The organism is Anaerozeibacter quisquiliarum (assembly GCF_051162045.1).
In the GTDB taxonomy this organism is placed as follows: Bacteria; Bacillota; Clostridia; order Christensenellales; family Aristaeellaceae; genus Anaerozeibacter; species Anaerozeibacter quisquiliarum.
In genome coordinates this window covers 1-113,462 of sequence record NZ_JBISDI010000002.1, presented here as the reverse complement: position 1 = coordinate 113,462, position 113,462 = coordinate 1, and the positions used below count along the sequence as shown (strand labels likewise).

102 protein-coding genes, 1 tRNA gene, 1 pseudogene and 1 riboswitch (1 of these 105 running past the window's edge) are annotated in these 113,462 nt (G+C 64.6%); of the genes and pseudogenes, 45 read left to right on the top strand and 59 right to left on the bottom strand.

Annotated features, from left to right (window positions below; translation table 11 throughout):
• Both ACH6CV_RS01495 and ACH6CV_RS01490 read right to left on the bottom strand, forming a co-directional pair.
• Positions 1 to 169, bottom strand: the 5' portion of a protein-coding gene (locus ACH6CV_RS01495) for an ArsR/SmtB family transcription factor (protein ID WP_456356384.1). It extends 776 nt beyond the left edge of the window; only the first 169 of its 945 coding nucleotides appear in the window; the start codon lies at positions 167 to 169; its stop codon lies beyond the left edge, outside the window.
• Between the two features lie 119 nt (positions 170 to 288).
• Positions 289 to 1,143 carry a sulfotransferase family protein gene (locus ACH6CV_RS01490; protein WP_456356383.1) on the bottom strand — a complete coding sequence of 285 codons (855 nt, stop codon included), beginning with the start codon at positions 1,141 to 1,143 and terminating at the stop codon, positions 289 to 291.
• A 186-nt stretch (positions 1,144 to 1,329) separates the two neighbouring features.
• Here ACH6CV_RS01490 and ACH6CV_RS01485 point away from each other — a divergent pair, with 186 nt between their 5' ends.
• Both ACH6CV_RS01485 and ACH6CV_RS01480 read left to right on the top strand, forming a co-directional pair.
• Entirely contained in the window at positions 1,330 to 3,669 is a 2,340-nt protein-coding gene (locus ACH6CV_RS01485) for a sugar phosphate nucleotidyltransferase (RefSeq protein ID WP_456356382.1), read from the top strand.
• A gap of 142 nt (positions 3,670 to 3,811) precedes the next feature.
• Complete coding sequence (locus ACH6CV_RS01480) at positions 3,812 to 4,651, top strand: pyridoxamine kinase (RefSeq protein WP_456356381.1); 840 nt, start codon at positions 3,812 to 3,814, stop codon at positions 4,649 to 4,651.
• Between the two features lie 159 nt (positions 4,652 to 4,810).
• Here ACH6CV_RS01480 and ACH6CV_RS01475 read toward each other — a convergent pair whose 3' ends face one another.
• The 5 genes from ACH6CV_RS01475 to ACH6CV_RS01455 all read right to left on the bottom strand — a co-directional run bounded on the left by ACH6CV_RS01475 (position 4,811) and on the right by ACH6CV_RS01455 (position 10,770).
• On the bottom strand, positions 4,811 to 5,746 hold the full coding sequence (locus ACH6CV_RS01475) for a carbohydrate kinase family protein (protein WP_456356380.1): 936 nt from the start codon (positions 5,744 to 5,746) through the stop codon (positions 4,811 to 4,813).
• Between the two features lie 118 nt (positions 5,747 to 5,864).
• The gene (locus ACH6CV_RS01470; protein ID WP_456356379.1) at positions 5,865 to 6,845 is read right to left on the bottom strand and encodes a substrate-binding domain-containing protein; all 981 of its coding nucleotides are present in this window, start codon (positions 6,843 to 6,845) and stop codon (positions 5,865 to 5,867) included.
• 65 nt (positions 6,846 to 6,910) lie between these two features.
• Positions 6,911 to 7,879, bottom strand: coding sequence for an ABC transporter permease (locus tag ACH6CV_RS01465; RefSeq protein ID WP_456356378.1), 969 nt, complete (start codon positions 7,877 to 7,879; stop codon positions 6,911 to 6,913).
• Between the two features lie 35 nt (positions 7,880 to 7,914).
• A complete protein-coding gene (locus tag ACH6CV_RS01460; RefSeq protein WP_456356377.1) occupies positions 7,915 to 9,405 on the bottom strand; it encodes a sugar ABC transporter ATP-binding protein in 1,491 nt (496 codons plus the stop codon).
• Positions 9,406 to 9,531: 126 nt separating this feature from the next.
• Positions 9,532 to 10,770, bottom strand: coding sequence for an ROK family protein (locus ACH6CV_RS01455; protein WP_456356376.1), 1,239 nt, complete (start codon positions 10,768 to 10,770; stop codon positions 9,532 to 9,534).
• A 151-nt stretch (positions 10,771 to 10,921) separates the two neighbouring features.
• Between ACH6CV_RS01455 and ACH6CV_RS01450 the strand changes: the two genes are divergently transcribed.
• Positions 10,922 to 11,866 carry a 6-phosphogluconolactonase gene (locus tag ACH6CV_RS01450; RefSeq protein WP_456356427.1) on the top strand — a complete coding sequence of 315 codons (945 nt, stop codon included), beginning with the start codon at positions 10,922 to 10,924 and terminating at the stop codon, positions 11,864 to 11,866.
• A 197-nt stretch (positions 11,867 to 12,063) separates the two neighbouring features.
• Positions 12,064 to 12,261 (top strand): hypothetical protein, encoded by a 198-nt coding sequence (locus ACH6CV_RS01445; protein WP_456356375.1) that lies wholly within the window; start codon positions 12,064 to 12,066, stop codon positions 12,259 to 12,261.
• Between the two features lie 91 nt (positions 12,262 to 12,352).
• Here ACH6CV_RS01445 and ACH6CV_RS01440 read toward each other — a convergent pair whose 3' ends face one another.
• Complete coding sequence (locus tag ACH6CV_RS01440) at positions 12,353 to 14,017, bottom strand: ribulokinase (protein WP_456356374.1); 1,665 nt, start codon at positions 14,015 to 14,017, stop codon at positions 12,353 to 12,355.
• Positions 14,018 to 14,030: 13 nt separating this feature from the next.
• Positions 14,031 to 15,869, bottom strand: coding sequence for a molecular chaperone HtpG (gene htpG, locus ACH6CV_RS01435; protein WP_456356373.1), 1,839 nt, complete (start codon positions 15,867 to 15,869; stop codon positions 14,031 to 14,033).
• A gap of 215 nt (positions 15,870 to 16,084) precedes the next feature.
• Here htpG and ACH6CV_RS01430 point away from each other — a divergent pair, with 215 nt between their 5' ends.
• Both ACH6CV_RS01430 and ACH6CV_RS01425 read left to right on the top strand, forming a co-directional pair.
• Positions 16,085 to 16,351, top strand: a complete 267-nt coding sequence (locus ACH6CV_RS01430) for a pro-sigmaK processing inhibitor BofA family protein (RefSeq protein WP_456356372.1) — start codon at positions 16,085 to 16,087, stop codon at positions 16,349 to 16,351.
• Between the two features lie 219 nt (positions 16,352 to 16,570).
• Positions 16,571 to 17,746, top strand: coding sequence for a CCA tRNA nucleotidyltransferase (locus tag ACH6CV_RS01425; RefSeq protein WP_456356371.1), 1,176 nt, complete (start codon positions 16,571 to 16,573; stop codon positions 17,744 to 17,746).
• Between the two features lie 114 nt (positions 17,747 to 17,860).
• Here ACH6CV_RS01425 and ACH6CV_RS01420 read toward each other — a convergent pair whose 3' ends face one another.
• The 10 genes from ACH6CV_RS01420 to ACH6CV_RS01375 all read right to left on the bottom strand — a co-directional run bounded on the left by ACH6CV_RS01420 (position 17,861) and on the right by ACH6CV_RS01375 (position 27,292).
• A complete protein-coding gene (locus ACH6CV_RS01420) occupies positions 17,861 to 18,307 on the bottom strand; it encodes a hypothetical protein (RefSeq protein WP_456356370.1) in 447 nt (148 codons plus the stop codon).
• A gap of 29 nt (positions 18,308 to 18,336) precedes the next feature.
• A complete protein-coding gene (locus tag ACH6CV_RS01415) occupies positions 18,337 to 19,128 on the bottom strand; it encodes an amidohydrolase family protein (RefSeq protein ID WP_456356369.1) in 792 nt (263 codons plus the stop codon).
• Between the two features lie 387 nt (positions 19,129 to 19,515).
• A complete protein-coding gene (locus ACH6CV_RS01410; RefSeq protein WP_456356368.1) occupies positions 19,516 to 21,255 on the bottom strand; it encodes an NADH-dependent [FeFe] hydrogenase, group A6 in 1,740 nt (579 codons plus the stop codon).
• Positions 21,256 to 21,269: 14 nt separating this feature from the next.
• Positions 21,270 to 23,060 carry an NADH-quinone oxidoreductase subunit NuoF gene (gene nuoF, locus ACH6CV_RS01405; RefSeq protein WP_456356426.1) on the bottom strand — a complete coding sequence of 597 codons (1,791 nt, stop codon included), beginning with the start codon at positions 23,058 to 23,060 and terminating at the stop codon, positions 21,270 to 21,272.
• Between the two features lie 23 nt (positions 23,061 to 23,083).
• Entirely contained in the window at positions 23,084 to 23,449 is a 366-nt protein-coding gene (locus ACH6CV_RS01400; RefSeq protein ID WP_456356367.1) for a (2Fe-2S) ferredoxin domain-containing protein, read from the bottom strand.
• Between the two features lie 25 nt (positions 23,450 to 23,474).
• Positions 23,475 to 24,035, bottom strand: a complete 561-nt coding sequence (locus ACH6CV_RS01395; RefSeq protein WP_456356366.1) for an ATP-binding protein — start codon at positions 24,033 to 24,035, stop codon at positions 23,475 to 23,477.
• Between the two features lie 3 nt (positions 24,036 to 24,038).
• A complete protein-coding gene (nuoE, locus tag ACH6CV_RS01390; RefSeq protein ID WP_456356365.1) occupies positions 24,039 to 24,518 on the bottom strand; it encodes an NADH-quinone oxidoreductase subunit NuoE in 480 nt (159 codons plus the stop codon).
• A 199-nt stretch (positions 24,519 to 24,717) separates the two neighbouring features.
• On the bottom strand, positions 24,718 to 24,885 hold the full coding sequence (locus ACH6CV_RS01385) for a hypothetical protein (RefSeq protein WP_456356364.1): 168 nt from the start codon (positions 24,883 to 24,885) through the stop codon (positions 24,718 to 24,720).
• A complete protein-coding gene (gene feoB / locus ACH6CV_RS01380; protein WP_456356363.1) occupies positions 24,882 to 27,041 on the bottom strand; it encodes a ferrous iron transport protein B in 2,160 nt (719 codons plus the stop codon). The genes ACH6CV_RS01385 and feoB (ACH6CV_RS01380) overlap by 4 nt, the downstream gene beginning before the upstream one ends.
• Positions 27,038 to 27,292 carry a FeoA family protein gene (locus ACH6CV_RS01375; RefSeq protein ID WP_456356362.1) on the bottom strand — a complete coding sequence of 85 codons (255 nt, stop codon included), beginning with the start codon at positions 27,290 to 27,292 and terminating at the stop codon, positions 27,038 to 27,040. The genes feoB (ACH6CV_RS01380) and ACH6CV_RS01375 overlap by 4 nt, the downstream gene beginning before the upstream one ends.
• Before the next feature lie 206 nt (positions 27,293 to 27,498).
• Between ACH6CV_RS01375 and mnmG the strand changes: the two genes are divergently transcribed.
• From mnmG to ACH6CV_RS01350, 5 genes are all read left to right on the top strand, one after another.
• Positions 27,499 to 29,295, top strand: coding sequence for a tRNA uridine-5-carboxymethylaminomethyl(34) synthesis enzyme MnmG (gene mnmG, locus ACH6CV_RS01370; protein ID WP_456356361.1), 1,797 nt, complete (start codon positions 27,499 to 27,501; stop codon positions 29,293 to 29,295).
• A gap of 61 nt (positions 29,296 to 29,356) precedes the next feature.
• Positions 29,357 to 32,107 carry a DNA translocase FtsK gene (locus tag ACH6CV_RS01365; RefSeq protein WP_456356360.1) on the top strand — a complete coding sequence of 917 codons (2,751 nt, stop codon included), beginning with the start codon at positions 29,357 to 29,359 and terminating at the stop codon, positions 32,105 to 32,107.
• A 181-nt stretch (positions 32,108 to 32,288) separates the two neighbouring features.
• On the top strand, positions 32,289 to 33,611 hold the full coding sequence (gene rimO / locus ACH6CV_RS01360) for a 30S ribosomal protein S12 methylthiotransferase RimO (RefSeq protein WP_456356359.1): 1,323 nt from the start codon (positions 32,289 to 32,291) through the stop codon (positions 33,609 to 33,611).
• A gap of 1 nt (position 33,612) precedes the next feature.
• Positions 33,613 to 34,149 carry a CDP-diacylglycerol--glycerol-3-phosphate 3-phosphatidyltransferase gene (gene pgsA, locus ACH6CV_RS01355; RefSeq protein ID WP_456356358.1) on the top strand — a complete coding sequence of 179 codons (537 nt, stop codon included), beginning with the start codon at positions 33,613 to 33,615 and terminating at the stop codon, positions 34,147 to 34,149.
• Positions 34,146 to 35,402, top strand: coding sequence for a competence/damage-inducible protein A (locus ACH6CV_RS01350; RefSeq protein WP_456356357.1), 1,257 nt, complete (start codon positions 34,146 to 34,148; stop codon positions 35,400 to 35,402). The genes pgsA and ACH6CV_RS01350 overlap by 4 nt, the downstream gene beginning before the upstream one ends.
• A 105-nt stretch (positions 35,403 to 35,507) precedes the next feature.
• Here ACH6CV_RS01350 and ACH6CV_RS01345 read toward each other — a convergent pair whose 3' ends face one another.
• Positions 35,508 to 36,257 (bottom strand): hypothetical protein, encoded by a 750-nt coding sequence (locus ACH6CV_RS01345; protein ID WP_456356356.1) that lies wholly within the window; start codon positions 36,255 to 36,257, stop codon positions 35,508 to 35,510.
• Between the two features lie 134 nt (positions 36,258 to 36,391).
• On the opposite strand from ACH6CV_RS01345, the gene ACH6CV_RS01340 reads away from it, so the two are divergent.
• Together ACH6CV_RS01340 and ACH6CV_RS01335 are read left to right on the top strand one after the other, a co-directional pair.
• Positions 36,392 to 37,492, top strand: a complete 1,101-nt coding sequence (locus ACH6CV_RS01340) for a lipase family protein (RefSeq protein ID WP_456356355.1) — start codon at positions 36,392 to 36,394, stop codon at positions 37,490 to 37,492.
• 23 nt (positions 37,493 to 37,515) lie between these two features.
• Positions 37,516 to 37,851, top strand: coding sequence for a helix-turn-helix domain-containing protein (locus ACH6CV_RS01335; protein ID WP_456356354.1), 336 nt, complete (start codon positions 37,516 to 37,518; stop codon positions 37,849 to 37,851).
• A 163-nt stretch (positions 37,852 to 38,014) separates the two neighbouring features.
• On the opposite strand, the gene ACH6CV_RS01330 is transcribed toward ACH6CV_RS01335, so the two are convergent.
• The 3 genes from ACH6CV_RS01330 to acpS all read right to left on the bottom strand — a co-directional run bounded on the left by ACH6CV_RS01330 (position 38,015) and on the right by acpS (position 40,654).
• Positions 38,015 to 38,995: an L-lactate dehydrogenase gene (locus tag ACH6CV_RS01330; RefSeq protein WP_456356353.1), complete on the bottom strand. Its 981-nt coding sequence runs from the start codon at positions 38,993 to 38,995 to the stop codon at positions 38,015 to 38,017.
• A 211-nt stretch (positions 38,996 to 39,206) separates the two neighbouring features.
• Positions 39,207 to 40,196, bottom strand: coding sequence for a VanW family protein (locus ACH6CV_RS01325; protein ID WP_456356352.1), 990 nt, complete (start codon positions 40,194 to 40,196; stop codon positions 39,207 to 39,209).
• An 89-nt stretch (positions 40,197 to 40,285) separates the two neighbouring features.
• Entirely contained in the window at positions 40,286 to 40,654 is a 369-nt protein-coding gene (gene acpS, locus ACH6CV_RS01320) for a holo-ACP synthase (protein ID WP_456356351.1), read from the bottom strand.
• 133 nt (positions 40,655 to 40,787) lie between these two features.
• On the opposite strand from acpS, the gene ACH6CV_RS01315 reads away from it, so the two are divergent.
• From ACH6CV_RS01315 to ACH6CV_RS01300, 4 genes are read left to right on the top strand one after another with little or no spacing between them, the layout of a single operon-like run.
• Positions 40,788 to 41,735 (top strand): AAA family ATPase, encoded by a 948-nt coding sequence (locus ACH6CV_RS01315; RefSeq protein WP_456356350.1) that lies wholly within the window; start codon positions 40,788 to 40,790, stop codon positions 41,733 to 41,735.
• Positions 41,732 to 42,931, top strand: a complete 1,200-nt coding sequence (locus ACH6CV_RS01310) for a DUF58 domain-containing protein (protein ID WP_456356349.1) — start codon at positions 41,732 to 41,734, stop codon at positions 42,929 to 42,931. Before ACH6CV_RS01315 ends, ACH6CV_RS01310 begins: the two co-directional genes overlap by 4 nt.
• Positions 42,921 to 45,254, top strand: coding sequence for a transglutaminase domain-containing protein (locus tag ACH6CV_RS01305; protein ID WP_456356348.1), 2,334 nt, complete (start codon positions 42,921 to 42,923; stop codon positions 45,252 to 45,254). Before ACH6CV_RS01310 ends, ACH6CV_RS01305 begins: the two co-directional genes overlap by 11 nt.
• Positions 45,255 to 45,268: 14 nt before the next feature.
• Complete coding sequence (locus ACH6CV_RS01300) at positions 45,269 to 45,652, top strand: DUF6483 family protein (protein ID WP_456356347.1); 384 nt, start codon at positions 45,269 to 45,271, stop codon at positions 45,650 to 45,652.
• A 133-nt stretch (positions 45,653 to 45,785) separates the two neighbouring features.
• Here ACH6CV_RS01300 and ACH6CV_RS01295 read toward each other — a convergent pair whose 3' ends face one another.
• A complete protein-coding gene (locus tag ACH6CV_RS01295) occupies positions 45,786 to 46,481 on the bottom strand; it encodes a flavodoxin family protein (RefSeq protein WP_456356346.1) in 696 nt (231 codons plus the stop codon).
• A gap of 272 nt (positions 46,482 to 46,753) precedes the next feature.
• Here ACH6CV_RS01295 and ACH6CV_RS01290 point away from each other — a divergent pair, with 272 nt between their 5' ends.
• Positions 46,754 to 47,467, top strand: a complete 714-nt coding sequence (locus tag ACH6CV_RS01290; RefSeq protein WP_456356345.1) for a helix-turn-helix domain-containing protein — start codon at positions 46,754 to 46,756, stop codon at positions 47,465 to 47,467.
• 129 nt (positions 47,468 to 47,596) lie between these two features.
• Here the strand turns inward: ACH6CV_RS01290 and ACH6CV_RS01285 are convergent, their stop codons facing one another.
• Positions 47,597 to 47,773 (bottom strand): hypothetical protein, encoded by a 177-nt coding sequence (locus ACH6CV_RS01285; protein WP_456356344.1) that lies wholly within the window; start codon positions 47,771 to 47,773, stop codon positions 47,597 to 47,599.
• A gap of 48 nt (positions 47,774 to 47,821) precedes the next feature.
• Positions 47,822 to 48,574 carry a hypothetical protein gene (locus ACH6CV_RS01280; RefSeq protein ID WP_456356343.1) on the bottom strand — a complete coding sequence of 251 codons (753 nt, stop codon included), beginning with the start codon at positions 48,572 to 48,574 and terminating at the stop codon, positions 47,822 to 47,824.
• A 149-nt stretch (positions 48,575 to 48,723) separates the two neighbouring features.
• On the opposite strand from ACH6CV_RS01280, the gene ACH6CV_RS01275 reads away from it, so the two are divergent.
• The 5 genes from ACH6CV_RS01275 to ACH6CV_RS01255 all read left to right on the top strand — a co-directional run bounded on the left by ACH6CV_RS01275 (position 48,724) and on the right by ACH6CV_RS01255 (position 55,164).
• On the top strand, positions 48,724 to 49,422 hold the full coding sequence (locus ACH6CV_RS01275; RefSeq protein ID WP_456356342.1) for a response regulator transcription factor: 699 nt from the start codon (positions 48,724 to 48,726) through the stop codon (positions 49,420 to 49,422).
• Positions 49,419 to 51,218: an ATP-binding protein gene (locus tag ACH6CV_RS01270; protein ID WP_456356341.1), complete on the top strand. Its 1,800-nt coding sequence runs from the start codon at positions 49,419 to 49,421 to the stop codon at positions 51,216 to 51,218. Before ACH6CV_RS01275 ends, ACH6CV_RS01270 begins: the two co-directional genes overlap by 4 nt.
• Before the next feature lie 73 nt (positions 51,219 to 51,291).
• Entirely contained in the window at positions 51,292 to 53,916 is a 2,625-nt protein-coding gene (gene clpB, locus ACH6CV_RS01265) for an ATP-dependent chaperone ClpB (protein WP_456356340.1), read from the top strand.
• Positions 53,917 to 54,059: 143 nt separating this feature from the next.
• Positions 54,060 to 54,677 (top strand): precorrin-8X methylmutase, encoded by a 618-nt coding sequence (locus tag ACH6CV_RS01260; protein ID WP_456356339.1) that lies wholly within the window; start codon positions 54,060 to 54,062, stop codon positions 54,675 to 54,677.
• A 16-nt stretch (positions 54,678 to 54,693) separates the two neighbouring features.
• Positions 54,694 to 55,164, top strand: a complete 471-nt coding sequence (locus tag ACH6CV_RS01255; RefSeq protein WP_456356338.1) for a hypothetical protein — start codon at positions 54,694 to 54,696, stop codon at positions 55,162 to 55,164.
• A gap of 116 nt (positions 55,165 to 55,280) precedes the next feature.
• Here the strand turns inward: ACH6CV_RS01255 and ACH6CV_RS01250 are convergent, their stop codons facing one another.
• The 4 genes from ACH6CV_RS01250 to ACH6CV_RS01235 form a co-directional block, all read right to left on the bottom strand.
• A complete protein-coding gene (locus ACH6CV_RS01250) occupies positions 55,281 to 55,478 on the bottom strand; it encodes a FeoB-associated Cys-rich membrane protein (protein ID WP_456356337.1) in 198 nt (65 codons plus the stop codon).
• Positions 55,478 to 57,964 (bottom strand): ferrous iron transporter B, encoded by a 2,487-nt coding sequence (gene feoB / locus ACH6CV_RS01245; RefSeq protein ID WP_456356336.1) that lies wholly within the window; start codon positions 57,962 to 57,964, stop codon positions 55,478 to 55,480. The genes ACH6CV_RS01250 and feoB (ACH6CV_RS01245) overlap by 1 nt, the downstream gene beginning before the upstream one ends.
• An 87-nt stretch (positions 57,965 to 58,051) precedes the next feature.
• The gene (locus tag ACH6CV_RS01240; RefSeq protein ID WP_456356335.1) at positions 58,052 to 58,279 is read right to left on the bottom strand and encodes a FeoA family protein; all 228 of its coding nucleotides are present in this window, start codon (positions 58,277 to 58,279) and stop codon (positions 58,052 to 58,054) included.
• Between the two features lie 14 nt (positions 58,280 to 58,293).
• Complete coding sequence (locus ACH6CV_RS01235; protein WP_456356334.1) at positions 58,294 to 58,506, bottom strand: FeoA family protein; 213 nt, start codon at positions 58,504 to 58,506, stop codon at positions 58,294 to 58,296.
• 302 nt (positions 58,507 to 58,808) lie between these two features.
• Between ACH6CV_RS01235 and ACH6CV_RS01230 the strand changes: the two genes are divergently transcribed.
• Genes ACH6CV_RS01230 through ACH6CV_RS01220 form a run of 3 tightly spaced genes read left to right on the top strand, consistent with a single transcriptional unit; the run spans position 58,809 to position 59,949 of the window.
• Positions 58,809 to 59,090 carry a spore coat associated protein CotJA gene (locus ACH6CV_RS01230; RefSeq protein WP_456356333.1) on the top strand — a complete coding sequence of 94 codons (282 nt, stop codon included), beginning with the start codon at positions 58,809 to 58,811 and terminating at the stop codon, positions 59,088 to 59,090.
• On the top strand, positions 59,083 to 59,358 hold the full coding sequence (locus ACH6CV_RS01225; RefSeq protein WP_456356332.1) for a spore coat protein CotJB: 276 nt from the start codon (positions 59,083 to 59,085) through the stop codon (positions 59,356 to 59,358). Before ACH6CV_RS01230 ends, ACH6CV_RS01225 begins: the two co-directional genes overlap by 8 nt.
• Positions 59,359 to 59,949, top strand: a complete 591-nt coding sequence (locus ACH6CV_RS01220; protein ID WP_456356331.1) for a manganese catalase family protein — start codon at positions 59,359 to 59,361, stop codon at positions 59,947 to 59,949.
• Here the strand turns inward: ACH6CV_RS01220 and leuB are convergent.
• From leuB to ftsH, 14 genes are all read right to left on the bottom strand, one after another.
• Entirely contained in the window at positions 59,944 to 61,011 is a 1,068-nt protein-coding gene (gene leuB, locus ACH6CV_RS01215; protein WP_456356330.1) for a 3-isopropylmalate dehydrogenase, read from the bottom strand. The genes ACH6CV_RS01220 and leuB overlap by 6 nt on opposite strands.
• Complete coding sequence (locus tag ACH6CV_RS01210) at positions 61,008 to 61,490, bottom strand: 3-isopropylmalate dehydratase small subunit (RefSeq protein WP_456356329.1); 483 nt, start codon at positions 61,488 to 61,490, stop codon at positions 61,008 to 61,010. The genes leuB and ACH6CV_RS01210 overlap by 4 nt, the downstream gene beginning before the upstream one ends.
• Positions 61,491 to 61,503: 13 nt before the next feature.
• Positions 61,504 to 62,763 carry a 3-isopropylmalate dehydratase large subunit gene (gene leuC, locus ACH6CV_RS01205; RefSeq protein ID WP_456356328.1) on the bottom strand — a complete coding sequence of 420 codons (1,260 nt, stop codon included), beginning with the start codon at positions 62,761 to 62,763 and terminating at the stop codon, positions 61,504 to 61,506.
• A gap of 5 nt (positions 62,764 to 62,768) precedes the next feature.
• A complete protein-coding gene (gene cimA, locus ACH6CV_RS01200) occupies positions 62,769 to 64,334 on the bottom strand; it encodes a citramalate synthase (RefSeq protein ID WP_456356327.1) in 1,566 nt (521 codons plus the stop codon).
• Between the two features lie 31 nt (positions 64,335 to 64,365).
• Positions 64,366 to 65,871, bottom strand: a complete 1,506-nt coding sequence (locus tag ACH6CV_RS01195; RefSeq protein WP_456356326.1) for a 2-isopropylmalate synthase — start codon at positions 65,869 to 65,871, stop codon at positions 64,366 to 64,368.
• Positions 65,872 to 65,876: 5 nt separating this feature from the next.
• Positions 65,877 to 67,544, bottom strand: coding sequence for a dihydroxy-acid dehydratase (gene ilvD / locus ACH6CV_RS01190; RefSeq protein WP_456356325.1), 1,668 nt, complete (start codon positions 67,542 to 67,544; stop codon positions 65,877 to 65,879).
• 1 nt (position 67,545) lies between these two features.
• Positions 67,546 to 68,547 (bottom strand): ketol-acid reductoisomerase, encoded by a 1,002-nt coding sequence (gene ilvC, locus ACH6CV_RS01185; protein WP_456356324.1) that lies wholly within the window; start codon positions 68,545 to 68,547, stop codon positions 67,546 to 67,548.
• Positions 68,548 to 68,550: 3 nt separating this feature from the next.
• Positions 68,551 to 69,066 (bottom strand): acetolactate synthase small subunit, encoded by a 516-nt coding sequence (ilvN, locus tag ACH6CV_RS01180; RefSeq protein WP_456356323.1) that lies wholly within the window; start codon positions 69,064 to 69,066, stop codon positions 68,551 to 68,553.
• Positions 69,067 to 69,081: 15 nt separating this feature from the next.
• Positions 69,082 to 70,749, bottom strand: coding sequence for a biosynthetic-type acetolactate synthase large subunit (ilvB, locus tag ACH6CV_RS01175; RefSeq protein WP_456356322.1), 1,668 nt, complete (start codon positions 70,747 to 70,749; stop codon positions 69,082 to 69,084).
• A 284-nt stretch (positions 70,750 to 71,033) separates the two neighbouring features.
• Positions 71,034 to 71,510: a peroxiredoxin gene (locus tag ACH6CV_RS01170; RefSeq protein ID WP_456356321.1), complete on the bottom strand. Its 477-nt coding sequence runs from the start codon at positions 71,508 to 71,510 to the stop codon at positions 71,034 to 71,036.
• A gap of 11 nt (positions 71,511 to 71,521) precedes the next feature.
• On the bottom strand, positions 71,522 to 71,992 hold the full coding sequence (locus ACH6CV_RS01165; protein WP_456356320.1) for an NUDIX hydrolase: 471 nt from the start codon (positions 71,990 to 71,992) through the stop codon (positions 71,522 to 71,524).
• Positions 71,989 to 72,432, bottom strand: a complete 444-nt coding sequence (locus ACH6CV_RS01160) for a threonine/serine exporter family protein (protein ID WP_456356319.1) — start codon at positions 72,430 to 72,432, stop codon at positions 71,989 to 71,991. The genes ACH6CV_RS01165 and ACH6CV_RS01160 overlap by 4 nt, the downstream gene beginning before the upstream one ends.
• Positions 72,429 to 73,166, bottom strand: coding sequence for a threonine/serine exporter family protein (locus tag ACH6CV_RS01155; RefSeq protein ID WP_456356318.1), 738 nt, complete (start codon positions 73,164 to 73,166; stop codon positions 72,429 to 72,431). The genes ACH6CV_RS01160 and ACH6CV_RS01155 overlap by 4 nt, the downstream gene beginning before the upstream one ends.
• Positions 73,167 to 73,413: 247 nt before the next feature.
• Complete coding sequence (ftsH, locus tag ACH6CV_RS01150) at positions 73,414 to 75,270, bottom strand: ATP-dependent zinc metalloprotease FtsH (RefSeq protein ID WP_456356317.1); 1,857 nt, start codon at positions 75,268 to 75,270, stop codon at positions 73,414 to 73,416.
• Between the two features lie 195 nt (positions 75,271 to 75,465).
• Here ftsH and ACH6CV_RS01145 point away from each other — a divergent pair, with 195 nt between their 5' ends.
• Together ACH6CV_RS01145 and ACH6CV_RS01140 are read left to right on the top strand one after the other, a co-directional pair.
• On the top strand, positions 75,466 to 77,670 hold the full coding sequence (locus ACH6CV_RS01145) for a TRAP transporter permease (RefSeq protein ID WP_456356316.1): 2,205 nt from the start codon (positions 75,466 to 75,468) through the stop codon (positions 77,668 to 77,670).
• Positions 77,671 to 77,885: 215 nt separating this feature from the next.
• Positions 77,886 to 79,463: a methyl-accepting chemotaxis protein gene (locus ACH6CV_RS01140; RefSeq protein WP_456356315.1), complete on the top strand. Its 1,578-nt coding sequence runs from the start codon at positions 77,886 to 77,888 to the stop codon at positions 79,461 to 79,463.
• Between the two features lie 85 nt (positions 79,464 to 79,548).
• Here the strand turns inward: ACH6CV_RS01140 and ACH6CV_RS01135 are convergent, their stop codons facing one another.
• From ACH6CV_RS01135 to ACH6CV_RS01120, 4 genes are read right to left on the bottom strand one after another with little or no spacing between them, the layout of a single operon-like run.
• On the bottom strand, positions 79,549 to 80,952 hold the full coding sequence (locus tag ACH6CV_RS01135) for an oxaloacetate decarboxylase subunit alpha (protein ID WP_456356314.1): 1,404 nt from the start codon (positions 80,950 to 80,952) through the stop codon (positions 79,549 to 79,551).
• 21 nt (positions 80,953 to 80,973) lie between these two features.
• Entirely contained in the window at positions 80,974 to 82,281 is a 1,308-nt protein-coding gene (locus ACH6CV_RS01130) for a sodium ion-translocating decarboxylase subunit beta (RefSeq protein ID WP_456356313.1), read from the bottom strand.
• 43 nt (positions 82,282 to 82,324) lie between these two features.
• A complete protein-coding gene (locus ACH6CV_RS01125) occupies positions 82,325 to 82,693 on the bottom strand; it encodes a biotin/lipoyl-containing protein (protein ID WP_456356312.1) in 369 nt (122 codons plus the stop codon).
• A gap of 52 nt (positions 82,694 to 82,745) precedes the next feature.
• Positions 82,746 to 83,072: an OadG family transporter subunit gene (locus ACH6CV_RS01120; protein WP_456356311.1), complete on the bottom strand. Its 327-nt coding sequence runs from the start codon at positions 83,070 to 83,072 to the stop codon at positions 82,746 to 82,748.
• Positions 83,073 to 83,266: 194 nt separating this feature from the next.
• Between ACH6CV_RS01120 and rsmG the strand changes: the two genes are divergently transcribed.
• Positions 83,267 to 83,983: a 16S rRNA (guanine(527)-N(7))-methyltransferase RsmG gene (gene rsmG / locus ACH6CV_RS01115; protein ID WP_456356310.1), complete on the top strand. Its 717-nt coding sequence runs from the start codon at positions 83,267 to 83,269 to the stop codon at positions 83,981 to 83,983.
• On the opposite strand, the gene ymfI is transcribed toward rsmG, so the two are convergent.
• Positions 83,978 to 84,691, bottom strand: a complete 714-nt coding sequence (gene ymfI / locus ACH6CV_RS01110; RefSeq protein WP_456356309.1) for an elongation factor P 5-aminopentanone reductase — start codon at positions 84,689 to 84,691, stop codon at positions 83,978 to 83,980. The genes rsmG and ymfI overlap by 6 nt on opposite strands.
• A 321-nt stretch (positions 84,692 to 85,012) precedes the next feature.
• Here ymfI and ACH6CV_RS01105 point away from each other — a divergent pair, with 321 nt between their 5' ends.
• The 3 genes from ACH6CV_RS01105 to ACH6CV_RS01095 all read left to right on the top strand — a co-directional run bounded on the left by ACH6CV_RS01105 (position 85,013) and on the right by ACH6CV_RS01095 (position 89,370).
• On the top strand, positions 85,013 to 86,410 hold the full coding sequence (locus tag ACH6CV_RS01105; protein WP_456356308.1) for an L-fucose/L-arabinose isomerase family protein: 1,398 nt from the start codon (positions 85,013 to 85,015) through the stop codon (positions 86,408 to 86,410).
• A 231-nt stretch (positions 86,411 to 86,641) separates the two neighbouring features.
• Complete coding sequence (locus tag ACH6CV_RS01100; protein WP_456356307.1) at positions 86,642 to 87,445, top strand: helix-turn-helix domain-containing protein; 804 nt, start codon at positions 86,642 to 86,644, stop codon at positions 87,443 to 87,445.
• Between the two features lie 137 nt (positions 87,446 to 87,582).
• Positions 87,583 to 89,370, top strand: coding sequence for an FAD-dependent oxidoreductase (locus ACH6CV_RS01095; protein ID WP_456356306.1), 1,788 nt, complete (start codon positions 87,583 to 87,585; stop codon positions 89,368 to 89,370).
• Between the two features lie 71 nt (positions 89,371 to 89,441).
• Here ACH6CV_RS01095 and ACH6CV_RS01090 read toward each other — a convergent pair whose 3' ends face one another.
• Together ACH6CV_RS01090 and ACH6CV_RS01085 are read right to left on the bottom strand one after the other, a co-directional pair.
• The gene (locus tag ACH6CV_RS01090; protein ID WP_456356305.1) at positions 89,442 to 90,239 is read right to left on the bottom strand and encodes a response regulator transcription factor; all 798 of its coding nucleotides are present in this window, start codon (positions 90,237 to 90,239) and stop codon (positions 89,442 to 89,444) included.
• Positions 90,232 to 91,998, bottom strand: a complete 1,767-nt coding sequence (locus ACH6CV_RS01085) for a sensor histidine kinase (RefSeq protein WP_456356304.1) — start codon at positions 91,996 to 91,998, stop codon at positions 90,232 to 90,234. The genes ACH6CV_RS01090 and ACH6CV_RS01085 overlap by 8 nt, the downstream gene beginning before the upstream one ends.
• 199 nt (positions 91,999 to 92,197) lie before the next feature.
• Here ACH6CV_RS01085 and ACH6CV_RS01080 point away from each other — a divergent pair, with 199 nt between their 5' ends.
• The 12 genes from ACH6CV_RS01080 to ACH6CV_RS01025 all read left to right on the top strand — a co-directional run bounded on the left by ACH6CV_RS01080 (position 92,198) and on the right by ACH6CV_RS01025 (position 104,797).
• Positions 92,198 to 93,721 (top strand): sugar ABC transporter ATP-binding protein, encoded by a 1,524-nt coding sequence (locus tag ACH6CV_RS01080; RefSeq protein ID WP_456356303.1) that lies wholly within the window; start codon positions 92,198 to 92,200, stop codon positions 93,719 to 93,721.
• Positions 93,722 to 93,737: 16 nt separating this feature from the next.
• Complete coding sequence (locus ACH6CV_RS01075; RefSeq protein ID WP_456356302.1) at positions 93,738 to 94,766, top strand: ABC transporter permease; 1,029 nt, start codon at positions 93,738 to 93,740, stop codon at positions 94,764 to 94,766.
• The gene (locus ACH6CV_RS01070; protein WP_456356301.1) at positions 94,763 to 95,764 is read left to right on the top strand and encodes an ABC transporter permease; all 1,002 of its coding nucleotides are present in this window, start codon (positions 94,763 to 94,765) and stop codon (positions 95,762 to 95,764) included. The genes ACH6CV_RS01075 and ACH6CV_RS01070 overlap by 4 nt, the downstream gene beginning before the upstream one ends.
• An 84-nt stretch (positions 95,765 to 95,848) precedes the next feature.
• A complete protein-coding gene (locus ACH6CV_RS01065) occupies positions 95,849 to 96,820 on the top strand; it encodes an autoinducer 2 ABC transporter substrate-binding protein (protein ID WP_456356300.1) in 972 nt (323 codons plus the stop codon).
• A gap of 176 nt (positions 96,821 to 96,996) precedes the next feature.
• Positions 96,997 to 97,072: transfer RNA gene (locus ACH6CV_RS01060), tRNA-Ala, on the top strand.
• A gap of 691 nt (positions 97,073 to 97,763) precedes the next feature.
• Positions 97,764 to 98,489: a DUF1700 domain-containing protein gene (locus tag ACH6CV_RS01055; RefSeq protein WP_456356299.1), complete on the top strand. Its 726-nt coding sequence runs from the start codon at positions 97,764 to 97,766 to the stop codon at positions 98,487 to 98,489.
• Positions 98,490 to 98,730: 241 nt separating this feature from the next.
• Positions 98,731 to 99,591: an SDR family NAD(P)-dependent oxidoreductase gene (locus ACH6CV_RS01050; protein ID WP_456356298.1), complete on the top strand. Its 861-nt coding sequence runs from the start codon at positions 98,731 to 98,733 to the stop codon at positions 99,589 to 99,591.
• Positions 99,588 to 100,409 (top strand): SDR family NAD(P)-dependent oxidoreductase, encoded by an 822-nt coding sequence (locus ACH6CV_RS01045; protein WP_456356297.1) that lies wholly within the window; start codon positions 99,588 to 99,590, stop codon positions 100,407 to 100,409. The genes ACH6CV_RS01050 and ACH6CV_RS01045 overlap by 4 nt, the downstream gene beginning before the upstream one ends.
• Positions 100,410 to 100,584: 175 nt before the next feature.
• Positions 100,585 to 101,202: a hypothetical protein gene (locus ACH6CV_RS01040; RefSeq protein ID WP_456356296.1), complete on the top strand. Its 618-nt coding sequence runs from the start codon at positions 100,585 to 100,587 to the stop codon at positions 101,200 to 101,202.
• Positions 101,192 to 102,853: an efflux RND transporter periplasmic adaptor subunit gene (locus tag ACH6CV_RS01035; RefSeq protein ID WP_456356295.1), complete on the top strand. Its 1,662-nt coding sequence runs from the start codon at positions 101,192 to 101,194 to the stop codon at positions 102,851 to 102,853. Before ACH6CV_RS01040 ends, ACH6CV_RS01035 begins: the two co-directional genes overlap by 11 nt.
• A gap of 31 nt (positions 102,854 to 102,884) precedes the next feature.
• A complete protein-coding gene (locus tag ACH6CV_RS01030) occupies positions 102,885 to 103,634 on the top strand; it encodes an ABC transporter ATP-binding protein (RefSeq protein ID WP_456356294.1) in 750 nt (249 codons plus the stop codon).
• Entirely contained in the window at positions 103,631 to 104,797 is a 1,167-nt protein-coding gene (locus tag ACH6CV_RS01025; protein ID WP_456356293.1) for an ABC transporter permease, read from the top strand. Before ACH6CV_RS01030 ends, ACH6CV_RS01025 begins: the two co-directional genes overlap by 4 nt.
• 347 nt (positions 104,798 to 105,144) lie before the next feature.
• Here ACH6CV_RS01025 and ACH6CV_RS01020 read toward each other — a convergent pair whose 3' ends face one another.
• The 4 genes from ACH6CV_RS01020 to ACH6CV_RS01005 all read right to left on the bottom strand — a co-directional run bounded on the left by ACH6CV_RS01020 (position 105,145) and on the right by ACH6CV_RS01005 (position 109,269).
• A complete protein-coding gene (locus ACH6CV_RS01020; RefSeq protein WP_456356292.1) occupies positions 105,145 to 106,071 on the bottom strand; it encodes a helix-turn-helix transcriptional regulator in 927 nt (308 codons plus the stop codon).
• A 90-nt stretch (positions 106,072 to 106,161) separates the two neighbouring features.
• Complete coding sequence (locus tag ACH6CV_RS01015; protein WP_456356291.1) at positions 106,162 to 107,019, bottom strand: prolyl oligopeptidase family serine peptidase; 858 nt, start codon at positions 107,017 to 107,019, stop codon at positions 106,162 to 106,164.
• Positions 107,020 to 107,128: 109 nt separating this feature from the next.
• The gene (locus tag ACH6CV_RS01010; RefSeq protein WP_456356290.1) at positions 107,129 to 108,241 is read right to left on the bottom strand and encodes an ABC transporter ATP-binding protein; all 1,113 of its coding nucleotides are present in this window, start codon (positions 108,239 to 108,241) and stop codon (positions 107,129 to 107,131) included.
• 2 nt (positions 108,242 to 108,243) lie between these two features.
• The gene (locus ACH6CV_RS01005) at positions 108,244 to 109,269 is read right to left on the bottom strand and encodes a FecCD family ABC transporter permease (RefSeq protein ID WP_456356289.1); all 1,026 of its coding nucleotides are present in this window, start codon (positions 109,267 to 109,269) and stop codon (positions 108,244 to 108,246) included.
• Between the two features lie 71 nt (positions 109,270 to 109,340).
• On the opposite strand from ACH6CV_RS01005, the gene ACH6CV_RS01000 reads away from it, so the two are divergent.
• Positions 109,341 to 109,388 (top strand): hypothetical protein, encoded by a 48-nt coding sequence (locus ACH6CV_RS01000; protein ID WP_456356425.1) that lies wholly within the window; start codon positions 109,341 to 109,343, stop codon positions 109,386 to 109,388.
• A gap of 17 nt (positions 109,389 to 109,405) precedes the next feature.
• Here ACH6CV_RS01000 and ACH6CV_RS00995 read toward each other — a convergent pair.
• The 4 genes and pseudogenes from ACH6CV_RS00995 to ACH6CV_RS00980 form a co-directional block, all read right to left on the bottom strand.
• Positions 109,406 to 110,113, bottom strand: a pseudogene (locus ACH6CV_RS00995) (ABC transporter substrate-binding protein); the annotation flags it as partial.
• Between the two features lie 628 nt (positions 110,114 to 110,741).
• Positions 110,742 to 111,242, bottom strand: coding sequence for a hypothetical protein (locus tag ACH6CV_RS00990; RefSeq protein WP_456356288.1), 501 nt, complete (start codon positions 111,240 to 111,242; stop codon positions 110,742 to 110,744).
• 72 nt (positions 111,243 to 111,314) lie between these two features.
• Positions 111,315 to 112,184, bottom strand: a complete 870-nt coding sequence (locus ACH6CV_RS00985) for a sirohydrochlorin cobaltochelatase (protein WP_456356287.1) — start codon at positions 112,182 to 112,184, stop codon at positions 111,315 to 111,317.
• Between the two features lie 191 nt (positions 112,185 to 112,375).
• A riboswitch (cobalamin riboswitch) is annotated at positions 112,376 to 112,554 on the bottom strand.
• A gap of 213 nt (positions 112,555 to 112,767) precedes the next feature.
• Positions 112,768 to 113,133, bottom strand: coding sequence for a helix-turn-helix domain-containing protein (locus ACH6CV_RS00980; RefSeq protein ID WP_456356286.1), 366 nt, complete (start codon positions 113,131 to 113,133; stop codon positions 112,768 to 112,770).
• Between the last annotated feature and the right edge of the window lie 329 nt (positions 113,134 to 113,462).

The following is a 113,462-nucleotide window of genomic DNA, read 5'->3' as shown; positions in this document are numbered from 1 at the left end:
GCACTTCCAGCGCCTGCGCCAGCTCGTTGATGTTCATGCTGCGTTGGCCCAGCGCGCGGATGATCTTGAGCCGCAGCTCGCTGGACAGCGCGTGCGCGATCGGCTGGATGCGCCCAAGGTCTGAGTTGATGTCCAGGTGCAGCTGCTTGTTGCCGGTGATTTCCGTCATGGGACGTTCCTCCCTGTGGAATCTGCTTGATACATCATACCACAGACCGGTTGTTCAGGGAAGTACATGCGCCATGCGCCCCCTGTCTCCCTCCTCAAGAGGGAGGCAAGATAAAGGAACTACGGCTCGGGGAAGTTGGGCCAGGACGACAGGTCGAGGCCATGGCGCGCGCGCAGCTCGGCCACGTCGTCGGCGTAATAGGCCGTCAGTCGCTGCAGGAACGCCGGATCGAGCGGCTGGCGCTCGAGCGGGCGTGCGTTGGCGCGCGCGATCAGCCGCCCCATCCGACACAGCGGTGCAATTTTCAGCGCGCCGGGCAGCTTGAGCCACATCTGCTTGAGCAGGCGCTGCAGCCACTTGATGCGCGCGTCGCCGATGCCCGGGTTGGCATGGCGGGGCGTGACCTTGATGCGCGCGATGCCGGCGAAGCTGCAAATGCCGTCGATCGCGCGCTGCTGGTTGCGCACGAATTCCTCGAACAGGCACACCTTCACCCGCTCGCGCGGAATGTGGCGGTACAGATGGTCGAGCTGCTCGGCGTAGCGCCCGCGTGAGAAATAGCTGTACAGCCGGCGGCTCTCGCCGCCCAGTGCCACGCGCCGCGCCTCCTGCTCGAAGGCCTCGGGCAGCGACAGCGGCTCGGGCGAGTGCGCACGGACCATGTCGTAGTGGGAGCGCGCGCGCTCGATTGGGTCGCGCAGCAGCACCACCAGCTTCACCCGGTTCGCGCCCAGCGTCTGCTTGATTGCTTCGATGCACTCGGGGTAGTACAGGTAGACGGGCGTCACGTCCAACTTCACGCCCTGGCCCGCAAACAGCCGGTCGTAGGCCGCGCGGTCGGGGGATTTTTCGCGGTCGAAGTAGTGCAGCTCCTTGACCGGGGCCGTGCTGATCTCGGGGTGGGCGCAAAGCAGCTCGTACAGCAGCGTCGTGCCGCACTTGGCGGCCCCCGCGCCGATCAGGTATTGCGTCATGGCGCTCCCTCCTTACGAGATTAACCCTATCAAACGCGCTCAAAATCCTGATTAAGTCCGAGCGGCGAAAGCGGAGGCGGGATGGAGGAATTGCGGGGCAATGCGGGTGCAACTTTTCGATGTATGACGCGCGCTGTGTTCAGCCACAATAGAAAAACAATGGATCATCTTTTGAGGAGTTGAATCATGAAAGCCGTAATCATGGCGGGCGGGGAGGGCACGAGGCTCCGGCCCCTGACCTGCGCGACCCCCAAGCCCATGGTGCCGGTGCTCGACCGACCGGTGATGCTGTACGCGCTGGAATTGCTCAAGCGCCATGGGGTCAAACAGGCGGCGGTGACGCTGATGTACTTGCCCGAGCGGGTGACCGAGTACTTCGGCGACGGGGCGGAATTCGGCGTCGGGCTTCAGTATTACACCGAGAAAACGCCGCTGGGCACCGCGGGCAGCGTCAAGCAGGCGACCGGGTTTCTCGACGAGACCTTCGCGGTGCTGTCGGGCGACGGGTTGACCGACTGCGACCTGACCGCGGCGCTTAACTTTCACCGCGAGCGGGGCGCGTTGGCCACGCTGGTGCTCAAGAAGGTCAAGAGCCCGCTCGAGTACGGGGTGGTGTGCACGTCAAACGACGCTCGGGTGCAGCGCTTCGTCGAAAAGCCGGGCTGGGGCGAGGTGTGCTCGGACGCGGTCAACACCGGCATCTACATCCTGGAGCCGCAGGTGCTCGAGATGATTCCGGCGGGCAAGGCCTTCGACTTCGGCCGTGAGCTGTTCCCGCAGATGGTGGAAGGGGGCCTCCCGGTATACGGCTACCCGATGGAGGGCTACTGGTGCGACATCGGCGACGCCAGCGCCTACCTGCGCGCGCACATCGACCTGCTCGACGGCCGGATGAAGCTGACATTTCCGTTGAAACCCGGCGCGGTCAACCGCCAGCGCGGCGCGCTGATCGACAAGAGCGCGGTGCTCGAAGCGCCCTGCTTCATCGCGGGCGGCGCGCGCGTCGAGGCCGGCGCGCGCATCGGGCCGTACACGGTGCTGGCGGCCGGCAGCCGCGTGGGCGAGGAGGCCGGCGTCAAGCGCTCGGTACTCGGGCGGGGCGCGGTCGCGCACGCGCGCGCGCAGCTGCGGGGCGCGGTGCTGCTGAGCGGCGCGCAGGCGGGCGAAAACGCGTGCGCATTCGAAGAAAGCGTGCTGGGCGAAGGCGCGCAGCTGGGCGAGGGCGCGACCCTGATGCCGGGGGTGCGCGTGTGGCCGCACAAGCAGGTCGAGGACGGCGAGCGGGTGGACGCCAACGTGGTGTGGGGCGGCGCGCCCGCGCGCCGGTTCCAAAACGGCGCGTTCCCGCTGAACTCGCCCGCGCAGGCGGTGCGCGACGCACAGGCCTTCGCCGAGGCGCTGGGGTTTAAGGAGGCGGTGGTGGCGCGCGACGCGTCGGTCGAGGCGATGGCCTGTCAGCGCGCCGCGGTGGCCGGGCTGATGGCGCAGGGTGTGCAGGTGATCGATATCGGCGCGGCTACGCTGCCCGCGACGCGCTACGCGCGCGCGCAACTGAACGCCGGCGGCGCGCTGCACGTCGGGCGCTGCGCGCTGACGCCGATGGGCGCGCAGGGCGCGCAGTTGACGCGCGACGAGGCGCGTAAGCTGATGGGCGCGCTGATGCGCGAGGACTACGCGCAGCCGTTCTCGGGCGTGACGCGCCCGCCGCTTTCGATGACCGGCGTCGATATGCTCTACGTACGGCACGTAGCAAGCTGGTCGGGCGCGAAATTCGCACCGGGGAATGCGCTGCGCACGGCGGTGTGCAGCCGGCACGAGCAGCTGCTGTCGCTGTGCGAGCGGGCGTTTCACGCGGCAGGATGCCTGGTGCGCGCCGAGTGGGAACACGAGTTGATGGAACTCTCTCCGGGCGAGGTGGGCATATGGCTGGACGACACCGGCGAGCGAAGCGCGTTCGCCGGAAGCGCCGGCGCGCTGACCGAGGCCGAGAGGACGCTGATGCTGTGCTGGGCGGCGCTTGAGGGGGGCGTAAAGGAGCTGGTGCTGCCGCGCGGCGCGACGCGCGCGGCCGAGGAGCTGGCGGCCGGCTACGGCGCGGGCGTGTATTGGACGCCGAGCGATCGCTCGGCCTGGCAGCGCGCGCTGATCGAGCGCGACCCGGATCAGTTCATGTTGCACTTCGACGGCATCGCCTCGGCGCTTAAGCTGGTGGGCGCGCTTAACCGCAAGGGGCTGACGCTTGAGGGCGCGCGGCGTCTGCTGCCGCGGGTGCACCGGCACTCGTTTGCGGTAAGCGTGGAGCGCCGGGACAAGGGGAGGCTGCTGCAAAAGCTTAAGGAGGCGCTGCCCGACGCCGACGCGTCGGACGGCCTCACGATCGAGCGCGAGCGCGGCTGGGCCTGGATCAGCCCGGCCGGCGACGGGCGCGAATGCCTGGTGCTGGCCGAATCGCGCGACGCCGAATTCGCGCGCGAGCTGTGCGATTTTTGCTCGGGCGAGGTGGAGCGGATCCTCAAAGGGAAATAGACTTCGCAGGCTACCCCGAATTAACGCAATCCGGTTGACACGGAAGCGGCATGAATCTATAATCCGGCTAGGCGGGAGGGAGCGCGTCGCATGACCGCTCCCTCCGTTGTACTTTTTGAAGGCATGGAAGAGGAAGCATCGCATGAAACGCATACTCACGATCCAGGACATCTCTTGCGTGGGCAAGTGCTCGCTGACGGTGGCGCTGCCGATCATCTCCGCGATGGGCGTGGAGACGGCCGTCATTCCGACGGCGGTGCTGTCCACCCATACCGCGTTCAAGGGGTTCACCTTCCGCGATCTGACGGGCGACATCGAGCCGATCATCCGGCACTGGCAAGCCGAGGGGATCGGCTTTGACGCGCTGTACACCGGCTACCTGGGCTCGCTTACGCAGATTCAGCTGGTGGGTGCGGCGTTTGACGCGTTCAAGACGCCGGAAAACCAAATCGTGATCGACCCGGTGATGGGCGATCACGGCAAATTGTATTCGGGCTTCACGCCGGAATTCGCGCGCGAGATGGCGAAGCTGTGCGCCCGGGCCGACGTGATCGTGCCCAACATGACCGAGGCCTGCGCGATGCTGGGCAGGCCCTACATCGGGGGCGGCTATGACGAAGGAGAAATCCGGGCGCTGCTCGCCGCACTGACCGCTCTGGGCGCGCGCTGCGCGGTGCTGACCGGCGTGAGCTTCACAGCGGGGCAATTGGGCGTCATGGCCTACGACGCGCGCAAAGGCCGATACGAGTCCTACTTCCGCGAGCAGGTGCCGGTCAGCTTCCACGGCACCGGCGACATCTTCGCCAGCACGATGGTCGGCGCGCTGACGCGCGGCCTGAAACTGCCCGAGGCGCTGCGCGTCGCGGTTGACTTCACCGTGGACAGCATCGCGCTGACCGTCAACGATCCCGACCACCGCTGGTACGGCGTCAATTTCGAGCAAGCCCTGCCCGCGCTGGCGCGGCGGATGGAGTCGGTCTAGGTAAGCGCTGATCAAATCCCACGCGCGATGGCGGCTGCCTTTTCGTCATCTCGCGCCCGCAAAATCCTCGACGTAGCGCTGCTACGCCTTCGTCTTTTGCGAGCACGATCTGACGAAAATTCAACTCGCCATCGCACGCGCGCTTTAATCAGCGATTACCTAAACGCGCCCCTCCCGCGCGATGCGCTCGATCAGCTCGCTCGTCTGACGCGACTTTGCGCCGCGGGGGCGGGCGATGCGCCAGGCGGCGTTGGCGTTGCCGAGCGCGAGGCAGCCCTCCGGCGGCCGGCCGCGCAATAGGCCGTACAGGAAGCCGGCGTTGAAGCTGTCGCCCGCGCCGGTCAGGTTGCTGGCGTCCGCGACCGGGAAGCCCGCCTTGCGCAGTACGCGGCCGCCGCGCGCCAGCACCGCGCCGTCCGCGCCGCATTTGACGACGACCGTCGGGCCCAACTGCGCGAGCGTGCGGGCGGCCTGTTCGGGGTCTTCGTGCCCGGTCAGCGCCGCGGCCTCCGACTCGTTGGGGAAGAAGAAGTCGACATGTTCAAGCGCCGACCGGATGCCGCCGTCCCACGCGCCGCTGTCGTCCCAGCCGGTGTCGAGCGACACCGTCGCGCCGTTTTCATGCGCCCGCTTAAACAACTCGGGCAGCGCCGGGCGCAGCGCGCTGAGCAGGTAGAACCCGCCCACGTGCAGGTGGCGCGTCTGCCCGAGCAGTTCGCTCGGCACGTCGTCCGCGCACAGCTTCGCGGTGGTGCCCAAGTAGCTGACCATCGCCCGGTCGCTCGGGGAGGTGATCGACACCGTGACCCCGGTGGGCGTAGCCGCATCGCGCACCATTCGCTCATCCGACAACCCCATCTCCGCGAGCAGCTTGACGGCCACCTGCCCGTAGAAGTCCTCGCCCACCCGCGCGCACAGCGCCGTATGGATGCCGAGCGCGCATAGCGACACGGCGGTCAGGCAGGACGAGCCGCCCAGCTCCAGCGCCATGCCGTCGGCCAGGATCTCGATGCCGGCCCTGGGCATGTTGCCGCGCGTATACATGGTGATGTCCGGGTTGATGTCGCCCACGACCAGGCATTCGTAGCGCTTCATAGTATCCTCCAATCAATGAGGGGCTATAACGCCGAGGGGCGGCTCCTCCCATTCCCCTCTTAATGAGGGGAATGGGCCGCTCTCAACGATACAGCCCCTCCGTGCTCAGGGGTGCAAATTATCCGATGACGTCCTTGTAATTTTGGGCGGTCGCGGTCTCGACGCCGGTGTTGATGAACGGCCCGCCGATCGCCTCGTCGAAGGGCGCGTCGATCGCCTCGCCCTTAATCAGCTTATACAGGTTCATGACCGACTGGTAGCCCATCTGGTAGAAGTTCTGCCCGACCGCCACGTCCAGCACGCCCGCCTCGAAGAAGGCCGGGGTGGTCTCGGGGAAGATGTCGACCGTCACGATCTTGCGCAGCGGATCGGCCAGCCTCCAGGCGTTGGTTTCGGGCATGGCGGTGGTGGATACGGAGTAGGGCCAGCCGCCCGACATGAACCAGGCGTGGAAGTTGTCGCCCTCGGCGCGGCTGTAGGCCTCGACGCCCTCGATCGCCTTGTCCACGTCGTCGTCGCAGGCGTACGAGTACACCACCTCGATGTTGGTGCCTTTAATCGCGTCGGCGAAGCCCTGCTTGCGCGCCTCGATGTCGTTGGCGCCCGGGATGCCCTCGAGCTGCGCCACGCGCACCTTCTCAAGCCCGGAATCCTTGAACAGCTCGATCATGTGCTCGCCGCAGGTGTAGCCGGCCTTGTAATTCTCGGTGCCCGCGTAGAACGCGCGCTGGGAGCCGGGCGAGTCCACGTCGTAGCAGGACACCTTCACGCCCGCGGCCACGGCGCGGTCGATCACGTCTTTGAGCGCGTCGCCCGTGGTGCATGAGATGGCGATGCCGTCCACGCCCAGGTCGATCAGGTTGTTCACGATCTCGTTCTGCAGCTCGGCCTCGGCCCTGAGCGGCGACTGCCACTTGGTGGTGATGCCCAGCTCCGCGCCCGCCGCGGCCACGCCCTTCTCCGCACCCAGGAAGATCACGTTGCCCAGCTGCTGTCCGATGCCCACGATGACGATGTCCTTGTCCTCCTTGGCGAGCGCGCCGCCCGCGACGCCCAGCAGCAGCGTAAGCGCCAATAGCACCGCCCAGATTCGCTTCATGTAGGAAATCCCTCCCGTTCGTTTATTATTTCCACGGCTTCAAAGCCGCCGAAATCCTTCGCGGATCAGCGCTTTCCCTTGCGCAATTGATCGACCGACACCGCCGCGATGATTACGCAGCCGATAATCAGCGTCTGCCAGTACGAGTCCACCTGCAAAAGCACCAGCGCGTTGCGCAAGACGCCGATGATGGCCGCGCCGATCACGGTACCGGTCACCGTGCCCTCGCCGCCCGACAGCGACGCGCCGCCGATCACCACCGCCGCGATGGCGTCCATTTCAAAGCCGTTGCCCGCCGTCGGCTGGCCCACGCCCAGCTTTGACGCGGTAATCATGCCGGCCAGCGCGGCCAGCGCGCTCGACAGCGTGTAGACCAGCACCTTGAGCTTTTTCGTGTTGATGCCCGAGATGCGCGTGGCCTCCTCGTTGCCGCCGAGGGCAAAGATGCGCCGGCCGGTCGTGGTCTTGTTGAGGAAGACGGCGAACACCACCGCAATGAACACCATGCACCAGATCGGCACCGGTATGCCCAGCAGGTAACCCTGGCCCAGGTAGTTGAACGACTCGGGCAGCCCGGAGATCGGATAGCCCTTGGTGGCGATGTAGCACACGCCGCGCGCGATCTGCATCGTGCCCAGCGTCGCGATGAACGGCGGCAGCTTCAAATACACCACCATCAACCCGTTGAGCGCGCCCACCACACAGCCGACCGCGATGCCCAGCGCCAGCGCCGGGATCAGCGGCACGCCCCAGGATGTGATCGCCAGCGCCGAAACCACGCCCGCCAGGCCGTAGACCGAGCCTAACGACAGGTCGATGCCGCCGGTGATGATAATCATGCTCACGCCGACGCCCGCAATTGCGATGGCCGAGAACGAGCGCGCCGTGGACAGCACATTGGTGATCTTGATGAACGCCGGCGACACGGCGGCCATGAACGCGCACATGATGACGAAGATCACGAAGATCGTCAGCGTGGAGGAGTTGAATCGGGGCTTCGCCCTCCGGGCGGGTGCGTTGTTGCCCTGGATCATAGATTAGTTCGCCGCCTTTCTGTATGGGTAACGGCCTATGAGACGGCCATATGCATAATGGCTTCCTGGCTGGCCTCGCCGCGCGCAAGCTCGCCCTTGATGCGGCCCTCGTGCATGACCACGATGCGGTCGGACATGCCGAGGATCTCGGGCAACTCCGATGAGATCATGATGATCGCCACCCCCTGCCGGGCGAGCGCGCTCATCAGCGCGTGGATTTCTTTCTTCGCGCCCACGTCGATGCCGCGCGTGGGCTCGTCCAAGATCAGGATGGTCGGCCCGGTGGCCAGCCACTTCGCAAGCACCACCTTCTGCTGGTTGCCGCCCGACAGGTTGAGCACCCGCTGGGCGGTGCCGGGCGTCTTGATCCGGAGCGATTCGACGTAGCGGTCGGCCAGTTGATGCTCCGCGCGGTTGCGGATGAACCAGCCCGCCGCCACCTTGCGCAGCGCCGCCAGCGAGATGTTCTGCTTGACCGTCATGCCGAGGATCAGCCCCTGCTCCTTGCGGTCTTCGGGCAGCAGCGCCAGCCCATACGCAAGCGCGTCTTCGGTCGATTTGATGTCGGCTTTCTCGCCGCGCACGTAGATGTCGCCCGAGGCGCGCCTGTCGACGCCGAACAGCGCGCGCATCACCTCGCTGCGCCCCGCGCCGACCAGCCCCGCAAAGCCCAGGATCTCGCCGGCGCGCAGCGTGAAGCTGATGTCTTTGAGCAAGGCCCCGGTGGACAGAGCGCGCACGTCCAGCACCACCTCGCCGATCTCGGCGCTCTCCTTGACGAACAGGTCCTTGACCTCGCGCCCCACCATCAGCGAGATGACCTCGTGCTCGCTTACCTCGCCGGTCTTCAGCCGGCCCACCATCTCGCCGTCGCACATCACCGCGATCTCGTCGGAGATTTCGAAGATTTCGTTCATGCGGTGCGAGATGAAGATCACCGCAACGGAGCGCTCCTTGAGCCGCCGGATGATCTCGAACAGCGTCTCGGTCTCCGACTCGGTCAAGGAACTCGTCGGCTCATCCATGATGATTAGCCGCGCGCCCTGCGACAGCGCCTTGGCCACCTCGATCATCTGCTTCTGCGCGGTGGACAAAAGCCTTACGGGCGTCGCGGTGTCGAGCGTCAGCCCGACCTCGCGCAGCAGCGCGCGCGCCTCCTCGTGCTGGCGCGCCTTGTCGACGAACAGCCCCTTTTTGAGCTCGCGCCCGACGAAGATGTTCTCGGCCACGTCCATGTTGCCCAGCAGATTGAGTTCCTGGTAGATGATCGAAATGCCCATGCGCTGGGCGGTGAGCGGCGAGTCGATATCCACCTTGGCGCCGCCCAACAGGATTTCACCCGCGTCCATCCGGTGTACGCCCGACAGCACCTTCATCAGCGTCGATTTGCCTGCGCCGTTCTCGCCCACCAGCGCCAGCACCTGGCCCGCGTAGGCCGACAGGCTGACCTTGTTCAGCGCCTGCACGCCGGGGAACGCCTTACTGATGCCGCGCATGTCGAGCAACGGATCTTGCGTTGTACGCAACAGTGCTCACTCCCTTTCGGCTGTGAGATACATTTTTACGGGTTCATTATGCAATGGATTCATCCATTTGTCAAGTGGGTGGAGGAATATAATTTTTTACAATAATGCGCATGCGGCGCACGGGCGTCAGTTGATCGAGAACACCTTGTCGATGTAGTACTGCGCCGCGCCCAGGCTGTCGCTCTTGGGGCCCGCGCGGGTGTACAGGATGCGCAGGTCGCGCAAGATCGGGCGGTAGGAGGGGCCCTCGGTGAACGAGGAAAGCTTGCGCCTGAAGCGCTCGCCCAGCTGCTCGATGCCGCCGCCCAGCACAATCGACTTGATGCCGGTGACGCACACCGCGGCGTGGATGCCGGTGAACAGCTCGCCCGCCACCTCGTCGATCACCGCCGAGACCGCCGGATCGCCCGCCTCGTAAGCCGCGCCGATCTCGGCCAACGTGAGCGCCTTGTCCGCCGCTGTCGCGGCCAGCACGCGCTCGACCACCCGGTCGGTGTTCACGTAGCGCTCGAGGCAGCCGCGGCTGCCGCAGTTGCACTTGAGTCCGCCGCGCTCGACCGTGATGTGGCCGATCTCGCCGGCGGTGCTGCCGAAGCCGGTGAACATCTCCCCGTGCAGCACCAGCCCCGCGCCCACGCCGTCGCACACGTTGACGTACAGCAGTTCGCGGATCACTTCGCCGTGCCTGTCCAGCCATTTTTTTTCGGCGTAGGCGTGGCACATGGAGTTATTGGCGAAAAACAGCGGCGCGCCCGAACGCGCCTCGAACGCCTCCATCGACGCGCGGCTCAGCGAGGCGTGCATGCTCGACAGTGAGAAGGCGTCGCGCTCGCTTAAGTAGATGCCGGGGAAGCTGACGCACACCGCCGCCACGCTGTCGGGGCGATAGCGCGGCGCGTGAAAGGCCAGCACCTCCTCGAACAGCCGTGCGTATACCTCGCCCGCCTCGGGGCTGTCGTCGAGCGCGTCCTCATCGAAGCCGCCGTACTGGTCGGATGCGTGGGGCAGGAAGTGGGTCTCCAGTTCCTCGTATTGCAGGTTGTACAGTGTGTAGTTGACGCCCCAGCGGTCCAGCGAAAACACCACGATTTGCAGGCCCCGGCCGTTGATCGCCAACCGGATCGGGCGGCGGCCCGATTGCCCCATGGGCTTGGTGCCGGTCTCCACCACCAACTGGGCCCCCAGCAGCTCGTCCACCAGCGCCGACACCGTGGTGGGGCTGAGCCGCGTCAGCCGCGTGAGCTCCGCCCGCGACATGTTGGCGCTGCCGTTGATTAGGTCGAACACCCGCTTGATGTTGTCCGCCTTGATTAGCTGCTGGTTGGTCAGCCGTTCAGGACGGCTGTTGTCACCCAAGTAGTTCATGGGATCACCTCGTTTCGAACTGAGTATAGCGCATTTGGACGCGTTTGAACAGCGCCATTTGTCATTTCGGTTGACAAATAGAAAGAGCCGTGCGATAATGACGGTGATTCATAAACCCACTGGACGAATTGAGGAGGGATGCCGCGTGGACATGGTGAGCACGCTCAAGGGTTCGTACTTCGGCGAGGTGTTTCCGCAGGGCTGGGACATTGGGCGGATCAAGCAATGCATAAGCTACGACCCGGCGCAGGTGTATGAGCGCCAGCCGTTCTGGCACGAGGGGTTTGAGCCATTTATGTGCGAGAACCTCGAGGAATTTGGCGCGTACATGGGCCACGAGATCGCGATGGAGATCAGGAAGGCGCGGGACGAGGATCGAGAGCTGATCCTGATCCTGCCTGTGGGACCGATGGGCATGTACAAGTGGGCGGTGTACTTCCTCAAGGCGTGGGGCGTGAGCTGTAAGCACGTGCACGGCTTCAACATGGACGAATGGAGCGACGCGGCGGGCAACACGCTGCCCGCGGACGACGCGGCGGCGTTCCAAAATGCCATGGAGCAGGCGTTCTACGCGCCGCTTGGGGACCTGACGGTGCCCGAGGCGCAGCGCAACTTCGCCACCAGGCAGAACCTGCCGACCTATGCGGACAAGATCGCCGCGCTCAAGCGCCGGGGCGCGAAGCAGGTGATGGTATACGGCATAGGCCGCATGTGCCACATCGCGTTTTGGGAGCCGCATTTCGCCAAAGAATACGCGTCGGTCGACGACTGGAAGGCGGCCACCCACCGTGTCGGCGCGCGGCTGCACCCGTTCACGATCGAACAGAACGCCATCACCAGCTTCCGCAGCGCCTGGCCGCTGATCCCATGCTACGCCAACACGATCGGGCCGGGCATCATCCTGGGCACCGACTACGCGATCGGCGGCTGCGACGGCGTGCTGTCGCGCGGCATGCAATGGCAGGGCATGAGCTTCTGGATGACGCTGCGCTACGGCCCGGACATCAGCGTGACGTCGAGCTTCATCCCCACGATGCCGGGCAGGCTGTTCTTCATGAAGGAGCTGGCCGGGCCGCTGCGCGCGGACACGAATTAGCGGCGGAGAGAGCCATAGCGCAACGCGCGCCCTCCCGGGTTCCTTCTCAGAGGGGCCAAGGAGAGGGCTCGCGTTGCGCTATTTCTCTTTTCACGGCACATGGCAAAGCGCCCCGCCGTACGCGCCGCGAAGCCCGATGCGGTTTCCGTAGGAACTGCCCGCCCTCTTGCTCAAAATCGAACGAGAACGTTCAACTGTTGGCGCTCATCCTTGCGCCCGGCGTCGTATCCCTGGCGCAAGCGGGTCAGGCCGCGCCCCGCGGCACCGTGTGGATCCCGGACAGCGCCATCGCTACCGACGCCGCGGGCGGCATCTCCTCTTATGAGGGTACTTGCGGCGCTTTCGGCGCGGGCACGGCGCCCGCCTGGCATGAGCACGAGGTTTCGTTTGCATAGACCCCAGTGGCTCGACATGCATCAAGGAAAGGCGGGCTTTGCGCGGGGCGCCCGACCAACGGACACACCTTCCGCCGATCGCAGGTGCTGATTAGGAGGATTGCGCGGCCTTGATGGTCTTCAGCCGCTTCATGACGTCGTTCGCGCCCCGGCCGAAGTGGTCGTGCAGCGCGGCGTATTCGCGGTACAATTGGTCGTAAATTCGCTGGTTTTCCGGGATCGGCCGATAGACCACGCCCGTCGTGCCACCCATTTCGCGCGCGGCGTCCGCGATCGAGTCATAGCCGCCGCGCGCCGCACCGGCCGCCAGCGCGCCGAACATCGCCGAACCCAGCGCAGGCGTCTGCGCGGAGCGCGCGATGCCGATCGGGCGGCCGATCACGTCGGCGTACAGCTGCATGATGAACGGATTCTTCTGCGCGATGCCGCCGCAGGCGAACAGTCGGCGCACGTGGACGCCATGCGCCCCGTAGGCCGTGAGGATCGTGCGTGCGCCGTAGGCGGTGGCCTCGACCAGCGCGCGGTAGATGTCCTCGGGCTTGGTGGTCAGCGTCATGCCCACGATCAAGCCAGACAGCGTGCCGTCCACCAGCACCGAGCGGTTGCCGCCCCACCAGTCGAGCGCCAGCAGCCCCGACTCGCCAGGCTTCAGGCGCGCGGCCTTCTCGCTCAGCAGCGCGTGCGGGTCGATGTTCCGCTCGCGCGCCTCGCGCGCGTAGCGCTCGGGCAAGCAATGGTCCACAAACCAATTGAAGTGGTCGCCGGTGACCTGGTTGCCCTCGTAGCCGACCAGGCCGGGCACCACCCCGTCGCGCACCGCGCCCGATATGCCGGGCACGCAGCGCTCCGCCTCGCTCAGCATCACATGGCAGGTCGAGGTGCCCATGATCATCAGCGCGTCGCCCGGCTGCGTCAGCCCCGTGGGCGGCAGCGACACATGCGCGTCCACATTGGCCACCGCCACCGCCGTGCCCACCTTGAGCCCGGTCAGGTGCGCCGCCTCCCCGGTGAGCTCGCCCGCCTTGGAGCCGATCGGCAGCACCGGCTCGGGCATCTTTTCGGCCACCACGTTTTCCAGGCGCGGATCGAGCGCCCGAAAGAAATCGCGCGCGGGGTAGCCCTCGGCCGCGTGCCAGAGCGCCTTGTAGCCCGCGAGGCAGCTGCTGCGCGTAGGCATGCCCGTGAGCATCCACACGACCCAATCGCCGGCCTCGATGAACCGCTCCGCCGCCGCGTAGACCCCGGGCGCTTCCCGGAGCACCTGCCAGATCTTTGGGAACATCCACTCCGACGAGGTTTTGCCGCCATAGCGCGCGAGGAAAGGCTCGCCCCGCTCGGCGGCCAACGCGTTGATCCGGTCGGCCTCGGGCTGCGCCGCGTGGTGCTTCCACAGCTTGACGTAGGCGTGGGGATTTGATGCAAATCCCTGCTTTAGGCACAGCGGCGTGCCTGCGCGGTCGGTCGCGACCATGGTGCAGGCGGTGAAGTCGAGGCCCAGGCCGATGACCTCGTCCTTCGATATGCCCGAGCGCCGCAGCGCCTCGGGCACGATATGGTAGAGGCAGTCGAGGTAGTCCTGCGGGTGCTGAAGCGCCCAGTCGGACGCAAGCCGTGTACCGTCCGGCAGCCGTTCATCCATGACCTGATGAGGGTAGTCCATGGACGCCGAGGCCAGCTCGCGACCGGTACCCACCTCCGCCACCAGCGCGCGGGCCGACAGCGTACCGAAATCGACCCCGATCGCATAGCTGCTCATGATCATCCCGCCCTTACTTTTCAATCAACCGGGTCAGCAGCGCCTGGCTGCGCGACAGGAAGGCGACCATGCGCTCGGATTCCAGCGGGCTGCGCGCCATCTCGCACAGGTCGTAGATCTGTTCGCACAAGAGGGCATCGAGCGCCTCGTCCCCGCTCGCCGCCAGGTGCTGAACCAGCGGGTGACGTTCGTTGAGCGTGAGCGTCTGCTGTTCGGGCATCTTGAAGCCCTTGTCGCCCCATGCGCGGGACATTTCGCCAAACCTTCTCGACTGCTCGTCCACGGTAATCACGGCGGGCAGGCTGTCGGTCTTGAACTGCTTGAGCAGCACTTTGAGCGATTCCTGGTTCAGCGCCTTGCGGAACTTGGCTTCGAGCACGGCGCGCTTATCCTCGTCGGCGTCGCCGGCCTCGGTCAGCCCCAAAGTGCCGGCGTCCACGCGCTCGAACTTGATGGGGTGCTCGCGGTCGCCCGCGTACTCGAGGAACGAGATGAAGTTGGGGTCGATCAGGGTGTCCAGCACCACCACGTCGCGGTTTTGCGCGCGGTACAGCTCGATCATCTGCGCCTGCCGCCTGGGGTCGCCCGAATAGTACACGGTGCGCTCGTCGCCTTCAAACTGCGTCTCGCCGTACTCCTTGAGCGTCAGGTACCGGTCGTCGGTCGTCTTGAACAGCAGCGCGTCCTTCACGCGCTCGTAGAACTTCTCGTCGCGGATCGCGCCGTACTTGACGAACGGGTGGATGTCGTCCCAGTACTTCTGATAGTCCTCGCGCTTGCCCGTGAACTCGCTGACCAGCCGGTCGGCCACCTTGCGCGTGATGTACTGCGACATCTTGCGCACATAGCCGTCGTTTTGCAGGAACGAGCGCGACACGTTGAGCGGCAGATCGGGGCAGTCGATCGCGCCCTTGAGCAGCATCAGGAACTCGGGGATGACCTCCTTGATGTTGTCGGCTACGAACACCTGGTTGCTGAACAGCTTGATTACGCCCTCGCTGCCCGCGAACTCGTGCTTGATGCGCGGGAAATAGAGGATGCCCTTTAAATTGAACGGATACTCGGCGTTCAGGTGGATCCAGAACAGCGGATCTCCGTAGTCGTGGAACACCTTGTGGTAGAACGCCTTGTATTCCTCGTCGGTCACCTCGTTAGGGCGCTTCGTCCACAGCGGCACGGTCTCGTTGACCTGCTCGGGGGCCTTGGCCTCCTCGCCCTCCTTCACCGCTTCCACGGCGCTCAGGAAGATGGGCACCGGCATGAACGCGCAGTACTTTTCCAGCGTATCGCGCAGCGTGTGCAGGTGGAGGAACTCGCGGTCGCCCTCATTCAATGTCAGCGTGATCGTCGTGCCGCGCGCGTCGCGCTCCGACGGCCCCATCTCATAGGTCATGCCGTCGCTGCTCTCCCAGCGCACGGCCGAAGCATTCTCGCGGTAGCTCAGCGTGTCGATCGAAACCTGGCTCGATACCATGAACGCCGAGTAGAACCCCAGCCCGAAGTGGCCGATGATGCCGGCCGAGGCGTCGTCCGGCTTGTACTTCGCGAGGAATTCCTCCGCGCCCGAGAACGCCACCTGCGCGATGAAGCGCGTAACTTCGTCCTCGGTCATGCCGATGCCGTTGTCGACGATCTTGAGCGTGCCCTGCGCCTCGTCCGCGATCACGTCGACGCGGTAGCTGTCCTCGGCCGCCGCCTCGCCGGCACGCGCGAGCGCGCGGTGCTTCGCCACCGCGTCGCAGCCGTTCGCGACCAGTTCCCGCAGGAAGATGTCCTTGTCCGAATACAGCCAGCGCTTGATTACCGGCATGATGTTTTCCGCGTGGATAGAAATGCTGCCCTTTTGAGCCATTTATGACGCCTCCCGTTCTGGATTACACCAATCCCAATCATGAACGCGGGCATGGTTGGGATTGGCACTTATATGATATGGTTTATTGTAGACCGCGCAAGAGGGCTTGTCAATAGAAATTAGCACTCTCCTGCGTTGAGTGCTAACAATTAACCGACGCGACATAATGACCGGGGAGCAAGCCATATCTTCAAGGGAATCGGGAGGTGGTGGGCATGCGAATCCCGTGGGAACTGGTGCTGAGCTTTGGGCTGGGGCTTATGCTGTTGTACCTGATCGGCGCTCTGCTGCTGGTGCCGATGCGGCTGGTGTGGCGGCTGATGGCGGGCGCGCTGTTGGGGGCGCTGCTTTTGTGGGTGGTCAACCAATTCGCGCCGCTGACCGGCTTCACCGTGCCGCTCAATCCGTTCACCGCGGTGATCGTGGGGCTGTTGGGGTTGCCGGGCGCGGCGCTGGTGGTGGCGCTGCAGTACCTGCTGTAGCGGGTCGCGCGGATCCGGCTGCCGGGATCGGTTCCCCGCCGTGCGGGCAAGCGCGCCCCTTGGGGGAATCCATTTTAACCGGCAAAGCTGGCACAAATGATCGGATATGGAGGGCGGCGGCCCGGAAATCCCTTTGGGTTTTTCGCAAGCGATCGACCGGCATCGGCTGAATATCAGGGAAGAACATGGTATACTAATGGTGTATGTGGGGGTGAGCGCATGGATTGGCCGGCGGGCGTGATTTGGGTCATTGACCGGTTGACGGATGCGGGGTACGAGGCCTACGCGGTGGGCGGCTGCGTGCGCGATTGGCTGCTTAAGCGCGCGCCCGTCGATTGGGACGTAGCTACGTGCGCGCGGCCCGACCAGGTGCGCGCGGCGCTTGACGGCGCGCGGGTGATCGAAACCGGCATCAAGCACGGCACCCTGACCGCAATCTACGGAGGACAGGCCGTCGAGGTCACCACCTTCCGCGCCGACGGCGCGTACACCGACCACCGCCGGCCCGACGAGGTGCGCTTCGTGTCCAGCCTGCGAGCGGATCTCAGCCGCCGCGACTTCACGATCAACGCCATGGCGATGAAGCCGGGCGGCGCGCCGATCGACTACTTCGGCGGCCGGGCCGACCTGGCCGCGCGCGCCGTCCGCGCCGTGGGGCGGCCCGAGACGCGCTTCGCCGAGGACGCGCTGCGCATCCTACGCGCGCTGCGCTTCGCCGCGCAGCTGGATTTTACCGTCGAGCCGGCCACCGCGCGCGCGCTTCACGATATGCGCTCGGAGCTCAAACACGTGTCGGCCGAGCGAATTTATTCGGAACTCAAACGTCTGCTGGTCGGGCCGGGCACGGCGCGCGTGCTGTTGGGTTTCCCCGAGGTGCTGGCCGAGGCCGCGCCGTTTGGTTTCTACGATGCCCGATTGGTGGGTCGGTTGCCCGAAGACGCGGTGCTGCGGCTTGCCGTGATGATGCGCGGGGGAGATGTGCGTTTGGGGCTGCGCAAGCTGCGCGCCGACAACGCGGCCACGGGCCGGGCGGAGCTGCTCGCCGCGCTGAGCAAGCGGCCGACGCCGGGCGACGCGCGCGGGGCGCTTACATTGCTCAGGGCCGCCGGTGGGCCGGGAGCCGCGCGGGACGCGCTCGCGATCTGGCGGGCCGAGGGCCGAGATGTGGATGAGGCGCAGGAACTCGTCGAGGCACTCATCCGGCAAAACGCCTGTTATCGGCTGAGCGACCTCAAAGTCAACGGCCGAGACCTGATCGCCCTCGGCGTCCCCAGAGGCCCCGCGCTCGGTTCCACGCTCGAAGCGCTGCTCGACCGGGTGATGGCGGGGGAGACGCCGAACGAGCGCAAGGCGCTGCTCGAGGCGGCGCGGGGGATGAAGTTGGGCATGGGCTGAGTCTGTCCGCGTTCCGGTCGCTTGCCGCTCGGCGCCGCGTATGTTCCCCAAAGTGTGTCCGCCCTACGCTTTCTGGTTCTGACAGGTGTGAGGCGGGCACACTTTTTCTCGCGTCTATCCCATCGCCCGGCCCAGCGCCGACAGATCCTCCGGCTCGGTCAGATCGAACCCGGTGTTCAGGTTGAGCACGATGCTGCGGCCGGCGATGTCGAGCAGGGCCTCGCGACCCTGCGCGTCGGTCAGCCGCAGCAGGAAGCTCTGGCCGGGCATTGCTTCGCGCAGGCCGTCGGGAAACAGCTTCCTGCGCACTTGCGCGCCCTCGAGCGCCGCCAGGCAGGCGCGGATGGCCGTGGGGTCGGTCAGTTCCGCGCGGACCGGCCCGCCCTGTGTGACCGCGGTCAGCTGCGCTTGCTTGAGATGCTCCAGGTCGACCGCGCGCGCCAGCTGGTCGGTCAGCGCGATCGGCCGAAAGTACCACATGGGGACGACCAGCGCCGCCAGCAAGACGACCGCTACCAGCACAAGAAACGCGCCGAATCGGCGCTTGTTCACGATGCGCACGGAAAACCCCCTTCCCTTTGTTCGCCGTGTCAGGTCATACCAAGCAACGCCTGGGCGTTTCGGCAGAGGATCAGATCCATCTCCCTGCCGGTCAGTTGCAGCCGGTCCAGCCGCTCAAGTTCCTCGGCCGGCGTCCACATCGGGTAGTCCGAGCCGAACATCACGCGCTCGGCCCCGAATGCGCGGATGATCCGTCGGGCTTCATTGGGTTCGAGCGCGTACAGCGAGCTCGAACAGTCCACGTACACGCGCTCATGCCCGGCAAGCTGCCGCGCGCCCTCGGCCCAGTCCGACCAACAGCCCAGGTGCGCGGCGATCAACGTCAGCCGCGGGAAGCGTCTGAGCACATCGAGCACCTCGGACGGGTTGGAGTTCCGATAGCGCCGGTCGCCGGTGTGCGCGAGCAGCGGCATGCCCGTAGACTCCAGCGCCTCGTAAAGCTCGTCAAACCGCGCGTCGTTGAGGGCCACGCCTTGAATGTCGGGGTGAACCTTGACGCCCTTGAGCCCCAGCGCCTTGATGCGCCGCACTTCGTCGCCCTTGCCCGCGAAGTTCTGGTGCATCGCGCCCAGCCCGTACAGCAGCCCCGGATGCGCCGCCACCGTCTGGCTGGTGAAGTCGTTGATGATGGCGGTCTGCGCGGGGGTGGTCGCCGCCGAGCACAGCAGCGCCCGGTCCACGCCCGCATGGCGTTCCATGTCGAGCAGTGTGGACAACCGCCCATCCGCGCCCATGGACAGATTATAGAACCGGGCGATGTTCGAAGCCGCCTTCTCGGCGATGCCGTCGGGGAAGATGTGCGCGTGCACGTCGATTATCATGGAGCATGCCTCGCTTTTGTGGGGATGATTTACTATAGCATGGGTTTGTTAAGGGATGAAGCTGGAGGAGGGGCGCGGTTTTGCGCGGCGGGGGACTCGCTCCCTGCGGTCGCATCGGGAACGCCGCGCCGCCGTCGCTTGAGTTCGGCTGCGCGGTCCGTGTGTGGGGAGCGGATGCGGCGGCGCGGGGGACGGGGAGACGGCCTCCGGCGGTCAAGGGCGCCGCCCTTGGAACCCGCCAAAGGGGCTTTGCCCCTTTGGAATCCCCATGACCGCTTACGCGGGGATGCGCGAAGGCCGCCCGAAGGCGGCCCTCGCAAAAGCAGCGATATGCGGCAATGGATTCTTTCGCAACCGGCGCGCGAGCGCTCCGGGGCGTCCGGAGGGCTAATACCGCTCCCGCTTCACATAGGTCGTGTGCAGCAGTTCGTGCGCCTTGTGGGAGTTGGGCTTGCCCAGGAAATCGGCGTAGATTTGCTTGATTTCCGGGTTTTCGTGGGACTTGCGGACGGCCTTGCCGGCGTCCTCGCGGTAGAGCGCGTTGGCGCGCAGCACGCGCGGGTCGGTGATTTCACGCTGCTCGGGCGAGACGATCGGCTGACCGCCGCCGTTCACGCAGCCGCCGGGGCAGCCCATGACCTCGATGAAGGTGTAGTTCTTCTCGCCCGCCTTGACCTGCTCGAGCAGGTGGCTGGCGATGCCGGTCGAATGGGCGACCGCGGCGTTGATCTCCAGGCCGTTCAGGTTGAGCGTGGCTTCCTTGACGCCGGCGAGCCCGCGCACGGCATCGAAATTGACGTCGTCGAGCGACTTGCCGGTGATGACCTCGTAGGCGGTGCGCAGCGCCGCCTCCATCACGCCGCCGGTCGCGCCGAAGATTACGCTCGCGCCGCTCGACTCGCCGAGCAGCTTGTCAAAGTCCTGGTCGGGCAGCCGCGCAAAGTCGATGCCGGCCTGCTTGATCATGCGCGCAAGCTCGCGCGTGGTGATGACCACGTCCACGTCGGCCATGCCGTTGCTTCCGAGCTCCGACCGCGCGGCCTCAAACTTCTTGGCCGTGCAGGGCATCACCGACACCACCACGATCTTCTTCGGGTCGATGCCTTCCTTCTCGGCGAAGTAGCTCTTAATCAGCGCGCCCTCCATCTCGTGGGGCGACTTGCAGGTGGACAGGTTCGGCAGGAACTCGGGGTAGTAGGTCTCGCAATACTTGATCCAGCCGGGCGAACAGGAGGTAATCATCGGCAGCACGCCGCCGTTGGTCACGCGGTCAACCAGCTCGTTCGCCTCCTCGAGGATCGTGAGGTCGGCGGCGAAGTCGGTGTCGAACACCTTGTCAAAGCCCATACGCCTGAGCGCGCAGGCCATCTTGCCGGTGACCGAGGTGCCCATCGGCATGCCGAACTCTTCGCCCAGCGCCGCGCGCACCGCGGGCGCGGTCTGCACGACCACGTACTTGTCGGGGTCGGACAGCGCGTCCCACACCTGCTTGGTGTCGTCTTTCTCGGTCAGCGCGCCGGTCGGGCACACCGAGATGCACTGGCCGCAGTTGATGCACGGCGATTCCGCCAGCGAATCGCCCCAGGCGCACTCGATCGCGGTGTTGAACCCGCGCTTGACCGCGCCGATCACGCCCACGTTCTGCAGGTTCGTGCAGACGGCCACACAGCGCCGGCACAGGATGCACTTGGCGTTGTTGCGTACGATCGAGGGCGACACCTCGTCGATTGTGGACGGCGTTATCGAGCCCTCGAAGCGGTTCTCGTCGGACACGCCGTACTCGTTGCACAGCGCCTGCAGCTCGCAATTGGTGGAGCGCACGCAGGACAGGCAGCTCTTGTCGTGGTTGGACAGCAGCAGCTCGAGGTTGATTCTGCGCGCCTCGCGTATCTTGGGCGTGTTGGTCTTGACCTGCATGCCCTCGGTCGCGGGCAGCACGCAGGACGCCTGCAGCGCGCGCGCGCCCGTATCGACCACGCACATACGGCATGCGCCGATCTCGTTGATGCCGCTCAGATAGCACAGCGTCGGTATGCGGATGCCCGCGGCACGGGCGGCCTCGAGCACCGTGGTGCCCTGCGGAACCGACACCGCGACGCCGTCGATTAACAGGTTGATCGTGTTCATGACTGGCATCCTCCTTATTTCTTCACGATCGCGCCGAACTTGCACTTCTCCATGCAAGCGCCGCACTTGATGCAGACGGCGGGATCGATGACGTGCGGCTCCTTGACCGAGCCCGAGATCGCGTTCACCGGGCAGACGCGGGCGCACAGCGTGCAGCCCTTGCACTTGGCCGGCAGGATCTCGTAGCGCAGCAGTTTCTGGCACACGCCCGCGGGGCAGACCTTGTCGTTGATGTGCGCCTCGTATTCGCTGCGGAAATGGCGCAGCGTCGACAGCACCGGGTTGGGCGCGGTCTGCCCGAGTCCGCACAGCGCGGTCGAGCGGATGTTCTCGGCCAGGCTCTCGAGCTTTTCGATGTCGCCCTTTTGGCCGTTGCCCTCGCAGATGCGGTTGAGGATCTCGAGCATCCGGCGGGTGCCGATCCGGCAGGGCGTACATTTGCCGCAGCTCTCATCGACCGTGAAGTCCAGGAAGAAGCGCGCGATGTCCACCATGCAGTTGTCCTCGTCCATGACGATCATGCCGCCCGAGCCCATCATCGAGCCCGCCGCGATCAGGTTGTCATAGTCGATCGGCGTGTCCAGCAGCGAAGAAGGCAGACAGCCGCCCGACGGGCCGCCGGTCTGCACCGCCTTGAACGCCTTGCCGCCCGGGATGCCGCCGCCGATCTCGTAGATGATCTCGCGCAGCGGTGTGCCCATCGGCACCTCGAGCAGACCCGTGTTGTTGATCTTGCCGCCGAGCGCGAACACCTTGGTGCCCTTCGACTTTTCCGTACCCATCGAGGCGAACCACTCCGGGCCGTTCAAGACGATCTGCGGGATGTTGGCGTAGGTCTCGACGTTGTTGAGCACCGTGGGTTTGCCGAACAGGCCCTTGACCGCCGGGAACGGCGGGCGCACGCGCGGCTCGCCGCGCAGGCCCTCGATCGAGTTCATCAGCGCGGTTTCCTCGCCGCACACGAACGCGCCCGCGCCCAGCCGTACGCCGAGGTCGAAGCTAAAACCGCTGCCGAAGATGTCGTTGCCGAGCAGGCCGTACTCGTGCGCCTGCTCGATCGCTAACTTCAGCCGCTTGACCGCGATCGGGTACTCGGCGCGCACGTAGATGTAGCCCTGGTTCGCGCCGATCGCGTAGCCGGCGATCGTCATCGCCTCGATGATCGCGTGCGGGTCGCCCTCGAGCACCGAGCGGTCCATGAACGCGCCCGGGTCGCCCTCGTCGGCGTTGCAGCACACGTATTTCTGATCGCCTTGGGAGGCCTTGGCGAACGACCACTTGAGGCCGGTCGAGAAACCCGCGCCGCCGCGGCCGCGCAGCCCCGACGCCTTAATCAGCTCGATTACCCCGTCGCTGGTCATCTCGCTGAGCACCTTGTGCAGCGCGCGGTAGCCGTCGAACGCGATGTACTCGTCGATGTTCTCGGGGTCGATCACGCCGCAATTGCGCAGTGCCACACGCTTTTGCTTTTTGTAGAAGTCCACATCGTCGAGCGCGCGCACCGCGCCCGATTCGGACACCGACTCCTTGTACAGCAAACGCGTAACAATTCTGCCCTTAATCAGGTGTTCGGATACGATCTCCTCGACGTCGGCGTCGCTGATCCGGCTGTAGAACGCGCCCTCGGGGTAGATGATGACGACCGGGCCGGCCTCGCACAGGCCAAAGCAACCGGTGTGCACCAGCTTGACTTCCTTCGAGAGGCCGTTCTTGTCGATCAGGGTTTCAAATTTTTTCAGAATTTTCGCGGAGCCCGAGGACGTACAGCCGGTGCCGCCGCAAATCAACACGTGGGAGCGGAACAGTTCCATTCGGATTCCTCCTCGTTCTATTCGGCGGCGCCGATGGTGTATTCGTCGACGGGTCGGCCGTTGACGACGTGCTCGGCCACGATGCGGCCCGCCATCTCGGGCGTAACCTTGACGTAGGTGACCTTGCTCTGACCGGGCATGAAGACCTCGACGATGGGCTCGAGCCGGCACATGCCGATACAACCGGTCTGCGCGACCGCCACCTCGAGCAACCCGCGTTTGCTCACCTCATCCAGGAAGGCCAGCATCACCGGCCGCGCGCCCGCGGCGATGCCGCAGGTGGCCATGCCCACCACGATGCGCGCGCCTTCGTGATCGCGGCGCAGGTTGACCTTGTCGAGCGTTTTCTGGCGAATCGCCTCAAGTTCGGCAAACGACTTCATAATCAATGGCACCTCCATAAGTCTTTCATTTACGCCGCGCGGCCTCGTCCGCCGCGCCCAGGCCCTCCGCGATGTATTCGCCGATCCAGGAAAGCACGGCCGGCTCGTTCAGCGCCACCCCATCCAGCGCCTGCCGAATCTCGCGCGTGTCGAACCGGAATGCGTGCTCGCCTACCCGGTAATCGAGCACGAAGTCGGGCCGGTCGGGCGCGCCCAGGATCAGCGAGCGCATCGTGGCGCTGAGGTCGCCCATCGGGGGCAGGTCGATGCTGTTCAATTCGAACCGCGCGACCAGCCGCGTACCCAAACCGGGCGTCGATTCGAGCGTCAGGCCGCCGCCGCAGAGCTCGGCCAGCTGCATGAACATCGGGATGCCCAGACCCACCTTGCGGGACTTGCGCGTGGTGCCGAACGGACTGGTCACGCGCGCAAGCAGCGCCTCATCCATGCCGCAGCCGTCGTCGATCAGCGCGATGACGAGCAGGCCCGGCAATCGGCCGATCGCGATCTCGATCGTCACAAGCGTTGCCCCGGCCGAGATGGAATTCTGGGCAAGGTCCAGAATATGCAGCGACAGCTCAAACATCTGCTACATAGCCCGGTACTTGTCGAGGATGCCGGGAACGTCGTCGGGCGTCAGGCGGCCGTACACATCCTCGTTAATCATCATGACCGGCGCCAGGCCGCACGCGCCCAGGCAGCGCGTATCCTTGAGGGTGAAGCGCAAGTCGGCGGTGCTTTGGCCCGGCTTGCAGTCGAGCTCCGACTCAATCCGCTCAAGCACCGTCTTCGCGCCCTTGACGTAACAGGCGGTGCCCAGGCACACGCCGATCACGAACCGGCCGCGCGGCTCCAGCGCAAACTGCGAATAGAAGGTGGCCACGCCGTACACCTCGCTCAGCGTGACATTCAGCCCCTCGGCGATGTGGCGCTGTACCTCGCGCGGGACGTGGTCAAAGATGTCCTGCGCGGCTTGCAGCGTGCGCATCACGGCCCCCCGTTCGCCCTTGTTGGCCGCAATGACCTCGTCGAGCTTTTGCAGCTTGCCCTTGTCTTCCAGAACGGACATAAGGCGGATCCTCCTCATAGTTAAAATATTATCAGGACGAGGCAAAACAAAAGCCCCGCCTGACCAAGGCCGTTATCGATTATAGCACAAACGGTCGAATGATGCCATCTTTAGAGATGAAATTTTACAAATGCAGCAGTTTGGACAGGGGGATGTTTGGACATAGGGGATAACAGAAACCAATCGGATTGACATGGTTTCAGCGCTCGCGCGGATCCGGGCAGCTGCCGCCGCAGCCGTTTGCGTACGGGCAGTTGTCGCAGGCCGAGCGGCCGCCGGTGCGGATAAAGCGCGCAAGGCGGCGGATCAGGATCCAGGCGGCCGCGCCCGCGATCAGCGCCGCCACAATGTAGCCGATTGCGTTCATGAAAATCCCATGAGCCTCCCTACCTGATAGATGATGAGCGCCGCCGAATAGGCGCTGCCGATTTGCATGGCGATCGCCAGCAAAGTGTACTTCGCCGAGCGCATCTCGCGCCTAAGCGCGGCGACGGCCGCCACGCAGGGCGTGTACAGCAGGATGAACGTCAAAAACGAATAGGCGGACAGCGCCGTGAAGTGCGCCTTGAGCAGACCGGCCAGCTGCGTCGTGTCGCCCGCGGCGTACAGCACGCCCAGCGTCGACACCACCGCCTCCTTGGCCACGAGTCCGCTTAAAAGCGCCACGCCCTTTTCCCATTCGCCGAAGCCGAGCGGCCTGAACACGGGCGCGATCCAGCCGCCGATCGTCGCGAATAGGCTGCGCGACGAGTCGGTCACGTAATGCAAATCGGACGAGAATGCCTGCAAGAACCAGATCAGCACGCTCATGGCGAAGATCAGCGTGCCCGCGCGGGTCAAAAAGTCCTTGGCCCGATCCCGCAGCCGCCTGAGCACGTTGATCGGCGTCGGCCAACGGTAGGGCGGCAACTCCATGACGAACGGCGTGTCGCCCTCGCGGAAGGCGGTCTTGCGCAGGATCAGCCCGGCCGCCACCATGACCAGCATGCCCATCAGGTACAGGCTGAGCACCGTCAGCGCCTGGTGCCGCTCGAAGAACGCCGCCGCGAACAGCCCGTACACCGGCAGCCGCGCGCCGCAGGACATGAACGGGGTCAGCATGATCGTCATGCGCCGGTCGCGCTCGTTTTCAACGCCCCTGGCCGCGATGATCGCGGTGGTGGTGCAGCCAAAGCCCATCAGCATCGGGATGAACGAGCGCCCGGACAGCCCCATGCGACGCAGCAGCTTGTCGGTGATGAACGCGGCCCGCGCCATGTAACCCGAATCCTCGAGGATCGACATGCCGAGGAAGATGAGCAGGATCTGAGGCAAAAAGGTCATCACCCCGCCCACGCCCGCGATCACGCCGTCCAACACCAGCGACTTGAGAGCGGCGCTCGCGCCCATGAAGGCGAGAGCGGCTTCGGCCGCGCCCGACAGCACGTCGCCGATCAGCCATTCCATCAAGCCGGTCAGCGTCCGCCCGATCGGCCCGAAGGTCACGGCGAACATCAGCCCCATCACGAGCAAAAAAATGGGAAACGCCAGGTATTTGTTCATCAGCAGCCGATCGATCCGGTACGATGCATCCTCCCGGTTCACCGCCGAGCGCTTGAAGCCCGATTCGCGCAGCGCCCGCTCGATTGCGCGGTAGCGGCAGTCGGCCACCAGCGTCAGCGCGTCGATGCCCGGGTGATCCGCCCGGCCGCGCCCGACGTAGCCGTCCACAATGGCCTCAATGGACGCGCGCTGGTCGCCCGTCAGGTAGGCCGCCCCGAGCAGCGCCTCGTCGCCCTCGAGCAGCTTGAGCGCCACCCAGCCCGTCGGCGGGGCGAAGTCGTCGTCGCCCTCGTCCTCGTAGCCGCCGATGTGGGCGTGGCGCGCGCGCTCGCCGTGGTCGTCGTCGCGCTCCCGCTCGTCGCGGTGCGCGTGGTGCTCGCGCTCGTCGAACGCCGAGTGCGAGCCCGCGCCGCCCAGCGCCGCCACCAACTGGCTGACCGCGAGGCGCGTGGAGGCGTCGTAGCGCTGAACCGGCGATACCGGGCGGGGGCCCCGCACCTGATCGTGCAGCGCCTGAAACAGCCGATCAAAGCCCCGGCGCTTCTTGGCCGAGATGGGCACCACCGGCGCGCCGAGGAAATGCGACAGCCGCTCGCAGTCGATCCCGCCGCCGTCCTTCTCGAGCTCGTCCATCAGGTTGAGCGCGATCACGGTCGGGCGCTCGAGCTCCATCAACTGCAGCGTCAGGTACAGGTTGCGCTCGATGTTGGTGGCGTCCACGATGTTGAGCACCACGTCGGGGCTGTGCTGGGCGATGAAGTGGCGCGTGATGTTCTCCTCGATCGAATAGGGCGAGAGCGAGTACACGCCCGGCAGGTCGACCAGGAGCGCCTGGTCGTCGCCGATTTCAAAGCAAGCCTCCTTGCGCTCCACCGTTACGCCCGGCCAGTTGCCTACGTATTGGTTGGAGCCGGTCAGCGCGTTGAACAGCGTGGTCTTGCCGCTGTTGGGATTGCCCGCCAGCGCGATTGTGATGTTCAAGCGCGTCCTCCTCCCCTGGATACCAGGATCTGGCGGGCGTCGGCCTCGCGCAGCGTCAGCTGGTAGCCGCGCAGCCGGATCTCCATCGGGTCGCCCAGCGGCGCGCGCCGCGATATCATAACGCGCGTGCCCGGCGTGATGCCCATCTCAACCAGACGCCGCCGCGCGCGCCCCTCGACGTCGATGCGCTCGACGACCGCTTCCTCCTCGTTGCCGAGCGCGTTCAGCGCGGCGAGTTCCCGATTGGCCATCGGCGTCCCCTCCCATTGGTACAAGATTACGGTTAGCATCAGGTAACTATTCGGATGATAGCGCAAGCGCGCGCGTTCGTAAAGCACGGCCCGGCGACGTTTCCCGTTAAACTTCGGAAATGCCGCGCGCGGGGAGGTTTCGCGCTTAACCCAAGGACGTTATAATGAGCGCACATGGGAGGGGTCGTCATGCGGGGATATGCGATATGATGGATTACGACATCGTGGTGATCGGTGCGGGCCACGCCGGCTGCGAGGCCGCGCTGGCGGCGGCGCGGTTGGGGCTGCGCACGCTGATGCTCACGCTCAACCTCGACAGCGTGGCGCTGATGCCCTGCAACCCGTCGATCGGCGGCACGGCCAAGGGGCACCTGGTGCGCGAGCTGGACGCGCTGGGCGGCGAGATGGGCCGCGCGATCGACGACACCATGCTGCAGTCGCGCATGCTCAACCTGGGCAAGGGCCCTGCCGTGCATTCGCTGCGCGCGCAGGCCGACAAGCGCGCCTACCAGGCGCGCATGCGCGCGGCGATCGACGCGCAAGCGGGCCTGACGCTCAGGCAGGCCGAGGCCCGGCGCATCGAGACGGACGGCAAGAGCGTGACCGGGGTGGTGACCGCCACCGGCGCGCGCATCGGCTGCCGCGCCGCGGTCGTGTGCGCCGGCGTGTATCTGGACAGCCGCATCATCATCGGCGAGCACAGCCACAATGGCGGGCCGCAGGGGCTGATGGCCGCCGGGTATCTCGCGGGCGCGCTGCGCGAACTCGGGTTTACGCTGCGGCGGTTCAAGACCGGCACCCCGGCGCGCGTGGACGGACGCACGGTGGATTTTTCGCAGATGACGCCTCAGCCGGGCGACGAGCCGGTCGTGCCGTTCTCGTTCATGACCGACAGGCCGCTTCACAACCGCGCGCTGTGTTACCTGACCTACACCACCGAGCGCACCCACCGGTTGATCCGCGACAACCTGCACCGCGCGCCCATGTACTCGGGCTTAATTCACGGCACCGGCGCGCGCTACTGCCCCTCGATCGAGGACAAGGTGGTGCGCTTTGCCGACAAGGACCGCCACGGCGTCTTCCTCGAACCCGAGGGGGAGGGGAGTATCGAGTGGTACGTGCAGGGCATGTCCACCTCGCTCCCGGAAGAGGTGCAGCGCGCGGTGTACCAAAGCGTGCCGGGGCTCGAGCGCGCTGAGCTGATGCGCCTGGCCTACGCGATCGAGTACGAGACGATCGACCCGACGGAACTTACGGCGGAGCTTTCCGCGCGCAGGTTTCAGGGGCTGTACTTCGCGGGGCAGATCAACGGCACCTCGGGCTATGAAGAGGCGGCCGCGCAGGGACTGCTGGCCGGGCTCAACGCCGCGCTGTGGCTGGGCGGCGGGCAACCGCTGACGCTGACGCGCGCCGACGCCTACATCGGCGTGCTGGTGGACGACCTGGTCACCAAGGGCGTGGACGAGCCCTACCGCATGATGACCTCGCGCGCCGAGTACCGGCTGCACCTGCGCCAGGACAACGCCGACCTGCGGCTGACCGAGCTCGGCCGCCGCGCGGGGCTGGCCGACGACGCGCGGTATGAGAAGATGTGCCGGAAAAGGGAAGAGACCGCGCGCGCGATCGAGCTGATCGACGGGGCGCGGCTGACCGAGCGGCTGAAGCGGCCCGAGGCGCGGCTTAAGGAGCTGGTGGGCGAGTGCCCGGAGCTGTCTACGTTGATGCCGGGCGCGCTCGAGCAGGCGGAGATATCGATCAAGTATCAGGGGTATTTGAACCGTCAGCAAAGCCAGATCGAGCAGTTCACGCGCGCGGAGGGCGTGGCGCTGCCCGAGGGGATCGACTATTTGAAGATCGATGCGTTGCGCATCGAAGCGCGTCAAAAACTCGATCGCCAACGCCCCGCCTCGATCGGCCAGGCCTCGCGCATACCGGGCGTGTCGCCGGGCGATATCCAGGTGCTGCTGATCTGGCTCGAGCGCTGGCGGCGAACCCGAAGTTGAATTTCCATCCCAATTGGTATATACTATATCATGGTATGATATCGGATTATTGGAGGAAGGCATGGCCAAGACCGCACCGGGCAGCAACAAGAAGAAGACCACCGCGAGGGGCGCGCAGGAGACAAAGCGCGAGCCGGCGCCGGACAGGGGTATCTGGCGCGAGGCCAGCGGCGTGATCCTGTTCTTTGCCGGGGCGGTGCTGATGTATTTTTTGGTGTCAGTCCCCGAGACCGGGCTCGGCCGGTGGCTGGTGTCGGCCGCGTGGGGCCTTGCGGGCGCGCTGCGCTATGCGCTGCCGCTGGTGCTTCTGTGGGTGGGCGCGCTGGTGGCGTTTTCCGGGCGCGAGCGCGGGGTAAAGAAGGGGCGCGTGCTGCTCATTGCGCTGCTGATCCTGTTTGCGATGTCGCTCGTGCACCTGTTCAGCGTGGAAGAAGTAATGGAGGGGGCGCCGTTTCACGACTTCGCGGCTTGCCTTACGCGTTCCTACGCCTACAAAAACGGCGGCGCAGGCGTGCTGGGCGCGCTGCTGGCTTGGCCGCTGTACAGCGCGCTGGGCGTGGCCGGCGGGGCGATGGTGCTGGTGGCGCTGATCCTGGCCGACCTGGTGCTGCTGCAGAAGATATCGTTCCGGCGCATCGGCGAACGCGCGCAGGCGCGCTACGACGACTTCCGCGAGCAGCAACTCAGGCGCGCAACCGAACGCATGGCGGCGCGCGAGGCGGAGGCCGTGATTCCCAAGGTGGCCCCGCGCGAGGACGAGATGGACGACCCGTTCGCGAAGTATCTTGGCGACAGCGCGCGCGTACGCCGACCGGGCATGCGGGTGGAGCGGATCGACAGCGCGGGCCCGCTGCCGGGCGAGCCGGAGCTGCCCGCGCAAGGGCAGGACGACGCGTCGGTCTACGACATCCCGAACTTCCTCGCCGGGCGCAGGAAAAAGGTGAAGGCCGGGAAGATCAGCGTGGCCGAGCCTCGGCCGCTGCGCGAGACGCTCGAGCGGACGGCCTATGCCGCGCAGGCCGGGCCTTTGGCGCCCGAGCCGGACGGCTCTGAGGTGGCCGAGCGGCCGCGCGTTGAGCGCGGCCAGGCCGACGTGGTGATCGACGAGACCGACTGGCAGACCGTGGCGCTGTTCGACGGGGGCGCGGACGACGCGGCGCTCGACCGCTTTATGTCGGACGCGCAGGGGTCGGCGGACGGTGCGCCGCGGCCGGACGCCAAAGAACCGCGCGAGCCCGAGGCGCCGTTCACGGGCGTGATCGAGGACGCGCCGCCGTTCGACATGCCCGATGTGCCCGTGGCGGCCGAGGTGAAGCCCGCCCCCGCGCCGAAACCCAAGAAGCCGGCGCGCCCGCCGATCGCGCGGCCCGCGCCCGCGGACGAGATCGAGTACATCTACCCGCCGATCGATATGCTCGAGCCTTCAAAGCCCACGCAGTTGCAGGGCCGGCACGAGCGCGACGCCGAGAAGGGCAAGAAGCTGGTCGACACGCTCGCCAGCTTCGGCATCTCCGCGCGGATGTTGGGCGTCGCGCACGGCCCGACGGTCACGCGGTTCGAGCTGTCGCCGGCGGCCGGCGTCAAGGTCAGCCGCATTACCGCGCTGGCCGACGACATCGCGCTCAACCTGGCGGCGGTCAGCGTGCGCATCGAAGCGCCGATCCCCGGCAAGGCGGCCGTGGGCGTCGAGGTGCCCAACGACTCGGTCGAGGCGGTGCCGCTGCGCGACGTGCTCGAGAGCCCCGAATGCCGCAGGCACCCCTCGCGCCTCGCGGTGGCGCTCGGGCGGGACAACGCCGGGCGCTACATCATCGCCGACCTCGCCCGCATGCCGCATGTGCTGATCGCCGGCCAGACCGGCTCGGGCAAGTCGGTGTGCATCAACTCGATCATCTGCTCGATCCTGTACCGGGCTACGCCCGACGAGGTGCGCCTGATCATGATCGACCCCAAGGTGGTCGAGCTCTCAAGCTACAACGGCATTCCGCACCTGCTGGTGCCGGTGGTGACCGACCCCAAGAAGGCGGCCAGCGCGCTCGAATGGGCGGTGGTCGAGATGGGCAACCGCTACAAGCAGTTCGCGGAGCGCGGCGTGCGCGACATCAAGGGCTTCAACCAGCGCCGCGGCGCGGACGAGTCGGCCATGCCGCAAATCGTGATTATCATCGACGAGTTGGCCGATCTGATGATGGTGACGCCGGGCGAGGTCGAGGACGCCATCTGCCGGCTGGCGCAGCTGGCGCGCGCCGCGGGCATCCATCTCGTAATCGCCACGCAGCGCCCGTCGGTCAATGTGATTACCGGCGTCATCAAGGCCAACATCCCCTCGCGCATCGCGTTCACGGTGGCGTCCCAGGTGGACAGCCGCACGATTTTGGACGTGGGCGGCGCGGAGAAGCTGCTCGGCCGGGGCGACATGCTGTATGCGCCCAGCGGCATGGCCAAGACGCGCGTGCAGGGCGCGTGGGTGTCGGACGACGAGGTGCACGCCGTGGTGGAGTTCCTCAAGCAGTGCCATCAGGCCGATTACAACGAGGATGTGATCGAACACATGGACACCGCCGCCATGTCCGACGCCGACAAGGAGGACGCGCTGAACGCGTTCGACGAGCTGCTGCCGCAGGCGGTGGAGCTGGTGGTCGACGCCGGCGCGGCCTCGGTCAGCATGCTGCAGCGGCGGCTGCGCGTCGGCCACTCGCGCGCCGGGCGGCTGATCGACGAGATGGAGGTGCGCGGCATCGTGGGCCCGGACGAGGGCAGCAAGTCGCGCAAGGTGCTGATTTCGCGCGAACAATATAGAAATATGTTCTGACCCGCCTGACGGCGGGGCTTCGAAATCCCCCATCCGTCCGCCCGCTGCGCGAGCTGCCGGACGGGAAGCGATTCCGAGTCGATCGGCTGCGCCTCCCTTTGCCGGGATCGCATTCACGCCCTTCGCACAGGTCGGCGGGCGCTGGGATGCCGAAGGGTCAGATACTGAAAGGGACAAGCGGATGATGAAATTTCCGAAGACGGTCGGCCTGGTGTCGCTGGGGTGCTCGAAAAACCGGGTGGACTCTGAAATATTGCTGGGGATGCTCAGGGAGAAGGGCGTCGAGGCGGTGGCCGACCCCGCGGACGCCGAGTTGATCGTGGTCAACACCTGCGGGTTCATCGGGCCCGCCAAGGAAGAATCGATCGAGACCATCTTCGAGATGGCCCGCTACAAGGACAGCGGGCGCTGCCTTTTGCTGTTCGTGACCGGCTGCCTGACCCAGCGCTATCCCGACGAGCTCAAGGCCGAGATGCCCGAGGTCGACGGATTCCTGGGCGTCAACGACTACCCGCGCTTTATCGAGGCGATCGAGCAGGCCGTAGGCGGCGCAAAGCCGCTGCTCGCGGGTGCCAAGGCGCAGTTCTTTGAAAGTCCGCGCGTGCTGACCACGCCGTCCCACTCGGCCTACGTCAAGATATCCGATGGCTGCGACAACCGCTGCGCCTATTGCGCGATCCCGCTGATCCGGGGCGGCTACCGCTCGCGGCCCTATGCCGACATCCTGCGCGAATGCGCTCGGCTGAGCGAGGCCGGCGCGAGCGAACTGACGCTGATCGCCCAGGACACCTCGCGCTACGGAAGCGATTTTGAGGGCGGGAAGCTGCTGTTGCCCGAGCTCATGACCGAGGTCGCGGCGTTGCCCGCCGTGCACTGGCTGCGCGTGCTCTATTGCTACCCCGACACCGTGACCGAGCGGCTGCTCGACACCGTGGCCGGCAACCCCAAGATCGCGAACTACCTCGACCTGCCGCTGCAGCACGTGAACGATGAAATGCTCAGGCGCATGAACCGGCGCGGCGCCAATGCCGACATCCGGCGGCTGATCGAGCTGTGCCGCGCGCGGGATATCGCGGTGCGCACCACGATGATCGTGGGCTTTCCGGGCGAGACCGACGCGCAGTTCGACGAGCTGCTTGCCTTTGTTCGGCAGGCGAGGTTCGCACGGCTGGGCGCGTTCGCCTACTCGCCCGAGGAAGGCACTGCCGCCTTTTCCATGAAAGATCAGGTGGACGAGGATGTCAAGCGCGAGCGGCTCGACCGGCTGATGACGCTGCAGCAGGGCATATCGCTTGAGTTTAACGAGGCGCGCGTGGGGAAGACTTACGAAGTGCTCGTCGGTGCGAGCGAGGGCGGGCGCTGCGTCGGGCGTACGCAGCTCGAAGCGCCCGAGGTGGACGGCAGCGTGCTGTTCACGGCGGGACGCATACCCGCGCCGGGTGAGTATGTAAAGGTAAAGATTACCGGGGCCGACGCCTACGACCTGGAAGGGGAGGCATTGTGAGATGAACCTGCCCAACAAGCTGACGCTGCTACGGGTGCTGATGATCCCCGCGGTGGTGGGGCTGATGATGACGAATGTACCGCTGTGCCAGATTCTGGCGGCGGCGGTGTTCGGCTTGGCCTCGCTGACCGACCTGTACGATGGCTACTACGCGCGCAAGTACGACATGGTGACCGACTTCGGCAAGCTGATGGACCCGATGGCCGACAAGCTGCTGGTGATGGCGGCGCTCATTGGGCTGGTGGCGCAGGGCCGCGTGCACTGGCTGGCGGCGATGCTGCTGCTCGGGCGCGAGTTCATCGTGTCGGGCGTGCGGCTGGTGGCGGCGGCCAAGGGCAAGGTGGTCGCGGCCGACGCGGTGGGCAAGTGGAAGACCGTTACCCAGATGGTGGCGCTGATCCTGATCCTGCTCGGCGGGTTCCCGCCGGCGTCGCTGTTCACCGCGATCGGCGGGCGGCTGCTCTGGGCGTCGGTCGCGCTTTCGGTGTGGTCCTGCGTCAGCTATGTGCGGCGCAACCTGGGGGTGTTTAAGACGTGATTTGCGAAATTCTGTCGGTGGGCACCGAACTGCTCATGGGCCAAATCGCCAACACCGACGCGCAATACCTGTCGGCGCGGCTGAGCGAGCTGGGCATCGACCTGTACCGCCATACGACGGTGGGCGACAATCCCGGCCGAGTCAAGGCGGCGCTTTGCGAAGCGCTTGAGCGCGCGGACCTTGTCATCACCACCGGGGGGTTGGGCCCGACCGAGGACGACCTGACCAAGGAGATGGTGGCCGAGCACTTCGCGCTTGAGATGACGCTCGACGAAGATAGCCTCGCCGCGCTCAAGGAACGTATGGAGAAGCTGCATCCGGGCCGCTCGCTCGATGAAAACAACCTCAAGCAGGCCTACTTTCCGGTAGGCGCGCACATCCTCAACAACCGCCGGGGCACCGCGCCCGGCTGCGTGGTGGAGCAGGGCGGCAAGCGGGTGGCGGTGCTGCCCGGCCCGCCGAGGGAGCTCAAGGACATGTTCGAGCAGGCGCTTGAGCCCTACCTGCGGGAGGGGCTGGGCGCGGCGATCCACTCGCGGTTTTTGCGCATCTTTGGCGTGGGCGAATCGAGGGTGGAGACCATCCTGCTGGATCTGTTTCACCTGGGCAGCCCCACGCTGGCGCTCTACTGCGGCGAGGGCGAGGTGCAGGCGCGGCTGACGGTCAAGGTGGGGCTGCACGAGGATCCCGCGCCGCTCTTGGATCCGGTGGAACGGGAGATCCGGCGGCGGCTGGGCGACGCCGTATACGCCGAGGGGCGCAGCGCCACGATGGCGGGCACGGTGCTGAAGCTGCTGATCGAAAAGGGCAAGACGGTGGCCTTCGCGGAAAGCTGCACCGGCGGGCTGCTGGCTTCCACGCTGGTTTCGCAGCCGGGTGCGTCGCAGGCGCTGACGCACAGCTTCGTGACCTATTCAAACGAGGCGAAGATGCGCACGCTCGGGGTGCGCGCGGATACGCTTGCGTCGGACGGCGCGATCAGCGAGCGCTGCGCGCGGGAGATGGCCGAGGGATGCCGGAGGGTAAGCGAAACCGACTACGCGCTCGCGGTGACCGGCGTCGCGGGTCCCGACGGCGGCACGGAGGAGAAGCCGGTGGGCACGGTCTACATCGCCATCGCGAGCGAGCGCGGCACCGAGTGCAAGCGCTTCAACTTTCTGGGCGACCGCGCCTGGATCCGTACGCTGTCCTGCGCCCACGCGCTCAACATGCTGCGCATGGCGCTGATCTCGGCCGGGGAAGCGTTGCCGTAGGGGCATCCCCGGGTCGCCGGATGAAGCTTGAAATGCGCGCCAAACAGAAAGGGGCCGTTGCAGCACTTCCGCTCTGCAACGGCCCCTTTGCGCGTACCCGTTTGCCTACTTGGTTTTAACGGTCAGCTTGACCGGCTTGGAAAAGCTGTCGGCGATCGGGAGGAGGTAGTTCTGGTCGATCAGGCCCACGCGCACGGAAATCTTGTTGACCTTGTCCGCGAATGTATGCTGGAAGCCGGCTTCGCCGTCAATCAGCAGGCCCCCGCCAATCACCTGATCGTCCTTGTCGAGAATCAGGTAGCAATCCGCCGCGGCGTTGGCCTTGATCGCGACGATGCTGGGCGTGCCCTGGGTTACGGGCTTGGCCGATACCTTGGTCACCGCCGGGGTCAGCCTGGTTGCCTTGATCGTGAAGGGCAACGGGGTCCCGTCAAAGAGCCCCTTGGGGGTGACGGGCGTTACGCTAGCGATCTCCTGCTTCAGCACCAGATTGCTCAGCGTCATGCCCTTCTTACCAATCGTCGCCAGGCCTGAAATGGTCATCCCCGCCACCACATCCACCTTGATCGGCAGACCGCCCATGTCAATGTCCTTCTCCGTGCTGTCCATCACCTTCACGGCCAGCGCGCCGGTCTTCGCGTCAAAGGTATAGTCGCCGAGTATGCCGCCGACGCCCATCTTCAGGACCACCTTGTCGGTGTAGAACCGCACCACCGAGGTCCCTTTGACGCCGACAAACGGAGACTTCACCTGCCACACCGTGTTGGCCAGCTTAACTTCCGCCGCCGCGCACGCCGGCGCGACCGCCAGCAACAGGGCAAGCACCAGCACCAGAACCTGAATTGCCTTTTTCATCGCCCATACCCCCATAATCTGAATTTACGGTTAGTATAACATGAAATTTCGCCATTTCATACCCCCTAAATGGGGGATTTTCTCATCGTGCATTCCATGTTATAATGAAGCCGTTGGCAAGGAGGCGCTTTTGTATGAAGCGTGCGGCTGTGTTCTTATGCGGGTTGCTCGTGTGTCTGGGGGCGTTGTGGGCGGCGCCTGTTGCGGCGGCGGATGAGGGAAGGGCGAAAGCAGCGGGAAGCAGGGCTTTTGACCAGGCCCTGACGGGAAACGTCCAAGCGGAGAACAGGCTGCTCAGCCTGAAATCTGCGGAATACGCCAAGTATGCCTACAAAGAATCGGAAGTCGTCAAGAAGCTTCGGCGCGAGCTCGGGTTTGAACTCATCGTCAACGGGTACCGGAACGCCGCGGGCGCGGATCGCGTGGCCTATACGATTTCACGCCGCACGATACAGCGCGACGACCGGACGTACAACCTCTACGCGGTCGTGATCAGGGGAACAAAGGGCGGCGAGGAATGGCTCAGCAATTGCCGCGTGGGCCGGGGCAACGATCATCAGGGCTTTGCCGCCGCCATGGAAAGGGTGAAGTCGGACTTGCTCGAGGCCGCGCGCACGCCGGTGGAAACCAACCGATTGTGGATTGCCGGCCACAGCCGGGGTGCGGCGGTCGCCAATCTGCTCGCGGCCAAGATGAGCGGCTCCGATGCCTTTGCCGCGGACGCCGTCTTCGCCTATGCCTTTGCCACGCCCAACGTGACATGCGCCCCCAGGGCATCGGTAAGCGTACACAACTATATCCTGCTCGAAGACATCGTGCCCGACATCCCCCCGGAGCGCTGGAACATGGGCCGGCACGGGACAAATCACTATGCCTCGGTCAAGGACGTGGCCGGCCTCGCCAAGGCCTATAAAAAGGAAACGCGGAAGAAATTCAAGCCGATTTCCCTCGAAAAAAAGCGGGAGACCGTGGCCTTGCTGAGCCAATTGTCCCGCGACCGGCTGGCCTGGGCCGTCGAGCGATACGAGGCGGAGGTGATCGTCAAGCCCGCCGACCCGTTCACACTGCTCAAGGGCATCCTGTCCATCTACAACCGCCCTTACGCCGCGGGCAAGGCCGGCTCGCCCAAGGGAGCGCTTGATCAAACCGGGAAGGAGGCCTTTGCCGCCCATGAAATGATATGCTATCTGACGTGGATGCGCAAGCGCGTGCAATGCCGATCCGCTGCGTCATGAATGAAAAATGAGGGAGTAGCGGCATGACGCAGCAAGCGCTGGGCAGGCGGGTGCTGCGGCTGCGCACGAAGCTCGGCATCTCGCAGATGGAGCTGGCGCTGCGCTGCGAAATGCCCGCCACCAGCCCGATTGGGTCGCTGGAACTGGGCGAGAGCAACCCGACCTTTGAGACGCTCAAGAAGCTGCCCAAGGGGTTGGGCATCGCGGTGGACGAGCTGCTAAACGAACAGGAGCCGCAGACGCTCTACGACGCCGGCATGAACAAACGGATCGCCTACGCCACGCAGCTGACGCCGGACGAGCGGCTCGATTTGGTGGATATGGCGCGCATCCTCCATCGGGCGAGGAGGCGCTCGTAATCTGCGAGGCGCAATCCTGCGCCGGCGCCTGATTCTGCCCTGTGGATGGCTGCTTTGTCGGTAAAAACCGGCCTATATAAGCCAAACCGCCCTGCGAACGAACGGCTCGCGGGGCGGTTTGGCCTTTCTGCTTGTCGGCTGGGTGGTGCTTGCCGGGCGATCCTCAGGTCTTTGCGGACGCAGGGTTCCGCCCGAAATCCACCGCGGCGATGACCGCCTTGAGCGCTTCGGCGGAAGCCCTGAGCTGGGAGAGTTCCTCGTCGGTCAGCGGCGGGGTGAGCTCGCGCTTGATGCCATGGGCGCCGATCACGAACGGCAGGCTCAGGCATACGTCCGAGATGCCGTAGCGGTTGTTGATCATGGCCGAGACGGTCAGCACCGAATTGGCGTCCTGCGCGATGCACTCCACGATCCGTCGGATCGCGAGCGCGATGGCATAGTAGGTCGCGCCCTTGGACTGGATTACCTTCGCGCCCGCGGTGCGCACGTCTTCCACAATGGACCTAAGCGCCGCCCTGCCGCAGCGCGTCGCCTCGAGACAGGCGTGCTCGCAATACTGGTCCATGGTCATGCCCGCGATGTTGGTCAGCGACCAGGGCACCATCGAGGTGTCGCCGTGCTCGCCGAACACATAGCCGTGCACGTTGTTGGGGTTGACGTCCACATGGCTCGCCAACGCGGAGCGCAGGCGCGCGGAATCCAGCATGGTACCGGAGCCGATGACCTGGTGTTCGTTCAGGCCGAAATGCCTGGATATGTGGTAGGTCAGGATATCCACGGGATTGGAGACCACGATGTACACGGCGAAGGGCGCGCGCCGGACGATCTCCGGCATGATGGAATTTATGATGTTGATGTTGCCCTGCGCCAGGTCGATCCGGGTCTGTCCGGGCTTGCGGGCCGCGCCGGCGGTGACGATCACGATGTCCGCGTCGACCGCGCGCGAATAGTCGCCGGCGTAGATGTCCACCGGCGCGCAGAACGGCGTGCCCTGGATGATGTCCATGGCCTCGCCCTGCGCCTTTTCATGGGCGATGTCGATCAGCACGATTTCGGTGGCGAGCGCCGCGGTGGTCAGCGTAAACGCGATGGTCGCGCCCACATTGCCCGCGCCGATGATGGCGATTTTTCTGCCTCTGTGCATATGCGAAACCTTCTTTCGGTCTTGTATATGGAAATCCATCATGATCCCATCGTTCGAAGTGAGGATCATTGACACGTGGGAAAGTATCTTTAACGCAAAAGGGCTTGGCCTAATCTTAAAATGCACATAAAGGCGCAAAAAATAACGGGCGCGGCGTTTTTCCGCCGCAATCCCGTCCGATATCTGGTGCCCCGTCAGTGCGCCTTCGCGCTCAGCTCTCCTCCACGTCGCAAAAAAGCGTGCCGCCGCTTACATAGGTGTAGAGGTTCAGCGAACCGTCGCCGTCGTAGCGGAAGCGGAAGTCGACGCCCGCGCTCAGATCGACCTCGATCGCGTCGTCGGCGTCGCGCACGTAGCGCTGGTTGTAGCCCTCGCAGATCTCCTTTTCAAGGATCGAGACCGACTTGAGCGGCTCCACCGCCAGGTACAGCGCGCTGGCCACCTGCTGAGCGCCTCCGCCCAGCCGCTGCTTGCCCCGGGCGTCGACGGCCACCTGGTAGCCGTAGCGCTCGGTGCGCGGACCGACCACCGCGTTGAACGAGAATTCGTCGCCGGGTTTGAGCGCGGTGTCGTAGATGCTCTCGGCCGCCAGCATCACGTTGTTCATCAGCGCGTCGTTTCCGCTCAGCGCGATCGAGGAGAAGCCGGGGCTCGATACCGACGCGGGCGCGGCGTCGTCGGTCGCGCTCAGCATGCAGTGCAGCTCGCCCTCGCCCACCCACAGCTCAATCGTAAAGGCGCTGCCCGTGTTGTTGTAGAAGCTGAAGTCGGTGCCCGCCTTGTGGTCGACCAGGATCGCGTCCTTCTTGGAGGACACGTAGTCGTCGGTAAATTTTGAATAGGTTTGAAGCTCGTCGTAGCTGATACCGTCGAGTTGCTTGAGCGCGAGGTACAGCGTGCTGGCCACCTGCGCGACGCCTCCGCCGGTTACCTTGACCCCGCGTCCATTGGGCGCGTTCTTGTAGCCGTAGGAACTGGTGCGCGGGCCGACCGTGTCGTTGAACGAGAAGAAGCCGCCGTCACCCGGCACGGTGGTGCCGTCGATCGCGTCGGCCGCCAATTGGACGTTGTGCTGCTTGTTTTCGGACGCGCCCTCAAGCGAGGTCGAAGCCGAGGCCAGCGCGGCGCTCGCCCGGACAGACGGGACCGCAGCGCACATCAGGCACACAGCCAGCATCGCGCTCCATATCCGCTTCATCATTGCGATCGCCTGCCTTTCTATCCCTTGGACGCAGAACGTGGGCGATGGTTCCATGATTGTCTGGATTTTAGGCGATAGGGTGCCCCCCCCTATGACACGATCACCGCCACCGCCGCCGCCACACCGGCGTCGTGGGTGATTGTGATGAGCACGCGCGAACCGCCGAGCGCGCGCATCCGCTCGAGCGCCTTGCCCTTGAGGATGCACTGCGGGCAGCCCGGCGCGTCGGGCTCGATCTCGATGCTGTCGAGGAAGAAGCCGTCAAAGCCGGTGCCCAGCGCCTTGGCGACCGCCTCCTTGGCGGCGAAGTAGCCGGCCGCGGTGGCCGCGCCCCGATCCGCGATGCGCCCTCTCTCGCCCTCGCTGAACGCGCGATGCAGGAAGCGCTCGTTTTGAAGCGCCCGCTCGATCCGCCCGATCGCGCACAGATCGAGCCCCAGCCCCAGCACCCCGCCCATCGGCATCCCCCCAGTCGCATCCAGTATACCACATCCACCGGTTTTCGCAATTGGGGTTTTTTCACGGCGGTGCTTGTAAGGACCTTGACGATGCGTGTATACTGTACGCTGTGTGCGAAGGGAGATGGGCATCATGCAATCGACACAACAATTGGTCAGGGCGCTGGGTCAGAACGTCGCCAGGGTCATCGTGGGCAAGCAGGACGTGGTGGAGCTCATGCTCATCGCGCTGATCTGCCGCGGCCATGTGCTGATCGAGGACGTGCCGGGCGTGGGCAAGACCACGTTGGCGTCGGCGCTGGCGCGCTCGCTCGACTGCTCGTTCAGGCGCATCCAGTTCACGCCCGACATCACCCCATCCGACATCACCGGCTTCTCGATCGCCAACTTCAAGACCGGGGAGCTCGAATATCACGAGGGGCTGGTCATGAGCCAGATGGTGCTGGCCGACGAGATCAACCGCACCTCGCCCAAGACCCAGTCGTCGCTGCTCGAAGTTATGGAGGAGGGGCAGGTCACGGTCGATGGCGTGACCTACCGCATGCCCCAACCGTTCATCGTACTGGCGACGCAGAACCCGGTTGACTTCGTGGGCACCTACCCTCTGCCCGAGGCCCAGCTCGACCGGTTCTTTATGCGCATATCGATCGGGTACCCCACGCCCGAGGAGGAGACCGATATTCTCGAGCGCTTCACCGCCGGCGGCGCGCCGATGGACGATTTGAAGCCCATCTGCACGGCAAGCGACATCCGCAAGGTGCAGGAGCATCTGTCCGCCATCTACGCCTCGCGCGAGGTGCGCTCCTATGTGGCGCTGATCGCCGCCGCCTCGCGCAAGTACGCCGGCTTGCAGTTGGGCATATCGACGCGCGGCGCGATTGCGCTGATTAAGGCGGCGCAGGCGCGCGCCATGCTGGCAGGGCGGGACTACGTGATTCCCGAGGATGTGCAGCACATGGTGGAGCCGGTGCTCGCGCACCGCGTGCTGCCCTCGCCCGAGGCGCGCATGCGCAACATCACCGCCGAGAAGGCGCTCGCCGCCGTAATCGGCTCGGTACAGGTGCCGGTGAGGGTCACGTGACCCGTCGCGCGGCGGTGTTCGCGCTGGTCAATGCGACCGCGCTCGTGGTGGCGCTGTCGACCGGCGCGCAAATCTACTACCTGATCGTGTTGGCAATGGCGTCCATGCTGGCTCTTTCGCTGATCTCGGTCTTGCTTGCGCTCGGGACCGTCAAGACCAGCATCCGCTGCCCGCGCCGCACGGCCGAGCGCGGCGGCACCGTGCCGGTGGTGGCGACGGTCAGGCATATGGGGCTCTTGCCGGTGCGCTCGATCGCGCTTAAGCTGTCGCTGCCCGACGACGCCGGTTCCTTGACCGCGCTCGAGATGGGCGCGCTGCCGTTCGAGACGCGCCGTTACGAGGTGAGCGTCGCCTGCCCGCACCGGGGGATGCATCTCATAGGCGTCACCCGCGCCTCGGTGACCGACGTGTTCAACCTGTTCACCTTTTCCAAGCGGATATCGGGCAGTCAGTTCCAGGTGGAGGTGCTGCCGCGCGTGACCGAACTTAAGCCGCTGGCATTGCGCTCGGGCGACCTGGGCGACAGAGGGCTGTCGCGCATGACCGAGGATGCCGCCTCGCCCGCCGACGTGCGGCAATGGCTGCCGGGCGACGCGCTCAAGAAGGTGCACTGGAAACTGTCGATGCGCAAGCGTGAGCTGATGGTGCGCACCTACGAGGAATCGGCCCGGCCCGATACGCTGGTGCTGATCGACCTGTATCCGCTAAGTTCGCTTAAGAGCCACGCGCTGACGGTGGAGGACGCCTCTTGCGAGGCGGCGGCCTCGCTCATCAAGGCGCAGCTTACGGCGGGCTATCCCGTGCGCATGCCGCTGATGAGCGCGCAGCCGACCGAGCTGGCAGCCGAGGACGCGTCCGGGTTCGGACGGTTTGTGCAGGCGCTGACCCGCGTGCGATTCGACAGCCCGTTTCCGTTCGAGCAGGTGATGCTGCTCGAGATGCGGCGCATGCAGCGCACGGGCGGCGCGGTGCTGGTGACGCCCCGGCTGAACGCGCGCATCGTGGGCCTGGCCATGCAGATGGCGCGCGGCGGGATGAAGGTTTTCGTGTGCTGGCTGAGCGACAGCCGGCGCGAGGAAGCGCTTTCGATGCTGACGCGCCTGAACGACATGGGTGTGCAGGCCATAAGAATCGATCCGTGGGGCGAGGGCCTGACCCCCGAGTTGATGACGCAAAGGGTTGAGTATGGGACGTAACCGTGAAAAATTGCTGGACTTGTTCGGTTGCGCGCTGATCGCATGGGCGCTCGGCGCGTCGCTTTCGCTGATGCTCGTGCGGGCGCTGGCGCTGCCCGTGCCGGCTGCGCCGGTGCTGCTGAGCGCGGCCGGAGCCGCGCTCTTGTGTGGGCTGGCGGCCTGGAACCGCAAGGGCGCGCTGGCGGCGGCCGGGATGGCGGCGGCGCTGGCGGTCTACGCGCTGCGCAGCGGCGGCGTGGGCGCGATGCGGTCGCTGCTCGAGGCGGCCTGTCAGGTGAACGCGGTCGGCATGGCCGCGCTGGGCGATCACGCGGCGCAGGTGGCCGCGCTGCTGGCTGTGGCGCTCGCGCTTTTGATGTTCTGGATGGCGCGCATAAGCGGCGGGGTCTACTTGGCGCTGCTTATGTCGCTTATCGTGATCTTCGGCAGTTGGCTGCTCGACAACCGGATCGAGCCGGTGCTGGCGATTATGGCGGTGGCGGCGCTGGGGGCGATGTTCGCGCGCGCCGACGACGACAAGGTGCCCTACCTGCGCGCGCTGCCGGTGGCGCTGGCGGTCGCGCTGCTGGCGGTTGCGCTGCTGCCCGGCGGGCGGCTTACCTGGCCGCCGCTCGATGAGGCGGCTCAAAAGGCGCGCGACCTGTTCAGCGACTACTTCCTGTTCACCGAGCCGCGCACCACCTACTCGATCAGCGCCGACGGCTTCCAGCCGATGGGCGAGGCGCTGGGCGGCCCGGTCGACCCGGTGCTTGACGAGGTGATGGTGGTCTCAACCGACCGGCCGCTTTTGCTGCGCGGTTCGGTCAAGCGCACCTACACCAGCTATTCCTGGACCGAGACCGCGATCAACAGCCGCTATGTGTTCATCGACCCCATGCGCAAGGCGCTGCGCGACCAGGTGTTCGACGCCGACCGCCAGCCCTCGTTCATCGAGTCGGGCGCATTCTCGCGCATCGGAGGCCGGGTGACCATGCTGCACGAGGGCATCAGCGCGCTGTTCGTGCCGCACGGCCTGTACGAACTGGACGCGCCGCTCGACATGCCCACCTACTTCAGCACCGGCGGCGAGGTGTTCATCACGCGGGGCGTCAAACCGGGCGACGGCTACGCGTTCAGCGCCGCCGTGCCGACAGAGAATCAGGCGCTGATGCGCGAGCTGATCGAGCGGCGCTCGGGGCGGCCGGACGCGCGCGACCAGGCCGCGCGGCAGGGCTATACGCAACTGCCGCAGGGCATCGAGCACGGCGTGTACGCGCTGGCGGAGCAGATCGTGCGCGGCGCGACCGGCCCCTACGACGCGGCGCTTAAGATCGAGCGGTACCTGACGGACAACTATACTTACACCACCGACATGCCCTATCCCAAGCAGGGGCGCGACTTCGTCAGCTACTTCCTGCTGGACGCGAAAAAGGGCTATTGCAGCTATTTCGCCAGCGCGATGGCGGTGCTCGGCCGCATCGCGGGCCTGCCCACCCGCTACGTTGAGGGCTACCTGGTACCCCCGCGCGACGGCGGCGAAACGATCGTCACCGGCAAGAACGCGCACGCCTGGGTCGAGGTATACTTCGACGGCGTGGGCTGGGTGACATTCAACCCCACGCCCGGCAGCGGCGACAGCTTTAGGCCGGGCGACTCGGGCGGCGCAGGAGGCGACGCGCGCGCGGACGACGCGGCGGGTCAGGACGGGGACGCACCGGAACCCACGCCCACACCCACCCCGCCGCCGCCAGAGGGCGACGAAGGGCGGCAGGAGGATCAGCCGGAGGATCAGCCGGAAGACCAGAGCGAGGATCAGCCGGAAGATCAGCCCGACGACCAGAGCGAGGATCAGCCGGAAGACGAACCCGAAGACCAACCGGAGGACCAGCCCGAGGACGACCGGCCCGACCTGAGCTTTTTGTGGTGGCTGCTGCTGCTGATCCCGATCGCGGGCGCCGCGGCATTCGCGGTCAGGCGGCTGCGCTCGACCGATCCGAGGCGCGGCCTGGGCAAGCGCGTCAAGGCCGAGGACCGGCTGATGGTCTGGTACCGCGCGCTGCTGCTGGCGCTCGAGCACCAGGGGCAAGCGCCCGCCGCGGGCGAGACGCCGGCACAGTTCGCCGAGCGCCTCAAGGCCGCCGGGCTGGTCGCAGACGCCTTTACCGAGGTGGCGGACTGCGTGATGTTCAGCCGGTACGCCGGCCGCAAGCCCGACGCCCGGGCGCTGGAGCACGCCGAGACCGCTTACGAGGCGCTGGTCAAGCAACTGGGGCCGCGCGAGAAGTTCCGCTGGGCGCTGCACCGGGTATTCAAGGGCCTCGGCGATCCGGGGCGGATTCCGTAGAGGGGGGCTGCGGCATGGCCTTTACGAATGATTACTTCCTGCGCCAGATCGAGCAGTTGACCAACCTGGTAGGCCAGCTGTTCCTGCATAAGCAGCCCAATCCCATCGAGATCGAGGACGAGCAGGGCCATGTCACGGAAGAGGGCTTCCTGTGGCTGCGCCTCAAGCGCCTGCTGGCCGAAGGGCAGATCAACGGGGCCGAAGATCTGCTGTGGGATGCGGTGGACGGCGATGGTGACGCCCGACTGCTGCCGGTCGCCGTATGGTTCTACAACGCGCTGTCGAAGATGGGCGAGGACGCGCTCACGGCGTCAGGGTTCACGTCCGACGAGGTGGCGCAAGGCTGGGCCGACATTTGCGCTCGGTATGAGCTGGATGAGTGGGGGGCCAGTCTGTAAAGCAAACCGCCGTGCAGCGGGAACCCACACGGCGGCGGGAGTCTGGACGCGGGGCCGTTTGTCTCGTTTGCCTTGCTTGCCGGGCTTTTTACGGAGCTTCACGCTATCATTGCCTCGAGCATTGCGCGTGTTCTTACAATTTCACCCATCCCTTATCCACCCAATGTTGGTTGTCGGCGGACAGCGGGCTTTCGTTTTTCGCAATGGCTTTATGCATCATCCGGCACAGAAGGAATTTCATTGCGACGATGATTCCCTTGCCCGCATTGTAGGGCTTCGAGTATCTCCTGGATAGCCGCTCCACCTTATCGACGATGGACTTTTTGCGCTTATCGGACAGTTCATTCCAGACGACACCCTCCATGAGCCCGACGCCAAACCTTTTGATGTCGGACACGCCCAGCCACGAAAGGCTGGTTGCCATATCCTTTTGCGCTGCGCCGTTCAACACGCCAATTGCGTTTGTCAGTATAACGGCCTTTTTCGTGAACATTCTATCGTCGGGCCTGTGTACCATCCAATGCACGCAGAAGTGGTCAAGCAGGGCCTTCATTTGCCCCGTTGCCCTAAGCGCATAGACGGGCGAGGTGAAAACAAGTAATTCGGCGTCCAACATCGCATTCCATATCGGCATGACATACTCGGCGTGGGGGCATTTGAGTTCGCTCTGAAAAAAACAGGTCTTGCAGCCGCGGCAAAAGTGCGGCTGATCCTTGGGGAGATAGAATTCTTGTATCTCGCTGTCCTGCCTCAATCCTTCCAAAAAGGCCTCTTTAATGTGATGGGTACAGCCCCTGACCTCGGTGCCGTTTATAACGACGATCTTCATATCCTTACCCCTCACAAGGCGCTTCGCGATTTCGCGTTGCGCGCACGATGCCAATCTCAGCCATGCCCGCATCCGTCAGGCGGCGTCGGGGCGATAAAGCCACTGCTTGAGCCGCGGAGATTGCGATTGGGCAATGTCCGTTCCCATTATATACCGTGGCCGCCGATTGCGCAATGAGCCCGCCCTGCCGGGATATCCCCGCCGCGCATGATTGTATTTGCCTTGATGATCTGCTACAATATCCCTGCAATTCACTGCGGGAGGATCATTTTATGAGCCGATTGGGTGATACCATACGCGCCGCGCGCCTGAGCAGCCACATGACCGAGAAGGCGCTCGGCAAGAAGTGCGGGTTTTCCGAAAGCGTGATCGTGGACATCGAGTCGGGGCGGCGCATCGCGTCCGACGAGCAGGCGCGGCGCATCCTCAAGGTGTTGGGCGTCCAAAACCCGGTCTCGACCGAGCTCGAGGTGGCCGCCGAGCCGCCGGTCGAGCTGCGCCCCCGACCGCGCCCCTACGTGCTGCCGCTGCCCAAGGAGGAGCCTGGCCAGGTGGAGGAGCGCCAACAGGAGCTGGCCGAATCGAACGACGCCTGGCGCGACGCGCTGTCGGGCGTGGTCAAGCGGGTGCCGATCACCGGCGAGGACTCCGTCGTCATCGACCATGAGCTCACGCCGATCGTGGGCGGCAAGATCGAGGGCGGGCCGCCCGACAAGGTGTTCTACTACCGCTGCCCCGACGACGCGCTGCGCGGATACCGCGTGCACGCGGGCGACCTGCTGCTGACCGTGCCGGCGGCGCAGGTGGAGGGCGAGGCGATCATGATTGTGCAGTATCAGGGCGCGCGCATCGCGCGCAAGGTGATGAAGCTCGACGGCGGCAAGCTGCTGCTGCAAAGCTATGACCGCGAGTTCGAGTCCAAGAAGATCGAAATCAAGGACGCCCGCGTGATCGGACGGTGCGTCAAGCTGATTCGCCGATTGTAGCGGCCCGCAGGCCGCTGCGAAATGCGCGCCTCGGGCAAGTGAGATACGCTGCGCGATATGAAATGTGCCGCGGCACATAGGAGGAAATCCCCTCCCATGTGCCGCGGCACATTGCCTGCCCGCAGGCCGCTATCCGTCTCCGCGCGTCAGGTTCTCGGCGTAGTCCTGCAGGCTTTCGAACGAGTTGATGCTGTCCGAGCGCGCGCTCATCTGGTCCTTGACGTAGTCGGGCAGCCTGTTGTAGTAGGCGCGCGCGCCCGCGTCCTCCCGGATCAGCGCGGCCAGGTCGTCGTACTTCTTGCTCATGATGCTCACCTCATGGGCAGTTTGCGCGCAAAGGGGCCCGGCTATGCGTCAATCGCCGGTCAGCCCGCACACCATCAGTATGAGCGCCATCACCATAACAACCACCGCGCCCACGCGCTGCATGAAGATGCCGTCGGCGGACAGGCTGACCTCGCCCTCAAACTGCCAGCGACTGCCAAGCAGCCCCAGTTCTTCGGGCCACAGCCAAAGCGCCAGCGCCACTGCGAAGATCAGCAGCGAGGGGATGACCAGCCACCAGTTGCCGCGCCTGTCGGGCGCGCCGCCGTGCGACGCCAGCCGATAGAGCGCGTCGGCCTTTACGCCCGCGCTGATCGGTTCCGAGTCGCCCACCACACCGGTCATGCTGATTGATGCATTGAACTGCGCCGGGAAACCGTCCTCGCCCACCAGATAGTCGCCCTGCACCTCGCCGCGCCATATCGAACCGTCGCTGTATCGGACCTCCACCGGCACGGCCGGATCGGCTTCGTACACGATGCCGTCCTCCACGTACCGCGCCCCGTCGTCCTCCTCGCGCAGCACGCCGATGACCTGCGCCTCGCCCGCCTGAGCGTACAGCGCGTAGCGAAACAGCGCGCCGTCCGCCGTGCGCTCGGTCAGCGCAATCTGGTTTTCATCGTCCGCCACGTATCGGCCTTCGGCCACCTGCCGGAAGAAGCGGCCGTTCGCCCACAGCCCCGGCTGCGCCGTGTACCACACGAACAGCACCGACAGCAGCGCGAACGCAGCCGCGGCGATCAGCGCGGTGCGCCCAATCGGGTCCTTCCATGTCGCCTTCACGGCATGCGCCCCTTTTACAGATACTTCCTGTTTCTTGGACGCGCAAAACAATACCCGGGTTCAAACAATATGGCGCGATTTCGACAGTTCGCGTTTCCCGTTGCATCGCACGCGCCTGGCCGATATAATAAAGAAAAGGAGTGAGGCATATGGCCGGCGCATGTCCGCTGATCTTGATTTGTGACGACGACCCGGTGGTCCACGAGTCGCTTTCCCTGTACTTGGACGCGGAGGGCTTCGAGCACCTGTCGGCCTACGACGGCCAGCAGGCGTTCGAGATGTTCAAGTCCGAGCAGCCCGATTTGATGATCCTGGATTTGATGATGCCGCGCATGCCGGGCGCCGACGTGTGCCGCGCGATCCGAAAGACCAGCAAGCTGCCCATCATCATGCTGACCGCCAAGGGCGAGGAGATCGACCGGATCCTGGGGCTGGAACTGGGCGCGGACGACTACATCGTCAAGCCGTTCTCCCCGCGCGAGGTACTGGCGCGCATCCGCGCGGTGCTCAGGCGGTTCGAGGCCCCGCAGGAAGGAGGCGACGCGGTGATCCGCTTCCCGGAGCTTACGATCAACCTGTCGAACTACCAGGTCAAGGCGCAGGGCCAGGTGATCCCCTGCACGCCCAAGGAGGTCGAGATCCTGCACATGCTGACATCCAGCGCCGGGCAGGTGTTTTCGCGCGAGCAGATTCTCAGCCGCGTGTGGGGCTACGACTACTTCGGCGACACGCGCACCGTGGACACCCACATCAAACGCATCCGCCAAAAGCTGCCCCAGTCGGGCGTTAAGTGGGCGCTCAAGACGGTGTACGGCGTGGGCTATAAATTCGAGGTGGACCCCGAGTGAAGCGGTCGGTGCTGTTCGCGCGCGTGTTCGGCGTGGCCATCCTGACGATTTTGATGACTGCGCTGTTCACCACGTTCGCATTTACCTACGTGGCGGGCAGCGTGTTCCAGAACATCAAGGAGACCGAGCTGCTGCCGCGCGCGCGCGCTCTCGGCGACCTGATTATGCTGTACGGCGACCGGTTGGACGATCCCGACGCGCTGAACCTGCTCGGCCACGCCGTGGGCGAGCGCGGCTCGGGGAACCTGCTGCTCGGAGCCTATGTGGTGGCGACCGACGCGCGGGGCAATGTGCTGCTGCACAGCCACGGCATGCCCGAGGAGTACCTGAATGCGATGGTGCGCTCGGCCGCCGACGTGCTGGCCGAGGGCGAGCTGCGCACCGCGCAAATCAAGGCGTTGCGCGGCACCGGCATGGTGTGCGTGGGTGTGCCGCTGACCGTCCGGGGCGAGCGGGTGGGCGCGGTGCTGCTGATGATGCCGCTGTACGAGGCCATGGTGGCCATGGGCAGTCTGAGCGGCGCGCTGGCGCTGTCGCTGTTCTTATCGCTGCCGTTGGTGACCATACTGGTGTCCTGGGTGGTCGGGCGGATCGTGCAGCCGCTCAAGCAGATGCGCGACGTGGCCGTGGGCATGGCGAGCGGCAACTTCGAGGCGCGCGCCGACGACAGCCAGCGCGGCGAAATCGGCCAGTTGGGCCGCTCGCTCAACCACCTGTCGCGCGAGCTTAAGCGCACGATCTCGGCGCTCACGCTCGAGCGTAACCGCTTGCAGCAGGCGCTCGACGGGCTGCGCGAGGGCATTGTGGCGGTCGATCTCGACGGTAGGGTCACCCACTCCAATCCGGCGGTGGTCAGGTTGTTCGCACAGCTTAGGCGCGGCGCCGAGGACGAGCGCACGCGGCTGATCCCCGACCTTCAGGTCTGGGCGGATTTTGATGGGGCGCTTGCGTCGGGCGAGGCTTCGGCGCGCATCCTGACGGTGGGCGACCGCCGCATCCAGCTGAGCATCGCGCCGCTGTTCGGCGAGGAGGCCGTCGCCGGCGCTGTCGGGCTGTTCACCGACGTGACCGAGTCCGAGCGGCTCGAGCGCACCCGGCGCGACTATGTGGCCAACGTTTCCCACGAGATGCGTACGCCGCTGACGGCCATGCGCGCGCTGCTCGAACCGCTGAGCGAGGGCATGGTGAGCGATCAAGCGGCGCGCAAGCGCTACTACGATATCATGCTGCGCGAGACCATGCGCCTGTCGCGGCTGATCGACGACCTGATGGAGCTGTCGCGGCTGCAGAGCGGCGCGCTGGCGATCGAGCCGCAAGCGGTCGAGCTGGTGGGGCTGCTCAAGGAGCTCGAAGGCAAGTACGCGCCGGTCGCGGAGGATCATTCATTGTCCTTCTCGCTTGCCGTAGGCGACTGCCCGAAGGTGCTTGCCAACCCCGACCGGCTGGAGCAGCTGCTGGTGATCCTGCTCGACAACGCCATGAAATACACGCCCGAGGGCGGTCGCGTGTCGGTCGAGGCGACGTGGAGCAAGCACGCCGTCACGCTGTGCGTGCGCGACACCGGCATCGGCATCGATCCGCGCGACCAGCCCTACGTGTTCGACCGGTTCTACAAGGCGGACAAGGCCCATTCCGGGTTGGGCTCGGGGCTGGGACTGTCGATCGCCAGCGAGTTGATCGCGCAGATGGGCGAGCGCATCTGGCTCGAGAGCGCGCCCGGCGAAGGCAGCGCGTTCTGCTTTACGCTCAGAAGGGCGTCGGAGCGGCCGTTCGCGCCCGCCTTAACGCAAACCTAAATTGACGTCGGTCCCCCTCGCGAGTATAATGGTCAAAGAAAGGCAATTAAACCGTCGCGAGGGGGTAACATAGATGAACGCACAGAAATTCACGCAGAAATCGCTCGAGGCGATTCAGCGGGCGCAGGCGCTGGCGGTGCAATACGGCAACATGCACATCGACCAGGCGCACCTGCTGTACGCGCTCGCGGATCAGCAAGGCGGACTGGTGCCGGAGTTGCTGAAGAAGCTGGGTGTGGAGCCGCGCCAGGCGATCCAGGTTTGCGAGCAGGCGGTTGCGCGCATGCCGAAGGTCACCGGCCCCGGCCGGGAGCCGGACAAGGTCTACGTCTCGCCCGATGTCGACCGCACGCTTTCCGAAGCCGAGGCGCTGGCCGGGCGCATGAAGGACGAATACGTGTCGGTGGAGCACCTGCTGCTTTCGCTGATCGACACGGCGAACGCGCAGCTCAAGGAGATTTTCAGCCGGCTGCACATCGAGAAGGACGCGCTGCTGAACGTGCTGCAGTCGGTGCGCGGCAGCGCCCGTGTGACGAGCGACGCGCCCGAGTCCACCTACGATGCGCTCAAGAAGTACGGCAGCGACCTGACCGAGCTCGCGCGCCGGCAGAAGCTCGATCCGGTGATTGGGCGCGACGACGAGATCCGCGGCGTGATCCGCATCCTCTCGCGCAAGACCAAGAACAACCCGGTGCTGATCGGCGAGCCGGGCGTGGGCAAGACCGCGATCGCCGAGGGGCTGGCGCTGCGCATCGTGCGCGGCGACGTACCGGGCAGCCTTAAGGACCGAAAGCTCATCTCGCTCGACATGGGCGCGCTGATCGCGGGCGCAAAGTTCCGCGGCGAGTTTGAAGAGCGGCTCAAGGCGGTGTTGGGCGAGGTCAAGGAATCCGAAGGCCGGATCATCCTGTTCATCGACGAGCTGCACACGATCGTGGGCGCGGGGAAGACCGAGGGCTCGATGGACGCGGGCAACCTGCTCAAGCCGATGCTCGCGCGCGGCGAGCTGCACTGCATCGGCGCGACCACGCTCGACGAGTACCGCAAGTACATCGAGAAGGATGCCGCGCTCGAGCGGCGCTTCCAGCCGGTCCTGGTCGGCGAGCCGACCGTCGAGGACACGATCTCCATCCTGCGCGGGCTCAAGGAGCGCTACGAGGTGTTCCACGGCGTCAAGATCCAGGATCAGGCGCTGATCGCCGCGGCTACGCTGTCGGCGCGCTACGTGTCCGACCGCTTCCTGCCCGACAAGGCGATCGACCTGGTGGACGAGGCCTGCGCGCTGATTCGCACCGAGATGGATTCGATGCCCACCGAGATGGACGAGCTCAAGCGGCGCATCATGCGCAGCGAGATCGAGGAGGCGGCGCTCTCGAAGGAGACCGACCCGGTGGGGCGCGCGCACCTTCAGGAAATCCAGAAGGAATTGGCCGATATGCGCGAGCAGTTCGCCGGCATGACGGCGCGCTGGACGCGCGAGAAGGACGCGATCTCCGTCGTGCAGAAGCTGCGCGAGGAGATCGAGAAGGTCAATGCCGAGATCGAGCTGGCCGAGCGCAGCTACGACCTGAACCGCGCCGCCGAGCTCAAGTACGGTCGGCTGCCCGAGCTGCAAAAGCGGATGGAGGCCGAGGAAAGGGCATCCGCCGCGGGCGTGGGCGAGCGCACGTTGCTGCGCGACAAGGTCAGCGAGGAGGAAATCGCGCGCATCGTGGCGCGCTGGACCGGCATCCCGGTCTCCCGGTTGGTCGAGGGCGAGCGCGAGAAGCTGCTGCGCCTGCCCCAGACGCTGCACAGGCGGCTGATCGGCCAGGACGAGGCGGTGACCTCGGTCAGCGAGGCCATCCTGCGCTCGCGCGCCGGCATCCAGGATCCGGGCCGCCCGATCGGATCGTTCCTGTTCCTGGGCCCGACCGGCGTGGGCAAGACCGAGCTCGCCAAGGCGCTGGCCGAGGCGCTGTTCGACGACGAGAAAAACATGATCCGCATCGATATGTCGGAGTACATGGAGAAGTTCTCGGTGTCGCGGCTGATCGGCGCGCCGCCGGGCTACGTGGGCTACGACGAGGGCGGCCAGCTGACCGAGGCGGTACGCCGCCGCCCCTACTCGGTGGTGCTGTTCGACGAGGTCGAGAAGGCGCACCCCGACGTGTTCAACCTGCTGCTGTCGGTGCTGGACGACGGGCGCGTCACCGACTCGCAGGGGCGCACGGTGGACTTCAAGAACACCATCCTGATTATGACCAGCAACCTGGGCTCGACCGCAATCCTGAACGGCATCGACGGGGAGGGCAACATCACGGAGGAGGCGCGCGAGGAGGTCGAGGGCATGCTGAAGCGCCACTTCCGGCCCGAGTTCCTGAACCGGCTGGACGAGGTGGTGTTCTACCGGCCGCTGACCCGCGCGGACGTCGTGCAGATCGTCGATCTGCTGATCGAGGGGCTTAACCGTCGCCTGGCGGATCGCCAGCTGACCGTAACGCTGACCGATGCGGCCAAGCGGTACGTGGTCGAGCGCGGCTACGATCCGGTGTACGGCGCGCGCCCGCTCAAGCGGTTTTTGCAGCGCAACATCGAGACGATGATCGCCCGCGAGCTGATCGCGCGCGGTGCGGCAGCGGGCAGCGAGCTTCGGGTCGATTCGGAGGGCGATGCCCTGAATTTAGCGATATTGCCACAGGAAAGCCTTGGAAATTAAGGCTGTTGGTCATGTTATAATCTTGGTCGTAATTGAGCCTTGCTTGACACGGGGCAGGATTTTCTGCTATCCTTTGGGCAAAGATCGTTTGAGGAACTTCAACGGGTTTCTTTAAGGGATAGAGAAAGGCTGGAACCGCTCAAATGCCAATGCAGCGCAAAACGCAACGCGAGGTTACACGCCGGAAGACGGCTATGCCGTATGTAACCAGTGAAATGACGGCCATTATGCAACATGTAGAGCGCGCGCTCGGTGACGAAGGCGTGGTGGAAAGCATACACTTCAGCCCGACCGCGCTGACGATGATCCGCCACGTCATGATGACCGGCGGCTCGATCATCACCGACACCACGCTGGCGCTGGCCGACGTGGATCGCACGCTCGCCGACAAGCTGGGTGTCAAGGTGGATTGCTTCATCGACGACCCGCATGTGGTCATGCTGGCCGAGCAAAAGCACACCACGCGCGCCGAGGTGGCGCTCGACTACGCGCTGAGCCTGCCGGGGCTCAAGCTGATCGCGGTGGGGTCCGCGCCGATGGCGCTCAACCAGCTGCTCAGGCGCGCCGCGGTCGAGCCGATGAACGAGGTGGTGGTGCTGGCCGCGCCCACCGGTTTTGCCAGCGTGGTGCAGCTCAAGGAGCGCATCTGGGACAGCGACCTGGCGTCGATCGTGGTGCGCGGCAAGAAGGGCGGAGCGAGCGTGGTCGTGGCCATCCTCAACGCGCTGATGACCGAATCGATCCGCGAACAGAACCTGTAACGCGGGAGGGACGACTGTGTATACCGAAGCCGACCGGGAGAAGGCGTCCGCGCGCGCCCGCCGCGAGGGGATCATCGCCGCCGCGCTGCTGGCAGCGGGGCTTGCCGCCGCGATTGTCGCGCTGACAGCGCGTGAGCGGCTGCCGGGCGCGCTGGCACTCGGCCTTTTCTCCATGCTGGCCTACGCGCAGTACGCGCTGCGCTGCGCGCCCTGGCGGCGCTACGCCCGGTTCCTGTCCGAGCTGCTCAGCGGGCGCTCGCGCGAGAACGAAGGCTTCTTTGACGGCATCGAGCCCGACGCTCGCCTGTCGGAGGAGGGTGTGCTGGTGCGCGGCGTCTCCGTGCGCGAAACCTCGAACGGCGGCGCGCTCATGTACTACTGGGACGCCGGCCGCCCCTTTCCGCCCCTCGCCCCCGGCGGGCGCGTGTCCCTGACCACCTACGGCCGCTACATCCGGGCGCTGTGCCCCGCGGAAAAATCCCACTGAAAATGGGGCTGCTGCACAATCAGAGTTCTGCGGCAGCCCCAAACTACTTCCTGAACGGCAAGCCCCCGGAATTCCACTTGAATACGACGTGCCGCGCGCCAAGGGGTGCGAGACGCTCAAGGCGTCGGGCCGTCCCGCGCGGGCGGCCTGCTTATTTTTGGCGGTTGGAAGCTGTCGCCGGCGTGAGGGCAGCCCGCGCAGCCGCCCCCGCAGCCGCCCCCGCAGCCCTTTGCGGTTTTGCGATCCTTGTATACCTTGCGCGCCGCAAGGCCGATGACGACGGCGACAATCGCGCCGACAACCCAAGTGCCCATTACGCCCTCGCTCCCTGCCGGAGTCTCGCGCCCGGCTTCGCGTAGTCCTTCTGTTTCCTAAAGAGCAGGTAGAGGAACAGGACGACCGCCGCAATCGCCACGGCCGTGCCGAATCCGAACGCCCCCTGCGTAAACATCATGCCGAGCTGGTAGATGCTCAGCGACACGAGGTAGGCAAGCCCGGTCTGGTATCCGATGGCGAACCAGAACCATTTCGTGTTGTTCATCTCCCGCCTGATCGCGCCCATCGCGGCGAAGCAGGGGGCGCACAGCAGGTTGAACGCCAGGAAGGAATAGGCGGACAACGCCGTGAAGCTGGCCGCGAGCGTGCCCCACACTTCCAGGCCATCCTCCGCAACCTCCGCGAAGCCGTACAGCGTGCCGAATGTGCCGACCACGTTTTCCTTGGCGATCAGACCGGTGACGGCCGCGGCCGCGTTTTTCCAGCCGCCCCAGCCGAGCGGCGCGAAGATCCAGGCGATGGCGCTGCCGACGGCGGCGAGAATGCTGTCGTTCATCCCGACCATGCCGAAGGAACCATCCGCCCAGCCGTAGCTGGAACCGAACCAGATGACCACCTGGGAGAGCAGGATGATCGTGCCGGCCTTCTTGATAAACGACCAGCCGCGCTCCCACATGCTGCGCAGCACGCTGCCGGCGGTCGGCCAGTGGTAGGCGGGCAGTTCCATGACGAAAGGCGCGACGTCGCCCTCGAACATCCTGGTCTTTTTCAGGATGATGCCCGAGCAGATCACGGCGGCGATGCCCACAAAGTAGGCGCTCGGCCCCACCCACCAGGCCTTGCCGAACAGCGCGCCCGCGATCATGGCGATGACCGGCAGCTTCGCGCCGCAGGGGATGAACGAGGTGGTCATGATCGTCATCTTGCGGTCGCGGTCGTTCTCAATCGTGCGCGAGGCCATGATCCCCGGCACGCTGCAGCCGCTGCCGATCAGCATCGGGATGAACGACTTGCCCGACAGCCCGAACTTGCGGAACACCCGGTCGAGGATGAACGCGATGCGCGCCATGTAGCCGCAGCCCTCGAGGAACGCGAGGAAGGTGAACAGGATCAGGATTTGAGGCACGAAGCCCAGCACCGCGCCCACGCCGGCCACGATGCCGTCGAGGACGAGCCCCTTCAGCCAGTCGGCGGTCTGCATCGCGTCCAGCGCGCGTGCCACGAGCACCGGCACGCCCGGCACCCACACGCCGTAGCCCGCCGGGTCGGGCTCCTCCGCCGTCAGCGCCGCCTCAAAATCCGCGGCCGCGACCGGGATCTGTTCAGCGACGTTGCCGTCCTCGTCTTCGATCTCGGCGGTGGCCTGGATGTTTGCCGCCGCGGCCTGGGCCGCGAAACCGCGGATAACGGCCTCGTCCGGCTCTTCCGTTTCCAGCGTTTGGCGCAGCGCGTCCGCGTCGACGCCCGCCTGTTCGGCGGCTTCGATGTAGGCGTCGCGCTTGGCGATTTCCAGATTGTAATCCTCCGACGCCCGCTCGTACTCGCCCGCGCCGATGGTCAGCAGGTGCCAGCCGTCGCCGAACACGCCGTCGTTGGCCCAGTCGGTGGCCACGCCGCCCACGGTCGTGACGGAGACATAGTAGACGAGCGTCATGACCAGCGCGAAGATCGGCAGCGCCATAGCGCGGTTGGTGACCACCCGGTCGATCCTGTCCGAGGCGCTCAGTTTGCCCCGGTTCCTTTTTCTGACGCAATCCCTGATGATCGAGTCGATGTACTGATAGCGTTCGGAGGTGATGATGCTCTCGCTGTCGTCGTCGAGTTCCGCCTCGCAGCCCCGGATGTCCTTTTCGATATGGGCGAGCATCGCCGGGCTCGGATTCAGCTTTTCGATGATCCTGGCATCCCGCTCGAACAGCTTGATCGCGTACCAGCGCTGCTGCTCCTCCGGCATGTCGTGCAGCAGGGCCTCCTCGATGTGGGCGATGGCGTGCTCCACGCTGCCCGAAAAGCTGTGCTGCGGCACGGTCTTGCCGCTTCGCGCCATCTGGGTCGCGGCGTCCGCCGCTTCCATCACGCCGGCGCCTTTCAGCGCGGAGATTTCGACCACCTTGCAGCCGAGCGCCTTTTCGAGGTTCACGGTGTCGATCTTATCGCCGCTCTTGCGCACCACGTCCATCATGTTCACGGCCACGACGACCGGGATGCCCAGTTCGGTGAGCTGCGTGGTCAGGAACAGATTCCGTTCGAGGTTGGTGCCGTCCACGATGTTGAGGATGGCGTCGGGGCGCTCGTCGATCAGATAGTTGCGCGAAACGACTTCCTCCAGCGTATAGGGCGACAGCGAATAGATGCCGGGCAGGTCGATGACGCTGACGTCCTTCCGCCCCTTGAGCCGGCCCTCCTTCTTCTCGACCGTGACCCCCGGCCAGTTGCCGACATACTGGTTGGAGCCGGTCAGCGCGTTGAAAAGCGTCGTCTTGCCGCTGTTCGGGTTGCCCGCCAGCGCGATCTTGATGGACATGTGCCTCTCCTCCTCGAACGATACAGTTAGTTCAAACTAATGCGTGGGCGAAAAATAAGGCGCGGATGCGGACGGCTCGGGCCGTCCCTACTCGACCTCGATCATCTCCGCGTCGGCCTTGCGCAGCGTGAGTTCATACCCCCGGACGGTGACCTCCATCGGATCGCCCAGCGGCGCGACCTTGCGCACATAAACCTCCACGCCCTTGGTGATCCCCATGTCCATGATCCGTCGCTTGATCGCCCCCGCGCCGCCGATCTTCACAACGCGCACGGTGTCGCCGCACTTCGCGGATCTCAAAGTCTGCACATCCATTCCCCCTTTTTTTATCAGACCATGATCTTGTTCGCCATCTCGCGGCTCAGGGCCACGCGGGATTCCTTGACGTTCACGATCACGTTGCCGCTGATTTGCGCCACCACCATCACGGGCGTACCGACCACAAAACCCATGTTCTCCAGATGCCGCCTCGTTTCGACGCTCCCGCCGACCTTCTTGACGCAGTTATGCTCGCCCGCCCTCGCCAATGTCAAAGGCATCATGCCACCTCCTCGCTTCTCTGGTAGACGGCGCCAACGGCAGCCGGAAAAGGATCGGTTAGGGTAAACTAACTTCTGTCCGCCAGTTTAGCACCGCAGGCCGCGCTTGTCAATGGGGGGACGGGCTCTTGGTTAGCCGTCGCTAATATTTTACATGCCGCGAACCCCGCTTTTTCGACGCCGACTCAACATGGTTCAAGCCAAAGAAGGTACTCAAGAGGGCACCCGGAAAGGGTATCAAGAACACTGTGCACGATTTTCGAATAGTGTATCCCGGACCCCATCCCCAATGGAGGTGAAAACGCTTGAATAACGCTCAATTTGAATTGCAATGCGAGCGATGCATCCCTCAAGAAACCTGCATTCATTGCGTCCAGCTTGCGACCGCATATGTCCCGTTTCAAAAGTTCTGCGGCGTATGGTCGCCGTGCAGATCATTGACGACGGGGACGGCTTTTCCGGAACTCTTCAGCCCTTATCATAAGAGGGAATACGTCAATCTGGAGCCCGAAGCGACATGCCCGGAAGGCGGGCGCCGCGAACGCAGGCCCTGCGGGCAGCAAGAAAGGAGGCTTTGCTATGGATAGGGACTCGATTCTCCGGGAGTTGATGGCGCTGGATTTCATGGCTGTCGATCTGGCGCTGTTCCTGGACACCCACCCGGACGACACCGACGCGCTGCGCCGGTACAACGAGATTCTGGAGCGCGCCGACGAATTTCGGGAGCAATACCAAAGACTATGCGGTCCGCTGTATTCGTTCCGCTCCCTTAACCCCGGAAGCTGGAAGTGGAACGAGGACCCGTGGCCATGGCAATATGGTTTCAATGTTGACTTGCCGGAGGAGTGCTGCTGAATGTGGATCTATGAAAAAAAACTGGAGTACCCTATCAAAATCAAGAATCCGGATCCCCGGATGGCCAAGGTCATCATCACCCAGTACGGTGGGCCGGATGGGGAATTGGCGGCGTCTCTCCGGTACCTGAGCCAGCGGTTTTCGATGGTAACGCCCGAAGCCCGCGCGGTGCTCAACGACATCGGCACCGAAGAGCTTGCGCACCTGGAGATGATCGGCAGTATGGTCAAGCAGCTGACGAAGAACGCCGGCATTGATGCAATCAAGGCGGCGGGAATGGACGCCTACTACGCCGACCACGACAAGGCGATTTACCCGGTCAGCGCCGCCGGGGTTCCGTTCACGGCCGCATATCTCCAGTCCAAAGGCGATCCGGTTGCGGACCTGACGGAGGATATGGCCGCGGAGCAGAAGGCGAGAGCCACCTATGAATGGCTGATTAACCTCGCCGATGATCCCGACGTCATCGAGCCGCTGAAGTTCCTCCGGGAGCGCGAGGTGGTACACTTCCAGCGATTCGGGGAAGCGCTGAGAATCGTGCAGGATTTCCTTGAGAGCAAGCGGGTTTTTCCTGGCGGCTTGGATTTATAACCCGTCCAGCACCGCGTCGGTCATCTGTCGGCAAGTGATGTGCGCGCCGCCGGCGGCGATGTCGCGGGTGCGATGGCCGGCGGCGAGCGCCGCTTCCACTGCGGCCTCGACCGCATCGGCTTCGGCGGCGAGGCCGAAGGACATGCGCAGCATCATCGCGGCCGACAGGATGGTTGCGATCGGGTTGGCGAGGCCCTGGCCGGCGATGTCGGGCGCGGAGCCGTGGATCGGCTCGTACAGGCCGCGCGTGCCGTCGCCGAGCGACGCCGAGGCCAACAGGCCGATCGAGCCGGTCAGTTGGGACGCCTCGTCCGACAGGATGTCGCCGAAGATGTTGCTGGTCACGATCACGTCGAATTGCGACGGGCGCGCGATCAGCTGCATCGCGGCGTTGTCGACCAGCATGTCGGTCAGCTGCACGTCGGGGTATTCGTCTGCCAGCTTATGCACGCTCTCGCGCCACAGCCGCGACGATTCGAGCACATTGGCCTTGTCCACCGAGCACAGCAGCCCCCGGCGCCTGCGGGCGGCCTCGAAGCCGATGCGCGCGATGCGCTCGATCTCGCCCGCGCCGTAAGCCTCGGTGTCGAACGCGGTCTCGCCGAACGGGCCGTGCTTGCGCCCGCTCTCGCCAAAGTACATGCCGCCGGTCAGCTCGCGCACGATCAGCAGGTCAAAGCCGGTTGCCGCCAGGTCCGCTCGCAGCGGGCAGGCGGCGCGCAGCATGGGCAAGAGCCTCGCCGGGCGCAGGTTGGCGTACAGCCCCATGGCCTTGCGCACGCCCAGCAGCGCCCGCTCCGGGCGCAGGTGGCCGGGCAGCACATCCCACTGGGGGCCGCCCACCGCGCCCAGCAGCACGCTGTCGCTGGCGAGGCAAGTATCAAGCGTTTTCTGCGGCAGCGGCTCGCCGGTCGCGTCGATCGCGCAGCCGCCGGCGAGTACCGGCTCCACCTCGAACGCGTGGCCGAAGCGCTCGCCCACGACCCTCAAGACGGTAAGCGCCGAGGCGACGATCTCCGGGCCGATGCCGTCGCCCGGGATGGCGGCGATGCGGTACTTCACAGCGATCCCTCCTTCATTGCGTTCATCAGGCCGCCGGCGTCGATGATCTTCGTGAGGAATGCCGGAAACGCCGGGAATACGGCCTGCTCGCCGGTGGTCAGGTTTTGAAGCACGCCGCGCTCAAGGTCGATCGACAGACGGTCGCCGGTTTCGATCGCGGCGTCGCATACCACGATCGGCAGCCCGATGTTGACGGCGTTGCGGTAGAAGATGCGCGCGAAGCTTTTGGCCACCACGCAGCTGACGTGCGCGTACTTGATCGCGAGCGGCGCGTGCTCGCGCGACGAGCCGCAGCCGAAATTCGTGCCGCCCACCAAAATGCCGTTCTCGGGCAGCTTGTTCAGGAAGTCGGGGTCGAGGTCCTCCATGCAATGCGCGGCGAGTTCCTTCGGGTCGGCGGTGTTCAGGTAGCGCGCCGGGATGATGACGTCGGTGTCGATGTTGTCGCCGTAGCGGATGGCCTGCGCCTCGATTTTCATATCGGTGCCCCCTTTACAATTCGTCCGGCGTTGCGATCCTGCCCGCGACCGCCGAGGCGGCGGCCACCCACGGCCCGGCCAGGTACACCTCGCTCGCAGGGTGTCCCATGCGGCCGACGAAGTTGCGGTTGGTGGTGGCGACGCAGCGCTCGCCCCGGGCCAGTATGCCCATGTGCCCGCCAAGGCACGGCCCGCAGGTGGGCGTGGACACCGCGCAGCCGGCGTCGAGGAAGATGTCAAGCAGCCCGAGCTTCATCGCGTCGCGATAGGTCTGCTGCGTGGCCGGGATGATGATCGCGCGCACGTGCCTCGCCACCTTGCGCCCCTTGAGCACCTCGGCGGCGGCGATCAGGTCGGACAAGCGCCCGTTGGTGCAGGAGCCCACGACCACCTGGTCGATCGGCACTTCGCCGTATTCGCCGCGCGCCTTGACGTTGCTCGGCAAATGCGGGAAGGCCACGAGCGGCGTGAGGTCTGCAAGGTCGACGGTCAGTTCGCGCGCGTAGACCGCGTCCGGGTCGGCCTCATAGGCGCGCGGGGCTTTTGCGCCGCGTTCCCCGAGATAATCGAGCGTCGCCTGATCGACCGGGAAGATGCCGTTCTTGCCGCCGGCCTCGATCGCCATGTTGCAGATGCACAGCCGGTCGTCGATCGTGAGGCCCGCCACGCCCGGCCCCGTGAACTCGAGCGACTGGTACAGCGCGCCGTCCACGCCGATCTCGCCGATGATGTGCAAGATGATGTCCTTGCCGCCCACATGCGGGGGCGGATCGCCGGTCAGCGTCACGCGGATGGCCTCGGGTACGCGCAGCCAGACCTTGCCGGTGGACATCGCAAAGGCCATGTCCGTCGAGCCGACGCCGGTCGAGAACGCGCCCAGCGCGCCGTAGGTGCAGGTATGGCTGTCGGCCCCGATCACGAGGTCGCCCGCGGTGACCAGCCCCTTTTCGGGCAGCAGCGCGTGCTCGACGCCCATCTCGCCCACGTCGTAGAAGTGCTCGATGCCGTGCTTGTTCGCGAATGCGCGCACCTGCTTGGCCTGCTCGGCCGCCTTGATGTCCTTGTTGGGGGTGAAGTGGTCGAGCACCAGCGCGATGCCCGTCGGGCTGAACACCCGCGTACAGCCGGCCTTCTCGAACTCGTTGATCGCGACCGGCGAAGTGATGTCGTTGCCGAGCACCAGGTCGACCGAGGCCGACACGACCTCGCCCGCGGTCACGCTCGCCTGCCCGGCGTGCGCGGCCAATATCTTCTGCGTCGTCGTCATGCCCACGGAATTCACCATCCTTCCTGTTTGTGCAGGATGTATTCGATGGAGTCGGAGAGCGCCTGCCAGCTGGCCGCGATGATGTCGTTGTCGACGCCCACCGTGGTCCAGACCGACTGGCCGTCGGTACTCTCGATCAGCACGCGCACGATCGCGGCGGTCGATTTCTCGCCCGACAGCACGCGCACCTTGTAGTCGGTCAGCCGTACGCGGTTGAGCTCGGGGTAGAACAGACCCAGCGCCTTGCGCAGTGCGCGGTCGAGCGCGTTGACCGGGCCGTTGCCCATGGCCGCGGTGACCTCCTTGCGGCCGTCCACCTCGACCGACAGCACCGCGACCGCGCTCTTCTCGGCGTCGGGCGGCGGGAACTCGCCGTTGGTGCGGTACATGCCGAGCCTGAAGTGGGGCGTGAACCGCCCGAGGCACTTGAGGATCAGCAGCTCGAAGCTGGCGTCGGCCGCCTCGAACTGGTAGCCCTGATGCTCGAGCTCCTTGAGCTTTTCCACGATCAGATGAGTTTCGGGCGAGTCCTTGGTCAATTCCGGCGCGATGTGGGAGAACTTCGCCAGCACGGTGTTGCGACCCGACACCTCGCTCATCAAAAAGCGCCGGCGGTTGCCCACGGCCTCGGGATCGACGTGCTCGAACGAGCGCGCGTCCTTGAGTACCCCGTCGATGTGCATACCGCCCTTGTGCGCGAAGGCGCTCTTGCCCACGTAGGGCTTCGAGCGCGGCGTCGCCATGTTGGAGATGTCGCTCAGGCGCATCGCGGTCTCGGTCAGCTTCGAAAGGTCGGGCACACAGGCGTAGTTTTGCTTCAGTTGAAGGTTGGGGATCAGCACGCTGAGGTCGGCGTTGCCGCAGCGCTCGCCGATGCCGTTGAACGTGCCCTGCACGTGGCACGCGCCCGCCTCGACCGCCAGCATCGTCGAGGCCACCGCGCAGCCGATGTCGTTGTGGCAGTGTATGCCGAGCTTGAGCTTCGGATGGCGCAGCGCCGCTTCGCGGGTGGCCGCCTGCACTGCGGACGGCGTCGCGCCGCCGTTGGTGTCGCACAGGCACAAAACGTCCGCGCCGGCATCCGCGGCGGCGGAGAGCACCTTGAGCGCGTAGTCCGCGTTGTTTCGGTGGCCGTCAAAGTAGTGCTCGGCGTCGAAGATCACTTCGAGCCCGCGGCGCTTGAAAAAGCCGACGGTCTCGCGCACCAGGTCGAGGTTTTCCTCGAGCGAGACGCCGAGGATGCCGCGCGCGTGCATGTCCCAGGCCTTTCCGAAGATCGCGACGACGTCGGTGCCGGCGGCCAGCAGCGACTGCACATTTTGATCGTCCTCGGCGCGTATCCCCTTGCGGTGGGTGCTGCCGAACGCGCACAGCCGCGCGTTTTTCAGCCGCATGCCCTCGACCCGGCGGAAGAATTCGATGTCCTTGGGGTTGGAGCCCGGATTGCCCGCCTCGATGTAGGCCACGCCGAACGCGTCGAGCGCCTGCACGATGTCCAGCTTGTCCTGCACGGAGAAGGAGATGCCCTCGCTCTGCGCGCCGTCGCGCAGCGTACTGTCGAAGATTTCGAGCTTCATGGCGCAAATCCCTTCTTTAGAAATCGACCGCCTATACCAATTTGTTCATCCCCGCGATGTAGGCCAAAATGCTGGCCTCGAGGATGTCGGTGGACAGGCCGCGCCCGACGACGGTGCGGTCCTCGCAGCGGATGCGCACCATGGCCTCGCCCTGCGCGTCCTTGCCCTCGGACACGGTGTGGATCGCGTAGTCGTCGAGCGAATGGGGCTCTTCGATCTTCATGATCTTGTCGACCGCGTTGAACGCCGCGTCGATCGGGCCGTCGCCCAGGCATACCTCTTCGATCAGCGCGCCTTCGTGCTTGAGCCGCACGACCGCCGAGGAGGAGGAATGATTGCCGCTGTATACGGTGAAGCGGTCGAGCGCGTACGCGCCCTGCGCGTGCAGCCCCTGGTGGCTGACCAGCGCCTTCAGGTCGCCGTCGCCCACGGTATTCTTCTTGTCGGCCAGCACCTTGAAGCGCGCGAACAGCTCGCTCAGCTCATCCGCGCTCAGCGTATAGCCGAGCTCCGACAGCCGCGCCTCGACCGCGTGACGGCCCGAGTGCTTGCCCAGCACCATCTTGTTTTGCACCAGGCCCACCGACTGCGGCGTCATGATCTCGTAGGTCTCGCGGTTGGCCAGCACGCCGTGCTGGTGGATGCCCGCCTCGTGGGCGAAGGCGTTGCCGCCCACGATCGCCTTGTTGATCGGCGCCTTTATGCCGAGGATGTTGTAGACCATGCGGCTCGTGTTGTAGATGCGCGTGGTGTCGAGGCCCACGCCCACCGGGTAGCGGCCCGGGCGGATGCGCATCGCCATCGCCACTTCCTCGAGCGCGGCGTTGCCGGCGCGCTCGCCGATGCCGTTGATCGTGCCCTCGACCTGCGTCGCGCCCGCCGCCACCGCCGCCAGAGAGTTGGCGACCGCCATCCCCAGGTCGTTGTGGCAGTGCACCGACAGCGTAACGGCGTCAATGCCGGGCACATGCTCTTTGAGGTACTCAATCAGCATGCCCATCTCGGCGGGCGTGGTGTAGCCCACGGTGTCGGGAATGTTGATCGTGCCCGCGCCCGCCTCGATCGCGGTTTTGACCGCGCGGGCCAGGAATTCCGGCTCGCTGCGCGTGGCGTCCTCGCAGGAGAACTCGACGTCCGCGCACTTGGTTCGGGCGTAGGCCACCGATTCGCCGATCAGCTCGATCACCTGCTCGGGCGTCTTGCGGAGTTTAAACTCCATGTGCACGGGCGAGGTGGCGAGGAAGATGTGGATGCGGGGGCGGGCCGCGTCCTTGAGCGCCTCCCATGCCGCGTCGATGTCCTGCCGGGTCGCGCGGGCGAGGCCCGCGACGGTCGTGTATTTGAGCGTATTCGCGATCTCGCGCACCGACTCAAAATCGCCGGGCGAGATCACCGGAAAGCCCGCCTCGATCACGTCCATGCCCATGCGCTCGAGCGCGCGGGCGATGTCCAGCTTTTCGCCGAGCGTCATGCTGCAGCCGGGGGCCTGCTCGCCGTCGCGCAGCGTGGTGTCGAAGAATTTCACATTGCCTTGCATGGAACTCACGCTCCTGTCTGTAAGATTGCGCCCCGGTCGGCCGATTGGGCCAGCGCGGCGTAGCGCTTGAGGTAGCCGGTCAGCGGGGGGCGCTCGGGCGGCGTCCGGCGCGCGCGGCGCCCGTTCAGTATATCATCGGATACCATCAGGTTCAACCGTCTTAAGGGGATGTCGATCTTAATCACGTCGCCTTCCTCCACCAGCGCGATCGCGCCGCCGCTCGCCGCCTCGGGCGACACGTGGCCGATCGCCGCGCCGCGCGTCGCGCCCGAGAAGCGCCCGTCGGTAATCAGCGCCACGCTCGAGGCCAGGCCCATGCCCGCGATGGCCGAGGTGGGGGAGAGCATCTCGCGCATGCCGGGTCCGCCGCGCGGGCCCTCGTAGCGGATCACCACCACGTCGCCGGGCCGGATGCGGCCCGCGTAGATCGCGCGGATGGCGTCCGGCTCGCCGTCGAACACGCGCGCCGGGCCGCTGTGGGTCAGCATCTCTTCGCTCACCGCGCTCTGCTTGACCACCGCGCCGCGCGGGGCCAGGTTGCCGTACAGGACCGCCAGTCCGCCGGTCGGCCGGTAGGGGCTGTCGATCGGACGGATGACCTCGGGGTTGCGGTTCACGACGCCCGCGAGGCTGTCCGCGAAGCTCGATCCCGACGCGTTCAGCGCGCTTGCGTCGATCAGGCCGGCATGAAGCAGCTGCGCCATCACCGCGTACACCCCGCCGGCGTGGTGCAAATCCTGCATGTGGTGCGCGCCCGCCGGGGCCAGGCGGCACAGATTGGGCGTCCTGGCGCTGGCCTCGTTGATTATCTTGAGGTCGAACGGCACCTCGGCCTCCGCGCAGACGGCGGCCAGGTGCAGCGCCGAGTTGGTCGAGCAGCCCAGCGCCATGTCCACGGCCAGCGCGTTGTGAACCGCCGTTTCGGTCAGGATGTCGCGGGCGCGGATGCCCGATTCCAGCAGCCGCATCACCTGCTCGCCGCTTTGCTTGGCGAAGCGGATGCGCTCGGCGTAGACGGCGGGGATCGTGCCGTTGCCGCGAAGCGAAAGCCCCAGCGCCTCGGTCAGGCAGTTCATCGAGTTGGCCGTGAACATGCCCGAGCAGGAGCCGCACCCGGGGCAGGCCGATTCCTCGACCGCGTGAAGCCGCGCCTCGTCGATGGTCCCGGCTTTGAGCGCGCCCACGGCCTCGAACACGCTGTTGAGGTCGAGCGGCCCGTCCGGGCCGGCAAGCGACAGCATCGGCCCGCCCGAGGCGAACAGACAGGGCAGGTTCAGCCGCGCCGCGGCCATCAGCATGCCGGGCACGACCTTGTCGCAGTTGGGAATGAACACCAGCGCGTCGAAGCAGTGCGCGCGCGCCATGCACTCGATCGAATCGGCGATCAGCTCGCGCGTACACAGCGAGTAGCGCATGCCCTCGTGGCCCATGGCGATGCCGTCGCACACGCCGATCACATTAAATTCCAGCGGCGTGCCGCCCGCCGCCAGCACGCCGTCCTTGACGGCGCGGGCGATCTGATTCAGGTGGGTATGGCCGGGCACCACCTCGTTGAACGAGTTGGCGATGCCGACGAGCGGGCGCCCGATTTGCGCGTCGGTCAGCCCGCAGGCCTTGAGCAGCGCGCGGTGCGGCGCGCGCTCAGGTCCTTTCTTGATTTGATCGGAACGCATGCTATTCCTCCCCGCCGGAATTCCAGCTCATCTTGGCGCGCAGCGACTTGCCGGTTTGTTCGACCTGGCTCTCGCGGGCCATGCGGCGCATCGCGTTAAAGTGCGGCCGGCCGGCCTGGTTTTCGAGGATCCAGCCGCGGGCGAACGTGCCGTCCTGAATCTCGGAAAGCACCTTTTTCATTTCTTTCCTGGTGTCGTCGGTGACGATGCGCGCACCGGTCACGTAGTCGCCGTACTCGGCGGTGTCGCTGATCGAGTGGCGCATGAACGTGAGGCCGCCCGCCACGACCAGGTCGATGATCAGCTTCATCTCGTGTACGCACTCGAAGTAGGCGCTCTCGGGCTGGTAGCCCGCCTCGACCAGCGTGTCGAAGCCCGCCTTCATCAGCGCCGTGACGCCGCCGCACAGCACCGCCTGCTCGCCGAACAGGTCGGTCTCGGTCTCCTCCTTGAACGTGGTCTCGAGGATGCCGGCGCGCGCGCCGCCGATGCCGTAGGCGTAGCACAGCGCCTTCTGCCGCGCCTCGCCGGTGGCGTCCTGATAGACCGCGATCAGGTCGGGCACGCCGCGCCCCTCGAGGTACTCACTGCGCACGGTGTGGCCGGGGCCCTTGGGCGCGACCATGATTACGTCGACATCTTTGGGCGGCACGATCTGGCCGTAGTGGATGTTGAAACCGTGGGCAAACGCCAGCGCGCTGCCGCTCTTCAAGTTGGGCTCGATGTCTTTTTTGTAGAGCGCGGCCTGTTTCTCGTCGTTGACCAGGATCATCGTGAGGTCGGCCTGCGCAACCGCCTCGGCGGTCGTCGTGGCCTTGAGCCCGGCTGAGCGCGCCTTTTCGAGCGAGGGCGAGCCCTCGTACAGCCCGACCACCACGTCGTATCCGCTGCCCGCCAGGTTCAGCGCGTGCGCGTGGCCCTGGCTCCCGTACCCGATCACCGCGATCCGCTTGCCCTTGAGCAGTTCCCTGTCGCAATCCGCCTCGTAATACAGCTTCGCCATGGTTCAACACTCCTTATCGTCATTGTGAAGGATATACCCGCTTCGGCCGATGGCCGTCATGCCGGTGCGGCATAGCTCGGTGACCTCGTAGGGCGTGAGCAGCTCGAAGAAGGCGTCGATCTTGGACTTTTCGCCGGTCAACTCGACGATCATCGAGTCCTGCGACAGGTCCACCACCTTGGCGCGGAACACCGACACCGCCTCCTGGATCCGGCTGCGCTGCTCGTGGGTGGCGCGGATCTTGATCAGCATCAGCTCGCGTACGACCGTGCGCTCCGGATCCATCACCTGCACCACCCTGACGTCGTGCAGCTTTTCGAGCTGCTTGACGATCTGCTGGCGCAAATAGTCGTCGCCGGTGGCCGCGATCGTGATGCGCGACAGCTGAGGGTCTTGCGTCACGGCGACCGATAGGCTGTCGATGTTGAAGCTGCGCCGCGCGAACAGCCCCGACACGCGCGTCAGCACGCCGGCCTCGTTGTTGACCAGCACCGACAGGATGAATTGCCTCGCGTCCATGCTCTGCCCCCCTTCTCAGTACAGAATGATGTCGTCGATCGTGCCGCCCGGCGGGATCATCGGCAGCACGCGCTCGTCGGGGTCGATCTTGACGTCGAGCAGCACTGGGCCGTCGGCGCCCAGCGCGCGCTCGAGCGCCGCGTCGAGCTCGCCCAGTTCGCCCACGCGCAGCCCTTCGGCCCCAAACGCCTCAGCCAGGCGCACGTAGTCGGTCTGCCGGTTGAGCGTGGTCTGGGAATACCGCTTGTCGAAGAACAGCGTCTGCCACTGGCGCACCATGCCGAGCGCGTTGTTGTCGAGCAGCACAACGGTCAGCGGCAGGCGGTTGGTGACCGCGGTGGCCAGCTCGTTCATGTTCATGTGGAAGCTGCCGTCGCTGGTGAACAGCACCGTGCGCCTGCGCCCGGAGCCGATGCACGCGCCGATCGCCGCGCCGAGGCCGAAGCCCATCGTGCCCAGGCCCCCCGAGGTGATGAAGCTGCGCGGGCGGTTGAACCTGTAGTACTGCGCGGTCCACATCTGATGCTGTCCGACGTCGGTGGCGACCAGGGCGTCTTTGGGCGCGCGCCTTTGGACGGCCTCGATCACGAGCTGCGGGTTCAGGCGGTCGGACCCCATGTCCAGCCGGCTGTCGGGGCTCTCCAGGATCTCGCGCACCCGCTTGAGCCAGCCGTTCTCACGGCGTTCCAAGCCGAGGGCCAGCAGCTGCCCGAGCAGCCGCTTCACGTCGCCGGTCAGCGAGGCGTAGGCCGGGATATTCTTGCCGATTTCGGCCGGGTCGATGTCGATGTGCAGCACGCGGCGCTGACCCTGCGCGAACGAGACCTGGTTGCCGATCGCGCGATCGGAGAAACGGGTGCCGACCGCGACGATCAGGTCGGCCTCGTACATGGCGCGCGACGCGGCGTAGCGGCCGTGCATGCCGGTCATGCCGAGGAACAGCGGGTAGTCCTGGGGCGCGCAGGTCAGCCCCATCATGCTCGAGCCGATCGGCGCGTGCAGCCGCCGCGACAGCTCGAGCAGTTCCTCCGACGCGCCCGCGCCGACCGCGCCGCCGCCCGCGTAGAGGAAGGGGCGCTCGGCCTCGCGGATCAGCGCCGCCGCGCGCTCGATGTCGGCATCGCAGGCGGGCGGGTGGCTGGGCGTCAGATCGGGCGCTTCGGGCGCGTACTCGGCCCTTGAGAGCTGCACGTCCTTGGGGATGTCGATCAGCACCGGGCCGGGGCGGCCGCTGCGCGCGATGCGGAACGCCTCGCGCACGGTCGCGGCCAGCTTGCGTACGTCCTTCACGATGTAGTTGTGCTTGGTGATGGGCATGGTCACGCCGGTGATGTCCACCTCCTGAAAGCCGTCGCGGCCGATCGCGGTCGAGGGCACGTTGCCGGTGATGGCGACGAGCGGCGTGGAGTCGAGGTGCGCGGTGGCGATGCCGGTCAGCAGATTGGTCGCGCCCGGGCCCGAGGTGGCGATCACGACGCCCACCTTGCCGGTCGCGCGGGCATAGCCGTCGGCCGCGTGGGTCGCGCCCTGCTCGTGGCAGGTGATGTAGTGGGTGATCCGGTCGGCGTTTTTGTACAGCTCGTCGTAGATGTTCAGCACAAAGCCGCCCGGATAGCCGAACACGGCGTCGACGCCCTGTTCCACCAGCGTCTCAATCAGGATCTGCGCGCCTGTCCGTTGCATTGAGAATCCCCCTTGCTGTATTGCTGTATATAAAAATCCCCCGCCGATGCGTTGCACTTCGGCAGGGGATCAAGCATTGATTCGCTTCTTGGGCCCTAGGGCCCCTATCCGCGCGTACAACAACCTGTATCCCCGGCCCTAATTAGAATCAGGCCGGAGATCATAATAACCAGGATGCCGACGACGGACAGTTGAAGCATGTTTGTCTCCTCAAGACGGATTTTGATGGACTATACCATGTGCGTCCGGCACTGTCAAGCGCGGTTTGTGAAATTCCAAGGGATTTAACAAATGGGCGGCTGCTGCGCCGCGATTTCTTTGAGCATCTGCCCGGCGTTGGTGTCGGGCTTGACATTGGCGTACGCGCGCGTAATCATGCCCGCTTCGTCGATCAGGTAGGTGGTGCGCACCGTGCCGATCGACAGCTTGCCGTACAGCTTTTTCTCCTTGCGCACGTCGTAGGCCAGGTGCACGGTCAGATCAGGGTCGGACAGCAAGATGAAGTGAAGCGCGTGCTTGTCGGCAAAACCCCTGTGCGAGCGGACGCTGTCGCGGCTGACGCCGATCACCGCCGCGCCCGCCTCCTCAAACGCCGGGTATTCGCGCGCGAACGCGCACGCCTGCCGGGTGCAGCCGGGCGTATTGTCCTTGGGGTAGAAGTACAGCACCACCTTCCTGCCGCGAAAGTCCTTGAGCCTGACGGGCACGCCGTCCTGGTTGAGGAGCTCGAAGTCGGGTGCGGGGGTGTTGACGGGCAGCATGGGACACCTCCTCAATATTTCATGGGATCGCCGTTGAGCGCGGCTTCGGCCAGCCGGTCGCCTTCGTAGCGCAGCTTGAGCGAAAAGAACGGCATATCCTTTTCCAGCAATTCAAAGAAGATCCGGTCGCCGGGCCACAGATTGAGCCCGGACACCGCGCCTTTGTCCACCCACTTGAGCTCGCCCTCGTCACAGACCCTCAATGCGCCCTCGAATCGGTCGGCGGTGAACAGGTGCATGTACTCGGTCGGCCATTTGTCCGACACGAATGTCACCAATCCCCGGTAGCGCATGCGCGTGAGCGTCAGTCCGGTTTCTTCCAGCGCCTCGCGCCTCGCGCATTCCTCCGGGCTTTCCCCGTCTTCGAACTTACCGCCGACGCCCACCCACTTGCCTTCGTTCAGGTCGTTTTGCTTCTTGATCCGGTGCAGCATCAGGTACTGCCCGTCCTTTTCCACATAGATCAGCGTGGTATTGATCATTTGCCTTCGCCCTTTCCGCGCATGCGCAGCGCGCCGCCAAACGCGGCGCCCACCGCCAGACCGGCCGCGATCGCGCCGGACAGCGTGAGCGTGCGCGCGCCGCCCTCGCCAAACGCCGGCCAGTCGCTCGACACCGCACTCAGCATCGTATGGTACAACAGCCCGCCGGGGATGAGCGGGATCAGCGCTGGCACCAGAAACTGGGTCGCGGGCGAGCGCCTAAGCCGCGCCATCCCCTGCGCGTACAGCGCCGAGGCCAACGACGCCAGCGCGGTCGACGCCGCTTCGCCCAGCCCCGCCGCCAGTGCCGCCAACAGCATCGCGTGGGCCATCAGCCCGCCCAGCGCCGCCGGCAGTACGTTGCGCCCGCGTACGTTGAACAGCAGCACAAACCCCAGCGAACCGAAAAACACCGCCGAGAGCGACAGCGCGGCGTTCACAGCAGTCCTCCCGCCAGCGCAAAGCCCAGCGCGATCGCCACCGCGGTCACCATCGCCTCGATCAGCCGAATCAGCCCGGTCAGCGTGTCGCCCGACAGCATATCGGTCAGCGCGTTGGTCAGCGTAAGGCCCGGGGTCAGCAGCATGATATTGCCGATCGCGACCTTGTCGAAGCTGACCTGCAGCCCCAGCCGCACCGCCAGCATGGCCAGTGCGCCGCCCGCAAACGCACCCAGAGAACCCGCCAGGATGCGGTTGAGGCGCATGCCCTCGGCCGCGCCCACCACAACGCGCAGCCCCGCGCCGATCACGGCCGACAGCAGCGCGTCCATAGCGCCCCCGCCGAAAAACAGCGAAAACGCGCCCGAAATCAGCGCGTAGATCAGGCATTGCTGAGCCGGGTCGTAGCCGGGTAGCTCGCGCATGCGCTCGAGCGCCGCGCACACCTCGCCGCGCTCCGGCCGGTTCAGACAGATTTCCCGCGAGAGCGCGTTGAGCCGGTCGAGCCTGCTTAGGTCGATCTTCTGATCATGGATGCGCCGGGTTTGGGTGAACAACGCGCCGCCCCCCATATCGAGGGTGGCCACGATGCTGCTGGTGACGCTGAACACGTCGGCGCGCTTGGCGCCGTAGGCGCGGCCGATCCGCCCGACTGTGTCTTCCACCCGGCGCACCTCCGCGCCGCAGATCAGCATCTGCTCGCCCAAATCGAGCGCCGTGGACAGCGCGTCCATTCCGCTCCCTCGCATTCGGCCGCGGCCGGATGCGAGGGAGGGATTACGGGGGAACCGGATTGCTGAAAACCCCGCGGGGTTTTCCGCGCGCAATCCGGCTGGCAGAAATGATTCCGAGTCGGGCGGGCAAGCTCGCCCTTTATCGCAGTCCACAGGCACCGGCGGAGCCGGCACCTGCGATTGAACATGGAGGGCCTCGGCCCTCCAAACCCCCCGGAGGGGCGCGCGCGCGGCCTTGTGCGCCATGTTACGCCTCCGGTTCAACCGGCGCCTCGGGGGCGGGCCGGTTCAGTATCTCCATAAACTCGTCGCCGAGCAGCGTCTCCTTCTCGAGCAGCACGCTCGATAGCTCGTAGAGCTTCTGCGAATTCTCCTTCAGGATGCGCGTGGCGTCCTCGTATGCCTGCTTGACCAGCAAGGCCACCTCGTGATCCACGCGCGCGGCGGTGTCGGACGAGCAGCTCATCTGCCCTTCGGTGTTCAGGTACTGGCCGGCCCCGGTCTCGAGCGCCATCATGCCGAACTCGTCCGACATGCCAAAGCGCGTAATCATGGCGCGCGCCAGCTTCGTCATCTGCTCGATGTCGTTGGCCGCGCCGGTGGTGCTGGTGCCGAACGCGAACTCCTCGGCGGCGCGCCCGGCCGCGTACACGCGTAGGCGGGCCAGCAGGTCCTCGCGCGAGTTGATTACATGCTCGTCCTCGTCCACCTGCATCGTGTAGCCGAGCGCGCCCGAGGTGCGCGGGATGATCGTGATCTTGGTGACCGGCGCGGCGTGCTTCTGCCGGGCCGCGACCAGCGCGTGGCCGATCTCGTGGGCGGCGATCATGCGCCGCTCCTTCTCGGGCACGACCAGGCTCTTGCGCTCGCTGCCCGCGATGACCGTATCGACCGCGGCTTCGAGGTCGTTTTGCTCCACGGCCTTGTGCTTGACGCGCACCGCGCGCAGCGCCGCCTCGTTCATGATGTTCGCCAGGTCCGCGCCGCTCGCGCCCACAGTGGCCTTGGCGACTGTGAACAGGTCTACGTCGGCGGCCAGCGTGATCGGGCGCGCGTGCACGCGCAGCACCGCTTCGCGCCCTTTAAGGTCGGGCAGGTCCACGGTGATGCGCCGGTCGAACCGGCCGGGGCGCAGCAGCGCCTTGTCGAGGATTTCCGGGCGATTGGTCGCGCCCAGCACCACGATGCCCTTGTTCGGGTCGAAGCCGTCCATCTCGGCCAGCAGCTGGTTGAGCGCCTGCTCGCGCTCGTCGTTCGCCGAAATGCCGATGGTGTCGCGCTTCTTGCCGATGGCGTCGATCTCGTCGATGAACACGATGCAGGGCGCCTTGTCGCCGGCCTGCTTGAACAAGTCGCGCACCCGCGCCGCGCCCTGGCCCACGAACATCTCCACAAACGCCGAGCCCGACACGAAGAAAAACGGCACGCGTGCCTCGCCCGCGACCGCCTGGGCGATCAGCGTCTTGCCGGTACCGGGCGGGCCCACGAGCAGCGCGCCCTTGGGCAACTTCGCGCCGATGGACTTGTACTTCTCCGGCTGATGCAAAAAGTCGACCAGCTCGCTCAGCGCCTCCTTGGCCTCGTCCTGGCCGGCCACGTCGGAAAACATCTTGCGCGACTCGTTGAGCTCGTAGAGCTTCGCGCCCGATTTGCCGAGCCCCATCGCGCCGATCCCGCCGCCGGTGCCGCGCAACATGCGCACGAGCATGAAGATCAGAAGCCCCGACATGGCCAACTGCATCAGTACGCCCAGCAGACCTAGCAGCGAGAACGAACGGGGATCCTCGCCGCCGAACCTGACGCCGCCGTGCAGCAGCCGCTCGACCAGGTTGGGGTCGTTCACCGCGTTGGTCTGGTATCGGGTCGGCATCCATTGCCCCATAGCCTTGCCGGTAAATTTGATGATCGACGCGCCGATCTCGGCGGTTTCCACCTGACCCTTGGCCACCATGTCGGCAAAGTCAGAATATTCCACCGTCTTGACCTCGGGGGACATCATGCTCGACATGGCGTAGTAGTTGAGCGCCATCATCACGGCGATGGCGATCGCTATGTATATCCAGCGGTTGGTGGGCGGCTTGAACGGTTTGTTGTTGTTGTTCATTCGCATGCTCCTTCGCTTCTATAGGCGCTATTGTAGAAGATCGCGCGCGGGCTGTCAATCGATCTCGGGGGAAACTAACACGCGCGCCAAAAATTGTCGATTGGCGGTCACAATTGCTTTTTAACATATTTGCACCTTGCTTGAATCACACAAAAATGTTAAGATTAAGTGCAATGCTAACGGGAGGTGCTTTTTATGAACGAGGGGGCGAAGAAGCCCGACGATCTTAAGAAGGCGGGGCTCCAGCCGGAACAGGAACTCGACTTTGACGAGGTCATGGCCAAGTACGACCGGGAATCGGCCACGCGGCTGTTTGTAGGCTCGCGCAAGCTGCTGGTCAGCGCGCTGTGCGTGCTGTTCTCGCTCGTGCAGCTGTACGCGGCATTCACCGCCAAGATTCCCGCGACGCAGCTCAGGCCGCTGCACCTGGGGTTCGTGCTGATGCTGGCTTTCATCTATTACCCCGCCGCCAAGGGCATGCGCAAGAGCACGGGCCGCATTCCGTGGTACGACATAGCCCTTGCGCTCGCGGCGTTCGGCTGCTGCCTGTACATCGCCGCCCAGCATGTGGAACTGGCGATGCGCATCAGCAAGAAGTTCGATCCGGCGATCGATCCGGCGGGCTACCGCCTGTTCCTGTTCGACATGGCGGTCGGCGGCCTGTTGATCCTGTTGCTGGCCGAAGCCTGCCGGCGGGTGGTCGGCTACCCGATCCTGATTATCGCGACGCTGTTCATGGTCTACACCTTCGCGGGGCGCTCGATGCCGGGCTTTTTGGCGCACCGGGGCTTCGGGCTGACCCGCGTTATCAGCTACCTCGTGTACACCACCGAGGGCATCATGGGCACGCCGCTGGGCGCGTCGGCCACGTTCATCTTCCTGTTCGTATTGTTTGGGGCCTTCCTCGAAACCACCAACGTGGGCGAATTCTTCATCGAGATGGCCAACTCGATCGCGGGCGGGCGGCGCGGCGGTCCCGCCAAGGTGGCCGTTTTGTCAAGCGCGCTGTTTGGCACGGTGTCGGGCTCGTCGGTGGCCAACACCGTGGGCACCGGCTCGTTCACGATTCCGATGATGAAGAAGCTGGGCTATCGGCCCGAGTTTGCGGGCGCGGTGGAGGCGGCGGCCTCGACCGGCGGGCAGATCATGCCGCCGGTCATGGGCGCGGCGGCGTTTTTGATGGCCGAGTCGGTGGGCATCAGCTACACCGAGGTGGCCAAGGCCGCGATCATCCCGGCGCTTTTGTACTTTGCGGGCATCTGGATCATCGTCGACCTCGAGGCGCGCAAGTACGGGCTCAAGGGCCTGCCCAAGGACCAGATGCCGGTGTTCTCGAAGATCTTCCGCGACCGGGGCTATCTCGTGATCCCGCTCGTCGTAATCATCTACTTCATGACCGCGGGCTTCACGCCGGTCTACTCGGCGCTGGTGGGTACCGCGGCGGCGGCGTTCTGCGGCATGCTCAGGCGCATTCAGGTCTTCGCGCAGGCCAAGAAGCAGGCGGCCGCGGACGCCAATGCCGACCTGTCGCTGGCGGGCGCCTTTAAGCAGACCGGGATCGACATCCTGAATTCGCTTGCCGGCGGCGGGCGCGGCGTAATCGGCGTGGCGATCGCCTGCGGTATGGCGGGCATCATCGTGGGAACGATCACGCTGACCGGCCTCGGGCTCAAGATGGGCAACGGCCTGATCGACATCGCCGGCGGCAGTCAGATTCTGACGCTGATGCTGACCATGGTGGCCTCGATCATACTGGGCATGGGCGTGCCCACCACGGCCAACTACCTGATTACCTCCACGATCATGGCCCCGGCGGTCATGAAGGTGATGGGCTGCCACATGCTGACGGCCCACATGTTCGCGTTCTACTTCGGCATCGTGGCCGACATCACGCCGCCGGTCGCGCTGGCGGCCATGGCGGGCAGCGCAATCGCCAAATCGAAGCCCATGCGCACCGGCTTCAACGCCACCAAGCTCGCCATCGCGGCCTTCCTCGTGCCCTACATGTTCGTCTACAACGAGAAGATGCTGATGATCGGGGCCGAGTGGTGGAACATCCTGCAGATGGCCGTGACCGCGCTGATCGGCATGATGGGGGTGGGCGTGGCGCTCGAGGGCTACTTCACCCGCCGGGCCAACTGGGTTCAGCGGCTGATGTTCCTGGCGGCGGGTCTGATGCTGATCGATCCGGGCCTGGTCACCGACTTGATCGGCATCGGGCTGTTTGCGGTGGCGGCGCTGTGGCAGTGGCTGGAGAACAAGCGCCTGGGCGGCCGGCTCGAGCCCTCGTTCAACTACTACGACGGCATGTCCGCCGGCAAGAAGCTGACTGCCTTCCTCGCCGATCCCTTTGTGATGATCGGCAGGCTCATCAAGGGCGAGCGCGGCGCCGCGGCATAATACCTTACATTGCCGCATCCCTGATCCCGGTTGGTATGGAACCGATCGAAGACACACGGCGCCCCGGTTGGCCGGGGCGCCGTGTGCCTTGTTTTTGAACTAAACATGTCGAGCGGACTCCCGATATATAAAATAAGTGCTCAGTTACGCGAAGACCTGAGTCGGATGCCGTGGCATCCGATGGGGTAAAAGACAAAGCAGAGGAGTTGCGCGCAGTGCTGAAGAACATGAGGATACGGGCGAAGCTTTTATTGTTGGCGCTCATTCCCGTCTTGGGGGCCATCCTGGTGACCGCGCTCGCGGTGAACAGCATCCGGGACGTGTCGAGCGATATGCGCAAGGCGCTGTATGAGGAAGGGCTCGCCAGCATGGAGCTGATCCTGAACGCCGACCGCGACCTCTATCAGTCGATGTCCTACTATCAGGAGGTGGGGCGCTCGGGGATATCGCTGGAGCGCAAGCAGGAATTGTTCGCCTCGTTTGAGGCCGAAGCCGGTCAGGCGCTCGACCGCGCGGGCCAGGCGCTTGCGATCGTCGATCGGGACGCGGCGGTCTGGGGCGCGTCGAAGCATGCGAATTCCGGCCGTACGGTTCACGAAAACCTGGCCGACTTTTGCGCGCGCTGCGGGCAATGGGTTCAGGACGCCAAGGACATCCTGGACGTCGGTTGGAAGTCGATGAGCTTTCTCAATACCCCATTGTACGAGGAGTTCAACGACATCCGCATGCAGCTCAACGAGGCGGAGGAGAACATCCAAGGTGCGATCGAGCTTGAAATGGCGCGGATCGAAAACTACATCAGCCGGACCACCATCACGAGCATCGCCATCGACGTGGCCGCGATCGCCGTGACGGTCGTGCTGGCCGGGCTGGTCATCGCGGGCATCGCAAAGCCGCTGAATCTGACGGCGCGCATGGTCGACGAGTTGGCCGAGGGCAACCTGACCGCGCGGCTGGATGTCAAGTCGAAGGACGAGATCGGCATGATGGCGGGGTCGATCAACCGCTTCGCCGGCCATCTGGCCCAGACCATGGGCGGCATCAACGACGCGTCGGCGTACGTGGCGACGGCGGCGGGCCAGGTCTCGTCGATGAGCATGTCGCTGTCGCAGGGCTCGGCCGAGCAGGCCGGCGCGGTCGAGCAGTTCAACGCCTCGCTCGAGGACATCGCGGCCAAGACCGGCCAGAACGCGCAGTACGCGGCGCAGGCCAACACGCTGTCGGACACCACCAAGGATCGGGCCGAGCAGGGCAACGCCAAGATGAACGCCATGCTGACGGCGATGTCGCAGATCGACGAGGCGTCGGGCAACATCTCCAAGATCATCAAGGTGATCGACGACATCGCGTTCCAGACGAACATCCTGGCGCTGAACGCGGCGGTGGAGGCGGCGCGCGCCGGCGAGCACGGCAAGGGCTTCGCGGTGGTGGCGGAGGAGGTGCGCAACCTGGCGGCACGCTCGGCCGAAGCGGCCAAGGAGACCACGGCTATGATCGAGGCGTCGATCGTCAAGACCGCGGCGGGCTCTAAGGTGGCGCAGGACACGGCGACGGCGCTCAAGGAGATCATGCGGCTTGTGCAGGAGGCGGCGGGGCTGATGGACTCGATCGCCGTGTCGTCCAACGAGCAGGCGATGGGGATCGAGCAGCTGCGGATCGGCCTTGAGCAGATCACGCAAGTGGTGCAATCCAACTCGGCCTCGTCGCAGGAGAGCTCGGCCGCCAGCGAGAAGCTGCTGGGTCAGGCGCAACTGCTCAAGGAGCAGGTGGCTTATTTCCGGATGGACGCGTAGGTTTTCCCCGCGTGAACGACGAAGGGATTCTTAAGGGCAAGGCCCTTAAGAATCCCTTCAGCGCTCACGCGGGAAATGATTCGCTTTATACCGGCGTGACCTGGGCCTGCTGCCCGATCAGCGACGGGAATTTCGGGCCCTCTTTCTGCGCCTTGCGGTACTCGAAGAAATTGGCCGCCACCTGCGGGAACAGCGCGTAGCTGAGCACGTCCTCGGGCTGCTCCATCCACTGCTTGATCTCCTTGCGGTAGGCCGCGAGCTCCGGCTTCAGATTGTCCGCCGGGCGGCAGGTGATGACCTTGGCGTCGCCGATGACCTTCCTGCGCACGTCCTCGTTCACCTTCGCCGGCAGCCGGCCGTACTCGCCGCGCATCAGCGCCTGCGACTCCTTCGGGTTCATCTTGTAGCGCTCGCCGGCCAGCACGTTCATCACCGCCTGCGTGCCCACAATCTGGCTGGTCGGCGTGACCAGCGGCGGATAGCCGAAATCCTCGCGCACGCGCGGTACCTCCGCCAGCACCTCGTACAGTTGATCCGACTTGCCCGCCTGCTTGAGCTGGCTGATCAGGTTCGACAGCATGCCGCCCGGCACCTGGTAGAGCAGCGTGTTGATGTCCACCTGCAGCACCTTCGGGTCGAGGATGCCTTCCTTCTGCATCCGCTCGCTGACGCCGCGAAAGTGCACCGCGATGTCGGAGAGCAGCTTGAGATCCAATCCGGTGTCGCGCTCGGTGCCGCGCAAAGTGGCCACCAGCGGCTCGGTTGCGGGTTGCGCCGTGCCGTTGCCCATCGGCGACAGGGCCGTGTCCACGATGTCCGCGCCCGCCTCGATCGCCTTCAGGTACACCATGTCGCCGGTGCCCGAGGTGTTATGCGTGTGCATGTGGATCGGCACCTTGACCGCCTGCTTGAGCTTCTTCACCAGGCTGTAAGCCTCGTAGGGCAGCAGCAGGTTGGCCATGTCCTTGACGCAGATCTGATCCGCGCCCATCTTTTCGAACTCAATCGCCAGTTCCACAAAGTAGTCCTCGGTATGCACCGGGCTGACCGTGTAGCTCATCGCCGGCTCGCAGATGCCCTTGTACTTGCGCGTGGCCTTGATCGCGGCTTCGAGGTTGCGCGTGTCGTTGAGCGCGTCGAAGATGCGGATGATCTCGATGCCGTTCTTGATCGACAGTTTGACGAACTCATCCACCACGTCGTCGGCGTAATGCTTGTAGCCCAGGATGTTCTGCCCACGGAACAGCATTTGCAGCTTCGTCTTCGGCAGCGCCTCTTTCAGCTTGCGCAGCCTCACCCACGGATCCTCGTTCAAAAACCGCAGGCAGCTGTCAAACGTCGCACCGCCCCAGCACTCCAGCGAATAGTAACCGACCTTGTCCAATTTCTCGCACGCCGGCAGCATGTCCTCGGTGCGCATGCGCGTGGCCGCCTGCGACTGGTGCGCGTCGCGCAGGATGGTGTCGGTAATCAATACCTTCTTGCCCATTGGGATTCCTCCTCTTCCCGCTTACTTGAGCAGCGACAGGAACACGCCCGCCGCCACGGCCGAGCCGATTACGCCGGCCACGTTCGGGCCCATCGCGTGCATCAGCAGGAAGTTGCCCGGGTTCTCCTGTTGGGCGACCACCTGCGAGACGCGCGCGGCCATCGGCACCGCCGATACGCCGGCCGAGCCGATCAGCGGGTTGATCTTGCCGCCCGACAGCTTGCACATGAGCTTGCCCAGCAGCACGCCGCCCGCGGTACCGCCGCCAAAGGCGATTACGCCCAGCACGATGATGTAGAGCGTCTGCGGGGCCAGGAAGGTGGCGCCGTTGGTGGTCGCGCCCACCGTCGTGCCCAAGAAGATGGTCACGATATTAATCAGCTCGTTCTGCGCGGTCTTCGACAGGCGCTCGGTCACGCCGCTCACGCGGAACAGATTGCCCAGCATCAGCATGCCGACCAAGGGAGCGGCCGGGGGCAGCATCAGCGACACCACCAGCGTCACCAGGATGGGGAAGATCACGAGCTCGGCCTTGGAGACCGGGCGCAGCTGATCCATGACGATCATGCGCTCCTCATGGGTGGTCAGCGCCTTCATGATCGGCGGCTGAATGACCGGCACCAACGCCATGTAGGAGTAGGCCGCGACCGCGATCGGGCCCAGCAGGTGCGGGGCCAGCTGGGTGGTCGTGAAGATGGCCGTGGGGCCGTCGGCGCCGCCGATGATGCCGATCGAGCCGGCCTCAGCGGGCTTGAAGCCCAGCAACAGCGCGCCGATAAAGGTGATGAAGATGCCCAGCTGCGCCGCCGCGCCCAGCAGCAGCGACTTGGGGTTGGCGATCAGCGGGGCGAAGTCGGTCATCGCGCCCACGCCCATAAAGATCAGCGGTGGGTAGATGCCCAGCTTCACGCCCTTGTACAGGTAGTACAGCAGGCCGCCCTCATCCATCATGCCGGCGATCGGCAGGTTGGCCAGCAGCATACCGAAGGCGATCGGCAGCAGCAGAAGCGGCTCAAAGCCCTTGACGACGGCCAAATAAATCAGCACGAAGCTGACCGCGATCATCACGTACTGACGCCAGTCGCCGTGCGCGAAGCCGGTGGAGTCCCAGATCTTGGCAAGGCCCTCGACGAAGTTCAGCTGGTACGTGTCGTCGGCAGGCGCGGTCTCGGTTTCGGCCGACGATGGAACCTGCTGCTGCGCGGCGGGCGCGTTCGCCGGGGCGGGGGCCTGATTGGATTCGGCCCACACGCCGAACGCGGTGAGCGCGCAGATCGTCAGCAGAGAGATCAGCGCGGCCAACCACAAACGGTTCTTGAGGGTTTTCATGGTGCTTCCTCCTTTAAAACATCGCATAGCCCGGCTGCCCGGATTATTTCAGCGCCACCAGCGCGTCGCCGGTGTTGACGGAGGAACCCTTGGAGGTCAGCACGGCGCCAACCACGCCGTCGCGGGGAGACATGATTTCGTTTTCCATTTTCATGGCCTCGAGGACCAGCACAACCTGGCCCTTCTTGACCGACGAGCCCTCCTGCACATTGACCGCCAGGATGGTGCCCGGCATGGGGGCCTTGATGGTCTCGGCACCGGCGGGCGCGGACTTGGCCGCGGGCTTGGCGGCGGGGGCCGGCGCGCTCTTCGCGGGGGCGGCGGGGGTTTCGGCGGCGCCTGTGAATCCGCCGACCTCTTCGACTTCGACTTCGTAGGCCTGGCCGTTGACGGTGATCTTGTAGCTATGCATGATGGTTACCCCTTTCAAATATGAATCCTTTTTAAGGTTGGCAGACCAATAGTTAGCGCTCTACGCGGCGGATGGCGCGCACGACAAACTGCTTGCCGACGTCGCCCGCCGCCAGCGCCAGGGCGGTCAGCCCCGCGACCAGGGCCAGTTCGCCGCCGGCATTTGCTTCCAACACCTTCGCCGACGCCGCCATCGGCAGCGAGGCGATGGCCGGTGCCGTCGCCAATGCGGGCTCAACCCGCACCGGCGAATCCGCGCCGGCGAATCGCTTGAGCAAGCGACCCATCAGGTTGATTGCCACGATCAGGATGACGAGGCCGATGAACACGACCAGCATGCCGATGACCATCATCAAGAGGCCGTAACCCAGTTTCTCCATTTCCCAGATCCCCCAATTCTCTCATGGATTCTATAAAAAAAGCTCCATTCCCTACCAAATTCAATCATTCGACAAAGGTTCCCTTTTTCCTGCCGGTTATGTATGGAAAATTTGTTACAACTTTTTTATGGCAAGCGTCGGTTGACAGCCTGTGATATGATATCTGAAAAGAAGCGACGGGCGGGGGGACAAATATGCCATGCCAATGGGTGGCTCAGGGCGCGAAGGCGATGGGCGTCCAACTGAGCGAGGCGCAAACCCAGCAGATCGCGCGCTATCACGCGCTGCTGACCGAGGCCAACGGGGTGATGAACCTGACGCGCGTGCCCGACGACGCGCGCGAGGCGGCCGAGCGTAATTACCTGGACTCGCTCGCGCCGCTTCAAGTGCCGGGGTTGATGGATGGCGTCCGCACGCTGATCGACGTGGGCGCGGGCGCGGGCTGTCCGGGCCTCCTGCTGTCGATCGCACTGCCGGAAACGCGCGTCACGCTGCTGGATGCGCTGCAAAAGCGGGTGAAATTCCTGAATGAAGTGATCGAGGCGCTCGGCCTCAACGCGCGCGCGCTGCACGGGCGCTGTGAGGACGCCGCGCGCGATATGGCGCTGCGCGCCGCGTTCGACTGCGTCACGGCGCGCGCGGTGGCCGATACGCCGGTGCTGCTCGAGCTGGCGCTGCCGTTCGCGCGCCGGGGCGGCATGCTCGTGGCCTACAAGGGCCCGGCGGTCGAAGAGGAGCTGACGCGCGCCGCGCGGGCGCTGTCCGAACTGCGCGGGCGCGTGCGCGCGGTCGTACAGGCTCCGATCCCCGGCCGCGACTGGGATCACCGGCTGCTGATCGTGGACAAGGTGGGAAAGACCCCCGACCGCTACCCGCGCAAGGCGGGGGAGCCGGGGAGGAATCCCTTATAGCAAGTATCCCCCGTCCACGCACAGCACCTGCGCGGTGATGAAGGAGGCGCGGGGGGAGGCGAGGAAGCAGACGGCCTCGGCCACCTCCTCGGGGCGGCCCAGGCGGCAGAGCGGGGTATTCTCGGCCAAGGCCGCGCGGTCATCGACGCTCAGGCGCGCGTTCATGTCGGTGTCGATCGCGCCCGGAGCCACGCAGTTGACGCGCACGCCGCTCGGGCCGACCTCGCGCGCCGTCGCCTTCGTAAGCCCGATCAGCCCGGCCTTGAACGCCGAATAGGCGGCCTCGCAGGACGCGCCCGCAACGCCCCACATCGACGACACGTTGACGATCGCGCCGCGCCGGCGCGAGATCATGCCGGGCAGCACCGCGCGCGTCAGGTAGAATGCGCCGTCCAGGTTGACCGCGCCCAGTGCGCGCCAGTCGCGATCGGAGACATCGGCGATCAGCCCGAACTGCGCAAGCCCCGCGTTGTTGACCAAGATGTCGAGCGGGCCGATGCCGCGCTCGACGCGCTTGACCGACTCGTCCACCTGCGCGCTGCCCGTCACGTCGCAGCGGACGGCCAGCGCGCCCGTCTCGTCGGCCAGCGCCTTCGCCGCCTCCTCCGCTTGCAAATAGAAAAAGGCAACGCGCGCGCCCTCGCGCGCCATCTGCCGGACGACGGCCGCGCCGATGCCGCGCGAGCCGCCGGTAATCAGTGCGTTCATGAAAACCTCCATACCTGGTGGCCTAACAACCACGGTAGTTGCGGAACTTTGCGGACCTTTTTCGGGCCGTCCGCGTCGCTCGTAGCTTTCCGCAGCGCTGCTGTGCCGCGGTGAAGGCCCCTTGCCGAACGAAGATCTCGGTTTCCTCCGCAATCCCCGCGGTCGCCGGACCGCCGGCGCTACAATACGTAGATTGTACCAGAGCCCGCGCCCGGATGCAACGCATTGACAAAGCCATGGCCGCGTGCTAGAATCATTATCGATAACGGTCCTGACGGAATTGGTAAGATGGACGATATTGTGTAGGGAGGGGTACCCTTTATGACGATGGCGGTGTTGATGGCCAACCGTGGTTTTTTCCCGAGCTCGGTGATCGCGGCGGCGCGCGCGGAGATGACGGAGGCGCTGAACAAGGCGGGGATCGATGCGCTGCTGATCGACGAGGACGCGGTGCGCTACGGCGCGGTGGAGACGACGAACGAGGGGCAAGTTTTCCATGACTTCCTCGAGGCGCATCGGGGCGGGTACGACGGGCTGATTATCTGCCTGCCCAACTTCGGCGACGAGAACGGTGTCAAGGCGGCGATCCGCGACGTCAACGTGCCGATCCTCTTGCAGGCCTACCCGGACGAGATCGGCCGGATGGACTTCGAGCATCGGCGCGACGCGTTCTGCGGCAAGCTCGGCCTCGGCAGCGTGCTCAAGCAAATGGGCGTAAAGTTCACAAGCTTCCCGCCGTTCGTCGTGCATCCGCTGAGCGACGCGTTCCACGGCCAATTGGTGAAGTTCTCCGCGATCTGCCGGATCGTGAAGAAGATGCGCTACCTGCGCCTGGGCGCGTTCGGCGCGCGCACCACGGCGTTCAAATCGGTGCGCTACGACGAGGTGGCGCTCGAGAAGCACGGCATCGACGTGGAGACGCTCGACCTGTCCCACGTGATGAGGCTGTTCGACCGCATCGGCGAGGATTCCCCCGAGGCCAGGCGCTGGCTCGAGTTGATTCTCGAGAGCGCCGACCTCGGCAAGATGCCCAAGGGCAAGGAGGTGCTGCTCTCGCGCATGGGCGCGACCTTCGAGAAGATCATCCGCGATATGAAACTCGACTGCGTGGCCGTGCGCTGCTGGGACGAGATGGAGCAGGCGCTCGGCATCGCGCCCTGCAGTCTGCTGGGCATCCTGAACCACCTGAATGTGCCGGCCGCCTGCGAGCTGGACGTGACCAACGCGGTGGCGATGATGGCGCTGAACCTGGCCTCGGGTACGCCGGCGGGCCTGCTCGACTGGAACAACAACTACGGCGAGGAAGCAGACAAATGCATCCTGTTCCACTGCGGTCCCTTGGCCGTTGATCTGATGACCGGCAAGGGCGAGATGCAGCAGCACCTGATGTTCAAAAAGACCTACGGCGACGGTAGCGGCTGGGGCCTGAACGTGGGCAGGATCGCGCCCGGCGAGGTGACGTTCGCCAGCATGCGCAACGAGGACGGCCAGGTGCGCTACTACGTGGGCCGGGGCGAGATCACCGACGATCCGGTGGAGGAGGCCTTCTTCGGCACGCCGGGCGTGCTGCGCGCGGAGCACCTGCAAGACAAGCTCCAGCGCATCTTCGAGGGCGGCTTCCGCCACCACGTGGCGATCACACGCGGCGATATGGTGGACGCGGTGGGCGAGGCCTTGGGCAAGTACCTGGGCTATGTGAAGGTGGATATCGACAAGTAAGCGAAGCGGATAGGCGGAGGGGTGTTCACGGGCTGCGTGAACACCCCTCTTGGTATAAGGACGGCGTATCGCGCGCGTCCGGATCACAGCCCTGAAAACCGATCGGACCGGGCGGCCGTCTCCGGCCTGATTGTCGGTACGGCGGTCGCTGGATTTTGTGCGGCCGATTCGATATAATAGATTCAATCAAACGCGCGGCGAAGTACAAGGGAAAAAGGGGATGGGTGAAGCGTGGCCTACAGGATCAAGGAAGTGGCGGAAATGATGGGGATCACGCCGCAGACGCTCAGGTTTTACGAGCAATACGGGATGTGCTCCTATAGCCGGGGCGGCGAGGGTGGATACCGAAGCTATTCGGGCGCCAATGTGGACGTGCTGATGAGCCTGCGGAATCTGCGCAATTGCGGCTATGGCGTCGCGCAGGCGGTGGAGCTGCTGAGGTGCCCGGATATTTTGCGGCAGAGCCGCTTGCTGCGGGAGCAGGCGCAAAAGCTCGCCCGCCAAATCGAGATGCAGCGGCGTATTGTAGAGAAGCTGCGTGAGCGCGCGCAATGGATGGAAGAGGCCCCGGCCCGTATCGGCATTATCGAGGAGCGTATGCGCCCTGCGGCTTTGATGCGCGTATTTGCCGCGGATAGAGAGGAGAGAATGCTGCCCAAGGAGCGTGCCGAAATGGCAAGATGGACCGATTGGATGCCGCTTTTGCAGTGGGGCCGGATACTGGACGCCGGGCGCGGATGCAAGACGACCCGCCAGGGCTTTGTCGTCGATCCGGAGACGGCGGCCTTTCTGGAGATTGGCGATACGCCGGGCCTTATCCGCCTGCCCGCCCAGCCTTGCCTGTATGCCGTGCTGAGTTGGCGTCCCCAGAAAAAGGAACTGGACGGGCAGGTGGCGGCGCTGCTGGAAAGGGCGCGGGCGCAGGGCAAGGCGCTTGGCGAAGAGGCGCTGGTGCGCACTTTTTGGAACGTGGGGCTTACGCATCAGCAAAGCTACGGTGAAGTCTGGATTCCTGTTGAAAGCCGGTCGAACTGATGCGGCAAGCATCGTGAATTTCCGGACAAAATTGTAGAAAAATTGACAATGCCCCTTGACTCGCATATACTCTGCGCCCTTATGGTAAGAAGGGGGGAGAGCCATCGCCCAATCACATTCAAAAGGAGTGTCTTGTCATGAAGCAATCACGTCGCGTAGTCATGTCACTGCTGGCCCTGCTGCTGACGCTGTGTCTCGCCTTGCCGGCGCTGGCGCAGGAAGCCGCGGGGACGGCACAGGGATTCGGCGGAGAGGTCAGCGTTACGCTGACCATCGAGGACGGGAAGATTGTCGCCGCGTCCGCGACCGGCGACGCGGAGACGGAAGGTATCGGATCAAGCGCCATCGAGAAAATGCCTGCGCTGATGGTCGCCGGAGGCGCCGTCGACGTCGACGGCGTCGCCGGTGCGACCGTGACCAGCCAGGCGGTCCGGGCGGCCGCGTTGGCCGCGCTCGAGTCGGTTGGGTTGAGCGCCGACGATCTGGTCAAGTCGGAGGCGGTCCCCCAGGAAAAGGCGAAGCCCGCCTTTGAAAACCCGGACGTCATCATCATCGGCGCGGGTTCGACCGGTATCAACGCGGCGATCGCCGCGGCCCAGGCGGGTGCGAAGGTATACCTCATTGAGAAGAACGACGCCTTGGGCGGCTCTATCCGCTACGCGGGCGGCACCACCTCGGCGGCGGGCGCGCGCATGCAGATCGAGGCCGGCGTGGAAGATTCGCCGGAAAACTTTGCGCAGGACATCGTCCGCATGGGCGGAGGGACCAATGTGGAGGCGCTGACCCGCAAACACACCGAATGCGCGGCGGCGGCGGTGGACTGGCTGGACGACTTGGGCGCGGATTTCGGCGATCGGGCGCCGAAGATGTCGGCTTCCTACGACGCATTCAACGTTCCACGCGAGTACCGCGTCGCGGGCGGCGGCAAGGCGATCATCGACCTGATCCTCCCTAAACTCATGGAGCAGGTGGAAGCGGGCAATGTGTGCTCGATGCTGGACACCGAAGTCAAGGACATCATCGTGGAGGAAGGCGCGGTCACCGGCGTGGTGCTGACCGACGGCATCGAGTATCGCGCGCCGGCCACCATTCTGGCGACCGGCGGCTATGGCCACAACGAGGAACTGCTGCACAAGTACAACTACGAAAACGTGCAGACGATGGCACCCTCCTTCGTCACCGGCGACGGCTACGCCTTTGCGGAGAAGGCGGGGGCGGTGCTCGCCAATATGGACTACCTGCCCGCCTACCCCGGCGCGGTGCCGGAGGCCGGGTTTGACGTCACCGCCACCGCGGTGGTGCAGGAATACCCCGGCGTGATCTGGGTGGACGCCGACGGCCGACGCATCGTCAACGAGTTCAACGCGCTCGACAGCGAGCGCAAGGCGGCGTATGCCGGCGCCCCTCACAACCTGGTGTACATGCTTTTGACCCAGGACATGCGGGACAAAGGGGCCTCGATCCTCAGCAAGGATGAGGGATGGGCAAAGTTTGACGAACTGCTGGCGGCCGAAAACTGCGTGTACAAGGCCGACACACTGGAGGAACTGGCGGGCAAAGTCGGCATCGATGCCGAAGGCTTGAAGGCGACGGTGGAAACCTACAATGCGTATGTAGCCGCGGGCGAGGACAAGGACTTTGGCCGTCCGGTCGAGTCCATGATCGAACTCAAGGGGCCGTATTACGCGGTCAAGACCTGCCCCTATGTCATGCTGACCAAGGGCGGCCCGCTGATGAACGAGCACGCGCAGGTACTGGGTCAGAGCGGCGAGCCGATCCCGGGCCTGTACGAGGGCGGCGAACTGGCAGGCGGCGCCAACATCGGCGGCAGCGCCAACATCGGCGGCCTGGCCAACACCAGCACCATCGTTTGGGGCAAGATCGCGGGGGAGAACGCGGCGGCCTACGCGCTGTCCGCAAAATAACCGAAAGACAGCCACGCAAAAATCCCACCGCCGCGGCGGTGGGATTTTTGCGTGGAAGCGCGGTGGGCGCATCAGCGTCCTTGTCTGTATTCCGACGGCGACGCCCCGGCGTGGCGCTTGAAGGTCTTGCTGAAGTAGTGCTGGTCGGAAAAACCCACCTTGAAGGCGATCTCGTAGACCATCATGTCGGTCTCGTCCATCAGCCGCTTGGCCTCGGCCACCCGGTGCTGATTGATGCAATCGTTGATCGACATGCCGTAGGTGCGCTTGAACACATTGCCCAGGTAATTGGGCGAGTAGCCCAGTGTGGCCGACAGCGCGTTGACCGACAGGTTTCGCTCACAGAAGCGCTCCGCGATCGCGCGCCGCGCGCGCTCGGCCGCGCGTTGGGGCGCGTCGGCGGACGGGCCCGAGGCCTCGTCGCCCGCGGCCGGGCGCTCGGACAGCAGCTCGGACAGCATCGCCTTCATGTGCGCGGACTCGGCCGCCTGCTGCGCGCGCGCCTCCAGCAGCGCAAACAGCCGCCGCCCCATCGCGGCCACGTCGTCCGAATCGACCGGCTTGAGCACGTAGTCCACCGCGCCGTAGGTCAGCGCCTGGCGGGCATAGGCGAATTCATCGTAGCCGCTAATCACGATGGTCAACGGCCGGTCGGCCCGCTCGCCCAGCACCCGCATCAGCTCCATCCCGTCCATGTCGGGCATCGAGATGTCCAGCAGCATCGCGTGTACGCGCTCGGCATCGATGATTGAGAGCGCCTGCGCGCCGCTGTGCGCGACGCGCGTCTCAAACAGATCGAGCCGATCGATGGCCTTGCGCATGCCCTCGGCAATCAGCTTTTCGTCGTCGACCACCAGCAGTCTATACATTGCGGTTCCCCTCCATGGCCACAATCCGGAGCGCCGCCACCGTCTCGCCGCCCTCGCGCCGGTAATATAACCCGTAGCCGTCGCCGAAACTCATCCGGATGCGGTCGTGGACGTTGGAGATCCCGATGCCGTAGTCCACCGCCGCTTCCGACTGGTCGCGGTCGTACAGGAAGCGATTCATGCTGTCGATGGTCTTCGCGGTGATCGTATCGCCATCGTCGCGCACCTCGAGCAGCACGTCGTCCCCGTCGCGCCGCGCTGTGATCCGGATGTGGCATGTCTTGTCGGCGCGGGTCTGCATGGCGTGGATGACCGAATTTTCGACCAGCGGCTGCAAAATCAGCTTGGGCGTATACAGCGGAAGCGCCTCCTCCTCCACCTCATACTCGACGAAGATGCAGTCGGCGTAGCGCGCCTTCTGGATGTCGATGTACAGCTCGACGTGGTGCAGCTCGTCCTTGAGCGGGATGAATTCGCGTCCCTTCGAGATGCTCAGCCGGAAGAATGCCGACAGGTCCTTGGTAACGCGGATCGCGGTGCGGTTCTCGCCCGCGTCGATCAGCCACACGATCGTGGACAGCGTGTTATAGAGGAAGTGCGGGTTGATCTGGAACTCGAGCGCGCGGATTTGCGCTTCCTTCTTTTTTTGCTGCTCCTCGTAGTATTCGCCGATCAGCGTCTCCAGCCGGCCCAGGATGCGGGCGTACTTGTCGGACAGGATGGCGAACTCGTTGCGGGTCTGTTCGCGCGTGCCCGGCGCGGCGGCGTCAAAGCTGCTCACCCGCTCGATCAAGCGGTACAGCGGCTTGGTGAAGCTGCGCGACATGGCCGCGCCCAGCGCCGCGCACACCGCCACGCACAAAAGCGACACCGCTGCCGTCAGCTGCACGATCGGCCAGAACCCGGCGGTGAAGCGCTCGATCGGCGCGCGCTCGAGGAACAGCAGCCCCCGCGCCCGGTTGTGGCGGTAGGTGATGATCGAACCGCCGAGCGGGAAGTAACCCGATTCGCCCTCGCACCTGTCCGGCGAAAACCCGAGCGCATCCGCGATAGTTTGCCCGTACAGCCGCTTGTCGGTACACGACAGGATGCCCTGCCCGGAGGCGATGAAGAACTCGGTGCCGGCGGCCACCTCGTAATCGCGGTACAGCGCCCCAAACACCGATTCCTTGACGTTCAGGATCAGCCGCGCGACCGGCCGGTTGTCGCTCTCGGCCAGCACCAGCCGTTCGTAGGGCACCACCGGTTCGCCGTTTTCGAACGTCGGCGCGGCCCAGCGGTCGAACAGCTTGAAGTCCGACGCGCGCAGCGGCAGCTTGCCGCTTATATCGACCTTGTTGACCGCCGACGACTGCACCGCGCCGTAGACCAGCGCCGTCCCGCCGTTGCTCGCCAGCATGGCCGAGGTGCTCTCCTGCTTGTTGTACAGGCTGATTAGCTGCCGCTTGGTCTGATCCTCGATCAGGTTCGCGCTGCCCAGGCGCGTGTGCTCGTCGAAGTAGGCGCGCACATAGGGGTTGAACGCCACCAGCAGCACGTCGCGGTGCTTGCGGCGGATCAGCTCGACCATCCGGTAATCGACGAATTCCAGCCGGTTCAGCCGGTCCTGCACGCCCCGCTCGAGTGTGCTTTGAGATGAAATGCGCAGCGACAGCAGGCCGATTACGAGGACCGGGATGATCGACACCACCGCGAACAGAACGGCGAGCCGCGCCGAGATGGACAGGTTTTGGAACCAGGAGACACGCTTTTCGGACATGCGCTTCATCCTTTGCGAATGCGTTCGTCATCGGACTTCATTGTACCGCATCGCGTGCAAAAGATCAATCGCGCGAAACTGTCGCCGTATGCACGCTTTACTGTTGATTTGTACACATTTCGATTTGATTATTTCATTGATACCATGCTTTGGCTGCGTTATCATGGTTACGATCAGGTGGAGCAAAGGAGGGATCCGCGTGCCGACGGACAGGCCGGATCAGGGGGCCGTATTTTTGAGGCTCCAGCACGTATCGAAGACGTTCCCCGGCGTGAACGCGCTCGAGGACATCAGCTTTGACGTACACCGCGGCGAGGTGCACGCGCTGATCGGGGAGAACGGCGCGGGGAAATCGACGCTCATCAAGGTCATGTCGGGCGTGTACCAGCCCGACCCCGGCGCGGTCATCGAGATCGAAGGCCGGCGCGTGGATCACCTGACGCCGATCGAGGCCATGCGCCGCGGCATCATCGTAATCTTCCAGGACTTCTCTCTGTTTCCGACGCTGTCGGTCAAGGAGAACATCGCCTTCAGCGAGCAGGTGGACAAGCGCCGCCGGCTCGTCAACTGGCGCGAAATCGACGCGACCGCGAAAAAGGCGCTTGCCGAGCTCGGTGTAGACATCGACCTGGACGCCCGGCTGAACACGCTGTCCACCGCCAAGCAGCAACTGATCGCCATCGCGCGCGCGCTGGTGTACGACGCGAAGCTGCTCGTCATGGACGAGCCTACGTCCGCGCTGTCGAGTAGCGAGGTGGAGGCGCTGTTCAAGATCGTCGAACGCTTGAAGGCGCGCGGCATGGGCATCATCTTCATCAGCCACAAGCTGGACGAGCTGTTTAGGATCGCCGACCGCATGACGGTGCTGCGCGACGGCCGGCTGGTCGGCGGTGCGCCCACGTCCGAGATGACCCGCTCGCGGCTGATCTCGATGATGGTCGGGCGCGAGATCGTCGAGGAACACCTGCCGGCCAAGCAGGTGCGCGAGACGATCCTGACCGTGCGCCACATCACCAAGCGCGGCAACTTCGAGGACGTCTCGTTCGAGCTTCGGCGCGGCGAGGTGCTGGGCATTACCGGCCTCGTGGGCGCGGGCCGCACCGAGATGGTGCGCGCGCTGTTCGGGCTCAACCACCCCGACAGCGGCGAGATCTTTTTAGAAGGCAAGCGAATATCGCCGAGGTCGCCCGCCGAAGCGCAGGCGCTGGGCATCGCGTTCGTGCCCGAATCGCGCCAGACCGAGGGGTTGGTACTCGAGCAAAGCGTCGAGGGCAACATCACCTTGCCCATCCTGAAAACCCTGGTGGGCCGTCTGGGGCTGATCGACGCCGGGGCGCGCCGGGAGAAGGCTGCGCAGTTGATTAAGCAGCTGAACGTGCGCCCGCCCTACCCGCACATGGACGCGCTCAAGCTGTCGGGCGGCAACCAGCAGAAGGTCGTGGTCGCCAAGTGGCTGGCGACAAGCCCCAAGGTGCTGATCGTCGACGAGCCCACCAACGGCATCGACGTGGGTTCGAAGTCGGAGATCCACCACCTGCTGCGCGACCTCGCCGACCGGGGCATGGCGGTCATCATGGTGTCGAGCGAGCTGCCCGAGATATTCTCGATCAGCGATCGGATTCTGGTGATGCGGCGCGGCCGGATCACCGGCGAATTTGACGGCGCGACCGCCACCCAGGAAATGCTGATGGAGCGGGCCGTACTGACCGCGCCGGCGGTTTAGGAAAGGACGTGATGGGATGAAGCGCCTGTTTGCGCATAAAGAGGCATCGGTGCTGCTCATGCTGCTGGCGGTGATGCTGATTTCGTTCCTGTTCAACAACACGTTCCTCTCGTTTGAAAACCTGATGGACGTGATCAAGTCCAACGCGGTGCTGGGCATTTGCGCGATGGGCATGCTGCTCGTCATCATCACCGGCGGCATCGACGTGTCGATCGGCGGCCAGTTGGCGCTGATTACCGTGCTGACCGGCCAGATGATGAAGGCGACCGGCATCGGCAGCATGCTTATGTGGTATGCGGTCGGCATCGCGATGGGCGCGCTGCTGGGCCTCGCGAACGGTTTGATGGTGTCGCGGCTTCAGCTGCCGCCGATCATCGCCACGCTCGGGCTCAACTCGGTCATCCGCGGCTTCTTGCGCTACTACACCAACGGCACCTGGATCAACCAACTGCCCGACCGGGTGGGCGAGTTCGGCATGTTCAAGCTGTTCGCCTTTCGCAGCGACGCCGGGGCCGAGATCGGCGTGCCGATCCAGTTTCTGCTGTTCGCGCTGGCGATGGCCGCGACCTGGTTCCTGATCCGGCGCACGATGCTCGGACGGTCGATCATGGCCATGGGCGCGAGCAAGGTGGCGGCCGAGCGCATCGGCCTGAACACCCATCGGCTCACCGCGCTGGCCTACGTGTTCAGCGGCATGATGGCCGGCTTCGCGGCCATCACCTACACCTCGATCATGAAGTCGGTCGACCCCAATGCGTTCATCGGCTACGACCTGAACGTCATCGGCGCGGTGGTGCTGGGCGGCGCGCTGCTGTCGGGCGGCTCGGGCTCGGTTCCGGGTACCTTCCTGGGCGTGATGCTGTTTGGGGTCATCTCAAACGGCCTGACGCTGGCCCGCATCTCGGCCTACTGGCAGTCGATCATCGTGGGCACGATCATCCTGGTCGCGGTCAGCTTCGACATGATTAAGCTCAAGCGCGAGGAACAGCGCCGCACCAAGGTTGACATCGAGGTCGTCACGGCCGGCAAGGAGGGTTTGCGATGAAACTGACCGATCATTTGAAGCGCAACCGCACGCAGTACTTCCTGCTGGTCTTTTTGCTGGCGCTGATCGCGCTGATGAGCGCGCTGGCCCCGGGCAAGTTCCTGAGCGTCAAGAATTTCAAGAACATGGGCTTTCAGATGGCCGAGTTTGGCATCCTGGCGCTCGGCATGAGCGTGGTCATCATGACGGGCGGCATCAACCTGTCGCTGGTCAATTCGGCGATGCTGTCGGCCATCGTGGGCTCGGTCGTGATGCGCGCGCTGTACGCGGGCGGCAGCGGCATGCCCGACGTGCCGGTCATCATCATCGGCATCGCGGTGGTGCTCATGGTGTCGGTGCTGTGCGGCCTGGCCAACGGCTTCTTCGTGGCCTATGTGGGCGTGGTGCCTCTCTTGGTCACGCTGGGCACGCAGACGGTGTTCGACGGCGTGTCGCTCAACATCACGCGCGGCTCGGCCATCTCGGGGCTGCCCAAGTTGTTCACCCGCATCGGCGCAGGCTCGGTGTTCGACATCCCCTACACGATGCTGATCTACCTGGCGATGATCCTGATCGCCTACCTCCTGATCGAGCGTACGCCCTGGGGCGTCAGCGTGTATATGCTGGGCGGCAATGAGAAGGCCACCCGCTTCAGCGGCATCAACACGCACAAGTCGATCCTCAAGGTGTACGTGTTCTCGGCCGTGATGGCCGGCATCGCGGGCATCCTGATGACCTCGCGCTACAACTCGGCCCGGGCCGACTACGGCGTCAGCTACACGATGCAGTCGGTCGCGGCCACGGTGCTGGGCGGCACGGCCATCACCGGCGGCAGCGGGCACGTGCTGGGCACGGTGATCGCGGTGGCCATCTTGCAGGTGATCTCCTCGGGCTTCAACATCATCGGCCTCAACCGAAACATCACCGACATCGTGACCGGTCTGATTTTGATCGGCGTGCTGTCGATCAACTACCTGACCACGCGCGATCGGTTCAAGAAAGCCGCCGCCAAGGTGTAGCGGTAATCCCTTTGGGTCTCATACCGACCGCCCGGGCAAGCGGTCGGGTCGGGATACACAATAACGTAAAGGAGCAAGAGAACCATGAAGAAAACCCTGGCATTGATTCTGGTGTTGCTCATGTCCCTGTCCGCCGCCGCGTTCGCGGAGACCATCGTCGTCATGCCCAAGCTCGTGGGCATTCCCTACTTCAACGCCTCCGAAACCGGCGCGATCGCGGCCGGCGAGGAACTGGGCATCGACGTCAAGTACGTCGGCCCCACCCAGGGCGACGCCGCCCTGCAGGTGCAGATGATCGAGGACCTGCTGACCAGCGGCATCGACTGCCTGGCCATCGCGCCCAACGATCCCGACGCCGTGTCGCCCGCGCTGCAGAAGTGCATCGAGGACGGCGTGCTGGTGGTGGACTGGGACACCACCGCCAACGGCGATGACGTGACCTACTCGATCCACCAGATCGACGACACGCTGTACGGCCAGGTCATCTGGGACAAGCTGGTCGAGGCCATGGGCACCGAAGAGGGCGAGTACGCCATCGTGACCGGCTACCTGACCGCCGCCAACCTCAACACCTGGATCGACGCCGGCAAGGCCTACGCCGCCGAGCGCTATCCGAACCTCAAGCTGGTCGCCGATCCCATTCCGTCGGACGAGTCGGCCCAGGAAGCCTACACCCAGACGCTGGCGCTGATCTCCACCTACCCGAACCTCAAGGGCATCGTGGGCGTCTCCACCCCCGCCCCCATCGGCGCGGCCATGGCGGTGCAGGAGAAGGGCCTCCAGGACAAAATCGCGGTCGTCGGCTCCTCGATGCCGACCGACTCCGCCCCCTACCTCAAGGACGGCTCGCTGGACTTCGGCATTCTGTGGGATCCGGGCATGCTGGGCCGCCTGACGGTGTTCGTGGCGCACTATAAGCTGGGCGGCACCGAGATCACCGACGGCATGGAAGTCCCCGGCGTCGGCAAGATCACGCTCAAGGAAGACGGCAAGACCATCATCATGGGGCCCCCCTCGGTCTGGACCGCCGAGAACGTGGACAACTACAAGTTCTAAACCGATTTAAAGCGAACCCAAGGCGCCCCGCGCGGACGATGCCCAGTCCGCGCGGGGCGCTTTACGCGCGGGTGAAGCGCGGACAGAAATTAACAATCCGAGGCGTCGGTTGAGGCTTTACAAACAACCCGGTTTCTGCTATAATACAATCTGTTCGTGAGACGCCGATCGAACGAGGGGCATTAGCGCAGTTGGTAGCGCGTTTGAATGGCATTCAAAAGGTCAGGGGTTCGACTCCCCTATGCTCCACCACAATTTGTCTGAAAACGCCAGTTTTCGGACAAATTTTTTATGTCAATTAACTGTCGGGCAGTCCGAAAAGCCCGATAATCGCGGAGAAAAGGGTTCTCCGACCCCTCAACCGGCCCGTTTTGCCTGGTTTTTGGCCCTTAGGTACATAAGAATGCCCGGGACGTCGCCGGGATTGGGCGTCGTAAGCTTGATTGATCTTCTGAGATTGTACGTCAGGGAACTGAGCGCGATTTCGGCTGTCACTTTCTCCTTGCCCCGGCAGAAGAAATAGCAGGCGCCGTCCGCCCACTAGACCGTTCCAAACGGGTGCTCCGACAGCTCTTTTCGCAGCTGCTGCTTTTGCATGTCGCGGCGGATGGTCAGCTTCGGAGTATCAAAGCAAACCATAATCGTTTTTGGCCTTTCAATCTATACTTTTCTACGTGTATTGTCCTTATTCTTTAAGTACCTCGGCCTAAACGGGGAAATTGAGATATTAAAGATAAAGCTGCGCACAAAGTCATACCGGTTAAACGGTGCAAAGGGTGCAAAGTAGGGAACTCCAAAGCTCTCTATCTGCAAGAGGAGAGCGGCGGCCCACCGCGAAAGTATTACTCTCTCACAGACCTTGGACGAGAGACCTATCGTACTGACCGGGCAGAGTATCTCAAATTCGCCCATGCTATCTTGGTTTTGTTGGAGGAGGATGACCATGACAAAGACTGAATTTCTGTCAAGGCTCACTTCTGAGCTCGGCAAAAATAGAATAACCGATGCCTCGGACATCGTCGGCGAATATGAGCAGCACTTCGCCTTCAAGCTGGCGGACGGGTTTTCCGAGGAAGAAATCTGCGCGAAGCTGGGAAACCCTGCATTGCTGGCCGCACAGTTCGAGGCAAGCGCCGACACCGCAAAAAGTGGTGGCTGGCGGGGTACCACCGTCATCGGTCTTTGCTTCGCAGATCTTTTTGCCGGATTGTTTTTTGCGCTGCTGATCGCCTGGGGAATTGTCATGGCGGCATTTTCTCTTGCCTGTGGTACGCTTTCCGTTTGCTTGTTCGGCGGATTGAATCTCTATGCCATCATTCCGCCCATGCCCTATTGGTGCGGTGCGGTGTTCGGATTTTCCCTTGCTGCGCTGGCGGTACTGGCCGCTGCCGGAACAATGTATTTCGCGGCTTTTTTACGGCAGTTCATGCGCTCTTTCGGACGTTTTCAGCATAATGCACTGGCCGCGGCCTCCGGCAGCGCAGTTTTGCCCGCGCTGGCCATTGCGCCACAGCTCTCTGCGAAAGTCAACCGCCGTATCCGTTCCGTGGCGCTGGTTTCCCTTGCAATCTTTGCCGCCTGCTTTGTGTTGGGAATGATCGTTTCCATGCTGAGCGCCGGTGGGCTCCCGTTCTGGCACATCTGGGGCTGGTTTGGATATGCGGCTTAAAACAAGGAAGGTGCCGTTATGTATGGACTTGACGCATTGGCATTTGCCTTTTTCTGCGGGATCAATGCTTTAGCATACCAGCTATGCCGTTCGTATTCCGAGTATGCTTCTGCGGGAGGGAACGTGTTGCCATCGCAACAAGCCGGTGCTGCGAAAGCGACATAAAAAAAGCTGGTGCTTGGAGCGGGACATGTTGGTACGGGCATGGCAAACAACTGCCTAAAATCAGGGGGTGCTAGAATTGAATACAATCGTGATTACCGGCGCCACTTCCGGCATCGGTTTGGAAAGCGCACGCATTTTAGCCCGAAACGGCCATCAAATCCTCGGAGTTGGGCACTGCAAGGCCAACTGTGACAAGGCGAAAACAACACTTCTTGCCGATAACCCCGATGCAAAAGTCACGTTCTTTATGGCTGATCTCATGCAACAGCGGGAGGTTTTGCGATTTGCCGAGGAAATCAGAAGCTACCTTGGCGAACATTGCGAGGGCAAGCTGTATGCGCTCATCAACAACGCCGGTTGTGCCCGGAGTTGGTACATGACCACCGACGAGGGCTACGAACAGCAATTTGCTCTGAATTACCTGGCCGGTTTTCTGCTGACACATGAGCTGCTACCCTATTTGAAAGCGGCAAACGGAAGGGTCATCATGACAAGCAGCAAGTCTCACAAAGGCATCAAGGTGCATTGGGATGACGTTATGCTTCGCCGGGGCTATAACCCGCTGACCGCCTATAAGCAGTCGAAGCTGTGTGATCTGCTTTTTGCAAAGGGGCTGAATGACCGTTATTCAGATGTTGGAATCCATGCCTACGGTGTCGACCCGGGGCTGGTCAATACTGATATTGGTAATAAGGGTACCGGAGCTTTGGTCAACTTCATTTGGAAGCTGCGTAAGCGCCACGGTGTATCTCCGACGATACCGGCAAAGACCTATGCTCATCTGTGCGAGCAGGAACCAGCGCCACAGGGATTGTATTACGGTCTGTGCAAGGAACGGGTATACAGCAAAGAGGTCACCAGCGAAAACGCCAATCGCCTGTTTGTGCTCAGCGCGCGTCTTTGCGGCATTACATTTGGGAAGGAGAACGAGGGATGAACGTTATGATCACCGGCGCTGCCGGCGGCCTTGGACGGGCGCTTGCCAATGAATGCGGCAGACGCGGCTATAATCTCTTTCTGACGGATGTGAACGGGGATGGACTTCTTTGTATTCGGCGCGGCCTTGAGAGGCAGTTTGGTGTAACCGTGACGACGAAGGCTTGCGACCTCACCAGCAGCGACAGCGTCGACGAGATGTTGAAAGTCATCGACAAATACAACATCCGCTTTGATATGCTGCTAAACATAGCGGGCATGGATTTTGAGGGCGGTTTCTTAGGACGCGAGCGAGAAAAAATCGTGAAGATTGTCACGCTGAACGATGCCGCAACGCTCCGTATTACCCACGCTGTTTTTAAGCGGCGCAGAGAGGGCGGCCATTTTACCGCCGTGTTTGTGTCCAGTTTGGCATCCATGTTTCCCATGCCGCTCAAGGCGACCTATGCGGCGTCAAAACGGTTTTTGCTGGACTTTGCAACATCCCTTCGGCAGGAGCTAAAAGACCAGGATGCCAATGTGCTTACCTTGTGCCCCGGTGGTATGGTCACGACAAAGGAAGTAATGGAGGCCATCGCAGCGCAGGGTTTTATAGGCGATATTACGACGAATCCCTTGGAAGTGGTGGCTCGCAAAACGCTGGATCGCGCACTTGCGGGAAAGGCGCTCTACATTCCGGGGGGAATAAACCGCACGCTTTCGTTTTTGGGGAAGTTTATCCCTCGTAATTGGGCTGCGGCCATCATCTATTGGCGCTGGAACAAGACGCAGAAAAAATGGCTGACCGGAGAAGCGACGACATTATACTTAGCCCGGTAGTTACACGGGAAATCAATGAATTGGCGATGAAATATGCGCATATGGAAGCGCTCGGCCGCCTGGGTCTGCGTGTACGTCATGACACCGGGCAACGCGTCTACGCCCCGGTCAGCGTCGCGCCGCCTGACGCGTAAGGCGGATCGGTGATGACTGTACCGAATGGCGCGCCTGCCATATGCAGCATCGTGCACAGCGAGACCAGGCTGGCGGCGTCCTACGGCGTGTCTCGCACACCCATCCGCGAGGCGCTCGTCCGGTTCAGGGAGCATTACACCGACATCCTGCCCAGCCGCGGCTTCATGCTGCACAAGCCCGACGGGGAGGGCCTCGGCGTCGCGCGCCGCAAGGATTTTGGCGGCTGGATCTGCAGTTTCGCAACCGCATCGTCTCCTACCTGCACAACCCTTACTTCAACGACCTGTTCGCTGCCTCCCACTACCGCTTCTCCCCGCTGGCCGTCGAAGATTTCTTCCTCAAAAACCGGCACATCTCCACGCTCAAGGAACACGCCGCCATCATCGGCGCGCCAAAATCCGGCCTGCAAAACGCGCGGGCCCAGATGAAGCGCTGCGCCCAAGACGTGCGCCGACCCCGCAACCAGGCAAAACAGCGGAATATATATAAAATTCCCCTTTATTCCGGATTGGCATTAGATGAAGCCCCGCAATTGCCGCAAACATGTTGCGCCTCGTTCATAAATCCCGTAAAGGTTTGCCGCGGATGCGCCACAAAATCCCAGTATCATATAAGCCAGGCCATCTTGAAGAAGGAGGGATTTTTGCATGATCAATAAGCAAGGCCGCATTGGGTGGATGAAAAAGATGCTCATCGTTCTGGTGATCGGGGTTCTGGCCGTGTTGGCCTGGCCGACGATCCAGCAGTATTTGCCGGGGAGCGGCAGCGACGACCGCAGGGTTTCCGGCGAGACGCAGCGCGCCACAGGGAACCCGGGTACGAGCATGGGCGACATGGGCGCCGATACCAATACCCGCCCCGGCGGCAGCTACGGCACCGTCAAACGCGGCGGCATCAGTGTGAAGGTGTCCGGCTCCGGCAAGGTCGCGGCCGAGGACACGCGCCAGGTTTACAATGAAGCGGAAGGCCGCGTGAAGAACGTGGACGTGAAGGTCGGCGACACGGTGCAGGAGGGACAAATCCTGGTCCAGTTGGCCTCGGACGACATTGAGAACGAAATCGCCTCGCTGAACCGCACGCTGTTCGACGCACAGATCGCGCTGAGCGAGGTGCGCGACAGCGGGTCGGCCACCAGCATCTACTCGCCCGCGGCGGGCCGCGTCAAGATGATGAAGGCCGAGGTGGACGACGACGTGTCCACGCTGATGAAGCAATACAGCTACCTGTGCGTCATCAGCCGCGACGGCAAGATGAAGGTGGACTTCGTCCCCGCCCCGGGCGTCACATTCCACGCGGGCGACAAGGTGCATGTGTGGATCAAGAGCCAGGCCGTGGAGGGCACCGTAAGCCAGGCGGCGGGCCTGACCGGCGGAAACATCTCCGTAACGGTGCCTGACGACAGCTACGACGTGGGCGAGCCGGCCGTCGTGTCCACCTTGCTGGGCGAAAAACTGGGCGAGGGCACGCTGGCAGTCAACATGCCGATCCCGGTCACCGGCATCGGCGGCACCATTTCCTCCATCGCCTATGAAGAAAACGACACCGTCGGGTCCGGCTATAAGCTGTTCGGCCTCAGCGGCCGTACGCCGTCCGCCGACCTGCAGAAGGCGATTCTGGCCTACGATGAGGCGTGGACCAATATGACCAACGCCCAGAAAAAGCAGGACAACCTGCTGATCAGAAGCCCGCTCACCGGCGTGGTGACCGCCGTAGACGCCCAGGTCGGCGCGAAGCTCGAAGAGGGCAGCCCCGCGTTTACCGTGCAGAACACCGACAGCTACAAGGTGACCGCCGCGGTCGACGAGCTGTACATTACCCAGATCGTCCCCGGCCAGAGCGTGACGGTGGAGCTGGACGCGTATCCGAACCGCAAGTTCACCGCCACCGTGGATCGCATCAGCGGCGTGGGCACGGTGGAGGGCGGCGTGGCCACCTACGACGTAACCGTGACGCTGGACCCGAACCAGGGCGCTGAGTTCATGGACGGCATGACCGCGAACATCGAGGTGGCGACCATCGACAAGTCCTCCGTGCTGCTGGCCCCGGTGGAGGCGATCTCCACCAGCAACGGCCAGAACTACGTGACGTTGGCCTCCGGCGTGCAGCAGACGGTCACCACGGGCGAATCTGACGGCACCAACATCGAAATCCTGTCGGGCGTCAGCGAGGGCGACCAGGTGCTGTTGACTCGCTCCGCCGCCACAAACAACGTGGGTACATACAGCGGCGCGTCCGGTTCGCCCGGCGGCAATGCCCAGTCCCGCCAGAACCGCAGCGGCGCGATCATGATGCCTCCGGGTGGGTTTTGACCGATAAATCCCTGAAGGAGGCGATATCCCCTTGATTGATATGACCAACATATCCAAACGATACAAAATGGGCGGCGACACGATCGATGCGCTGGATCATGTGGACCTTCATGTCGCGGATCGAGAGTTCGTGGCGATCATCGGCCCGAGCGGATCAGGCAAGTCAACGCTGATGAACATCGTCGGCTGCCTGGACTACGCGGACGAAGGCAGCTACTTCCTCGACGGCGAGGATGTGTCAAAGCTGTCCGACCGCAACCTTGCGGTCATCCGCAACAGGAAGATCGGATTCGTGTTCCAGCAGTTCAACCTGTTGGGCAAGCTGTCCGCGTACGAGAACGTGGAACTGCCGCTGATCTATCAGGGCCTGACGGCCGCCGAGCGCAAGGCGCGCGTGGAGGAGGCGCTGATCCAAGTCGGGCTTAAGGAGCGCATGCGCCACAAGCCCAAGGAACTGTCGGGCGGTCAGCAGCAGCGCGTGGCCATCGCCCGGGCGCTCTCCACCCAGCCGGCGTTGATTCTGGCGGACGAGCCGACGGGCAATCTGGACAGCAAGTCCGGGCGCGAGATCATCGCGCTGTTCCATGAGCTGCACGCGCGGGGGAACACCATCATGCTGATTACCCATGACGAGAAGATCAGCATGGAGGCCGAGCGGCGCATGGCGATCTACGACGGGCGAATCATGGCCGCGGAGCACGACCGCGAGAGAGACGCAGCGGTAGACGACGGCGCGGTGGCTGAGGATGCCCGCGCGGCAAAGGAGGCGACGAGCGCGTGAAAATCGCACAGGCGGTGAAGATGGCGATGAAGGCCATCGCGGGCAACAAGATGCGCTCGTTTCTGACGATGCTGGGCATCATCATCGGCGTGCTGTCGGTCACGGTGCTGGTGGGCATCGTGCAGGGCGCGACAAGCCAAATCACCGATCAGCTATCAAACCTGGGCACGAACATGATCTCGGTCAGCATGCGCGGCCGGCGCACACAGACGCTCGAGCTGGACGAGATCATGAATCTGCGCGGTCAAGGCGCGATCGACATGACGGCGCCGGCGATCCAGTCGTCGATGGTGACGAAGGCGGGCGGCAACACGCACACGACGACGGTGTACGGCACCACCGACGGATACGACCTGATCCGGGGCTACAGCATTGCCCGAGGCCGGTTCCTGTCCCAGGCGGACGTATCGAACCGGAGCGCGGTCTGCATCGTGGGCGTGGACGTGGCAGACGAGCTGTTCGGCCAGCGGGGCGTGATCGGCGAATCGATTCGGATCGACGGGCGCGCGTACCAGATCGTGGGCCTGTTCGAGGAGAAGGGCTCGTCCATGGGCGTGAGCCAGGATGACATGGTGTGCATTCCGATCACGCTGGCGCAGCGCGTCTTCCGCAACACGCAGATCAGCACGTTTTACGCGACAACCTACACGGAGAACGACATTGACGCGGCGGTGAACCAGTTGAAGGCGTTCATGTTCCAGAAGACGAACGACTCCGACGCGTACAATGTGTACAGCCAGACACAGCTGCTGGAAACGATGAACGAGATGATCGGCACGATGACGCTGCTGCTGGCGGGCATCGCGGGCATCTCGCTGCTGGTCGGCGGCATTGGGATCATGAACATCATGCTGGTGTCGGTGACCGAGCGTACGCGCGAGATCGGCATCCGCAAGGCGGTGGGCGCGCAACGCCTTGACATCATGCTGCAGTTCATTGTGGAAGCGGTGGCGATCTCCGTCGCGGGCGGGCTGATCGGATTGGGGCTGGGATTTGCGGTAAAATACGCAGTCGCGCCAATCTTTAATCTGAACATGGTCATCTCGGCGGGCGTGTCGATGCTGGCGCTGGGTTTCTCGGTGGTGATCGGCGTGGTGTTTGGCAGCTACCCGGCGAGCAAGGCCGCAGGGCTCCTTCCCATCGAAGCCCTGCGCTACGAATAACATAGGCTGCGACGCGCGCCGCCGACAAAAGAGGGGCTTGCGCAGTATTGATATGCTCCCCCCAAAGGGCAGGCAAGCAAGCGGTCATGCCGCTGGATTTGGGGATGCGGCGAAATCTCCCGGTGAAATTTCACGCGGTCAGAAAATTGCCCTGGCATTTTTCCCGCGAATGCTCTGCAATGGTACACGCTTGCCGGGATGATAAAATGGCGGAGGTGACGGACTCAAATCCATTGGTGGCGACACCGTGCGGGTTCAAGTCCTACTCCCTCCGCCCTGAGAAAATCCCGTAGCTACGGGCTTTCAGGCTACGCGAGGCGAAAAACCCACTCGCCTGATGAATGCGCTCATGATGCCGATTGGCATGGATCGGCGCTCCCCTTGTGCGCTCTTACCGGCCTGCCCTCGATGTACCCGCGCGTGCCGACCGGCGCAAGCTGGAAGCGGGGACCGTCGTCGGCGGCCCAGTCCCAGCCGAAGCGGCGGGGGTCGAAGCGGTTGGCGGCTTCCCACACGGTCAGGACCGCCTGCTCGAACTGATCCTCCTCGAACGGTTCGCCCTGGAAGATGAGGTACTTGCAGGGCGGCAGCTCGATCAGGTCGAAGCCTTCGGGCACCGCGCCGCGGTAATCGACGGGCAGTTCGACGCCCTGGCAGTATTCGGACGTGCCGGGCTTGCGGTACTTTGCGGGCAGCCACAGGCCGATCGATTCGTACAGCGCGCCCTTGACGCTTTCGAGCACGCCCCACACCTCGCAGCCGACCTCCTCGCAGTACGCGAAGTACTCGGTGGCCTTTATGCCGCGCTTGAGCAGCAGCTTGCGCTCCGGGCGCTCGATCACCTGGGTGAATACGACGCTGGATGTCATGATGGATTTCCCTCCCCTTAGATGTTCATAGCGATTGCGGACCGGGTAATAGCAGAACAGCTCGATAGGCGGCGTTTCCCGGCGGTACCGATCGGGCGGCAGGCCGAACCGGCGCGAGAACGCCTTGGTAAATCCCTCGTGCGAGCCAAACGCGGCTTCGAGCGCGACGTCGAGCACGCTCCGGTCGGTGTCGCGCAGCGCCTTCGCCGCTTCCGACAGCCGGACTTCCCGGAGGTACTGGAACGGCGTCTTGCCGGTCAGCTGCGCGAACGCGCGCAGCGCGTGCCATGGCGAGTAGGCGGCCGCCTTCGCCAGATCCTTCAGGGAGAGCTCTTCCCGGAAGTTGCGCATGATGTATTCCTGCATGCGCTGCACGGCAGAGATCTTGGCCCAATCTTCGTTCATGTCCATCACCCGGGCATAGTGTAACATCTCGGGGAAGGGGGTGTCTTGACCGGGATTGCGCAACTCCCGTCCCGGCCCAGGCAATGGTTGCTACAGCTTCTCGCGCAGGTAGCCCAGGATGACGTCGTGCAGTTCGCGGCTCCAGAAGCTGCCCTCGTGCGGTGCGCCCTCGACCGTGATCGCCCGCGCGTCCACGCCGTGGGCCTGAAGCGCGCGGTACATCAGCACCATCTGCTCGTGGGGCACCACATCGTCCGCGTCGCCGTGTATGAGCAGCGCCGGAGGGTACGCCCGCCCCGGCGCCAGGTAATAAACCGGGCTCATATCGCGCATCACCGCGCGCATGTCCCGCCCGGCCGCCAGCGCGAGGAAGATGTCCTCCATGACCGGCGCGTCCGGGTCGGCGCCGTCCAGCATCTTCACGAGGTCCGTCGGGCCGAAGCATTCCACGACCAGGTTCACGGCGTCGGACTGATCGGCGTGCTCGCCGGTCTTGAAGGCGGGGTCGTCCGCGGTCAGCCCCAGCAGCAGCGCGGTGTTGCCGCCGGAGGAGGTGCCCCAGGCGCATATGCGGGAGGCGTCGATCGCGTACTCGTCCGCGTGCTTCTTGAGGAAGCGCACGGCGGTCTTGACATCCTGAATGTACGCCGGGAAGGGATGCCCGTCCAGGCAACTGCGGTGGGTCAGCGTGGCCACGGCGTAGCCGTTTTGGGCGTACCAGCCCAGTTGCGGCAACTGGTATCCGACGTTCGGGAACGTGAAGCCGCTGCCCTGGATGAACACGATCAGCGGCAGGCGTTCCCCGCGCTCCCGCGCGCCCCAGGGCAGCAGCAGGGTCAGCGCAACCTCCGCGCCGGCGGCGCTTGAATAGACGATGTTCGGCAGCGCTTCCGCCATCCCGGACAGGGAGGGGTTGCAGGCGATTCGTTGGATGTCGGGCTGGTTCATGGGAACTTCCTCCTGTTGTTTATGCTTGCATCCATCATAACAAATCATCAAGACAAATACAATCCCGGCGATTGCCCAGGGAAGACGCGCGTCTTATCTGCAGACGGCATTACAACGCTTCCGGGTTCTCGAACACCTTGCGCCCCATCATTCTCGCCCGTTCGAGCAGCTCTCGGTTGCGGATGTTGATCCCGCCGTATTCCGTAAGGCAATTCCAGACGATGTCGCAACCGAGCAGCTTTTCAAGCGCCTGCTGATAAACCGTATCGGAGATGGGATCGAAGCTGTGTTCGGCGACGACGGCGCTTGCCAGGTCGCGCGCCACCTGGTAGTCTACGTCGTTTTTATGCAGCACGCCGGTGATGAAGGGGATCCTCTTTTTCTGCAGCGTCCGGTAAGCCTCGACGCCCGTACCGCCGCCCGCGATCACGAATACGCGCGGCTCGCCCGCGGGCCGCTTCATTTCGATGCTCCCGAACAACGGGTTGTAGCTGCCGCCCTCGAGGCCGTAAAGCTCGCAAATGAGCTCGCGCCGGAAGATCTCTTTCGCATGGCCGTAGTGGGCGATGTATTCGCCCTTGACGCACAGCACGTCGTCCGAAATCCGCTGTGCCAAATCGAGCTCGTGCAGCGACAGGATGATGGCCATGCCGCGCGAGCGCGCCATATCCCGCAGGATGTCCAGCAGCTCCAGCTCGTAGCGTATGTCCAGGTAGGAGGTTGGCTCGTCCAGCACAAGGACCTCGGGCTGCTGGCAGATGGCCCGCGCGATCAATACGCGCTGGCGCTGCCCGTCGCTGATCCGCATGAAGTCGCGGTCCCTGAGGTCCGACACGTTGACCAGCGCCATCGCCTCGCGCACGGCGGCCCGGTCCGTCTCCCCGAGCACGCCCAGCGCGCCGGTATAGGGGTAGCGCCCCGCCTGCACGATCTCCTCGCAGGTCATCAGCTCCGTGCGCACCTTTTCCGTCAGCACGACGGACGCCCGGCGCGCAAGCTCGCGGTTCGCCATCTCCCCGACGGAGCGCCCGCCGATGTACACCGTGCCGGCGATGCTTTTGAGCTGCCGGGTGATGCTGCGCAGGATCGTGGACTTGCCGGAGCCGTTCGGGCCGATCAACGTCAGGATTCGGCCCTTGGGAAGCCGTATCTCGATGTCGCGGATCAGCGGCCGGCCGTTGTAGCCGACCGTCAGCTGATGGGTGGAAAAAAAGTAATCCATCGTCAATCCCTCGCGCGCCGTTTGAGCATCACGGCGATGACGACCGGCGCGCCGAACACGGCGGTTACCGAGCTGATGCTCAGCTCCAGCGGCGAAAACAGCGTCCGCGCAATCAGGTCGCAGCCGAGGCAGAAGACGGCCCCGCCCAGAAAGCACATGGGGACGACCAACAGCGGCCGCGATGTGTTCAGCAGCGCCTTGACCAGGTGTGGCACCGCGATGCCCACGAACGAGATCGGCCCCGCGAAGGCGGTCACGCAGGCGGACAGCACGCTGGAGAGCAGCACCAGCGCCACGCGGAACGCCCCGACGTTCACGCCCATGCTCTGCGCGTACGGCTCGCCGAGCTGGTATGCGCCGATGGGCTTCGAAAGCAGAAACACGAGCAGCGAGGTGGCGAGCACGACCGCGGCCATCACCCGCACGTCGCTCCAGGAGACGCCGGAGAAGCTGCCGCGCGACCAATTGTGGAGGTTGACGATGCTCGCGTCGTCGGCGAAGGTGACGATGAAGTCGGTGATGGCGGTGAAGATGTAGCCGAGCATCACGCCGCTGACGATCAGCGCCGCCGACCTGCGCATCTTTTGGGAGATCAGCAGCACAAAGCCCATCGAGAGCATCGCGCCCGCGAAGGCCGCCGCGATCAGCGCCACGGAGCCGACGCTGCGGTTCGCGCCGAGCACCAGCACCATCACCAGCGCCACCGTCAGCTTCGCGCCCGAGGAGATGCCCAGCACATACGGCCCCGCGATGGGATTGTTGAAGAATGTCTGCAACAGGAAGCCCGAAAGCGCCAGCGCGCCGCCCAGCAGGATCCCCGCGAGCATGCGCGGCAGGCGGATCTTCCAGATCACGCGGGTCAGCGTGTCGTCCCCCTCGCGCGCAAGCAGCGCGCGCAGCGTATCCGGAACCGACGCGCGCACGCTGCCCAGCAGCGCGCTCAGGCAGACCAGGGCCACAAACACCGCCAGCAGTGAGATCAGGACGATCGCGTATCGCGCGCGCCGCCCCTTGTCGGTCCGTTCCATGCCGTCTCCTTCTCTATTGGAGCTTGTACAGGTACTCGAGCGCCGTAAGCGCCGGGTCGTCGTTTTCGAGCATGCGGTTGATGTCCAGGATCATCCGCCCCAACTGCGTCGTCTCCTGAAACAGGTTTTTGTTCGTACACCAGACGTTCCCGTTTTGCACGGCCTTGAAATCCTTCAGCAGCGCGTTCTTGGCGATCAGCTCGTCCAGGGTCTTCAGCTCGCCGCCGATCGTGCTGTTGTAGACGATGAAGTCCGCGTCCTTGGCGGTCGCGTAGAACTTCTCCATCTCCAGCGTGACCGTGGAGGCGGCGGTTTCGGGATCGCCGAGGTCGTCAAAGACGTAGCTGCCGCCCGCGAGCTCGATCATCCGGGTGACGTAGTCGCCGGACTTGCGCGCGACGGCGTAGCCCGAGCTGCTGATGTAGAAAAACGCCACGGTCTTGCCGGTGGTCTCCTTGCTCGCGGCCTCGTTCAGGCATTCGGCCTGGCCGTTGAAAAGCGCCTCGGCCACGTCCTCCCGGTTGAGCAGCGCGGCGTAGAGCTTGAGCCATTCCGTCCGGCCCAGCGGATGCACTTCCAGGCTCGACCGGTCGACCAGCACCGGGATGCCCAAATCCTCGAGCTTCTCCCTGACCTGGGGCGCGTGGGCAATCATCAGCGATTCGACGGCCAGAGGGCAGCCCGAGGCGAGGATCAGCTCGTAGTCCGGCTCGCTGTATTTTCCGGCGAAGCGGATGTCGCCCGCCTCCATCGCCGCGCGCGCGTTCTCGTTGTACCAGCCCTCCGCCTTTGTGCCGGACAGGCCGACGGCGTCCAAGGCGTCCAGCGCGTCGAACAGGCACATGGCGGAGGTGGCGACGAGGTAGATGTCCGCGATGGGCTGGCGGAGCACCGCGATGTCCGCGTCAATGCCGTCCGGCGCCCGCGCCCCCTCCGGTACCGTCAGAAAGCGGCTGCCGTCGGCGAGGCGGATGAGCTTGTAGCCGCCCGCGTAGTAGTCCACGGAGAACTGCGAGGCGTATTCAAGCGCCATGCTGCGCTCGCGCTGCCAGCCGTTGCCCAGCCCGCCGCCTGCCCGCACGGGCTCGAGCGTCGCGGAATCGAACCGCAGGGTGTACTCGATCAGGTGCGGCTCGCTCATGGCCACCGTCTGCGCGCTGACCGGAATGTCGGCGTCCAGCGTTATGGGGATTTCAAAGGTGGCGTTGCCCTCCGCCTGCACCGGGTGGTAGGTCTCGCCGCCCACGACCATGTACTCGTAGTAGGGGCTGGACCACACGACCGTGGCGGTGACAACGCCGTCCGCGACCGTCAGCGCGGCGGGCGAGGCGACGCTCGCCCGGCCGGAGCCGCCGGTGAGCGTTGCCCGGACGGTATACCATCCGTCGGCGGGCAGCGCAGCAGCGCCCGCGCCGAGCGGCGCGAGCAGCAGGCAAAGCGCCACCAGCGCCCATCCAAGCCGCTTCATCGGCCTATCCCGCCGCGTCCGCTTCCGCGGGCATCAGCGCCTCGGCGGGCAGCGGCGCGGACTGAAACACCAGCACGCGGTCGTACCACTTTTCCTTCTTGATGCTCCAGGCGGCGCAGTCGATGCCCATGTCGAGCGCCTCCACCGGCACCTCGAAGGTGACGGCCTTCTCCGCGGTGACGACGCAGGGGATGTGGCTTTCCTCCGTGTCGGCGAGCGCCTGCTCGCCGGTGCCCATGTAGAGCTTGCCGTAGCCCTTGCCGCTCATGGTGATGACGCAGGTCATGGCCCCGTCCTTGACGGTCAGCTGCGCGTCCACCACGCGGAACATCGACGAGCTCGACGAAACGGCGATGGCGTAGGTGCCTTCCGCGATCTGATCGGCGTAGAGGGGCCGCGCCTGCGGCGTTGCGACCGGCGCGGCCGTTGCGACCGGCTCGGCGAGGCCTGCCGACGGCAGCGCGGCCAGCAGCAAAAGCGCCAGAATAAACGTCCATTTTTTCATGTGATGCTTCCCTTCCGCTTCCGGACGCCCCCGCGCGCGCCGAGCCCCCCGTCGCGCGCGGAGCGTTGCTGATTACCGCGCCATGGCGGCGGCCGCGTGCTCGACGAACATCTGCCCGATGGCGGCGTTCTGGCCCAGGCCCTCGAGGACGCATTCCACCTCAAAGCCCGCCTTGGTGAACACGGACTTCCAGGAATCCTCCTCGTCGCCGGCCATGTCGTTGTTGGCATGGTCGCCCGCCACGATCATCAGCGGCAGCAGCACGACCTTGGCCGCGCCGCTCGCCTTGACCGCTTCGAGCACATCCCCGACGGTCGGCTCGGCCTCCACCGTGCCGATGAAGTAGTTGGCGTGGCCCGCGTCCTTAAGCCTCTGCTGCAGCTTGGCGTAGGTCGCGTTGGACGCGTGCTCGGTGCCGTGGCCCATGAACACGATGGCCGTGCCGTCCGCGTCGTAATCGGCGGTTCCGGCGGTGATGGCGGCGACGACCCCGTCATAGTCCGCATCCGAGACGAGGAGCGGCTCACCGATTTTGAAGCTGTCAAATCTGTCCTTGTAGGGCGCGACCTCGGCGACCACGTCGTCGTACTCGAAGCCGTTCATCACATGCGTGGGCTGGATCACGACGTCCTTGACGCCGCCTTTCACCAGGCGGTCCATGGCCTCGGTGACGTTGTCGGTCTCAAGCCCGTCGCGCTGCTTGAGGATGTCGATGATGATCTGGCTGGTGAAGGCGCGGCGCACCTCATACGCGGGGTAGGCCGCCTGCAGCGCGCTCTCGATCGCGCCGATGGTAACGTCGCGGCTGTCGTTGTAGCTGGTGCCAAAACTCACCGCCAGCAGCACCGGCTTCGCCGCCGTGTCCGCCAGGCCGCTTGCCGCGACCGACAGCAGCAGTGTGAGCGCCAGGACGAGGGCCAGGATACCTTTGAGCTGTGTCATAAGTCGTTCCCTCCATGTTTGTGTATTTGCCATCGCGAACACGCAAATCGCGTGTGGGCGGACAAAACAAACCCGTTCGCATCCTGCGCTGCGAACGGGTTTGACAAACAACAAACAGGGGAGAACTCCGGCGCCCGGCCTTCACCCATGTCCATTGCTCCGGAGGTCCGCAGAGCTGAACACGCCGCGCGTTGCGCGGCGGGAGACAGGCAAGTATTCTGGCTTATCGCCTGCCCCCTGAGGGGGCCGTCCTCGGACGCCTTCCCGGATCGCTCCAGTGGCATCGTGCCCGAAAACCCCGGCGAATTACAGCAACGGCCTTGCGCGGGATTCACACCCGACTTCCATGACCTGTTCCCGATATTCAATTACACAGAGCATATCACAGCGGTATATGGATGTCAACAGGGCAATCGCGCCAGGCCGCGGTCGGAAGCGATTTCTGGAAATCTGGAAATCACCGACTCCGCCACAGAAGTCCCCTTTACAGAAAATATTGAAAACTGCTGAGCTTGGAGTAATATGTATGATGGATTTCCGGGGACTACAAAAGCGCCGCTCGGTTCGAGCGACGCTTTTGTAATCAGTCCATTTCTGGACCGAGATTTGAAAGCTCCCCACATATTCGCATGAGGATTAGTTTTGTTCGGGTATCAACCTTTTGCCCGATCTCATTCATATATACCTCAAATTCCTCAGCCGGGGCAGGGAGGTTATCCAGGAGCGAACCTTCCGGCACGAACGCCCCTTGAAAAACACTTTCAAGCGGGATGCAAAGTACCTGACATAAGTCCGCCAGACGGTCTATGTTGGGCTTAATCGCACCGCGTTCGATTTTGCCATAATAGGCTTGTGTTATCCCAGCGCGTTCGGCAACATCGACTTGAAGCAGGTCGAGCCGTCGCCGCGCATTCTTGAGATGTGAGCCAATCACTTGATAGCTGACCACCGCAGCAATCACTCCTTCCTTGCTTATAGGATAGTGCATTTACAAGAAATGATGAAATCCGTATAATGGTATATAGGCTATTTTTGTGCTCATTTGAGAGAATAATTTCTACCATCATAGGGACTTTAATATTCCTCGCGATGGTATATATGCTGCTATTCAACGTGCACAATTTATATGCATCATGAACAACGATGATTGAACGGGTTTGTTTGCGTTGGCGGCGAATTGGTGGTCATTTAAGGAGGGTTTGAAAGCGCCATGGCGATGGTCGAAGAAGATTTTCCAGACAAGACAATAGTGAGCCCAATGATTGAGCTCACTATTCA

Excerpts from the sequence above, each read along its gene's own strand:
- ACH6CV_RS01335 (WP_456356354.1), top strand. The coding sequence starts at position 37,516 with ATGACGCAGCAAGCGCTGGGCAGGCGGGTGCTGCGGCTGCGCACGAAG.
- feoB (WP_456356336.1), bottom strand. The coding sequence starts at position 57,964 with ATGTCCATCAAGATCGCGCTGGCGGGCAACCCGAACAGCGGCAAGACG.
- ACH6CV_RS01410 (WP_456356368.1), bottom strand. The coding sequence starts at position 21,255 with ATGAACACGATCAACCTGTTAATCGACGGCGTCGCGGTGTCGGTTCCG.
- ACH6CV_RS01475 (WP_456356380.1), bottom strand. The coding sequence starts at position 5,746 with ATGAAGCGCTACGAATGCCTGGTCGTGGGCGACATCAACCCGGACATC.
- ACH6CV_RS01155 (WP_456356318.1), bottom strand. The coding sequence starts at position 73,166 with ATGGACGCGCTGTCCACGGCGCTCGATTTGGGCGAGCAGATGCTGATC.
- ACH6CV_RS01210 (WP_456356329.1), bottom strand. The coding sequence starts at position 61,490 with ATGAAAATCGAGGCGCAGGCCATCCGCTACGGCGACAACATCGACACC.
- ACH6CV_RS01130 (WP_456356313.1), bottom strand. The coding sequence starts at position 82,281 with ATGAAAACCCTCAAGAACCGTTTGTGGTTGGCCGCGCTGATCTCTCTG.
- ACH6CV_RS00990 (WP_456356288.1), bottom strand. The coding sequence starts at position 111,242 with ATGAAAAAATGGACGTTTATTCTGGCGCTTTTGCTGCTGGCCGCGCTG.
- ACH6CV_RS01385 (WP_456356364.1), bottom strand. The coding sequence starts at position 24,885 with ATGAACGCAATCGGCTACATTGTGGCGGCGCTGATCGCGGGCGCGGCC.
- ACH6CV_RS01085 (WP_456356304.1), bottom strand. The coding sequence starts at position 91,998 with ATGTCCGAAAAGCGTGTCTCCTGGTTCCAAAACCTGTCCATCTCGGCG.
- ACH6CV_RS01225 (WP_456356332.1), top strand. The coding sequence starts at position 59,083 with ATGGATAGGGACTCGATTCTCCGGGAGTTGATGGCGCTGGATTTCATG.
- nuoE (WP_456356365.1), bottom strand. The coding sequence starts at position 24,518 with ATGTCCGTTCTGGAAGACAAGGGCAAGCTGCAAAAGCTCGACGAGGTC.
- ACH6CV_RS01315 (WP_456356350.1), top strand. The coding sequence starts at position 40,788 with ATGCAATCGACACAACAATTGGTCAGGGCGCTGGGTCAGAACGTCGCC.
- ACH6CV_RS01490 (WP_456356383.1), bottom strand. The coding sequence starts at position 1,143 with ATGACGCAATACCTGATCGGCGCGGGGGCCGCCAAGTGCGGCACGACG.
- ACH6CV_RS01020 (WP_456356292.1), bottom strand. The coding sequence starts at position 106,071 with ATGAACGAAGATTGGGCCAAGATCTCTGCCGTGCAGCGCATGCAGGAA.
- ACH6CV_RS01425 (WP_456356371.1), top strand. The coding sequence starts at position 16,571 with ATGGATTGGCCGGCGGGCGTGATTTGGGTCATTGACCGGTTGACGGAT.
- acpS (WP_456356351.1), bottom strand. The coding sequence starts at position 40,654 with ATGGGCGGGGTGCTGGGGCTGGGGCTCGATCTGTGCGCGATCGGGCGG.
- ACH6CV_RS01455 (WP_456356376.1), bottom strand. The coding sequence starts at position 10,770 with ATGAACTACTTGGGTGACAACAGCCGTCCTGAACGGCTGACCAACCAG.
- ACH6CV_RS01035 (WP_456356295.1), top strand. The coding sequence starts at position 101,192 with ATGATCAATAAGCAAGGCCGCATTGGGTGGATGAAAAAGATGCTCATC.
- ACH6CV_RS01395 (WP_456356366.1), bottom strand. The coding sequence starts at position 24,035 with ATGTTTGAGCTGTCGCTGCATATTCTGGACCTTGCCCAGAATTCCATC.
- ACH6CV_RS01480 (WP_456356381.1), top strand. The coding sequence starts at position 3,812 with ATGAAACGCATACTCACGATCCAGGACATCTCTTGCGTGGGCAAGTGC.
- ACH6CV_RS01075 (WP_456356302.1), top strand. The coding sequence starts at position 93,738 with ATGAAGCGCCTGTTTGCGCATAAAGAGGCATCGGTGCTGCTCATGCTG.
- ACH6CV_RS01485 (WP_456356382.1), top strand. The coding sequence starts at position 1,330 with ATGAAAGCCGTAATCATGGCGGGCGGGGAGGGCACGAGGCTCCGGCCC.
- ACH6CV_RS01070 (WP_456356301.1), top strand. The coding sequence starts at position 94,763 with ATGAAACTGACCGATCATTTGAAGCGCAACCGCACGCAGTACTTCCTG.
- ACH6CV_RS01120 (WP_456356311.1), bottom strand. The coding sequence starts at position 83,072 with ATGGAGAAACTGGGTTACGGCCTCTTGATGATGGTCATCGGCATGCTG.
- ACH6CV_RS01330 (WP_456356353.1), bottom strand. The coding sequence starts at position 38,995 with ATGCACAGAGGCAGAAAAATCGCCATCATCGGCGCGGGCAATGTGGGC.
- ACH6CV_RS01005 (WP_456356289.1), bottom strand. The coding sequence starts at position 109,269 with ATGGAACGGACCGACAAGGGGCGGCGCGCGCGATACGCGATCGTCCTG.
- ACH6CV_RS01400 (WP_456356367.1), bottom strand. The coding sequence starts at position 23,449 with ATGAAGTCGTTTGCCGAACTTGAGGCGATTCGCCAGAAAACGCTCGAC.
- ACH6CV_RS01015 (WP_456356291.1), bottom strand. The coding sequence starts at position 107,019 with ATGAACCAGCCCGACATCCAACGAATCGCCTGCAACCCCTCCCTGTCC.
- mnmG (WP_456356361.1), top strand. The coding sequence starts at position 27,499 with ATGATGGATTACGACATCGTGGTGATCGGTGCGGGCCACGCCGGCTGC.
- ACH6CV_RS01470 (WP_456356379.1), bottom strand. The coding sequence starts at position 6,845 with ATGAAGCGAATCTGGGCGGTGCTATTGGCGCTTACGCTGCTGCTGGGC.
- ACH6CV_RS01145 (WP_456356316.1), top strand. The coding sequence starts at position 75,466 with ATGAACGAGGGGGCGAAGAAGCCCGACGATCTTAAGAAGGCGGGGCTC.
- ACH6CV_RS01045 (WP_456356297.1), top strand. The coding sequence starts at position 99,588 with ATGAACGTTATGATCACCGGCGCTGCCGGCGGCCTTGGACGGGCGCTT.
- rimO (WP_456356359.1), top strand. The coding sequence starts at position 32,289 with ATGATGAAATTTCCGAAGACGGTCGGCCTGGTGTCGCTGGGGTGCTCG.
- ACH6CV_RS01415 (WP_456356369.1), bottom strand. The coding sequence starts at position 19,128 with ATGATAATCGACGTGCACGCGCACATCTTCCCCGACGGCATCGCCGAG.
- ACH6CV_RS01290 (WP_456356345.1), top strand. The coding sequence starts at position 46,754 with ATGAGCCGATTGGGTGATACCATACGCGCCGCGCGCCTGAGCAGCCAC.
- ACH6CV_RS01170 (WP_456356321.1), bottom strand. The coding sequence starts at position 71,510 with ATGCTGCCCGTCAACACCCCCGCACCCGACTTCGAGCTCCTCAACCAG.
- ilvN (WP_456356323.1), bottom strand. The coding sequence starts at position 69,066 with ATGGACGCGAGGCAATTCATCCTGTCGGTGCTGGTCAACAACGAGGCC.
- ACH6CV_RS01375 (WP_456356362.1), bottom strand. The coding sequence starts at position 27,292 with ATGGCCAATCGGGAACTCGCCGCGCTGAACGCGCTCGGCAACGAGGAG.
- ACH6CV_RS01240 (WP_456356335.1), bottom strand. The coding sequence starts at position 58,279 with ATGGATGTGCAGACTTTGAGATCCGCGAAGTGCGGCGACACCGTGCGC.
- ACH6CV_RS01305 (WP_456356348.1), top strand. The coding sequence starts at position 42,921 with ATGGGACGTAACCGTGAAAAATTGCTGGACTTGTTCGGTTGCGCGCTG.
- ACH6CV_RS01010 (WP_456356290.1), bottom strand. The coding sequence starts at position 108,241 with ATGGATTACTTTTTTTCCACCCATCAGCTGACGGTCGGCTACAACGGC.
- ACH6CV_RS01235 (WP_456356334.1), bottom strand. The coding sequence starts at position 58,506 with ATGATGCCTTTGACATTGGCGAGGGCGGGCGAGCATAACTGCGTCAAG.
- ACH6CV_RS01430 (WP_456356372.1), top strand. The coding sequence starts at position 16,085 with ATGCGAATCCCGTGGGAACTGGTGCTGAGCTTTGGGCTGGGGCTTATG.
- ftsH (WP_456356317.1), bottom strand. The coding sequence starts at position 75,270 with ATGAACAACAACAACAAACCGTTCAAGCCGCCCACCAACCGCTGGATA.
- ACH6CV_RS01065 (WP_456356300.1), top strand. The coding sequence starts at position 95,849 with ATGAAGAAAACCCTGGCATTGATTCTGGTGTTGCTCATGTCCCTGTCC.
- pgsA (WP_456356358.1), top strand. The coding sequence starts at position 33,613 with ATGAACCTGCCCAACAAGCTGACGCTGCTACGGGTGCTGATGATCCCC.
- cimA (WP_456356327.1), bottom strand. The coding sequence starts at position 64,334 with ATGAAGCTCGAAATCTTCGACAGTACGCTGCGCGACGGCGCGCAGAGC.
- ACH6CV_RS01095 (WP_456356306.1), top strand. The coding sequence starts at position 87,583 with ATGAAGCAATCACGTCGCGTAGTCATGTCACTGCTGGCCCTGCTGCTG.
- ACH6CV_RS01345 (WP_456356356.1), bottom strand. The coding sequence starts at position 36,257 with ATGAAAAAGGCAATTCAGGTTCTGGTGCTGGTGCTTGCCCTGTTGCTG.
- ilvB (WP_456356322.1), bottom strand. The coding sequence starts at position 70,749 with ATGCAACGGACAGGCGCGCAGATCCTGATTGAGACGCTGGTGGAACAG.
- ACH6CV_RS01365 (WP_456356360.1), top strand. The coding sequence starts at position 29,357 with ATGGCCAAGACCGCACCGGGCAGCAACAAGAAGAAGACCACCGCGAGG.
- ACH6CV_RS01285 (WP_456356344.1), bottom strand. The coding sequence starts at position 47,773 with ATGAGCAAGAAGTACGACGACCTGGCCGCGCTGATCCGGGAGGACGCG.
- ACH6CV_RS01450 (WP_456356427.1), top strand. The coding sequence starts at position 10,922 with ATGGTGAGCACGCTCAAGGGTTCGTACTTCGGCGAGGTGTTTCCGCAG.
- ACH6CV_RS01440 (WP_456356374.1), bottom strand. The coding sequence starts at position 14,017 with ATGAGCAGCTATGCGATCGGGGTCGATTTCGGTACGCTGTCGGCCCGC.
- ACH6CV_RS01135 (WP_456356314.1), bottom strand. The coding sequence starts at position 80,952 with ATGGGCAAGAAGGTATTGATTACCGACACCATCCTGCGCGACGCGCAC.
- ACH6CV_RS01250 (WP_456356337.1), bottom strand. The coding sequence starts at position 55,478 with ATGGGCACTTGGGTTGTCGGCGCGATTGTCGCCGTCGTCATCGGCCTT.
- ACH6CV_RS01295 (WP_456356346.1), bottom strand. The coding sequence starts at position 46,481 with ATGAAGATCGTCGTTATAAACGGCACCGAGGTCAGGGGCTGTACCCAT.
- ACH6CV_RS01340 (WP_456356355.1), top strand. The coding sequence starts at position 36,392 with ATGAAGCGTGCGGCTGTGTTCTTATGCGGGTTGCTCGTGTGTCTGGGG.
- ACH6CV_RS01055 (WP_456356299.1), top strand. The coding sequence starts at position 97,764 with ATGACAAAGACTGAATTTCTGTCAAGGCTCACTTCTGAGCTCGGCAAA.
- ACH6CV_RS01325 (WP_456356352.1), bottom strand. The coding sequence starts at position 40,196 with ATGATGAAGCGGATATGGAGCGCGATGCTGGCTGTGTGCCTGATGTGC.
- ACH6CV_RS01105 (WP_456356308.1), top strand. The coding sequence starts at position 85,013 with ATGACGATGGCGGTGTTGATGGCCAACCGTGGTTTTTTCCCGAGCTCG.
- ymfI (WP_456356309.1), bottom strand. The coding sequence starts at position 84,691 with ATGAACGCACTGATTACCGGCGGCTCGCGCGGCATCGGCGCGGCCGTC.
- ACH6CV_RS01125 (WP_456356312.1), bottom strand. The coding sequence starts at position 82,693 with ATGCATAGCTACAAGATCACCGTCAACGGCCAGGCCTACGAAGTCGAA.
- clpB (WP_456356340.1), top strand. The coding sequence starts at position 51,292 with ATGAACGCACAGAAATTCACGCAGAAATCGCTCGAGGCGATTCAGCGG.
- ACH6CV_RS00985 (WP_456356287.1), bottom strand. The coding sequence starts at position 112,184 with ATGACACAGCTCAAAGGTATCCTGGCCCTCGTCCTGGCGCTCACACTG.
- ACH6CV_RS01260 (WP_456356339.1), top strand. The coding sequence starts at position 54,060 with ATGCCAATGCAGCGCAAAACGCAACGCGAGGTTACACGCCGGAAGACG.
- htpG (WP_456356373.1), bottom strand. The coding sequence starts at position 15,869 with ATGGCTCAAAAGGGCAGCATTTCTATCCACGCGGAAAACATCATGCCG.
- ACH6CV_RS01275 (WP_456356342.1), top strand. The coding sequence starts at position 48,724 with ATGGCCGGCGCATGTCCGCTGATCTTGATTTGTGACGACGACCCGGTG.
- ACH6CV_RS01195 (WP_456356326.1), bottom strand. The coding sequence starts at position 65,871 with ATGCAAGGCAATGTGAAATTCTTCGACACCACGCTGCGCGACGGCGAG.
- ACH6CV_RS01220 (WP_456356331.1), top strand. The coding sequence starts at position 59,359 with ATGTGGATCTATGAAAAAAAACTGGAGTACCCTATCAAAATCAAGAAT.
- ilvC (WP_456356324.1), bottom strand. The coding sequence starts at position 68,547 with ATGGCGAAGCTGTATTACGAGGCGGATTGCGACAGGGAACTGCTCAAG.
- ACH6CV_RS01465 (WP_456356378.1), bottom strand. The coding sequence starts at position 7,879 with ATGATCCAGGGCAACAACGCACCCGCCCGGAGGGCGAAGCCCCGATTC.
- ACH6CV_RS01300 (WP_456356347.1), top strand. The coding sequence starts at position 45,269 with ATGGCCTTTACGAATGATTACTTCCTGCGCCAGATCGAGCAGTTGACC.
- ACH6CV_RS01165 (WP_456356320.1), bottom strand. The coding sequence starts at position 71,992 with ATGATCAATACCACGCTGATCTATGTGGAAAAGGACGGGCAGTACCTG.
- rsmG (WP_456356310.1), top strand. The coding sequence starts at position 83,267 with ATGCCATGCCAATGGGTGGCTCAGGGCGCGAAGGCGATGGGCGTCCAA.
- ACH6CV_RS01040 (WP_456356296.1), top strand. The coding sequence starts at position 100,585 with ATGCAGCATCGTGCACAGCGAGACCAGGCTGGCGGCGTCCTACGGCGT.
- ACH6CV_RS01090 (WP_456356305.1), bottom strand. The coding sequence starts at position 90,239 with ATGTATAGACTGCTGGTGGTCGACGACGAAAAGCTGATTGCCGAGGGC.
- ilvD (WP_456356325.1), bottom strand. The coding sequence starts at position 67,544 with ATGCGTTCCGATCAAATCAAGAAAGGACCTGAGCGCGCGCCGCACCGC.